This window comes from Streptomyces flavusporus (assembly GCF_046267975.1).
Taxonomy (GTDB): domain Bacteria; phylum Actinomycetota; class Actinomycetes; order Streptomycetales; family Streptomycetaceae; genus Streptomyces; species Streptomyces flavusporus.
In genome coordinates this window covers 3911728-4027070 of record NZ_CP176503.1, presented here as the reverse complement: position 1 = coordinate 4027070, position 115343 = coordinate 3911728, and the positions used below count along the sequence as shown (strand labels likewise).

Sequence of the window (115343 nt, the reverse complement as noted above, 5' to 3'; positions counted from 1 at the left end):
GCCGAGGCCGCCACCAAGCGTGCGGTCAAGGAGGCCGAGGAGGCCAAGGTCGAGGAGACCAAGGTCGACGTCACCAAGGACGTCGCCGAGGCTCCGGCCGAGGAGACTGCGGCTGAGGAGTCCAAGGACGCCTGAGGCTGAGCTCTCGCTGAGCGGGTCCGCCCTTGACGGGGCGGGCCCGTTTTCGCGTACCTGAGAGGATCAAGGAGTGAGTGACGAAGTACAGCCCGGGTTCGTACGCCTACGGCTCGATCTGTCCTATGACGGCACCGACTTCTCCGGCTGGGCCAAGCAGGCCGGCGGGCGGCGGACCGTGCAGGGGGAGGTCGAGGACGCGCTGCGTACCGTCACGCGGTCGCGGGACACGTACGAGCTGACCGTCGCCGGACGGACCGACGCCGGGGTGCATGCGCGCGGGCAGGTGGCGCACGTGGATCTGCCGGAGGCTGTCTGGCGTGAGCATCACGAGAAGCTGCTCAAGCGGCTCGCCGGGCGGCTGTCCAGGGACGTGCGGGTGTGGGCCCTCAGGGAGGCGCCCAGCGGCTTCAACGCTCGCTTCGCGGCGATCTGGCGGCGCTACGTCTACCGGGTCACCGACAATCCCGGCGGCGTGGACCCGTTGCTGCGCAACCATGTGCTCTGGCACGACTGGGCGTTGGACGTCGCCGCGATGGACGCGGCCGCCAAGACCCTGGTGGGGGAGCACGACTTCGCGGCGTACGCGAAGAAGCGCGAGGGGGCGACGACGATCCGCGAGATCCTCGACTTCGGGGTGCGTCGGCACGCGGACGGCATCGTCGAGATCGAGGTCCGCGCCGACGCCTTCTGCCACAACCAAGTACGTTCCATGGTCGGTGCGTTGCTGTTCGTGGGCGACGGGCACCGCGGCGTGGAGTGGCCGCGGAAGGTCCTCGACGCGCGGGTCCGCGACAGCGCCGTGCATGTCGTCCGGCCGCACGGGCTGACTCTGGAGGAGGTCGGCTATCCGGCGGACGACCAGCTCGCGGAGCGGCAGCGGCAGGCGCGGCGGGTGCGCGTCCGGGGGCAGTAACGGGTTGACGGGTCCGCTCCGACCGCTCCGGCCGGGGTGGCCGGAGCGGGACGGGAGGCGGGCTATGCCTTGTCCAGTACCTCTTCCAGGGCCGGCTTGAGGAAGGGCTTCAGGGTCTTCGAGTACGTCGACGTGATGTGGCTGTTGTCGAAGTAGACGACCTGGTCGCCGATCACCGCCGGGCAGATGTCCACGGCGCAGAACGCGGGTGTCGTGTCGATGATCTCCGCACCGTACTTCTCGGCCACTTCCCGCTCCATGGTGCGGAACTCCGGGTACTCGAGCGCCTGCCACTGCTTGCGGTTGCAGAGGGAGATGTTGTCGATGTGCGTGGCGAGACAATCGGGGACGTTCTGGCCGGGCTGCGGGGTGTCCGTCATGTAGACGAGCTTGGCGCCCGTCTCCTTGAACACCTTGAACGAGGTCTCGGCGCCCGCCCGGTTCGCCTCACGGCGGGCCCGGTCGGCGATGACGAGGACGTCGGGCTGGATCTTCTTCAGCTCGGCGAAGGCGGATTCGCGCCAGCTGTCGCACTCGGTGTACGCGCGGTTCACGTTCGGGTTGATGATGCGGTAGACCTGCGGCGAGCAGCCGCCCTTCGCGATGGTCACCACCCGCACGCCGAGTTCCTTGCCGATCTCGTGGTAGACGTCGTTCCACTGCCAGGCGTGGGAGTCCCCCATGAGGACAAGGGTTTTCTTGCCCTTCGGGTCACCGGCGACACAGCCGTCCCGCATCTCGAACTTCTTGACCTCGAAGTCGTCGATGCAGCCGTGCTCGGCGAAGTTCTTGGGCGTGTCCTGAAGAACGCTCTGCACGGTGGCGGAGAGCTGCGTGCGGTGCACGGCGTCCTCGACCGAGGCCTGGCTGGTGAACCCGACCCCGAGCGTGCTCCCCGAGGGTGCGGTCGCCAGGTTCAGCGGGATGATCGTGGCCAGGACCATCGCCCCCGCCGTGCCCGCGGTGGTGAACCCGCCGGTGAAGACACCCTTCCAGGGGCGGGCCACCCACTGCACGTTCTTCTTGAACTTACGCTCGACGGCGTAGTGCAGGAGGACGGCCACCAGGAACGAGAGGACGGCGACCCGCAGCCGGTCCTGGAACGTGAACTCCCGGTCGGTGATGGACGGCCAGAGCACCAGGAGCGGCCAGTGGGTCAGGTACCAGCCGTAGCTGACGTTGCCGACGAAGTCGAGGACGGGGTTGTCGAGCAGCCGCTCCGCGCCGAACCCGGGATTGGCGCAGCCACCGGCGATGACCATGACGGTGCCGAGGACCGGGCCGGCCACCGCGTACCCCGGCAGCGGCGTGTGTTCGGTGATGAGCATCGCCGTGACGAGCACGGTGCCGAGCCCCAGCCACGAAACGACCGCGGCCACGCCCCTGTTCATGCGGGAGGCAAGGGGAGCGGCGAGGGCGAGCAGGACGCCGCAGGTGATCTCCCAGATCCGGGTGTGGGTGCTGAAGTACGCGAGCGGCTGGTTCTCGGGAGTCTGAGACCAGCCCAGATAGAACGATCCGCCGATGACGGCCATGAGGAACAGCGCCACCAGAGCGCGGTTGCGGAAGATCAGGCGGCTGACCCAGACCACCGCGACGAGAAGGAGCGGGGCGACGACGAGAACTGTTCCTCGATGGCCAGCGACCAGAAGTGCTGATACGGGGACTGCGACCCGTCGTTGGCGAAGTAGTCGGTGCCGGTCTCGACCAGGCGCCAGTTCATGAAGCTGAGGGAGGCGGCGAGACCGTCGGCCATGAAGTCGCGGAACTTGAGCGGGCTTCCGTAGATCCACGCCAGGGCCGCGGTGCCGACGATGACGACGGCCATGGGCGGCGTCAGACGGCGGAAGCGGCGTGCCCAGAACTTGGTCAGGGACACCTTGCCGGTCTTCTCGATCTCCGCGAAGAGCTGGCTGCCGATGAGAAAGCCGCTCAGCACGAAGCTCACGTCCACGCCACCGTGGATGTCGAGGATGCCGCAGTGCATGCTGACGACCATCATGATGGCTACGGCACGCAGGCCCTGGATGTCAGGCCGGTACTTGCGAAGACGCTCTGTCTTCACTTCCTTGGTGCGATGGCGGGGCATGTTTCTCCAGTAACTGACTGTCCGGTCGAGCCGCGGGGGTTGACAGGCGACTTTCAGTGGACGGTCGCGCAGGCGGCAGCCGTGCCGCTGACGCGTACTCCTTGGGCGGGAATGCGGAGGCCGCAGGACAGCCGCAGCTGGGAGGGCAGCTCGTTCTCCGCGCCGACGTGCGCGAGGTAGCCCAGGTGGTCGGCGAGGAAGCCGAGGTCGTGGAGCAGCGCCCCGTGCTCGGCGGTGCGCGGGGTGACGACCCGGGCGAACCAGTCGGGATCCCGTGCGCCGGGGGAGTGGCGGTGCTTGGTCTGCTCGAAGCCCTTGACCGGGCTGCCCGGGTACGGCTGGTGGAAGGAGAAGCCGACCAGGCCCGCCGGACCGCCGCCGTTGCTCGGCAGGGACACTTCGCCGCCGGAGGCGCAGTCCGTGTGCGTGCCCGAGGGGCGGTAGGAGCCGTCGGCCGGCCGGGGCAGGCCCGCCCACACGCCGACCGCCAGGTCGACGGCGTCGTCGACGTACCCCCAGTACCGGCGGCAACCCGGCCATGCGCTGGAGTAGGAGCGGGTCTGACCCACCGCCCAGCCTGGCCGGCCGTAGCCCGGGCCGAGGTCCAGCTCCACGAAGCCGGGGAGCCGGCCGGTGATGTCCCGGACCTTGCGGTAGTAGTAGCCCGGCTGCTTGGTGCCCCGGTAGTCGCCGTACGCCGGGTTGTACCGCTCGTTGTGCAGCTCCACGTGCTGGCCGATCACCGTGCGGCTCGGCCGGCCCCGGCGCGCGTCGTTCTCGAGGGTCGCCAGCAGGGCGTACACCCGGCGCGCGGCAGGGGTGGCGTGCGGGTCCCGTTTCCGCAGGTCGGTGGGCACCGACCTGCTCTCGTCGCCACTCGTTTCCCCGTCCGGCCAGGCCGCCCATGTCCCGAGCGGCGCGAGCAGCGCCGCGCCGGCCCCGGCGCCGATCAGCCCGAGGCGTCCGCGCATCCGCATCGCGTCACATACCGGAGTGGGTGCGCGGGCTGGTGGGACGGGTCACTCGTTGGCCGCCGCCGACGCCTGGGCCTCGCCGCGGCGGCGGATCTGGCGGAACGTGAACTCGGCCAGGTCGTCGCCGGAGGAGAAGACTTCCGTGTTCTTCGGCGTCACATCGTTGCCGTTGGTGTAGCCGGCGATCGTGAAGTAGGCGTAGCGGCCGTAGGAGTTGGTCGTCGTGCGGCAGACCGCGGCGTTGCAGAAGTCCTTGATCCCGCCGCCGGACAGGGACTTGACTCTGCTCTTGCTGTCGGCCTCGGCCTTGGCCTTGGCCGCCTGGGCCTCGGTGTCGAAGACGGCCACGCCGACCGTCACCGCGACACCGCCCTTGGTATAGGTGACACGGAGCAGACGGGTGCAGTCGTTCGCGTCGAGGACCTTCGGCAGTGTCCCGCTGGCCGCGTCGGCGCAGCTCTTCGTGTCGGCCGTCGGGCCCTTCTTGTACACGGTCTCGCCCATGGTCAGCTGGGTGCCCGGGAAGAGCCGGTCCGCGCTGAGCGGGGCCTTGTCCTTGTTCTTGCTGGAGACGAAGTCCTTCGGGTCCAGCGGCGGCGGGGCGCTGGTCGGCGCGAACGACGGGGCCGTGGCGGACTCGCTCGGGAGGTCGGCGGTGGCCGGCAGCTGGGAGCTCGGCTGGTTCGAGGCCTGGCTGTCGCCGTTCGCCGAGACGACGGCCACGGCGACGGCAGCACCTATCGCCACGGTGGCGAGCGCTCCACCGCCGATGAACAGCAGTCTGCGGCGCTTGTTGCGCGCCTCGGACGCCTCGGCGAGGGCAGCCCAGTCCGGGCTCTGGCCACCGGCGTCGTTCCAGGGCTGCTGCGAATGCGGTTTCCAGGGATCCCACTGGGACTGGGGTCCCCCCTGCCCAAAGCTCATGGGGCGCATCTTAGACGGGCCGAGGGGTGTGCTGGTCCGTCTCAACCGGCCCTGGAGCCCCTAGCGTTCGCTCCATGAGGACGGGCAAATGCGGCATCTCCGGGTGGTTGGCGCGAAGGGCTTCGTGGCTGGTGCGGGCGGTGCTCGTCGACGTCGTGGTGGGGGTGCTGCTCTCCGGGGTCCCGGCGGCCTGCTCGTCGTACGGCTACTGCGTCCCGTTGGTGTCCCGCTGCTGGTCGCCGGGGTTGCGCAGGCGCCTGAGGCGGGCGGTCACTTTCTGTGTCGCGGCGATCGCGGTCCGGGGTGCGGGTGCAAGGCCCTAAACTGGGGGGTCGAACAGGTTGCCGAGCGGTGTCGACCCGTTTTGACCGGGTGGGCGCGCCGCAGGTATCCTGCATGTTCGTTGTGTATTGGCTTGCTCATTCTCACGGGACGGGCCCTTACACCGGTCCACCGGGCCGATGACCAGCGACCCCATGTACGCGGTTTGCGTCGCCGCCGTGCGGTCCAGGCTGTCGTGATCGTTTCGGTGACCTTGTCAGGACCATTCACTCGAAGCGAAGGCTACGAACCGTGCGTACGTACAGCCCCAAGCCCGGCGATGTGACGCGCCAGTGGCACGTCATCGACGCTCAGGACGTCGTCCTGGGTCGTCTCGCCACCACCGCCGCGTCCCTTCTGCGGGGCAAGCACAAGCCGATCTACGCGCCCCACGTCGACACCGGTGACTTCGTCATCATCATCAACGCCGACAAGGTGCACCTGTCCGGCAACAAGCGGACCCAGAAGATGGCGTACCGCCACTCCGGCTACCCGGGTGGTCTGCGCTCCGTCCGTTACGACGAGCTGCTCGAGAAGAACCCCGAGAAGGCCATCGAGAAGGCCGTCAAGGGCATGCTCCCGAAGAACACCCTGGGCCGTCAGATGCTCTCGAAGCTGAAGGTCTACCGCGGCGAGAACCACCCCCACGCTGCTCAGCAGCCGGTTCCGTTCGAGATCACCCAGGTCGCGCAGTAAGTCCGGCCACCCCCTAAGACCGAAGAGAATCTGAGGAGAATCGTGGCCGAGACCACTGCCGAGCAGCCGCTCGAAGAGCTTGACATCGACAGCTACACCACCGAGTCCGAGGTCCCCGTCGAGGGCGAGTACACCTCGGAGTCCATGGCCTCCCGCTTCGGCGAGCCCCAGCCGGCCGCCGGCCTGGGCCGCCGCAAGAACGCCATTGCCCGCGTCCGGATCGTTCCGGGCTCCGGCAAGTGGAAGATCAACGGTCGCACCCTCGAGGACTACTTCCCGAACAAGGTGCACCAGCAGGAAGTCAACGAGCCCTTCAAGGTGCTCGAGCTCGAGGGCCGCTACGACGTCATCGCCCGGATCGCCGGTGGCGGTGTCTCCGGTCAGGCCGGTGCGCTCCGTCTCGGTGTCGCCCGCGCGCTGAACGAGGCCGACGTCGACAACAACCGCGGCCCGCTCAAGAAGGCCGGCTTCCTCAAGCGCGACGACCGTGCGGTCGAGCGCAAGAAGGCCGGTCTGAAGAAGGCCCGCAAGGCTCCGCAGTACAGCAAGCGCTAAGCTTCGCTGCCTGCTGGTACGTACTCCGTACGTACTCCGAACGCCCCGGCGGCACGCCACTGTGCCGCCGGGGCGTTCGTTTATCACAGCCCACAGGCGTATAACGGCACAAGACGCTCAAAGGCTGGTGTGATCGGATGGCCAGGCATCGAATGCCTGGGACACGGGAGCCATGTGCGCGGGCCGCACCCGCACGGCGACCGGAACTGACGCTTCCTCAGGAGGACAAGTGGGACGACTCTTCGGCACGGACGGCGTGCGCGGTGTCGCCAACGCGGATCTGACGGCCGAGATGGCGCTCGGTCTGTCGGTCGCGGCGGCCCACGTGCTGGCCGAGGCGGGCACCTTCGCAGGCCACCGGCCCACGGCGGTGGTCGGGCGTGACCCGCGCGCGTCCGGGGAGTTCCTGGAGGCCGCCGTGGTCGCGGGCCTCGCCAGCGCCGGGGTGGACGTGCTGCGCGTCGGCGTGCTGCCGACGCCGGCCGTGGCGTATCTGACGGGTGCGCTGGGAGCCGACCTGGGTGTCATGCTCTCCGCCAGCCACAACGCCATGCCGGACAACGGCATCAAGTTCTTCGCCCGCGGCGGGCACAAACTGCCCGACGACATCGAGGACCGGATCGAGTCCGTCTACGAGGAGCACCGACGCGGTGAGCCCTGGCAGCGGCCCACCGGGGCCGGTGTCGGGCGGGTCCGGTCCTACGAGGAGGGCTTCGGCCAGTACGTCGGCCACCTGCTCGACGTACTGCCGAACCGGCTGGACGGGCTGAAGATCGTCCTGGACGAAGCGCACGGCGCGGCCTCGGGGGTCTCGCCGGAGGCGTTCGCGCGGGCCGGTGCCGAGGTCGTCACGATCGGGGCCGAGCCGGACGGGCTCAACATCAACGACGGGTGCGGGTCGACGCACCTGGGGCAGCTCAAGGCCGCGGTCGTCGAGCACGGGGCCGATCTCGGTATCGCGCACGACGGTGACGCGGACCGCTGCCTCGCCGTGGACCACACCGGTGAGGAAGTCGACGGCGACCAGATCCTGGCCGTGCTCGCGCTGGCGATGCGGGAACGCTCCGCTCTGCGGGCCGAGACCGTGGTGGCGACCGTGATGTCCAACCTCGGCTTCAAGCTGGCCATGGAGCGGGAGGGTATCGCGCTGGTGCAGACCGCGGTCGGTGACCGGTATGTGCTGGAGGAGATGAAGGAGCACGGCTTCGCGCTCGGTGGTGAGCAGTCCGGGCACGTGATCATCCTGGATCACGCGACGACGGGTGACGGCACGCTGACCGGGCTGCTGCTGGCCGCACGGGTCGCCGAGACCGGTCGTACGCTGCGCGAGCTGGCGGGCGTGATGGAGCGGCTGCCGCAGGTGCTGATCAATGTGCCGGATGTGGACAAGGCGCGGGTGAAGACGTCCGCGGATCTTGCGGCGGCGGTTGCCGAGGCGGAGCGGGAGCTGGGGTCCACCGGGCGGGTGCTGTTGCGGCCGTCGGGGACGGAGCCGCTGGTGCGGGTGATGGTCGAGGCGGCGGATATTGATCAGGCTCGGTCTGTGGCGGGGCGGTTGGCTGATGCGGTGAAGTCGGCGCTGGGGTAGTTCCTGGTGCCGGGTTCTGGGTGGGGGTTCTGTGCTTGGCGGGCTGCGGGTTCGTTGTGGCTTGTCGCGCAGTTCCCCGCGCCCCTGAGGGACGTTGCCGCTAGGAGTCCGCTGAAGATCTTGCTCTGACCGCCCGGCTCGCCCCGGATTGCCGTTAAATGTCGATCGCCCTAAAGCGGTGCAAGTCGGGCGAGATTTCAAGATCTTCAGGACGCTCCTAGGCGGCGTTGCTTTGCCGGGTTCGTTGTTTGGACCAGAACCATTTCTGCGCCAGCAGTGTCAGGGTGCCCGCCAGGATGATGCCCAGCAGGTTCAGTAGGAGCTGTTCCGTGGAGCCCCACGTCTGGCCTGTGTCGCCGTAGCTCAGGGCCACGGCCGCGTTGGCGGCCGCCGGGACGGTCGTCACGGAGATGGCGACGCCGACCAGGGCGCCGGACTTCGCGGAGGTCAGGGAGAGGGTGCCGGCGGCGCCGGCGAGGACCGCCACGACGAAGGAGAACCAGTCGGGGGCGTAGACGAAGCCGGTCTGCGGCCGTTCGCCCTCCAGTTGCTCCTTGGTGAACAGGCCGACGGCGTCCATGAAGAGGCTGAAGCCCACTGTCACCGCCATCGCCACCGCGAAGCCCACGAGCAGCGCGATCAGTGAGCGCAGGGCCAGGTGCGGTCTGCGCTGCACCACCGCGGTGGAGATACCCGCCAGCGGGCCGAACTCCGGGCCGACCGCCATCGCGCCCACGATCAGGATCGCGTTGTCGAGGACGACACCGCAGGCCGCGATCATCGTGGCCAGGGTGATGAACGCGAGATACGTGATCGAGAGCGTCGACTCCTCATGGGTCGCGTCGGTCAGGTGTTCCCACAGCACGGCGTCCGCGGCCTCGCCCGGGGCCTCCGCCTCGGCCTTGTCGGCGCGCTTGGACAGGGAGAGGTCGATGTTCTCGACGGCGATGGAGCCGGTGTCGTCGAGGCCTATCTGCTGCAATCCGGTGAGCAGTTCGTCGCCCGCCTCACGCGCCACGTCGCACAGGACGACGTCCCCCGCGGGGTTGCGGGCGGCACCCGGCATCACGACCAGGTGCGTGGTGCCGACCGTCTTCTCGATCAGGCGGATCACGTCCCCGGTCTTCTCGGGCGGCGTGATCAGGCGCAGATGCAGCATGGCGGCAGCGTAACCGTCAGAGCTTGCGCAGGCTCAGGCGCTGCACCTTGTGGTCCGGGCCCTTGCGGATGATGAGGGTGGCGCGGCCGCGGGTGGGAGCGACGTTCTCGACGAGGTTGGGGCGGTTGATCGTGCGCCAGGTGGTGCGGGCGTAGTCGAGCGCCTCCTCCTCGGAGACCTGGGTGTACTTGCGGAAGTACGAGGACGGGTTCTGGAAGGCGGTCGCGCGCAGTTTCCTGAACCGGTTGAGGTACCAGCTCTCGATGTCCTCGGTGCGGGCGTCGACGTACACGCTGAAGTCGAAGTAGTCGGCGAGGCCGACCCGGGTGCGGCCGTCCTTGCCGGGGAGGGCGGGCTGGAGGACGTTCAGGCCCTCGACGATCAGGATGTCCGGGCGGCGAACCACGAGTCGCTCGCCGGGGACGATGTCGTAGATGAGGTGCGAGTAGACGGGGGCCGTCACCTCGTCCTTGCCGGCCTTGATGTCGGCGACGAAGCGGGTCAGGGCACGGCGGTCGTACGACTCGGGGAAACCTTTCCGCGACATCAGGCCGCGGGCCTGGAGCTCCTTGGTGGGCAGCAGGAAGCCGTCCGTCGTCACCAGCTCCACGCGCGGGTGCTCGGGCCAGCGGGAGAGCAGGGCCTGCAGGAGGCGGGCGACCGTGGACTTGCCCACGGCCACCGAGCCGGCGACGCCTATGACGAAGGGGGTGCCCGACTGCGAACCCTGTTCGCCGAGGAAGGTGTTGAGCGCGCCTCTGAGGCCGTCCGTGGCGCCGACGTAGAGGTTGAGGAGCCGCGACAGCGGGAGGTAGATGTCCCGCACCTCGTCGAGGTCGATGACATCGCCGAGACCGCGCAGCTTCTCGACCTCCTCCGCGGTGAGCGGCAGCGGCGTCTTGTCCCGCAGCGCGCTCCACTCCGAGCGGGTGAGGTCGACGTAGGGAGTCGCCTCCGGCCTGGGCCGGTGGGCGCTCCGGGGCATCGAGGAGACCGGAGAGATCACAGTCCATTGTTACGGGAGTACGAACGGACGGTGGGGTGGGATCCGTCACGCCGCTCCAGGGTGCTGCTCGGCGGGTCGGTCCCGTTGCGATGTTCGTACCGGCGTGGGAATTTCCGAATTCGGGCACGCTGCGACCGGTTCGGCGCCGAAAACGATCGTAGGCTGCCGGTCATGTGCGGAATCGTGGGATACGTGGGAGCGCAGTCGGCGCTCGATGTCGTGACGGCCGGGCTGAAGCGGCTGGAGTACCGGGGATACGACTCGGCGGGCGTCGCCGTGCTCGCGGACGGCGGGCTGGCGGCGGCGAAGAAGGCCGGGAAGCTGGTCAACCTGGAGAAGGAACTGGCGGACCGGCCGCTGCCGACGGGCACGACGGGCATCGGGCACACGCGGTGGGCCACGCATGGCGGGCCGACGGACGCGAATGCGCATCCGCATCTCGACAACGCCGGACGGGTCGCCGTCGTGCACAACGGGATCATCGAGAACTTCGCCTGTCTGCGGGCGGAGTTGGAGGAGCGCGGGCACTCGCTGACGTCCGAGACCGACACCGAGGTCGTCGCGCATCTGCTGGCCGAGGAGTTCTCGTCGTGCGCGGATCTCGCGGAGGCGATGCGGCTGGTGTGCCGGCGGCTGGAGGGGGCGTTCACGCTGGTCGCGGTGCATGCCGACGAGCCGGATGTGGTGGTGGGGGCGCGGCGGAACTCGCCGCTGGTGGTGGGCGTTGGAGAGGGCGAGGCCTTTCTCGCCTCGGACGTCGCCGCGTTCATCGCCCACACGCGGTCGGCGATCGAGCTGGGTCAGGACCAGGTGGTGGAGCTGCGCCGGGACGGGGTGACGGTGACCGGCTTCGACGGCCGGCCGGCGGAGGTCCGGTCGTACCACGTCGACTGGGACGCGTCGGCCGCGGAAAAGGGGGGCTATGACTACTTCATGCTCAAGGAGATCGCCGAGCAGCCCAAGGCGGTCGCCGATACGTTGCTGGGGCGCATCGACGCGGCCGGCTCACTGACGCTGGACGAGGTGCGGATCCCTCCGGGGGTGCTGCGGGAGGTCGACAAGGTCGTCATCGTGGCGTGCGGTACGGCTTTCCACGCCGGGTTGATCGCGAAGTACGCGATCGAGCACTGGACGCGGATTCCGTGCGAGGTGGAGCTGGCGAGCGAGTTCCGCTACCGGGATCCGATCCTGGACCCGCAGACGCTGGTGATCGCCATCTCCCAGTCCGGCGAGACCATGGACACGCTGATGGCGCTGCGGCATGCCCGTGAGCAGGGCTCCAAGGTGCTGGCGATCTGCAACACCAACGGTTCGACGATTCCGCGTGAGTCGGATGCGGTGCTGTACACGCATGCCGGGCCGGAGGTGGCGGTGGCGTCCACCAAGGCGTTTCTGACGCAGCTGGTGGCCTGCTACCTGGTCGCGCTGTATCTGGGGCAGGTGCGGGGCACCAAGTGGGGGGACGAGATCCGCGCGGTCGTCCGGGACCTGTCGCAGATCTCCGGTGAGGTCGAGCGGGTGCTGGGGACCATGGAGCCGGTGCGGGAGCTGGCGCGCACGCTGGCTCACAAGAACACGGTGCTGTTCCTGGGGCGGCACGTGGGATATCCGGTGGCTCTCGAGGGCGCGCTGAAGCTGAAGGAGCTCGCCTACATGCACGCCGAGGGGTTCGCGGCGGGTGAGCTGAAGCATGGGCCGATCGCGTTGATCGAGGAGGACCTGCCGGTGGTGGTGGTCGTGCCGTCGCCGCGGGGGCGCTCCGTGCTCCACGACAAGATCGTGTCCAACATCCAGGAGATCCGGGCGAGGGGTGCGCGGACGATCGTGATCGCGGAGGAGGGGGATGAGGCGGTGGTGCCGTACGCCGACCATCTCGTACGGATTCCGGTGACGCCGACGTTGCTTCAGCCGCTGGTGGCGACTGTGCCGTTGCAGGTGTTCGCGTGTGAGTTGGCTACCGCGCGGGGGAACGAGGTGGATCAGCCTCGGAATCTGGCGAAGTCGGTGACGGTGGAGTAGGGCTCGCTCTTCAAGGCTTCTATGAAGGGGGTGAAGGCTCCGGTCGGGAAGGTGAGGGTGGCTCTGGCCGGGGTCTTCGAGTCGCGGATGGCGACGTGGGTGGGGGAGTTCGCGATTTCCACGCACTCGTTCCCGTCGCCGCCGCCGGAGTGGGACGACTTCCGCCAGTTGTCGGGGGTGGTCATCGGGCGCCTCACAGCTCTTTGATCAACCTGTTGATGAAGTCACGCGAGCGCTCGGGTTCGAGTGACACGGCCTCCACTTTACGGAGGAGCGTTCGAAAAGCGCTGAGTTGGGCGTCGGAATCGATGAAGACGGTGCCATGGGGCGCGTCACGTACGACCGTGTCCAGCTTGGGTACGGCACCACCCACGTAGGTCATCGTGTTTCCGGCTCGGGAGAAGCCGTCCAAGTCGAAGGGGACCACACGCACCGTGATGTGTTCCGCTTCGGAGAGCTCCAGGATGCGGCCGAGTTGGGCTCGTGACACGGCCCGGTCGCTGACCCTGATGCGCAGGGCCGCCTCGTGGATCACGACCTCGAGGGGGATGGGTGTAGGGCCTTCGATGATTACGCGGCGCGCCATGCGGTGGCGGACGCGCAACTCAAGTTCTTCTTCGGTGAGTTCGGGGATTCTGTCGGAGAACACAGCGCGGGCGTAGTCCTCCGTCTGCAGCAGCCCCGGCACGTACAGGATGGCCACATGGCGCTGGAACCGAGCGTGGTGATCCAGCTCGGACAGGTCCAGGAACGATGTGGGCAGCAGGCCCCGGTACTCCTCCCACCAGCCGCGTGTCCGGTCGGTGGCCATGTCGACCAGGGCGTTGATGAACGCCTCGTCCGTGCATGCGTAGTGGGCTGCAAGGCGGCGCAGCCGCTGCTCGCTCACGCCCGCCAGTCCGGATTCGATGTGGCTGATCTGGACGCGACCCACTCCGAGCAACGCTGCCGCCTCGACAGCGGTGAATCCTGCCGCGTCGCGGAGTCTGCGCAGTTCGACCGCCAGGCGCATCTGGCGTGCCGTGGGTTCGCGCCTCAGAACCATCGATTGCTCCTCGGTTCAACACGCCTGCCAGCGTGCCTCGTTCGGGGTCAGATTACGCGATCGGCTTGCTCTGTATGACACGTTAGACCTACCGTCGGTGACGCGACGCACACACAGCGGAAGCGCACCGCGCCGTCCTGTCATGACGGCTGCGGCAATGACACCGCCCGCACCGCATCAACCCCTCACCATCGACCGGAGGTTGCCGCATGCCCGAAAACGAGTCCTGGGAGTACTCCCTCTACATCCCGAACGACCTGCGAGCGGTCACCGTCAGTCGCCGTACCCTCCGGCTGATCCTCACGATGCACGGCCTGATCCGGCTAGTCGACGTCGCCGAACTGCTGGCGACCGAGCTGGTCTCCAACGCCGTACGCCATACCAAGGGGCCCGCGGCCCTACGGGTGCGCTGGTCGGCCGGGGTGTTGCGCATCGGGGCGTGGGACGCCGACCCCGCACCGCCCGAACCGCCACGGCCGCTCGGGCAGCTCGCCGAGTCGGAGGAGGGGCGTGGGTTGGCGCTCGTGCGGGCCTGCGCCGATGTGTGGGGGTGGCAGCCGCTGGCCAGGGACGGCAACCGGGGCAAGTACGTGTGGTGCGAGCTGGCTGCCGCCGCGTAAGGCGTGTTGCTCAGCCGCCTGCTGGTGACGTGACCGTCGGGGCCGCCCGCTTCTTTGTCAGTGTCGTGCTTCCGCGAGGCGAGTAAAGGGCGCTGCGCGTCGCCTTCGGCGATGGCCCTGCGGGCCACCCTTGACTCGCCTCGCTCCAGCACGGGTGAGAAGCGAGCGAGCGGCCCGGAAAGGCGGGTGGCCGAGGCGGGCGGTCGCCTCCGTCGGTTGCGTAGCGGGCCGGGGTTGGCGGGCGCGGTCGCGCCTCGCATGCACGCCGGGTGGGCTTAGCGGCTTGCGGCCGGGGGTGACGGGCGCGTCGGCGGGGTGGCGGCACGCCGGCTCGGTTAAGCGGCCCGGGGTGGTGGGTGGCTGGGGCGCGCCAGGCGGTCGCGGCAGGCCGGGTCGGCATAGCGGCTTTCCCTCGGCGGGAGGCCCCGGGTGCGGGGGCAGGGGCAGGGATGCGGACTCGTCGGTGGCCCCTGGCAAGTCACGGATGTCACACCAGCCTCACGGACCGCACCCCATTAGGTAATTGGCCCATTTGGCTCAGGGCAGGCCGCCCCCACCTGGGCTTTCTCTCCCGCTGGGTGAGCCAAATCGGCCAATTGCTGTTCCAGAGCCCGACGTCGGAGCCGGGGAGACCGGCTTCGCGCGGCCCCGTCGCGGACTGACGCTGGTGGCGAATCCGCTGCGGCCGGGTAGTCAGCCGTGGGAATGTGACACTTTCCGTGAAAGTGTCACATTCTCCCGAGCCGTACACCGTGTCCCCCTGGGCCTCAGGCTAGTCCGCCGGGCTTACCAGTCAGAGACCCCGGACGCGGCCGCCACCGCCCACCATCCGCAAGCCGCTAAGCCCACCCGGCGTGCCGCCACCCCGCCGATGCGCCCCAGCCACCCACCCGCCGTAAGCCGCTGAGCCGACCCGGCGTGCATGCGAGGCGCTGACGCGTCCCCAACCCCGGTCGGCCCCCCAGCCCACCCGCATGGTCGGCCGACCTGGGGCACCCGCCTTTCCGGGCCGCTTGCTTGCTTCTCGCCCGTGCTGGAGCGCCCTTTACTCGGCTCGTGGAAGCACGACACTGGCAAAGAAGCGGGCGGCCCCGACGGTCACCTCACTACCGACGGCCGGGCAGCGGACCCGGGCCGCACCCTTTCGTCGCCGTAAGGTGCTCGGCATGAGCATCATCGGGGTCGGTATCGACGTGGCCGAGATCGACCGGTTTGCGGCGTCGCTGGAGCGGACGCCCGGGCTGGTTCAACGGCTGTTCGTGGAGAGCGAGTTGCTGCTGCCCAGCGGTGAGCGTCGGGGCGTTGCCTCGCTCGCCGTGCGGTTCGCCGCCAAGGAGGCGTTGGCCAAGGCGCTCGGTGCGCCGGCGGGGCTGCACTGGACGGACGCAGAGGTGTACGTCGAGGACAGTGGGCAGCCGCGGCTGCGGGTGACCGGGACCGTGGCGGCTCGGGCGGCGGAGTTGGGCGTGCGGTCCTGGCACCTGTCGCTCAGTCATGACGCCGGAGTGGCCTCGGCCGTTGTCATCGCCGAGGGGTGAGACGGACCGCCGAGGCCGACCCCGCGTCAGCAGATCGACTGGCTGCTGTTGACCAGCGTGTTGTTGCGGAACGTTGTGTTCGTGCCGCAGGGGCTTTCGCGGATCGCCGAGTTCGTCACCGTCAGGTTCTGGATGGTGATGTCCGAGTTGTTCGGGAACTCCGAGCGGGCCGCCAGGCGGATCTCGCCGCCACCGGTGACGCTGCCGCTCTGGGCGGCGATGTTTACGTTGTAGCAGTTCTCGATCAGGATCGAGTTGTTGCCGGTGTTGGAGATGTTCACCCGGTCGATGACCGCTCCGCCGCTCTCCGAGACGCAGAAGACGCCGCGGCCACCGCCGCGGGCGATCACCTCGCCCACGCGGATGTTGGTGGGATAGCTGCTGCCCACCCGGCCGTTGCGGTTGGCCATGCGGAACGCGGCGTACCCCGTGCCGGTACCCGCGCCGTCCGCGTCGACCTTCGTGACCGTGGCGTTGATCGTCTGGTTCAGCAACAGCCCCGATTCGCCCACGTTGCGGGCGGTGACCGTGCCGATGGTGATGCCGTCCACGCCGTACGTCTCGACCGCGTGGCTGCTGGCGCCGGAGACGTAGACGTTGTCGATACGGACGTTGCGGGTCCACTGGGTGGTGTCGCCCCGGTTGTCGATGCGGATGCCGAGGCCGGCCGACAGGCGCATGTCGATCTGACCGAGGATCACGTTCTGGACGTTGCGCAGGAAGACGCCGTACAGCGGGCTGCCGGTGACGTTCAGGTGCTGGACCTCCACGTCCCGGGTGCCGCGGGAGTAGACCGGCGCCTGGTCGCCGGAGCCCGTGCCGGTGACGTTGATCGTGCCGCAGACGTCGAGGGCGGTGTAGCTGGGGAGGGAGATGCGGGATCCGGCGGACATCGAGCCCGAGCCGCGTACGACCACGCGCTCCTTGGAAGTACGACCCGCGGTCAGGCTGTTGACGGCCGCCTGGACCGCTGCCCGCATGTCGGTGCCCGTGTGGACGACGCTGCTGCCGCGCCGGGCGGTCCAGTTGCTGCCGCTCTGTACGGCCTCCGCCTGGTACGAGCCCTCTCCGCAGGCGGCGGCCGCCCGGGAGGGGGCGGCGGTGGCCTGGGTGGGGGCGGTGAGCGTGCCTGCGGTGGTGAGGAGGGCGACTGCGCCGGTGGCGGCGAGAAGTGCGGCTCTGCGTCCCATGGGGGTTGGGTCCTCTCGTCGAATCGTTCGACTGAATCGATTCATCCTGTGGGGGCCGGTGAGTTTGGCAACGCGGGGGCACAGCGTCAATGGGTGCGACGAGGTTGGTGATGTGGGGGAGACTCGGGCGTATGCGGACTGCGTACAGCGTGGAGACGGTCAGGGCAGCTGAACGGGACTTGATGGCGCGGCTTCCGGAGGGGGCGTTGATGCAGCGGGCGGCCGCCGGGCTCGCCGCTGCCTGCGCGGACCTGCTGGGGCGCGTGTACGGCAGCCGGGTCGTGCTGCTGGTCGGCAGCGGGGACAACGGGGGTGACGCGCTGTATGCCGGGGCGCGGTTGGCCCGGCGCGGTGCGGGGGTGACGGCCGTGCTGCTGTCGCCCGAGCGGGCTCATGCGGGTGGGCTCGGGGCGTTGCGGCGGGCGGGGGGTGTCGTCGCGGGGGTCGGTGGCGCCGAGGAGTTGATCGGGCGGGCCGACCTCGTCGTGGACGGGATCGTCGGGATCGGGGGCAAGGGCGGGCTCCGGGCGGAGGCGGTGCCGCTGGCGGAGGCGGCGGCGCGGGGGCGGGCCCCCGTGGTTGCCGTGGACCTGCCGAGTGGGGTCGATGTCGACACCGGCGAGGTGCGGGGGGCGGCCGTACGGGCCGACCTCACGGTGACGTTCGGGACGCACAAGCCGGGGCTGCTGGTGGATCCGGCGCGGGAGTACGCCGGGTCGGTGCGGCTCGTCGACATCGGGCTTGAGCTTCCTGCCGAGGCCGAGTTGGAGGCGTTGCAGCACGCGGATGTGGCGGCGCTGCTGCCGATGCCGCGGGCGGAGAGCGACAAGTACCGGCGGGGTGTTGTGGGGATCGCCGCCGGGTCGGGGCGGTATCCGGGCGCCGCGGTGCTAGCCGTTGCGGGGGCCCTGCGGGGTGGGGCGGGGGCCGTGCGGTATGTGGGGCCGGCCGGGGATGCGGTGATCGCGCGGTTCCCGGAGACGCTCGTGTCCGATCAGGGGCCTCGGCGGGCGGGGCGCGTGCAGGCGTGGGTCGTCGGGCCGGGGGCCGGGGACGACGCGGGGACGGTGGCCGAGGTGCTGGCGGCCGACGTGCCGGTGCTGGTGGATGCGGACGGGCTGCGGCTGGCCGACGCCGGGGCGGTACGGGGGCGTGGTGCGCCGACGTTGATGACTCCGCATGCCGGGGAGGCGGCGGCGTTGCTGGGGGTTGCGCGGGAGGAGGTCGAGGGGGCTCGGCTTGCGGCGGTGCGGGAGTTGGCGGGGCGGTATGGGGCGACCGTGCTGTTGAAGGGGTCGACGACGTTGGTTGCGGGTGCGGGGGGTGGGCCCGTGCGGGTGAATCCGACGGGGACGCCGTGGCTTGCCACGGCCGGGAGCGGGGATGTGTTGTCCGGGCTTGCCGGGTCCTTGCTGGCGGCGGGGCTTTCTACGGTGGATGCGGGGAGTGTGGCGGCGTATCTGCACGGGCTGGCCGGGCGGTATGCGGCGGATGGGGCGCCGGTGGGGGCGCATGATGTGGCGGGGGCGATTGGGGGGGCTTGGCGGGATGTGTGTGGGTGAGTGGGGCGGCTGGCGGTGAGTGGGGTGCGTCACCCGGCGACTGAGTGGGTGACCGCCGGGGCAGTGGGCGGCGGGTGGGGTGCGTAACCCGGCGTTGCGGGGTGCCGCTGCGCCCACCCGTGCCGCCCCAGCGGCACGACTGCCCGCAGCTACGTGTGGCACGACTGGCCGCAGCTGCGCTAGCACGGTGTCGAAGGGATGTCCGACCGCTCTGAGACACTAAGCGCGATGAGTACGACTGCGCATCTGCCCAGCGCCCCGTTGCGTGCCCGGGCCGAGATTGATCTGGGGGCCCTTCGGGCCAATGTGCGTGCCCTGCGTGCGCAGGCGCCCGGTGCGGCTCTGATGGCCGTGGTGAAGTCCGAGGCGTATGGCCACGGGGCGCTGCAGTGCGCCCGTGCGGCGGTGGACGCGGGGGCGACCTGGCTGGGTACGGCCACGCCTGAGGAGGCGCTGGCGCTGCGCGCGGCGGACGGGCTGCCGGCGGACGTCAGGATCATGTGCTGGCTGTGGACGCCCGGCGGACCCTGGCGGGAGGCGATCGAGGCCGATCTCGACGTCTCCGTCAGCGGTATGTGGGCCCTGCGGGAGGTCACCGAGGCGGCGCGCGGGGCCGGCCGGCCGGCGCGGGTGCAGCTCAAGGCCGACACCGGGCTCGGGCGGGGCGGCTGTCAGCCGGGCGAGGACTGGGCCGAGCTCGTCGGGCAGGCGGTCAGGGCGGAGGCCGAGGGGCTGGTCCGGGTCACCGGGCTGTGGTCGCACTTCGCCTGCGCCGACGAGCCCGGGCATCCGTCCATCGCCCTCCAGCTCGGGCGGTTCCGGGAGATGGTGGCGTACGCCGAGGGAACGGGCCTGCGGCCCGAGGTGCGGCACATCGCGAACTCGCCGGCCACGCTCACGCTTTCCGAGGCCCACTTCGACCTCGTACGGACCGGGATCGCGTTGTACGGCATCTCGCCCAGCCCCGAGATCGGCACCCCGGCCGACTTCGGGCTGCGCCCCGTGATGACGCTGTCGGCCTCGCTGGCGCTGGTCAAGCAGGTGCCCGGGGGGCACGGGGTCAGCTACGGGCATCGGTACACCACCCCCGGCGAGACCACCCTCGGCCTCGTCCCGCTCGGCTACGCGGACGGCATCCCGCGGCACGCCTCGGGGACCGGCCCGGTGCTGATCGGCGGCAAGTGGCGGACCGTCGCGGGGCGGATCGCGATGGACCAGTTCGTCGTCGACCTGGGGGGCGACGTGCCCGGGACGGGGACGGAAGCCGTACTGTTCGGGCCCGGCGACCGCGGGGAGCCCACCGCCGAGGACTGGGCGCAGGCCGCGGGGACCATCGCGTACGAAATCGTCACGCGCATCGGAACGCGTGTTCCCCGCGTCTATGTGAACGGGGAGCAGGACGGGTAACCCGCCCAGGGGCCCCGCAGCAGTACATCGTGTGTGACAGACACCGGAACCACCCGACCCACCAGCCCGGCGAAGAGGAGCGGTACGTGAGCGAGAGCAGTGCGGAGGGCGTCGCGAGCGCCGCCGCCGCGGCCGTCGCCTCCGCGACGGGGGCGGCCGGCAACTGGCGCAAGGTCACTGGCATCGCGGGCGCCGCCATAGGAGTCATCGCCGCGGGCGCGGCGGCCGGCGTCGCGATAGAACGGATGACCGTCGGCCGCGGCATACGGAAGAAGGCGCGGCTCGCCCTCGACTCGGCGGGGCCGTACGGCGCACTGCGCGGCACGCCCGGCCGCGCCTACGCCGAGGACGGCACCCAGCTGTACTACGAGGTCGACGAGGTCGAGACCGAGGCGGGAGTGGCGCCGCGCCGCCGCCGGCTCTTCGGCCGCAAGGCGCCCGCACCCGTCACCGTCGTCTTCAGCCACGGCTACTGCCTCAGCCAGGACTCCTGGCACTTCCAGCGGGCCGCGCTCCGCGGTGTCGTACGGACCGTGCACTGGGACCAGCGCAGCCACGGCCGGTCGGGTCGGGGGGCCGCGCAGGTACAGGACGGCGCGCCGGTCACCATCGACCAGCTCGGCAGCGATCTGAAGGCCGTCATCGACGCTGCCGTGCCCGAGGGGCCGATCGTGCTGGTCGGGCACTCCATGGGCGGGATGACGGTGATGGCCCTGGCCGACCGGTATCCGGAGCTGATCCGCGAGCGGGTCGTCGCCGTGGCGCTCGTCGGTACGTCGTCGGGGCGGCTCGGCGAGGTCAACTTCGGGCTGCCCGTCGCGGGCGTCAACGTGGTGCGGCGGGTGCTCCCCGGGGTGCTGAAGGCGCTCGGGCAGCAGGCCGAGCTGGTGGAGAAGGGGCGCCGGGCCACCGCCGATCTGTTCGCCGGGATCATCAAGCGCTACTCCTTCGCCTCCCGGGACGTCGACCCGGCCGTCGCCCGGTTCGCGGAGCGGATGATCGAGGGCACGCCGATCGACGTGGTCGCCGAGTTCTACCCGGCGTTCACCGACCACGACAAGACGGAGGCGCTCGCCCTCTTCCAGGACATGCCGGTGCTCGTCCTGGCCGGGGTCAAGGACCTCGTCACGCCCAGCGAGCACAGCGAGGCCATAGCCGATCTGCTGCCGGAGGCCGAGCTGGTGCTCGTGCCGGACGCCGGGCATCTGGTGATGCTGGAGCACCCGGCGCTCGTCACCGATCGCCTCGCTGATCTGCTCGCCCGCGCGGGGGCGGTGCCAACCACGGCTACCGTGGGTGGCTGTGACTCCGCCTCCTCCTGACGGAGGTGGCTTCCAGCCTTCGGCTGCGGTCCAGCCCGAACCGGCTCCTCGCGGGGCGTAACCGGTGTACTACTGCAAGTGAGTGACGATGGAAGAAATCGCAGCGCCAATTCCTCCTGCCGAGCTGACCGTCACGTCCCCCGAGCAGATGCGCCAGCTCGGCCGCCGTCTGGCCAAGCTGTTGCGCGCCGGCGACCTGGTGCTGCTCAGCGGTGAGCTCGGCGCGGGCAAGACGACGCTGACCCGCGGACTCGGCGAGGGCCTCGGGGTGCGCGGCGCGGTCACCTCGCCGACGTTCGTGATCGCCCGGGTGCACCCCTCCCTGGGGGACGGGCCTCCGCTGGTCCACGTCGACGCGTACCGGCTGGGCGGCGGTCTGGACGAGATGGAGGATCTCGACCTCGATGTCTCGTTGCCCGAGTCGGTGATCGTCGTGGAGTGGGGCGAGGGCAAGGTCGAGGAACTGACCGACGACCGGCTGCACGTCGTGATCCACCGGGCCGTCGGGGACACGACGGACGAGGTGCGGCACGTGACGCTCACCGGGATCGGGGAGCGCTGGGCCGCGGTGGACCTGAGCGTGCTCTCGGCCTGAGAGGCCGGGTGGCCTGGGAACTTCATGAACGTTCCGACAATACGTCGGCAAGATGTTGCGTCCGGCCGCTCCGGCGTGGTCACATGGTATCCAGTCCGTAGTTAGGTCTACCTAACTACGTCCGCCCCCGGGCCTCAGGAGGCGTCCATGTCGGCTACGGAACGAGACGAGACGGTGCCGCACGTGGTGGCCGGGGTGTCGATGCGCGACCTGCTGGCGTCGTGCGCCGCCGCGCACGCGATCTCGACGCCGCCGCGCGACCCGGAGCCGAGGACTCCGCAGGTACCGCACGTGCGCCAGACCCCTGAGGACCACCGCGAGGCGGCGTAGCTCTATCGGATGACGACGACCTTCTGGCCGATCGTCGCGAACTTCCACATTTCGTTGCCGTCCGCGCGGGACTGGCGGATGCCGCCGGTCCGCGCCTTCGGGTCGGGCGGTGGGGTCAGGCCGCTCTTCGCCGCGCTGAAGCCGATGGGTACACCGTCCACGCTGGTGAAGCGGACGACGTGCTCGACGGGGATGCCGTCGGATCCGGTGACCGCGCCCGAACGGGACGTGACGTGGTAGGTGGCCGGCGCCGGGTCGACGGTGCTCGGGGTGACCCGGAAGGTGCGCGTGACCCTGTTGTCCGGGCCGACCAGCCACACCCGGTCGTCGTCCAGCGAGTACACGACCCGTTCGCCGGTGCCGGAGTTGCCGGGCAGGGCGGTGGGGTTGCTCCTGTCCCGGGGGGCCTTCGACGCAGCCGCCGACCTGTCGCCCGCCGCGCTCAGCTCCGCCGGGATGTTCGCCGACGCCTGATAGCCGAGATAGCCGACCGTCACGAGGGCCGCCGCCGTGAGACCGGTGACGAGTCCGGCGCTGGTGCTGGACACGGACGTCCACCTCCGGGTCGTTTGTCCATATCTGTGGTGAATCTGCGGTGACGCTAGCAGCAGCGGAGGCGTGGGCCGGGGTGCCCCGAGGAGCCGTAGGCTGTTTGCGTGCTCTTGCTCGCTCTCGATACCGCAACTCCCGCCGTCACCGTCGCGCTGCACGACGGTACGGACGTCATCGCCTCGTCGAGCCAGGTCGACGCCCGCCGGCACGGTGAGCTGCTGCTGCCGGCCGTCCACCGTGTGCTCGGCGAGGCGGGGCTCACGCTGGACGCCGTCACGCGGATCGTCGTGGGGATCGGCCCGGGCCCGTACACCGGGCTGCGCGTCGGGTTGATGACCGCCGACACCTTCGGGCTCGCGCTCGGCGTGCCCGTGCACGGCGTGTGCACGCTGGACGGCCTCGCCTACGCCGCCGACATGGAGGGCCCCTTCGTCGTGGCGACCGACGCCCGGCGCAAGGAGGTCTACTGGGCGCGGTACGCCGACTCCCGCACCCGCGTCACGGACCCGGCCGTCGCCCGCCCCGCCGACATCGCCGCGCAGGTCGAGGGGCTGCCCGCGGTCGGTGCGGGCGCGCTGCTGTACCCGGACACCTTCCAGGTCGTGCACGAGCCCGAGCATGTGTCCGCGGCCGCCCTCGCCCGGCTGGCCGTCGAGAGGCTCGGCAAGGGCGAGGAACTCCCCGCGCCCCGCCCGCTGTATCTGCGTCGGCCCGACGCCCAGGTGCCCAAGAACTACAAGGTGGTCACCCCGAAGTGACCGAGCCCGTGACGCCCGTGCTGCGTGAGATGCGCTGGTGGGACATCGATCCCGTCCTGGAGCTGGAGCGGGACCTGTTCCCCGAGGACGCCTGGTCGCGGGGCATGTTCTGGTCCGAGCTCGCCCATGCGCGCGGCCCCGGGGCGACCCGGCGGTACATGGTCGCTCAGGACGGCGCCGGCCGGATCGTCGGGTACGCGGGCCTCGCGTCCGCCGGTGGCATCGGGGACGTCCAGACGATCGCCGTCGCCCGTGACCACTGGGGCACCGGACTCGGCGCGCGGCTGCTGACCGAGCTGCTGCGGGCCGCGACCGCCTTCGAGTGCGCCGAGGTGATGCTCGAGTGCCGGGTGGACAACGTCCGCGCCCAGAGGCTGTACGAGCGCTTCGGCTTCGAGCCCATCGGCTTCCGGCGTGGCTACTACCAACCGGGGAACGTGGACGCCGTGGTGATGCGCCTGTTGACCGCATCCGACAGCGGCTCCGCCGCGGGTGCCCCCTCTGAACAAGGAACCGATATCCATGGCTGACGAACCCCTGGTCCTGGGGATCGAGACCTCCTGCGACGAGACCGGAGTCGGCATCGTCCGCGGCACCACCCTGCTCGCGGACGCCGTCGCCTCCAGCGTCGACGAGCACGCCCGCTTCGGCGGGGTCGTGCCGGAGGTCGCGTCCCGCGCACACCTGGAGGCGATGGTGCCGACCATCGACCGGGCGCTGAAGGAGGCAGGGGTCAGCGCGAAGGACCTCGACGGCATTGCGGTGACCGCAGGTCCGGGGCTCGCGGGCGCGCTGCTCGTCGGGGTCTCGGCGGCGAAGGCGTACGCCTACGCGCTGGGCAAGCCGCTGTACGGCGTCAACCACCTCGCCTCCCACATCTGCGTCGACCAGCTGGAGCACGGGGCGCTGCCGGAGCCGACGATGGCGCTGCTGGTGTCCGGCGGGCATTCGTCGCTGCTTCTCTCCTCCGACATCACCTCCGACGTCCGCCCGATGGGCGCGACCATCGACGACGCGGCCGGCGAGGCCTTCGACAAGATCGCCCGGGTGCTGAACCTCGGCTTCCCGGGCGGCCCGGTCATCGACCGGTACGCGAAGGAGGGCGACCCGGACGCCATCGCGTTCCCGCGTGGTCTGACCGGCCCACGCGATCCGGTGTACGACTTCTCCTTCTCCGGACTGAAGACGGCCGTGGCCCGCTGGATCGAGGCCAGACGGGCGGCGGGGGAGGAGGTGCCGGTGCGGGACGTGGCGGCGTCCTTCCAGGAGGCGGTCGTGGACGTGCTGACCCGCAAGGCCGTACGGGCCTGCAAGGACGAGGGCGTCGACCACCTGATGATCGGCGGCGGTGTGGCCGCCAACTCCCGGCTGCGGGCGCTGGCCCAGGAGCGGTGCGAGGCGGCCGGGATCCGGCTGCGGGTGCCCCGGCCGAAGCTGTGCACGGACAACGGCGCGATGGTCGCGGCGCTGGGTGCCGAGATGGTGGCCCGGGGTCGTGCGGCGTCGAGCTGGGACCTGTCGGCGGACTCGTCGCTGCCGGTGACGGACCCGCATGTGCCGGGCCATGACCATGACCACGTCCACGAGGTCAGCAAGGAGAACCTGTACTCGTGACGGTGGCGTTGATGTGGGAGGCAAGGGCGGTTCCCGGACGGGGGGCGGAACTGCTCGCCTGGGCCGCTGAGCAGCGGCTCCCCGAGCAGCCCCTGCGCCGGGAGACCTTCCGCGCCCCGCAGGACCGGGTGCTGGTCATCACCTGGTGGGACGCGGCCTACGACGCCGACCTCCCCGAACTTCCGGAGCCGGACGGGGAGTTGGTCACTCGGGCGGTGCATCGGTGGCGGTTCGAGTCGGTGCGGGCGGACTGACCGGCGTGCCGGAGGTCACCCCACGCCGGACACCTCCGTCTCGCAGCGCAGTCGGCGATCCGGGCCCAGCACCCTCACCGGTCCCGTGAGAGTCAGCTGTGCCGTGTGCCGTATGTCCGCGCTGGATGCCGCCAACCGCAGTTCCAGCGCGCCCGGTTCGACCACCCTTCGGCCGGACCGGTCGGTGAAGGCCGAGAGATCCGCATGGAAGCGGAAGGTCACGCGAGCCGCGTCTCCCGGCTCCAGCTCCACCCGGCGGTAGCCGATCAGACGGACGTCCGGGCGGGTCACGGAGGCCACCGGGTCGTGCAGGTAGAGCTGGACCACCTCCGCGCCCGCGCGGTCGCCCGTGTTGCGGACGACGGCCGAGACGTCGTACGAGCCGTCCGTGCCGATGGTGGGATGCGTGCCCTCGACGGGCTCCCAGGCGAACGTCGTGTACGAGCGGCCGTGTCCGAAGGCGTACAGCGGGGTCGGGTCCAGGTTGCTGACCTCGCCCGCCAGGCCCAGCGGCGGCTGGAGGTACGTCCACGGCTGCCCGCCGGACAGGTCCGGGACGCTCACCGGGAGCCGGCCGGACGGGTTGACGCGGCCCGACAGGACTCCCGCCACCGCCGGGCCGCCCTCCTCGCCCGGGAAGAACGCCTGGACGGACGCGGCCAGCCGGCCGTGCCAGCGGCCCAGGGCGTACGGCCGGCCGGTGAGCAGGACCAGCACCACCGGGACGCCGGTCGCCACCAGCGCGTCCAGCAGATCGCCCTGGACACCGGGCAGACGAAGGTCGGAGGCGTCGCAGCCCTCGCCGGAGGTGCCGCGGCCGAACAGGCCCGCCCGGTCGCCCAGGACCGCCACGCACACATCCGCCTCCGTCGCCCGCGCCACCGCCTCCGCGAAGTCGGAGGTGTCGGGGTCGGCAACCCCGCAGCCCTCCGCGAACGTCACCTTCGCGTCGGGGAGTTCGGTGCGCAGCGATTCGAGAAGGGTCGGGATCTCGATGCCCGTCGGGACTTCGGGGTGATGGGGCAGGACGTGGGAGGGGAAGGAGTAGCAGCCGAGCATCGCCAGGGCGTCCGCGGCCCGGGGGCCCACCACGGCGACACGGGTGTCCGGGGCCAACGGCAGTACGCCGTCCGGGTTGTCCAGCAGGACCACCGACTCCTGAGCCAGCCGGCGGGCGAGCGCACGGTTCGCCGTCGCGTCCAGGTCGATCGACTCCTGCGGCTCGGGCTGCCAGTCCTCGTCCAGCAGGCCCAGCTCGCACTTCTGGAGCAGGACGCGGTGGGCCGCCCGGTCCACGAGTTCCTCCGGGACCGCCCCCGCCCGCACCGCGGCCACCAGCGGCTCCCCGAAGCACTTCAGCGTCGGCAGCTCGACGTCGATCCCGGCCGCCAGCGCCCGGTGCGCCGCCTCGGCCGGGGTGCCCGCCACGCGGTGCAGGGTCTCAAGGAATCCGACGCCGAAGTAGTCCGAGACGACGGTTCCGGTGAACTGCCATTCCTCTCGGAGGAGTTCGGTCAGCAGCCAGGGATCAGCGGACGCCGGTACGCCGTCCGTCTCGTTGTACGCCGCCATCACCGAGCGTGCGCCGCCCTCGCGCAGCGCCAGCTCGAAGGGGGGCAGGGTGACGTCCGCGAACTCCCGCACGCCCGCCCGCACCGGGGCCAGGTTGCGGGCGCCGGCCGAGGACGCGTATCCGGCGAAGTGCTTGAGCGTGGCGACGATCCCGGCCGACTCCAGGCCCCGCACATAAGCGGCGCCGATCGTGCCGACCAGGTACGGGTCCTCGCCGATCGTCTCCTCGACCCGGCCCCAGCGCAGGTCCCGTACGACGTCCAGGACCGGGGCGAGGCCCTGGTGGACGCCGACCGAGCGCAGGTCGGCGCCGATCCGCCGGGCCATCTCCTCGACCAGCGCCGGGTCGAAGGTCGCGCCCCAGGCGAGCGGGACCGGGTACGCCGTCGCCTGCCAGGCCGTGAAGCCCGCCAGGCACTCCTCGTGGGCGATCGCCGGGATGCCGAAGCGGCCGGCCTCGACGATCCGACGCTGGGCCTGCGCCAGGGAGCGGGCACCGGCCGCCGGATCGACGGGGGCTGTGCCGAAGGGGCGGGTGAGCTGGCCCAGGCCGTGCCGGATCAGCTCGTCGAGATCGAAGGCATCGGTCATGTCGTGCTGGTGGGGGGCGACTCCGGCGCCGTCCGTGTCGGCCCCCACCCACACGCCGTACAGCTGGGCGGTCTTCTCCTCGAGGGTCATCCGGGAGAGGAGGTCGGCCACACGGGTGGCGGCGGGCAGGGCGGGGTCACGCCAAGGGGCGGTGCTCATGAAACTCCTGTCGGGAGGGTGGGGGTCGCTTACCGCTGGTCACTTGCCGCCCACGCCCATCAGGCCGCCCACCAGCGCGCGGCGGGCCACCAGGTAGACGGCGAAGATCGGGATGCCGGAGAGGACGACCGAGGCGAGCAGGGCGGGGATGTTCACGCCGAACTGGCTGACGTAGTTGAACAGTCCGAGGGTCAGTACGCGCGGACCGTCGGACTGGGTGAAGATCAGCGGGAAGAGGAAACCGTTCCAGGCCTGCAGCGCGGAGTAGATGACGACCGTGCCGATGCCGCCCTTGGCCAGCGGGACGGTCAGCTGGAACAGCATCCGCAGCGGTGAGGCACCGTCCAGAGCCATCGCCTCGTACAGCTCCTCGGAGATGTCCCGCAGCGTGCCGGTCAGGATCAGCACCGCCACCGGCATCGCGAAGGCCGCCGTCGGCAGGATGACCGCGAGCAGACTGTCGTAGAGATTCAGCTTGGCGATCATCAGGTAGAGCGGCACCACGACCGCCTGCGCCGGGATCGCCACCCCGAGCAGGAAGAGCCGGAATGCGGCTCCCGACCAGCGGTTGCGGGTGCGTACGGCGACGTAGGCGAGCGGGACGCACAGGACCAGGACGATGGCCACGACCGCCGCCGCCACGATCGCCGTGTTCGTCAGAAAGTGGCCGAAGCCGTTGTTCAGGACGGTGTTGTAGTTCTCGAGGGTCGGATTCGTGGGCGGTTCGAGAGCGCCCTGGCCCAGGGCCTCGTCCTGGCGGGCGAGGGAGGCCGAGATCATCGCGTAGATCGGGATGATCACGACCGCGAGCCAGATCAGGGAGCCCAGGCCCGCGAGGGGGTTGGCGCGCCGGGTCCAGTGCCGGGGGCGGTGACGGGCCGACGGCGGTGGTGTGCCGGGGCCGGTGGTCTTCACAGGGCGGGGCAGTGTGTCGTGCGACATTCCGTCACATCCCTTCCCGAGTGCTGCGCATGGCGCCGAAGCCGGTCAGCCGCACCAGGAGCAGGGACAGCCCGGTCGCCGTCGCGACCAGGAAAGAGGCGATGGCGCTCGCGTAGCCGAAGTCGTAGCTCTTGAAGCCCGCCTCGTACATCAGGTACGGCAGGATCGCGGTGTCCGTGCCCGGACCGCCCTGGGTGAGGATCAACACCGTCTCGAAGTACGTGAGGGAGCCGACCACCATCAGGACGCCGGACGTGGCCATGGTGTTGCGCAGCTGGGGGAGCGTGATGGAGAAGAACTGGCGGTAGCGGCCCGCTCCGTCGATCGCCGCCGCCTGGTAGAGGATGTCCGGGATCTGGCGGGCGCCGCCCTGGTAGATCAGCGTGTGGAACGGGATGAACTGCCAGCCACCGACGAAGACGATCGCAAGGAAGGCACCGCTGGAGGAGCCGAGGGTGTCCTGCCGGACGATGCCGAAGTTCGGGTCGAGCAGGGCATAGAAGAGCAGGGAGATCGCCGTCGAGGACAGCAGGAACGGCACGAAGAAGATCGCGGAGAGAACGGCGCGGTTGCGCTGCCGGCCCGCCGCCCACACGCCGAGCAGCAGGGCCACGACGGTCTGGAAGGCCCAGCTGGTGACCGTGAGCAGGATTGTCAGCCACAGGGACTGGGTCAGACGGGGGTCGTCCAGCAGCTTCTGCCAGTTGGCCAGGCCGACCGGCTTCGGGTCGCCGAGGCCGTTCCACTCGGTGAAGGAGAGGTAGAACGCCAGGGCCATCGGCGCCACGGCGAAGAACGCGAAGAACAGCACCCCGGGCAGGGCCCAGCCGGCGTGCGGCCGGCCGGCCCGGGTGCGCATGCTCATCGCCCGGGTGCTCACGCTCACCGCAGCTCCTTGAGCGCTGCGACGAACCGGCTCGGCGTCGACTTGCCCACGAACAGCTTGTTGATCTCCGTGAGCATCGGCGTCTGGACACTCGGGTCGACCGCCTGGTCCCAGCTCAGCGTGAAGGTGGGGGCCTGCTCGACCATCTCGTACTGGAACTTGGCGAACTCGGGGTTCGGCGCGGCGTCCAGCAGCGCGGCCGCGTTGGACGTCGTCGGGATGTCGCCGCCTGCGACCAGGTCCTTGGCGTACGCCTCGGACGCGCAGTCCTTGAGGAAGGCGATCGCGGCGTCCTTGTTGCGGGTGCGGGCGTTGACGGACCAGTAGTTGGTGGGGTTGCCGACCACGTTGCGCACATCGCCGGAGCCGCCCTCGACCGTCGGGAAGGCCGCCCAGCCCAGGTTGTTCTTCGCGAAGTCAGGGAACTTGCCGAGCTGCGTGGAGTACTCCCAGGAGCCCATCAGATGCATCGCGGCCCTGCCCTTCGCGAAGACCGCGGGCGCGCCGCCGTTGACGTAGGACACGGAGCTGAAGCCCTCGCCGAAGGCGCCGTCGTCGATGAGGTCCCGTACGGTCTCGGCGGCCTTGAGGACGGCCGGGTCGCCCCAGCCCGACGCGTCACCGTTCTTGATCCGTTCGAAGACCTCGGGGCCGCCGATGCGGTCGACCAGGTACTCCAGCCACATCAGCTCGGGCCAGATGTCGGAGCCGCCGAGCGCGAAGGGGGTGATGCCGGCCTTCTTGAGCTTGGCGTTGTTGTCGAGCAACTGGTCCCAGGTGGTGGGCGGTTGCAGCTTGTGCTCGGTGAACACGGCTTTGTTGTAGAAGAGGATCACCGGCTGCATACCGCGCATCGGTATGCCGTAGTTGCGCCCGTCCAGGCCGCCGGCCGCCAGCACCGAGGGCAGGAAGCCGTCCTTGAGTACCGGGTCGTTCTTGATGGTGTCGGTCAGGTCGACGAGCTGGTCGGCCTCCTGGTACGCCTTGATCGAGCCGCCTCCCCAGTTGAACAGGACGTCAGGGGCGTTGGGCGAGCCCATCGCCGTGCGCAGCTTGGTCGGGTACTCGGTGCCGGGGATCTTCTGCAGCTTGACCGTGCCCTTGGCCGACTTCGCGGCGGCCGAGCCGTTGAAGCGGGCGACGGCCTTCTCCTGCACCTTCACGGCGTCGTCGCCGTACACGAGGGCGGTGAGGGTGCCGCCGCCGCTGCCGGAATCACCGCCGGAGCCGCAGGCGGTGAGCCCGGTGGTGAGCAGGGTGGTGGCACCGGCGCCGAGCACCCAGCGCCTGCTGAACGTTCGCCCGCCATTGGACGACGTGGTGGACCCCATGACAGCACGCACCTCTCGAATGTTTCGTGCATCTTCTCGAATGTTCCGGGAATTTATGGCGACGCAGGGGGCCCGTCAAGAGGCCGCGCAGAGATACGATCGCCGCCATGACTCCCCCGGAACGCGCAGAAACCCAGACGACAGGACGGTCCGCACAGACCGCGACGCTCGCCGAGATCGCCCGCGAGGCCGGCGTCTCCGCTCCGACTGTTTCGAAGGTCCTCAACGGCCGCGCCGACGTGGCCCCGGGCACCCGCAACCGCGTCGAGGAGCTGCTGCGCACCCACGGCTACCGGCGGCGCCGGACCGAGTCGTCCCGCTCGCCCCTGCTCGACCTGGTCTTCCACGAGCTGGAGAGCGCCTGGGCGCTGGAGGTCATCCGGGGCGTGGAGAACGTGGCCAGGGACGCCGGACTGAGCGTCGTGCTCTCCGAGAGCGCGGGCCGGCTCACCCCGGGGCGGACTTGGGCCGACCAGGTCGCCGCCCGCCGTCCGCACGGCGTGATCCTCGTGCTCTCCGAGCTCGACGAGACCCAGCGCGCACTGCTGACCAGCAGGTCCATCCCGTTCGTGGTGATGGACCCGGCGGGCGATCCGGGCGCCGACGTGCCGTCGATCGGCGCCACCAACTGGCAGGGCGGACTGGCCGCCACCCGCCACCTGGTCGAGCTGGGGCACAGCAGGATCGGGGCGATCAGCGGGCCGTCGCGGATGCTGTGCAGCCGGGCCCGGGTGGACGGTTACCGGGCGGCGCTGGAGACGGCGGGGCTGCCGGTGGACCACTCGCTCGTCGCGACCGGCGACTTCCACCACGAGTCCGGCTACCGGCTGGGCCTGGAGCTGCTGCGCCGCCCGGATCGGCCGACCGCGGTCTTCGCCGGGAACGACCTCCAGGCGCTCGGGCTGTACGAGGCGGCACGCGAGCTGGGGCTGCGCGTGCCGGAGGACCTGAGCGTGGTCGGGTTCGACGATCTGCCGGTGGCGCGCTGGGTGGGGCCGCCGCTGACGACCGTACGGCAGCCGCTGACGGAGATGGCCGAGGCGGCGGCCCGGCTGGTGCTGGAGCTGGGGCGCGGGGAGGGGGCTCAGGCCGCCACCCGGGTGGAGCTGGCGACCAGCCTGGTGGTGCGCAGCAGTACGGCGCCGCCGGCCGCGTGACGGGACTGGCGGGAGTGGCCGGAAGCTGACGTATTGACGCATGGGGCGACTGCCTCAACACTCCTCACTCCTCCGAAGCCAATCGGATGCACCACCGAAACTTTCGGAGGCACCCGCACATGAGAACTCTGAGATCAGGCCGGCTCCTGGACGCCGGCGCAGCTCAGCGGCATCCTCCAGGACCACATCACCACCGAGGTCACCCGCTACCGGGGCCGCCTCGCCGCCTGGGACGTGGTCAACGAGCCCTTCAACGAGGACGGCACCTACCGGCGGACCCTCTGGTACGACAACCTCGGCCAGGACTACATCGCCCAGGCTCTGACCTCGGCCCGGGCCGCCGACCCGGCCGCCGAGCTGTACATCAACGACTACAACGTCGAGGGCGTGAACGCGAAGAGCACCGCCCTGTACAACCTGGTCAAGTCGCTGAAGGAGCGCGGCGTCCCGATCGACGGGGTGGGCCTGCAGGCCCATCTGATCCTGGGGCAGGTGCCCTCGACGATGCAGCAGAACATCCAGCGCTTCGCCGACCTCGGGGTCGACGTCGCCGTCACCGAGCTGGACATCCGGATGCAACTGCCGGTCACGGAGGCGAAGCTGGCCCAGCAGGCCGCCGACTACCGGGCGGTCATGAACGCGTGCCTGGCGGTGTCCCGCTGCACCGGCGTCACCGTCTGGGGCTTCACCGACTCCGACTCCTGGATCCCGGAGGTCTTCGAGGGCTACGGGGCGGCGACCCCGTACGACCGCCTGGGGTTGCCGATCGGGTTGCCATGTGCGTCGAGGCGCCAGGCGGCCAGGTGGTCGGCGTTGGTGTCCACGGCGATCACGCCGTGGGCGAGGGCTGCGTCCAGCGGGATGGTCTTGGTCGGTGGGTACTGCCAGGATGCAGTCACGTACCAGCGGTTGCGGCCGGTGTCGTAGTGGATGCGGTAGGCGACGGCGCGGTAGGCGACGGCGCGGTTGGCCTCGATACGGTCGGCCCACTCGGTGCCCCGGTGGGCGAAGCGCACCATGCCGGTGAGGACGTACCGACCGTGAGGGGCGTTCGCCAGAGCCTTCAACGGGTTGGGCAGCTTGATGCTGACCTCGCCCTCGGGGGTGATGCGGAGGGTCTCATTCCCGTACCGCCTCCCGGACTCGCCATCGGCCTGCAGGAACCAACGCCCGGCCTCCCATAGTTCACGCCATCCGGCCTCCGTGAGCTGAGCTGCCTCCAGGTGGTGGCGGCTGCGGGCGAGGTGTTTGCCGCCCCGTACGACATGCACGGTCCCGGCCTTGTGGTCGGCCCGTTCCCGCTCCAGCCGGTCCTGGAGCACGTGAAGGCGGCGGGACTTGGCGAACCACTCCTGACGGGAGCGGTAGCCGCCCGGCGCGCTCTTCGATCCCTTCTGCCCGACCGGTTGCGCCAGCCGGTGTGCGATCGTGGCGACACCGGCCTGAAGGCTGTGGATGTGGGCGAGCTGACACCGGCGGGCCAGCGCCCACCGGTCGTGCGATGCCTTAGTGATTGCCCCGGCCCAGCGCGAAGACGCCACCGGCGTCAGCACACGCTTGCGCGCCGCCCACCTGTCGGTGGAGTGCTCCAGGCCGTCCGCGCACCGCACCTTCAGGTCCTTCGAGGCCAGTGCGCCCAGATGCGCGCCCACTAGACGCACCACCTGCTCATCCTCGGCCGTCAGCTACTTCCGTTCCCCTCCCGAGGGATCGGCATGACGGCCGACAGGCGCGTCACGCCGCAGACTGTCAAGGCTCACTCCCGCTCACCTGGGCAGGCTTGAGCACATTCCGGCTGGAACAGCTCGCTACCCCAACGGGTGGCCCACCAGCATCGCCGGATGACCCGCGACCCGGGTCAGGAAGACGGTGGCCGCGCCTGGTCCGTGGGGCTTGACCTTCTTGCGCAGTTCTTCCGGCGCGACGGCTGAGCCCCGCTTCTTGACGGTGAGGATCCCGACCTCCCGCTCCCGTAGCAGCGCCTTCAACTTCTTGACGTTGAAAGGGAGTTGGTCGGTGATCTCGTAGGCGGAGGCGTACGGCGTGGCACGCGCCTCGTCGGCCGTGACGTACGCGATGGTCTCGTCGATCAGCCCGCCGCCCAGCTCGTCGGCCACCTCGGCGACCAGATGGGCGCGGATGACGGCGCCATCGGGCTCGTAGAGAAAGCGCCCGACGGGACGCACCGGAGGATCGGGCAGCCCGCGGGAGCGCAGTGTGCGCGGCCCCGGCAGCAGGGTGGCGCGCACCAGGCCGGGCTCGGTGCCGAACCACAGCACCGCCTCCTTCACGTCCCCGCCGTCCGAGATCCACTCGGCCTCGGCCGTGTCGGGCACGGCCTCGTGCGGAATGCCCGGCGCGACCTTCAGCGCGGCGTGCGGGGCCCGGGCGGCCGCCTGTACGGCCCACGACAGCGGCGGCGAGTACGCCTCCGGATCGAAGATCCGGCCCCGTCCGCCGCGCCGCGCCGGGTCCACGAAGACCGCGTCGTACGCCGACACGTCCACCTCCGTGACATCCGCCTGGCGCACCTCGATCAGCCCGTCGAGCCCCAGCGCCTCGGCGTTCGCCCGCGCCGCCGCCGCCGTCAGCGGATCCCGGTCCACGGCGAGGACCCGGATCCCGGCCCGGGCGAGCGCGACCGCGTCGCCGCCGATCCCGCAGCACAGGTCGGCCACGGAGGTCACGCCCAGCTCCTGGAACCTTCGCGCGCGGTACGCCGCCACGCTCGCCCGCGTCGACTGCTCCACCCCGTCGGGTGTGAAGAACATCCGCTCCGCGTCCTCGGCCCCGAACTTTGTTACCGCCCGTTGTCGCAGCAGCGCCTGGCCGAGGGCCGCCGACACCAACTCGGCCGGGTGCTCGCGACGCAGCCGGGTCGCGACGGCGAGTTCCTGGGCGGGGTCCGTGCCGCGCACCTCGTCGAGGAGGGCCCGGCCTTCGGGGGTGAGCAGGGGAGCGAGGAGGTCGTTCACCGGGCCATTGTCGGCCAGTCGGTGGATGGTGCGCCTCCGGCGGCGGTGTCGGCCGGGGTTCGCGAGCCGGTCCTGCGAGGATCCGCAAGCATGCGAGTAGTACTACAAAATGACAAAAACCGGTCGCGGTGGCGTCCGGGGGCCAGGGCCTCGGTCGCCGCACTGGCCCTCGTCGCCATCGCCTCCGGCTGCGTGCAGGGCGGCTCGGAGGTGCCGCCCGCTCCCGGCCAGCCACCGCCGCTCAAGGCGCCCCCGGCCCGCGCCCTGGACGGCTACGCCACCGAACTCCGCGCCGAGTACGCCGCCCGCGCCGCCGCCGCGAAGCGCTGGGGCCTGAAGGAGATCCCCCTCAAGCCGCCGCCACCCCCCGCGACGAAGCCGAGGATCACGACGCGCGAGGGCTTCGAGGTCGACGGTCACCTCGAGGACGACCTCCCGCCGGTCTTCACCACCATCCCCACCCAGCACAAGATCGTCTTCCTCACCATCGACGACGGTGCGGAGAAGGACCCGGCGTTCCTGCGGATGATGAACGACCTCGACGTCCCGTACACGGCCTTCCTCAGCGACTACCTGGTCAGCGAGGACTACGCCTACTTCAAGCGGATGCAGGACAACGGTGTGGCCCTGAACAACCACACCCTGAACCACCCCTACCTGCCCGGCCTCTCCTACGACGACCAGAAGCGCGAGATCTGCGGCATGCAGGACGTCATCGAGAAGCACTACGGCAAACGCCCGCTCCTCTTCCGCCCGCCCTTCGGCAACTACAACAAGGACACCCTGCACGCCGCCAAGGCCTGCGGCATCAAGTACGCCCCCCTCTGGAACGAGGAGGTGTTCGTCGACCACTGGGACTACCGCGAATGGGATCAGGACCTGCACCCCGGCGACATCGTCCTCAGCCACTTCCGCGGCCGGGACGACTGGGAGGGCACGATGCCCGACATGATCCGCCGGTTCCTCGACAAGGTCACGGCCCAGGGGTACGCGGTGGCCCGGCTGGAGGACTACCTGTGACGGGGCGCAGACGGCTGGCCGGCCCGGCACTGCTGCTGATCCTGCTGACCGGCTGCGCCCTGACCGTCACCCCCACCGAGCGTTCCGCCAAGGGACCGTCGGACCGGGTGGGAGCCCCCGGTTCGTCCTCGGAAGCCCCACCCCACGTCCGCTGGGGCCTGACCACCCCCCTGTCCCCGCCCCCGCAACCGTCCCTCTCTTCCCCCTCCCGGCGCCCGGACGGCCTCCCACCCGTCGTCGACCGCGTCCGGACCCGCGACAAGGTCGTCTTCCTGACCTACGACGACGGCGCCGAGAAGGACCCGCGGTTCGTCGACATGGTCCGCGAACTGCGCCTGCCGGTCAGCATGTTCCTCACGGACAGCGTCGTCGGACCGGGCTACGGCCACTTCGCCCGCCTGCGCTCGGTCGGCGCGAGCGTCCAGAACCACACCCTCGACCACGCCGCCCTGCGCGGACTGCCGTACGCCGGTCAACGCGCCGAGATCTGCGGCCAGCAGAACAAACTCCGGTCCCGCTTCGGCGTCCGCCCCCGCCTCTTCCGCCCGCCCTACGGCACGTACGACACGACCACCCTGCGCGCCGCCGCCGACTGCGGCATCGCCGCCGTGGTCCTCTGGCGCGCCACCATGAACGCCGACACCCTCACGTACACCGACGGAGCCCCCCGCCTCCACCCCGGCGACATCATCTCCGTCCCCGCAACGGAAACCCCCACCCCGAACCTACGCTCCCGCACGACCCACCTACTGCGCCTGATCCAGCAGGCGGGCCTGACGGTGGGACGGCTGGAGGACTACCTGTAGCTGCCCACCCAGTCCGTCCGGCGTTTGAGGGCGAGGCCGTTCAGGCCGAAGCGGGGTCTGGGGGCGGCAGCCCCCAGGTCGGGGCACACCGGCGCAGGGCACCGAACAACCGTCGGCCACAAAATTCACCCGCGCCGCGCCGCAGGCAATTGGCACTCCGCTTGACCGAGTGCTAACCCCGGTCATAGTCTCGGCTCTGGCACTCGACAGAGGAGAGTGCCAACAAAGCGACGGGCAGGTCCGGCACCCGCGACGACGGATCGACCTGGTCGCCACCTCAGACAGTTAACCCCGTGAGATCTCCGAAGGGGGAGGTCGGATCGTGACGACCACCAGCTCCAAGGTTGCCATCAAGCCGCTCGAGGACCGCATCGTGGTCCAGCCGCTGGACGCCGAGCAGACCACGGCCTCGGGCCTGGTCATTCCGGACACCGCCAAGGAGAAGCCCCAGGAGGGCGTCGTCCTGGCCGTGGGCCCGGGCCGCTTCGAGAACGGCGAGCGCCTTCCGCTCGACGTCAAGACCGGCGACATCGTGCTGTACAGCAAGTACGGCGGCACCGAGGTGAAGTACAACGGCGAGGAGTACCTCGTCCTCTCGGCTCGCGACGTGCTCGCGATCATCGAGAAGTAAGACCACCTCAAGTTTTTGAGCTGCGCCCCTGGCCCCCGCGACCACTGAGAAGCCGGGCGCCCGGGGCGCGGCGTCATTTCATCCAAGATTTCCGAGAGGGCTCACGCTGTCATGGCGAAGATCCTGAAGTTCGACGAGGACGCCCGTCGCGCCCTCGAGCGCGGCGTCAACAAGCTCGCCGACACGGTCAAGGTGACGATCGGCCCCAAGGGCCGCAACGTCGTCATCGACAAGAAGTTCGGCGCCCCCACCATCACCAACGACGGTGTCACCATCGCCCGTGAGGTCGAGGTCGAGGACCCGTACGAGAACCTCGGCGCCCAGCTGGTGAAGGAGGTGGCGACCAAGACCAACGACATCGCTGGTGACGGTACGACCACCGCCACCGTGCTGGCCCAGGCGCTGGTCCGCGAGGGCCTGAAGAACGTTGCCGCCGGTGCCTCCCCGGCCGCCCTGAAGAAGGGCATCGACGCCGCCGTCGCCGCCGTCTCCGAGGACCTGCTGGGCTCCGCCCGGCCGATCGAGGAGAAGTCCGACATCGCCGCCGTCGCCGCGCTGTCCGCCCAGGACCAGCAGGTCGGCGAGCTGATCGCCGAGGCCATGGACAAGGTCGGCAAGGACGGTGTCATCACCGTCGAGGAGTCCAACACCTTCGGTCTGGAGCTGGACTTCACCGAGGGCATGGCCTTCGACAAGGGCTACCTGTCGCCGTACTTCGTGACGGACCAGGAGCGCATGGAGGCCGTCCTCGACGACCCGTACATCCTCATCCACCAGGGCAAGATCTCCGCCATCGCGGACCTCCTGCCGCTGCTGGAGAAGATCATCCAGTCGAACGCCTCCAAGCCGCTGCTGATCATCGCCGAGGACGTGGAGGGCGAGGCCCTGTCCACCCTCGTCGTCAACAAGATCCGCGGCACCTTCAACGCCACCGCGGTCAAGGCCCCCGGCTTCGGCGACCGCCGCAAGGCGATGCTGCAGGACATGGCGGTCCTCACCGGCGCCACGGTCATCTCCGAGGAGGTCGGCCTCAAGCTCGACCAGGTCGGCGTCGACGTCCTGGGCGCCGCCCGCCGCGTCACCGTCACCAAGGACGACACCACGATCGTCGACGGTGCCGGCAACAAGGCGGACGTCGAGGGCCGGATCGGGCAGATCAAGGCCGAGATCGAGGCCACGGACTCCGACTGGGACCGCGAGAAGCTCCAGGAGCGCCTCGCCAAGCTGGCCGGCGGCGTGTGCGTGATCAAGGTCGGCGCCGCCACCGAGGTGGAGCTGAAGGAGAAGAAGCACCGTCTGGAGGACGCCATCTCCGCGACCCGCGCCGCGGTCGAGGAGGGCATCGTCTCCGGTGGTGGCTCCGCGCTCGTCCACGCCGTGAAGGTGCTGGAGGACAACCTCGGCAAGGAGGGCGACGAGGCCACCGGTGTCGCCGTCGTCCGCAAGGCCGCCGTCGAGCCGCTGCGCTGGATCGCCGAGAACGCCGGCCTGGAGGGCTACGTCATCACCTCCAAGGTCGCCGAGCTCGAGAAGGGCCAGGGCTTCAACGCCGCCACCGGCGAGTACGGCGACCTGATCAAGGCCGGCGTCATCGACCCGGTCAAGGTCACCCGCTCCGCCCTGGAGAACGCCGCCTCCATCGCCTCCCTGCTGCTGACGACCGAGACCCTGGTCGTCGAGAAGAAGGAAGAGGAGCCGGAGGCCGCGGGCCACGGTCACGGCCACGCGCACTGACGCGAGTCGCCACACGGCAACAAGGGCCCGGCATCCCCTCGAAGGGGGATGCCGGGCCCCGCGCGTTGCCGTGCCGCCTACCGTTCCAACTCCTCGAACGCGCCCAGCTGCGTCATCAGCCCCATCCGGTCGTACTCCCACCAGCCCTCGGCGAGCTTTCCGTCCCCGCCGCACCGGAAGATGGTCGTCCCCGTCATGGAGACCTGCTTCCCGGTGGCCGGGATCCCCAGGAAGTCGCCCTTGTGGGTGCCCTTCCAGAACCACCGCGCGCACACCCGGTCGCCCTGCGCGATGAGATCCTCGATGCTGAACTCGAAGTCGAAGGCCGCCCGCCACTCGTCCAACTCACGCCGGACGTGGTCCATCCCGAGGGCGTCCTGCTCATCCGCGGGATTGTGATCGTGATAGTGCTCCGCCATCACGGCGTTCAACGGCGGCAGCTCGCCCTTCGTGGCGATCACCTCGAAGAACCGCCGCACGGTCGCCGCGTACAACTGCTCGTCGCGCACCACGTCCAGATCGGTGAACGTCGGCATCTCGTCGCACAGGGCGACCATCTCCCGGAAGATCCGATCGGTCTCCGGCAGAGTGGAATTCCGCATCGCCTCCTCGTACGACGGGAATTCCACGATCTCGATGACATGCGACGCGTCGGACCGGTCCTTCCCGATCACACTGTGCGTCGCCGTCCGCTTCCCCTTGGTCTGCTCGACCCAGGTGTCCATCAGCCGGTTCATCTCGTCGAACCGACTGGTCTTGCAGTCGATGACCTGCACGAACGTCATGGAGCCACCTCCCGGCCCCCCTGGTTCGATTGAACAGCTCCATTGTCCTACGGACTCCCCCCACGGAGTCCTGTCACGGACCGCTACTGCGGCCCGTATTTCCGCCCCGTCCGTGAACTGATCCCCCCGAGCAAGCCCCGAGGCGCCACCTTCACCAACCCCATCAGCGCCTTGTACCGCGGATCCGGAATCGACACCGACTTCCCCCGCGCCAGATCCGACAGCGCCGCCGCCACGAGCTTGTCGGCGTCGAGCCACATCCAGCCCGGGATGTTGTCCGTCCCCATCCCGGCGCGCTCATGGAACTCCGTCCGCACGAACCCGGGGCACAGCGCCATCAACCGCACTCCGCTGCCCTCCAGATCGCGCGCCGCGCCCTGGGTGAACTGCACGACCCACGCCTTCGACGCGCCGTACGTCCCGCGCGGCAGAAACGCCGCGACCGAGGCGACGTTGACGACACCGCCGCGCCCGCGCTCCCGCATCGCCTCCGTCGCCGCCGACGTCAGCCGCAGCACCGCCTCGCAGTGCACCTTGAGCATCTTCAGCTCGTCGGCCATGGAGACGTCGAGAAAGCGGCCCTTGTTGCCGAAGCCGGCGTTGTTGATCAGCAGGTCGACGGGGTTCTTGCGGTCCCCCAGCCGGGCGGCGACCGCCTCGATGCCGTCGTCCGTCGCCAGGTCCGCCGTCAGCACCTCCGCCTCGATGCCGTGCCGGTCGTGCAACTCGGTGGCCTGCTCGCCGAGCCGCTCGGTGTCCCGGGCCACCAGAACCAGGTTGTGCCCGTCAGCCGCCAGCCGTCGCGCGAACGCGGCGCCGATCCCCGCGGTCGATCCCGTAATCAGAGCCGTTGTCATGGACCAAGAGTAGTGACCCGGAGGTGAAGATTCCGTGCGCGGCGGGCGGGTGAGGACGACTCAGGGCCCTCAAGGTGAACCAGGTCTGTGACCCACTGTCAGGAGGCATGCTGCTCAACGTACTTGCGCGCCCACTCCCGCACCTCGGGGTGCAGCGCCTCGCCCGCCGCAAGGAGCCGCGGCTGAAGCTCCCGCTCGGTGGTCACCGCCCGGAACAGCAGGGCGACTGTCACGTCGTGGTCAGGGCGGTGGACGATCTCGACCCGATCCCCGGCACGGATCTCACCCGGCTCGATCACCCGCAGGTACGCACCCGACGCCCCCTTCTCCGTGAACCGCTTCACCCACCGCTTCTCGCCCATGTGCCCCTGGAAGGTGACACAGGGAATCCGCCCACTGGAGACCTCGAGTACCACCCCGGCACCGATGCGCCAGCGCTCGCCGATCAGCGCGCCGGACACGTCGAGGCCCTCAGTCGTGAGGTTCTCGCCGAACGACCCGTTGGCGAGCGGTCGCCCGAGCTCGCGCTCCCAGTCGTCCAGGTCCTCGCGCGCCACCGCGTACACGGCCTGGTCGTTGCCCCCGTGGTGCTCTCTCTTGCACACCGCATCCCCGGCCAGCCCGCTCCCGCCGATGCCCTTGGGGCCGGGCGCCGCCACCCGCACCGGCCCCTCCACAGGCTGCTTGTCGATGCCGGTCAGGCCCTCCGGATTGTCCGTGTACGGCACGGCCTTCGGACGGCCCAGGTTGACTGAGAGAAGCTTCATGAGCGCACGGTAGGCGACCCGCCGTCAAAGATTCGACCCAATATTCGGCGTCGTATCAAAGCCTCGCTTATCCTCGAAGTGTGATCGAGGCCCGTCATCTGCGCGTCCTGCGCGCCGTCGCCACCACCGGCTCCTTCTCGGCGGCGGGGCGCGAACTGGGCTGCACCCAGCCCGCCGTCAGTCAGCAGATGAAGGCCCTGGAGGCATCCGTCGGCACGCCGCTACTGGTCCGCAGTGGCCGCGAGATGCGCCTCACCCAGGCCGGCGAGGCGCTCGTACGGCATGCCTCGAGCATCCTCGCCGGGCTCACCGCGGCCGAGGAGGAGGTTGCCGCGATCGCCGGACTGCGCGCCGGGCGGGTCCGGCTCGTCTCCTTCCCCAGCGGCAGCTCCACCCTCGTCCCGAGCGCTCTCGCCGCCCTGCGCGCCGCGCACCCCGGCACCCGGGTCTCCCTGGAGGAGGCCGAGCCGCCGAAGTCCGTCGAGCTGCTGCGCGAGGGCGACTGCGACATCGCGCTCGCCTTCCGCTACGAGGGCGCGGCGGGCGCCGAGGAGTGGGACGACCTGGTGGTACGGCCGCTGCTGACCGACCGGCTGGTGGGGCTGGTGCCCGAACGGCACCGGCTCGCGCGCGCGGAGTCCGTCGCCATCGGCGAACTCGCCGAGGAACCGTGGATCGCGGGCTGCCCACGCTGTCGCGGTCAGCTGATCGAGGTGTGCGAGGGAGCGGGCTTCACCCCCCGGATCGACTTCGCCACCGACGACTATCCGGCGGTTGTCGGCCTGGTCGGCGCGGGTCTGGGGGTCGCCGTGCTGCCCCAGCTCGCGATCGAGTCGGTACGGCCGCGGGGGGCGCGTGCGGTGACGCTGGAGCCGGCGGTGCGGCGGGAGATCGTCGCCCTCACGCTGCCCGACCTGGCTCAGGTGCCCGCGGTGGTGGCGACGCTGGACGAGTTGACGCGCGCGGCGGCGCGCTGAGCCCCCTGGGCATACGTCGGGTCAATGATGTAGGCACGTGTGCGCGGGTCCTCCTGCAGAAACGTTCCTTCAGATGTTCAGCTGCTCGTGGCGGTGCTTCCGTCAGCCGTCGACGCCGACACCAGCCGGTGTCGTGCCCGCCCCATGAGCTCCTCGCGCTCGTCCTCGGTCAACCCGCCCCACACGCCGTACGGCTCGCGTACCGCCAGCGCATGCGCCGCGCACTCCGCGCGGACCGGGCACCTCATGCAGACCTCTTTGGCCGAGTTCTCGCGAGCGCTCCGAGCCGCCCCGCGCTCGCCCTCCGGATGGAAGAAGAGCGAGCTGTCCACCCCGCGACAGGCAGCCAGGAGCTGCCAGTCCCACAGGTCCGCGTTCGGTCCGGGAAGGCGGGAGAAATCTGCCATTACGTGACCCCTTGTAGCCGTTCTGAGCAGATACGGTGCCCACGACCGTATAACTACGATCTAAGGAGATGAAAATATGACTCATTGCGAATCTAGCCTCAGATGCCAGCGAATGGGAAGAAATAGGGCTAAATGGGGCATGGTTGTGATGAAACGTTGAGGGTCCACTGCGCGCGCCTGCCGCGTGTCCGCACCCTCACGTAGAGTGCCGAAGACGGCACACGGCCCCGTAACTCTTTCGAGTGACCGTCGTTGAGAGTGCGGAGGCGGTTGAAAACACAAGCGCTCGGGCAGGCGTCCGAGACGGTCGACCGCACAGGTGACGATTCCGTACCAGCCTGGAGGCTCAAGGTGACGCGCATCAGCTGCGGAGGGCGGCCATGACTTCCGTCCTCGTCTGCGACGACTCCCCGCTTGCCCGAGAGGCGCTCCGCCGCGCGGTCGCGACCGTGCCCGGTGTCGAGCGCGTGACGACGGCGGCCAACGGCGAGGAAGTCCTCCGCCGCTGGGGTGCCGACCGCTCGGACCTCATTCTCATGGATGTACGCATGCCCGGACTGGGCGGCGTCGAGACCGTGCGGCGGCTGCTGTCCGCCGACCCCGGTGCGCGCATCATCATGCTCACCGTCGCCGAGGACCTGGACGGCGTGGCCCTCGCGGTCGCCGCCGGCGCCCGCGGCTACCTGCACAAGGACGCCTCGCGCGCCGAGCTGCGCGCCACCGTCACGCAGGCCCTCGCCGACCCCACCTGGCGGCTCGCCCCGCGCCGGCTGCGCTCCGCCGAGATGGGCGCCGCGCCCACGCTCACGGCGCGCGAGATCCAGGTGCTCGAAGGCATGAGCCACGGCCGCTCCAACGCCGAGATCGGCCGCGAGCTGTTCCTCTCCGAGGACACCGTCAAGACTCACGCCCGCCGCCTCTTCAAGAAGCTCGGCGCCTCGGACCGGGCACATGCGGTGGCGCTCGGGTTCCGGTGGGGTCTGGTGCGGTAGCGCTCCGCTGGGTAGGCGGTCACAGGGCTGCGGGTCGTCATCGTGGGCTGCGGGCCTCTGCGGGGTGCGGGTTCGTTGTGGCTGGTCGCGCAGTTCCCCGCGCCCTGGCGCCCCCTTGCGGGGCGCGGTGGCGAAGCGTCGGTGCGGCAGCGCGGTCGGTACCCGCTGCTCGTTTCGGCGCGGATGCCGCATCCTTGAGGTGTGGAGTTCCTCGGGGACGAGTCGGTCGAGCGGAAGGGGAGGGCGCAGGAGATGAGTTCCGGCGCACCTGCTCATAACGCTTCGGTGCACAACAACGGAGGCAGTGCCGCGGAGTATCCGGCCGCAGGGCACCATGGACCGATGCGCGACGACGAGGCGGCCACTGCCCAAGGGGCGATCGGTGCGCTCGTCCACCGCGCGGTCGACGGGGACGAGCAGGCCACGCACGATCTGCTCGCCCATGTCCACCCACTGGCCCTGCGCTACTGCCGCACCCGGCTGTCGCGCCTCCCGGGCGATGCGCGCCACTTCGTCGAGGACCTGGCCCAGGAGGTCTGTGTGGCCGTCCTCCTCGCCCTGCCGCGCTACCGGGACACCGGGCGGCCCTTCGAGGCCTTCGTCTTCGCCATCGCCGCCCACAAGGTCGCCGACCTGCAGCGGGCCGCGATGCGGCACCCCGGCTCGACGGCGGTCCCGTCCGACGAGATGCCGGAGCGTCCGGACGACTCGCTGGGCCCGGAGGAGCGGGCGCTGCTCAGCAGCGACGCCGAGTGGGCCAAGAAACTGCTGGCCAACCTCCCGGAGAACCAGCGTGAACTGCTGCTGCTCCGCATCGCCGTGGGACTCACGGCGGAGGAGACTGGACAGATGTTGGGAATGTCACCCGGAGCGGTCCGGGTGGCCCAGCACAGGGCGCTGAGCAGGCTGAGGGCCCTGGCCGAGCAGTGAAGCCGGCCACGGATGAACAGGCTTCTGCTCGGTTCCGTACGAACATACGAAGCCCGCGGCGGCCCAGAACCGTGGAATGAGAGAGCCATGCTTCCCGTTAGCATGGACATCCGCACCGATCAAGGCCATTTGGGGAAGGTGTCATGACTGCCAACGTCGACGGAGTGCCCGGGAAATTCGCGACACTCGGGCTGACCTACGACGACGTGCTGCTGCTGCCGGGCCCGTCGGACATGGCACCCGACGAGATCGACACCGCCTCGTACGTCTCCAAGAACGTGCGGGTCAACATCCCGCTCCTGTCCGCCGCCATGGACAAGGTCACCGAGTCGCGCATGGCGATCGCGATGGCCCGCCAGGGCGGCGTCGGTGTGCTGCACCGCAACCTGTCCATCGAGGACCAGGCCAACCAGGTAGACCTGGTCAAGCGCTCCGAGTCCGGGATGGTCACCGACCCGATCACCATCAACCCGGACGCCACGCTCGCCGAGGCCGACGCGATCTGCGGCAAGTTCCGGATCAGCGGCGTCCCGGTCACCGACCCGGCCGGCAAGCTGCTCGGCATCGTCACCAACCGCGACATGGCCTTCGAGACCGACCGTTCCCGCCGGGTACGCGAGGTCATGACGCCGATGCCGCTGGTCACCGGCAAGGTCGGCATCTCCGGCACGGACGCCATGGACCTGCTGCGCCGGCACAAGATCGAGAAGCTGCCGCTGGTCGACGACGCAGGTGTCCTCAAGGGCCTGATCACGGTCAAGGACTTCGTCAAGGCCGAGAAGTACCCGAACGCCGCCAAGGACGCCGAGGGCCGCCTGCTCGTCGGCGCGGCGGTCGGTGTCGCGGGCGACGCCTTCGAGCGCGCCCAGGCCCTGATCGAGGCGGGCGTCGACTTCATCGTCGTCGACACCGCGCACGGCCACTCCCGGCTGGTCGGCGACATGGTCGCCAAGATCAAGTCGAACTCGTCCGGCGTCGATGTCATCGGCGGCAACGTCGCCACCCGCGACGGCGCCCAGGCACTGATCGACTCCGGTGTGGACGGCATCAAGGTCGGTGTCGGCCCCGGCTCCATCTGCACCACCCGCGTGGTCGCCGGCGTCGGCGTCCCGCAGGTCACGGCCATCTACGAGGCCGCGCTCGCCGCCAAGGACGCCGGCGTTCCGGTGATCGGCGACGGTGGTCTGCAGTACTCCGGCGACATCGCCAAGGCCCTGGTCGCGGGCGCCGACACGGTGATGCTGGGCTCGCTGCTCGCGGGCTGCGAGGAGTCGCCGGGCGAGCTGATGTTCATCAACGGCAAGCAGTTCAAGTCGTACCGCGGCATGGGGTCGCTCGGCGCGATGCAGACCCGCGGCGACCGCAAGTCGTTCTCCAAGGACCGCTACTTCCAGGAGGGCGTCGCCTCCGACGAGCAGCTGGTCCCCGAGGGCATCGAGGGCCAGGTGCCCTACCGTGGCCCGCTGTCCTCCGTCGTCCACCAGCTGGTGGGCGGTCTGCGCCAGTCGATGTTCTACGTCGGCGGCAGGGACGTGCGCGAGCTGCAGGAGCGGGGCCGGTTCGTCCGGATCACCTCGGCGGGCCTGAAGGAGAGCCACCCGCACGACATCCAGATGACCGTCGAGGCGCCGAACTACAGCCGTAAGTGAGACGCACGCGCGCGTGAAGCACATCTGAGGGCGGCCCCGGATGCTCCGGGGCCGCCCTTGGCGTACCTGTCGGGGATACTGGAAGGCGCTGCAACGCATCAGGGAAAGGCCTCACAAGTGACTGAGATCGAGATCGGGCGCGGCAAGCGCGGCCGCCGGGCGTACGCCTTCGACGACATCGCCGTCGTCCCCAGCCGCCGTACGCGGGACCCGAAGGAGGTCTCGATCGCCTGGCAGATCGACGCCTACCGCTTCGAGCTGCCCTTCCTGGCAGCCCCCATGGACTCGGTCGTCTCGCCGGCCGCGGCGATCCGCATCGGCGAGCTCGGCGGCCTCGGCGTGCTGAACCTCGAAGGCCTGTGGACGCGGTACGAGGACCCGCAGCCGCTGCTCGACGAGATCGTCGGCCTGCCGGTCGAGGCCGCGACGCGTCGCCTGCAGGAGATCTACGCCGCTCCCATCAAGGAGGAGCTGATCGGGCAGCGCATCAAGGAGGTGCGCGACTCCGGCGTGGTCACCGCCGCCGCGCTCTCCCCGCAGCGCACGGCCCAGTTCTCCAAGGCCGTGGTGGACGCGGGCGTGGACATCTTCGTCATCCGCGGTACGACGGTCTCCGCGGAGCACGTCTCGTCCTCGCACGAGCCGCTGAACCTGAAGCAGTTCATCTACGAGCTCGACGTCCCGGTGATCGTCGGCGGCTGCGCCACCTACACCGCGGCCCTGCACCTCATGCGCACCGGCGCGGCCGGCGTCCTGGTCGGCTTCGGCGGCGGCGCCGCGCACACCACGCGCAACGTCCTGGGCATCCAGGTGCCGATGGCCACCGCGGTGGCCGACGTGGCGGCGGCCCGCCGGGACTACATGGACGAGTCCGGCGGGCGGTACGTGCACGTGATCGCGGACGGCGGCGTCGGCTGGTCCGGCGACCTGCCCAAGGCGATCGCCTGCGGCGCCGACGCGGTGATGATGGGCTCCCCCCTCGCGCGCGCGACGGACGGGCCGGGCAAGGGCCACCACTGGGGCATGGAGGCCGTCAACGAGGAGCTGCCGCGTGGCAAGAAGGTCGACCTCGGCACGGTCGGCACGATCGAGGAGATCCTCACGGGCCCGTCCCACACGCCCGACGGCTCGATGAACTTCTTCGGCGCGCTCCGACGGGCCATGGCCACGACCGGGTACAGCGAGCTGAAGGAGTTCCAGCGGGTCGAGGTGACGGTGGCCGATTCGCAGCATCGGCGGTAGGGCCTACGGCTGGAAGGGCCGGTCACCCCAGGTGGGGTGACCGGCCCTTTTGCGTGCCCAAGGGTGCCTGCCGCCCCACGCGCCCCCTTCACAACCGATGCGCTGCCCCCGTGGGCGTTGCCCCCCGCGTGTCCAGCAGGAGCTGGGCCTTCACCGACAGGCCCTGGAGGTCGTACGTGCGGTGGTTCTGGAGCAGGATCGTGAGGTCGGCGTCGGCGGCGGCCTCGTAGAGGGAGTCCGCGCGGGGGACCGGGCGGTCGAGGACGCTCCAGGACGGGATGTGCGGGTCGTGGTAGCTGACGGCGGCGCCGAGCTCCATCAGGCGGATCGCGATCTCCTGCGCCGGGGTGCCCTGCTGGTCGGCGAGGTCGGGCTTGTAGGTGACGCCGAGCAGCAGCACGCGCGCGCCGCGGGCTGATTTGCCGTGCTCGTTGAGGAGGGTGGCGGCGCGCTGGACGACGTAGCGGGGCATCCGGCTGTTGACCTGCTGGGCCAGCTCCACCATGCGCAGCCCGCGGCCCGAGCGGCCGGTCAGGTCCTGTGGGACGGCGTGGCCGCCGACGCCGGGGCCGGGGCGGAAGGCCTGGAAGCCGAACGGCTTGGTCTCCGCGCAGCGGATGACGTCCCACAGGTCGACGCCCAGGTCGTGGCACAGGACGGCCATCTCGTTGACCAGGGCGATGTTGACGTGTCGGTAGTTGGTCTCCAGGAGCTGCACGGTCTCGGCTTCGCGGAGTCCACGCGCGCGTACCACCTTGTCGGTGAGCCGGCTGTAGAAGGTGGCGGCCGACTCCGTGCAGGCCGGGGTGAGGCCGCCGATGACCTTCGGGGTGCCGGCCGGGGTGAAGTCGCGGTTGCCGGGGTCGACCCGACTGGGTGAGTAGGCGAGGTGGAAGTCGCGGCCCGCGCGCAGGCCCGAGCCCTTCTCGAGGAGCGGGCGCAGGAATTCCTCCGTCGTGCCCGGGGATACGGGCGACTCCAGGATGACCGTGGTGTGCGGGCGCAGCCGTGCGGCCAGGATGCGGGCGGCCGCCTCCACCTGGCTCAGGTCGAGCCCGCCGTCCGCGTTCCTGGGCGCCGGTGCGCAGATGACCGCGGTGCGCACCCGGCCGAGCTCGGTGGGTCCCGCGGCGTGCCGGAAGCCCCCCGAGAGCATCCGGCGCAGTTCGGCGGGGCTGAGCGAGCCGGGCTCCGGGCCGGTCTTGTAGCCGACGGTGGGGATGCCGGCGGCGACGGCGGCCTGGGCCAGCGGCAGGCCGAGCGGGCCGAGTCCGATGACGGCGAGATCTGCGGGCATGGCGTGGGCCGTCCTTCCCAGTAACCGAAGCGGGACAGGTGCGCAAGCCCTGTGGACAGTTCAGGACGCAGCGCAATGTCACACTAGGAGTAAATATGACCGATTTGCGGGATTGATCGGGCGCGTTTCCGCGAGTGTTGTCCACAGGTAGGAGCGCGTGGTGGCTGAAGTCGGGCAACCCGGTCAGAATCTGGGCATGGGGATACGGGTCGGGCGATCAGCGGGAGGCAGTGGTGAGGACAGGGACACTGGGGCCGGCGCAGCGGGCCGAGTCACTCGCGGCAATGGCCGAGCGGGAACTGGATGTGCTGGTCGTGGGCGGTGGCGTGGTCGGCGCGGGCACCGCGCTGGACGCCGTGACACGCGGGCTGTCCACGGGCCTGGTCGAGGCGCGTGACTGGGCGTCGGGCACGTCGAGCAGGTCCAGCAAACTGATCCACGGCGGCCTGCGCTATCTGGAGATGCTCGATTTCGCGCTCGTCCGGGAGGCCCTGAAGGAACGCGGGCTGTTGGTGTCGCGGCTGGCTCCGCATCTGGTGAAACCGGTGCCGTTCCTGTATCCGCTGCAGTACAAGGGCTGGGAGCGCCTGTACGCCGGTTCGGGCGTCCTGCTCTACGACGTCATGTCGATGGCCCGCACCCACGGCCGGGGCCTGCCCGTGCACCGGCATCTGAGCCGCGGTCACGCCCTGCGCATCGCCCCTGCCCTGAAGAAGGAGGCGCTGGTCGGAGCCTTGCAGTACTACGACGCCCAGATGGACGACGCCCGTTACGTCGCCACACTCGTGCGTACGGCGGCGTCGTACGGCGCGAAAGTCGCCAACCGTGCGCGCGTGACCGGATTTCTGCGCGAGGGCGAGCGCGTCGTCGGCGCCCGGGTGCAGGACGTCGAGGCGGGCGGGGAGTACGAGGTCCGAGCCAAGCAGATCGTCAATGCCACCGGCGTGTGGACCGACGACACCCAGGCGATGGTGGGGGAGCGGGGGCAGTTCCACGTCCGGGCGTCCAAGGGCATCCACCTGGTCGTGCCCAAGGACCGGATCCACTCCACCACCGGCCTGATCCTGCGTACCGAGAAGTCCGTGCTGTTCGTCATCCCCTGGGGCCGGCACTGGATCATCGGCACCACCGACACCGACTGGGACCTCGACAAGGCGCACCCGGCCGCGTCCAGCGCCGACATCGACTACCTGCTGGAGCATGTGAACTCGGTGCTGGCCGTGCCGCTCACGCGCGACGACGTCGAGGGCGTGTACGCGGGACTCCGGCCGCTGCTCGCCGGCGAGTCGGACGCCACCAGCAAGCTGTCCCGCGAGCACACCGTCGCACACCCCGTGCCGGGGCTGGTCGTGGTGGCGGGCGGCAAGTACACGACGTACCGCGTGATGGCCAAGGACGCGGTCGACGAGGCCGTGCACGGGCTCGACCTGCGGGTCGCCGAGTGCGTCACCGAGGACGTCCCGCTGCTCGGCGCCGAGGGGTACCGGGCGCTGTGGAACGCGCGGGCCCGGATCGCCGCGCGCACCGGACTCCATGTGGTGCGCGTCGAGCACCTGCTGAACCGGTACGGGTCGCTGGCCGAGGAGGTGCTCGAGCTCATCACCGCCGACTCCTCGCTGGGCGAGCCCCTGCACGCGGCGGACGACTATCTGCGCGCCGAGGTCGTGTACGCCGCCTCGCACGAGGGCGCACGGCACCTGGACGACGTACTGACCCGGCGCACCCGTATCTCCATCGAGACCTTCGACCGGGGCACCCGCAGCGCCCGTGAGGCCGCCGAGTTGATGGCGCCGGTGCTCGGCTGGGACAAGGACCACATCGAGCGGGAGATCGAGCACTACAACAAGCGGGTGGAGGCGGAGCGGGAGTCGCAGCGCCAGCCGGACGACCTGACGGCGGACGCGGCGCGGCTGGGAGCGCCGGACATCGTGCCGTTGTAAAGGGACGACAGCGTCGGGAGGGGCACCCTGGGCGTCGGGCACTTGTCGGGTGAGGGACAATGGAGGCTCTGTCAGGGCGGGTTGCATGAGGGGACGCATGTCGGAGGCGGAGCGGGCGGGGACATCCCGTCAGGACACTCGTCAGGACAAGAGCGAGCGTCTTCTCGCAGGGCGATACCGGCTGGGAGAAGTCCTGGGCCGCGGCGGCATGGGCACGGTGTGGCGCGCCGAGGACGAGACGCTCGGCCGGACGGTCGCCGTCAAGGAGCTGCGGTTCCCGTCGAACATCGACGAGGAGGAGAAGCGCCGGCTGATCACGCGCACGCTGCGCGAGGCCAAGGCCATTGCGCGGATCCGCAACAACAGCGCGGTGACGGTCTTCGACGTGGTCGAGGAAGACGACCGGCCGTGGATCGTGATGGAACTCGTCGAGGGCAAGTCCCTTGCCGAGGCCATCCGCGAGGACGGCCTCCTCGAACCGAAGCGTGCCGCCGAGGTCGGCCTCGCCATCCTCGACGTACTGCGCTCGGCGCACCGCGAGGGCATCCTGCACCGCGATGTGAAGCCGTCGAACGTACTGATCTCCGACGACGGCCGGGTCGTGCTCACCGACTTCGGCATCGCCCAGGTCGAGGGCGACCCGTCCATCACCTCCACCGGCATGCTCGTCGGCGCCCCCTCCTACATCTCGCCCGAGCGCGCCCGCGGACACAAGCCCGGTCCGGCCGCCGACCTGTGGTCGCTCGGCGGTCTGCTGTACGCGGCGGTCGAGGGCGTGCCGCCGTACGACAAGGGCTCTGCGATCGCGACCCTCACCGCGGTGATGACCGAACCGCTGGAGGAGCCGAAGAACGCCGGACCCCTCAAGGACGTCATCCACGGACTGCTCACCAAGGACCCCGCTGAGCGGCTCGACGACGCGGGTGCCCGAGCGATGCTCAACGCGGTCATCCACGCGCCAGAGCCCAGGGCGGCCGAACCGGCCGACGCGACGAAGGTCGTCCCGCTGCCGCCGCAGCCGCCCGCGACGCAGGGAAGTTCGGCGGGATCCGGGAGCAAGGAGGCGGCCGATCGGCTGCGCGGGGCGCTGCGTTCGGCGCGCAAGGCCGCCGCCGCGGCCGGCGCAGCCGCCTCGGCGCGTACGAAGTCCACGAGTGCCGCATCAGCGGAGGCCGGCGCCCCGAGCGCGACGGCCTCCCCTTCGGCAGCGTCCGACGCCGGTGAGCCGGCGACGAAGGCCACCGAGGGCACGCAGGGCGCGAACGCCGGCTCCGGCGGCCGGAGTTCGGGGTGGCCCGTGATGACGCCGCCCGACCTGCCGCCGCGGCCCGCGCCCAGGGCGCCGCTCACCGATGTGGTGCCCCGGCGGACGCTGGTCATCATTGCGGTGGCCGTGCTGGTCGTCGTGCTCGGCATCGTGCTGGCCGTCTCGCTCGGCGGGGACGACAAGGGGTCCGACGGGTCCGGCAGCGGTGGCAACAAGGCCGTCGCCGGGGCGAGCAGAAGCGCCGGGACCAAGACGGACGACGACGGCGGGGTCCGTACAGACCCGGAGGCGACGCAGTCGGCGACGGCGAGCGAGACGGCCAGCGCGCCGAGCGCAAGCGGCGGTGCGGGCGCCGAAGGTGGCGAGGGCTCAGACGACGCCTCCGACTCCACCGACGGCACTTCGGCGGTGTCGACGTACCAGGGCGGCCAGGGCTACTCCATCGGGCTGCCCAAGGGATGGAAGTACCGGTCGTCGGACGGGGCCGGGGACCGCTTCACCGGGCCGAACGGTCAGAAGCTGCTCGTCGCCTGGACCTCCACGCCGCAGGACGACCCTGTTCAGGACTGGAAGAACCAGGAGCGCTCCATGATGCGCTCCCAGTACGAGCGGATCCGCATCGAGGAGGTGGACTACCGCGACTGGGACACGGCCGACTGGGAGTTCACCTATGTCGAGGGGGGAACGAAGTACCGGACGATCGACCGCGGGTTCGTCGTGAACGACCACCAGGGCTACGCGCTGATGTACACGGCGAAGGCCGCGGCATGGGACAGCGAGCTGCGCAGGACCACATGGCGGACGCTGACGAAGACCTTTGAACCGAAGGCGTGATCGGGGCGGCGGGCGGTTCGGGACATGAGATCTCCCGTCCCGTCTGTGCAGGTTGCCTCCGGCACGTATCGTGAGTGCTTGCGAACCGTACGCATCCGGAACGGGACGCCAGACGAACGGAATTGACCAGCCGGGCGGCCGGGGGAGGCAACGTGGACGACTACGCGGGCCGGGTACTCGCCGACCGCTACCGCCTGCCGCTGCCGCCGTCCGATGAGTACGAACTCACCGAGACCCGGGCTTTCGACACCTACAGTGGGCAGGAAGTCCTGGTCAGGCAGGTGCCGTTGCCGGAGGTCGTCGAGGCGGAGGTGCTCGACGCCGAGGGGCTGCCGGAGGGTTTCACGGCGCGGGACCGCGGGGCGCGGCGAGGGCCGGCGGCGCGTACGGGCGCTCGGCGGCCGACCGATTCGGCGGTTCGGCGGGCTGTGCAGGCCGCGCAGGCGGCGGCCCGGATCCCCGACCATCCGCGGCTCGACCAGGTCTTCGACGTGTTCGCCGAGGGCGGTTCGCTGTGGATCGTCAGCGAGTTGGTGGCGGCCCGGCCGCTGGCGGCTCTGCTGGCGGAGCAGCCGTTGACGCCGTACCGGGCGGCCGAGGTCGCGTCCGATGTGCTGATGGCGCTTCGGGTGCTGCACGCGCATGGCTGGGTCCACCGGAACATCACCGCCCGCACGATCCTCGTCTGCGACGACGGCCGCGTCATGCTGACCGGCCTGGCGGTCGGGGCGGCGGAGGAGGCGCTGTGCGGGTACGACCCCGTGCCGGCGTGGACGTACGACGGGGGTGACGGCGACGGCGGAGTTCCTGGGGGCGATGCCGGTGCCGGTGTGTCAGGGGGGTCCCGTGGGGCTGCGGGGCCCGGTGGCGTAGGCGGTGTAGAGGGTTCCGGTGGCTTCGGTGGCGGGGACCCGGAGGCCGCCCGGCGTGCCGCCATCGAGGCGAGGGCGGCCGGGGGGCTGCCGGTGCCGGGTGCGGACGGAGTCCCCGGGGCCGGGGGCTCGGTCGCGCCCGCCCGCAGGGCGCAGGAGACCGGCGGGGACATCCGAGCCGCGCGAGCCGGGGCGATCGCCGCTTATCGCGCCGGGGCGCGGGCGGCAGCCCAGGTCCAGGAGACGCAGCAGAGCGGGCGGGCGGCGTTGCCCGGGGCGCGTCCGGCGTCCGAGGGCGGCGCGGTGGAGTCGCCGTATGCCTCCGGACCCGGCCCGCAGCGCACGTCTGACGGCACGCCGCCCGGCCAGATCGCCGACCCCTATGGCGTACGCGCCACGCCCTGGCACGGCGCCGCACCCCGCGGTGCGGCCGAGGCCAACGGACACACGCAGGTCGGGCCGGTCCCAGGTCAGGAGACCCAGCCAGGTCGTACCGCTCTCCCGCCCGGAGGGCCCGCCGCCGATGCTCCGCCGCCGCCCAGCCGCTGGGACGACCTCGTTGCCGGGACGCCCGCTCCGCGGCGGGGACCGGCCACCGCCCTGGCCGCCGAGCGGGCGCGGCAGGCGCGGATGGCCGTGGTCGGGCCGGTGACGGAGCGGTGGGCGCCCGAGCAGGCGGGGCCGGTGCACGAGAACTGGCAGTTGGCGCCGCCCATCGGACCCGCGACCGACCTGTGGGCGCTGGGGGCGCTGCTCTTCAGGGCCGTACAGGGGCATGCGCCGTACCCGGAGGAGTCGACGGCCGAGCTGGTGCAGATGGTGTGTGCCGAGCCCCCGGCGTTCGCGGAGGAGTGCGGACCACTGCGGCCGGTCGTGGAGTCGCTGCTGCGTCAGGACCCCACCGAGCGCCTCGACTTCGAGGAACTGCGCGGCTGGCTGCGTTCGCTGGTGCGTTCCGCGCCCGAGCCGGAGGCCGGTGTGCATGTCGTCGCCGCGCCACCGCCCGACGCCAGTCGGCTGCCGATCGTGCGCCGCAAGGGTGAGTTGGTACGCCGGCGGCGCGCCGGGCTGCCCGCGCCGCACGGGCGGCACAAGCGGGACAGGCCGAAGGCCCGCTCGCCGCGTAGCCTGGGCCGCACCCTGCTCCTGCTGGTGCTGCTCGCGCTGGCCGGCGCGATCGCGTACGCCATGCTGTTCATGCCGAAGGCCGACGAGACCGGTAGCGGTGCGGACGGCGCCGACCGGACCGGAGCCGCCGGCCAGGTCGACCAGGCGCCCGCACAGACGCCGGACGCGAGCAGTGAGCCACGGCCCGACCAGAACGCGTCCGACGGTCCCGCGGAGTCGGCCGGCTCCACCGACACCGAGACCCAGACCGACGCCCCCGACGTCGCCGACGGCTTCACGCTGCGTACGGACCCGGAGGGCTTCCGCGTCGCCGTCGCCGAGGGCTGGCAGCGCACCCCGGAGAACGGCAGCGGCCAGGTCGTGTACGGCAAGGGCGACTTCGAGCTGATCGTCGTGGCGGGCCGGGACGGCGCGGACGAGTACGGCAGCGATCCGATGGCGTACCAGCGCGAGCGGGAGCCGGAGTTGCGGCCGTACCGCGAGTCGAGCTGGGCCACCTCCACCGGTCTGAAGACCATCGAGGTGGGCGGGCGGACCATGGCCGAGGGGCAGTTCACCTGGACCGACGAGGACGGGCGCGAGCTGTTCGTGCGCAACCTCGCGATTCTGATCGACGGCCGCTACCACGTGGTGCAGATCCGCGGCCCGGAGGCCGAACGGGACGAGGTGACACGGCTCTTCGAGCAGGCGGCGGCGACCTACCGGTCCACCGGCTGAGCGGCGCGCGTCATACGCGGTTCGCCCCGCGGTTCCCTCCCGTCCCCGAAAGCGACAACCGTCACAGTGCTGTCTCCTTGAGGCCCCCGGTGGTTCCCCGTTCGCGGGCCGGTCCTTACGCTGACCCTGTCAAGAACATTGCGGGGAAACGTGAATCAGATGCAGGGCCTGCTCCTCGGGGGCCGCTACCGGCTCACCGATGCCATCGGCAGCGGTGGCATGGGCCGGGTGTGGCGCGCCCATGACGAGGTGCTGCACCGAACCGTCGCGATCAAGGAGTTGACCGCCGCGCACTTCGTCTCCGAGAGCGACCAGGAGCGGCTCCTCGCCCGCACCCGGGCGGAGGCGCGCGCGGCGGCGCGGATCAACCACTCCGCGGTCGTCACCGTGCACGACGTGCTCGATCACGACGCCCGGCCGTGGATCGTGATGGAGCTGGTCGAGGGCCGCTCACTCGCCGACGCGGTCAAGCAGGACGGCCGCTTCGAGCCGACCGAGGCCGCCCGGATCGGCCTGTGGGTACTGCGCGCCCTGCGCGCCGCGCACGCTGCCGGCGTCCTGCACCGCGACGTCAAGCCCGGCAACGTCCTCCTCGGCGACGACGGCCGCGTCCTGCTCACCGACTTCGGCATCGCCCAGATCGAGGGCGACAGCACCATCACGCGTACGGGAGAGGTCGTCGGATCCGTCGACTACCTCGCCCCCGAACGCGTCCGCGGGCACGATCCGGGACCCGCCGCAGACCTCTGGGCGCTCGGTGCGACGCTGTACACGGCGGTGGAGGGCACCTCGCCGTTCCGCCGCACCTCGCCGCTGTCCACCATGCAGGCCGTCGTGGAGGAGCAGCCCGCCGAACCCCGGTACGCCGGCCCGCTCGGGCCCGTCATCACCGCACTCCTGCGCAAGGAACCGGCCGCACGGCCCGGCTCGGCCGAGGCCGAGCGGCTGCTCGCCGAGGTGGCCGAGGGACGGCGACCGCAGGTGACGGAGGTGTACGAGCCGACGGCCCGGCACACGGACACCCGCCCGGTCGGCCGGGACACGCAGGTCCAGTCCCGGCCGACCGCGCTCGCCCCGGCGCCCGTTCCGCCGAGACGGCGTCGGCTGCGCATCCTGGCCCTCGTGGTCGTCCTCGCGGCCCTGGTCGGTGGGGGCGCGGCGGTGGGGCTGCAGAAATGGGACGAGAGCCGGAGCCGGAACAGCGCCACCACCTCGCCGACTAGCGGAAGCCCCAGCCCCAGCTCGAGCTGGGTGCAGGTCGACGACCCGGTGGGTTTCGGTCTCTCCGTGCCCAGCAAGGACTGGACGCGGAAGGTGCACGGCGTCAACGGCGACCTCACGCAGATCGACTACACGCCGGACGGTGGCGTCCGCTTCATCCGCATCGCCGTCGACACCTCCCCGGACTTCGACGACCCGATCGAGCACCAGCGCGATCTGGAGGAGCAGCTCCAGGGGCTGGTCGACTACAACCGGGTGACCATGGAGGAGAACCTTTACCGGGACCGCAAGGGCGCCCTGTGGGAGTACACCTGGACCGCGCTGGAGAGCGACCCCGGTGTCCACGCGGGCCCGCGGCGGGCGATCGACCAGATGTACATCGCCCGGGACGGCGTCGAGTACGCGATCTACATGTCCGGGCCGGCGGAGGACTGGAAGAAGACCCGCCAACAGTTCGACGCGGCGCTGCGGGGATGGCGGCCGATCTCGTCCTGAGGCCCTGACAGATCCCGACAGGCTCTGACCGGCCCCGGCCGGCAGGGTCGCTTGTCGGCCAACCCCGCCGCCGCGTCCCGGAGGGGCCGCCTCCGGCGGGGCATGATGGGGCGCATGGGCAGCGAGGGGGAGGGCGGGCGGATCATCGCGGGCCGCTACCGGCTTCACACGAGGCTGGGACGCGGTGGTATGAGCGTCGTCTGGCAGGCCACCGATCAGCTGCTCGGCCGGCAGGTGGCCGTCAAGGAGATCGCCCAGGACGACTCCCGCTCGGCCGCCGAGGCCCGGTCCCGGCGCGAGGGCACACTGCGCGAGGCACGGGCGCTGGCCCAGCTGCGCCATCCGCACGTCATCGTCGTCCATGACGTCGTCGAGGACGACGAACGTCCCTACATCGTCATGGAGTTGATCGACGGCGGCTCCCTCGCCGACCAGATCGCCGGACACGGCCCGGTCGACGCCTACGAGGCCGCCCGGATCGGCATCGCCCTGCTAGGCGCCCTGCGCGCGGTCCACGCGGCCGGCGTCCTGCACCGCGACCTGAAACCGGCGAACGTCCTCATCGAGTCCGGCACCGGCCGGGTCGTCCTCACCGACTTCGGCGTCGCCCAGGTCGAGGGCGTCAGCACCCTCACCGAGTCGGGCTCCTTCGTGGGCTCGCCCGAATACACCGCGCCCGAGCGGATGTCGGGGTCCGGCACCGGGCCGGCCTCCGACCTGTGGTCGCTCGGCGTGCTGCTGTGCACGGCGGTCAGCGGCAGCTCGCCGTTCCACCGTGACTCGTTGGGCGGCATCCTGCACGCCGTCCTGTCCGACGAGATCCGGCCGCCCGCGCAGGTCGGCCCGCTCTTGCCCGTCGTCCAAGGACTGCTGGAGCGCGATCCGCAGCGACGGCTGGACGCGGCGCAGGCGGAGCGGATGCTGCGGGCCTTCCGGGAGACCGGCCGTACGCCGTCGGCACCGTCCCGTGCCCAACGCTCCTCGCGGGAGCGGCTGGTGACGGCGCTGCTGGTGGCCGCGATGGCGGCGGCGGGGTTGTCCGCGGTGGCGCTGCTGATGACCGGGGGCGGTGGTGGCGGGGGCGGTACGCCGGTGAGTCCGACGCCGAGCACGTCCGTGAGTACGCCGGGGACAACGCCGTCGCCGTCCCCGTATCCCAGCACCTAGAGCAGGCAACAGGACGCATAAATAGGAGATAAGCGACGACCTGAGTCACGGGTCTGTGACCGCAGTGGATGCAGAAGTGCTTGCCGCGATATGCATGGACGCATGAGCAACAACGGGGGAGCCCACTACGGGTCCGACGAACCAACGAGTTTCGGTCTGCAACCGCCCGCTCAGCCCGCCGCGGTACCGCATCCGAACAACCCGTACGCGGCGCCCACGCAGGTCGTCCCGCAACACCAGTCCGCGCCCCAGCCCGCTGCGCCGCAGTCCGCGCCCCAGGCCCCGCAGGACCCCGGCGTCGGACGGCTCATCGCCGGCCGCTACCGGCTGCTCGCCAAGCTCGGGCACGGCGGCATGGGCACGGTGTGGCGCGCCAAGGACGAGACGGTGGACCGTGAGGTCGCGGTCAAGGAACCGCGGGTTCCGGACCACCTTCCCGAGCGCGAACGCGCCAACGCCTTCGAGCGGATGCGCCGCGAGGCCCGCGCCGCGGCCCGGCTCGACCACCCGTCGGTCGTGAACGTCCACGACGTCGCCGTCGTGGACGGCCAGCCGTGGATCGTGATGGAGCTGGTGCAGGGCCGTTCCCTCGGCGCCGCCCTGCAGGAAGGCACCCTGTCCGCCCGCGAGGCGGCCAAGGTCGGCCTGGAGGTGCTCGGCGCGCTCGAGGCGGCGCACGCGGCCGGCATCCTGCACCGCGACGTCAAGCCGGACAACGTCCTCCTCGGCCGCCACGACCGCGTCGTCCTCACCGACTTCGGCATCGCGCAGATCGAGGGCGAGACGAACCTGACCGACACCGGCGGCTTCGTCGGCTCGCCCGAGTACATCGCGCCGGAGCGGGTGCTGGGCCAGCGCCCGGGACCTGCTTCGGACTTCTGGTCGCTCGGAGTGGTGCTGTACGCGGCCACCGAGGGCGTGTCCCCCTTCCGCCGCAGCAACACCCCGGCCACCCTCCAGTCCGTCCTCAACGCCACGCCCGCACCGCCCGCTTCGGCCTCCGGCCCGCTCGCCGACGCCATCAACGGCCTGCTCCAGAAGGACCCGGCACACCGCCCGAACGCCGCCCAGGTCCGCGCGCTGCTGGAGGCGGCCGCCAATCCGCCCGAGCCGGTGCCGACGCAGGTGGTGACGGTTGCCGGGAGCGACGGTGGACAAGGCGGCGGGATCCGGATTGGCCGCAAGACGCTGCTCGGCCTCGGTGCGGCGATCGTCGCGGCGGCGGTTGCGGCGTACCTGGTGATCGCCGATCCGTTTGCGGGGCCGTTGCCCGAAGGGTGGACGAACCGCGCCCACCCGAAACTGGGCGTGACGCTGAGCGTTCCCACGAACTACCAGCCGAGCAAGCCCGATGCCGACGACACCGACAAGAACTGGGTCACGTACTCCGACTGGAGCGGCAGCATCTGGGTCGGGCTGACCCTGGACAAGAAGTCCGAGGACACCGGCGGTCAGATCGCCGACCGCGCGGCGGCCGAAATGTACGACGACGACGCCGATTTCAAGGAGAGCGGCGACTACAACCTGGGGATGGAGAAGCCGAAGAGCACGAAGCCCGAGGAGACGACGTACAAGGACAAGAAGGCCGCCCAGAACACGATCGTCTACACGACCAACGACACCCAGAACCCCCGCCCCCGCGAGCTGCAGATCTTCTACTACAAGACTTCTGCCGGCGACATGTACAAGCTCACCATCAGCTACCCGGGCAAGGGCGACTTCACCGAGCGAGGCCGCGAGGTGGCGAAGACGGCGATCGCGAACCTGGACATCCACAAGCTCTGACCCACGTCGACAAGAAGGCGCCCCGCACGGTAGGCATGGGACATGAGCGACGGCGGCGAACACCAGGGGGACGGACGTGTGGTCGGCGGGCGCTACCGGCTGATCGAGCGCGTCGGCTCCGGCGGGATGGGTACCGTGTGGCGGGCCTACGACGAACTCGTCGAGCGGGAAGTCGCCGTCAAGCAGCCCCGGTTGCCGGGCGACCCGGAGGGCGAGGGCCACCGGCGGGCCGCCCACCGGCTGCACCGCGAGGCCCGGGCCGCCGCGCGCGTCGACCATCCGTCCGCCGTCTCCATCCACGACGTCGTCGAGGAGGACGGAATCCCCTGGATCGTCATGGAGTTGATCCGGGGCGAATCCCTCCACGAGGTCCTCGGGCGGGGCCCGCTCCCGCCCGCCGAGTCCGCCCGTATCGGCCTCGCCGTCCTGGGTGCCCTGCGCGCCGCGCACGCCGTCGGCATCGTGCACCGCGACGTCAAGCCCGCCAACGTACTGCTCGGGCAGCACGGCCGCGTCGTCCTCACCGACTTCGGTATCGCCCACGTACAGGGCGAGGAATCCCTCACGATGAGCGGCGAGTTCGTGGGCTCGCTGGAGTTCATCGCGCCCGAGCGGATGTCGGGCCGGGGTGCCGGACCGGCCTCCGACCTGTGGTCACTGGGCGTACTGCTGTACGCCGCCGTCGAGGGCTGGTCCCCTTTCCGCCGTACGACCCTGGAGTCGACGCTCGCCGCGATCCTCGCCGCCGACCCGCCCGAACCCCAGCACGCCGGGCCACTCGGACCGCTGATCGTACGGCTGCTGGCGAAGGACCCCGAGCGGCGGCCGGAGCCGGAGGAGGTCGCCGTGGGTCTGGAGGCGGTGGCCAAGGGGTGGCCGGGGGTGCCCGGCGGTGACGTGGGGGAGGCTCAGGAAGCCGCGGATCTGGAGGGGTTCGCGGACGATGCCGGGACGGTCCGACTGGGGGTCATGGGTACACCGGATGAACCCCGAACGGACCGGGCACCCGAATCTGGGCCTGAGGCCGACACTGAACCGGAGCCCGAACCCGCCCCCGCACCCAAAACCACCCCAACCCCCCACCCCAAGCCCCACCCCAAGCCCCGCCCCACCCTCCGCCGCCCCGCCCCCGCCGCCCTGCTCGGCGCTCTCCTCATCGGCGGAGTCTGGCTCGGCATATCGTCCTTCACCGAGGTCGACGGCAAGGGAGCCAGGGATCAGACCGCCACCCTGACCGAGGCTCCGGCCGTCTCCGAAACCACGCCCACGCCCACTCCCAGCCTCACGCAGGACCCTTGGACCCCGCACCGCGAGAAGGACATGGACGCGGTCCTCTCCCTCCCGAGCCGCTACAAGGAGTACGTCCGTGAGGGCGGCCCGGACGACCAGCCGCGGATCGTGGCGTACGAGGCCGGCCCGGTCGACGTCCGCCTCACCCAGTGGGACAAGGCGCCGCGCTCCGCGATGGACCAGGCGCGGGAGGCGCACGCCACCTGGGCCCTCTACGACCCGGACGCGCGCACGCAGTACACCCGGACCAGCTTCCACGACAGCGATGCGGTCATCGCCGACACCACCTACGAGTCCAACGGCACCAGGACCCGGGTCATGGAGCTGATGATCCTCACCGCCGACGGCCGTATGTACGAGCTCCGCGTCGACATGCCCAAGGGCACGGCCGACGAGAAGAAGGGCACCGCCGTGTTCAAGGGAGCCCGCGATCGCCTGGAGATCGGCGGGAACTGACGCTCGAGATCGACAGTCACCGACGTACTGCTGATCGACCTCGCTCAACGTCCTGATCAGCGCATTCGTTGCCAGTGATCACTGGCGGTGTGTGAGCACTCCGTGAATCCCGATTACCGACGGGTACACAAAGCCTCGGCTCCGGCATACTCTGCGCCTCATGACGGACGCGCAGGCCCCGGCCAAGACCGGCACGAACCCCCTCGCCCCCGCCCCGGAGGGCGCCCGTACCGCCGCCGACGTGGTCACGCCGGAGCTGGTCGCCCAGCTCACCAAGGGCGTGGCCGGTTCCGGACGGACCGCCAACCACACGCCGTTCACCGGCGAGAAGCTGGCCGACCTGCCGGAGTCCACGCCGGAGGACGTCCAGAAGGCGTTCGACGCGGCCCGTGTGGCCCAGGCCGTCTGGGCGCAGACGCCGGTACGGCAGCGCGCCGCCGTCCTGCTCCGCTTCCACGACCTGGTCCTGGAGCGCCAGGCCGAGGTCCTCGACCTGATCCAGCTGGAGACCGGCAAGGCCCGCCTGCACGCGCACGAGGAGGTCCAGGCGGTCGCCGTGGCCGCCCGCCACTACGGTCGCAAGGCGCCCGCCTATCTCCGTCCCAAACGGCACACCGGCGCCATGCCCACCCTCACGCGCGTCACCGAACTGCGCCACCCGCGCGGCGTGATCGGCCAGATCGCCCCCTGGAACTACCCGTTGGAGCTGTCGGTCGGCGACGCCCTCCCCGCCTTCGCCGCGGGCAACGCGGTCGTGATGAAGCCCGACACGGAGACCTGCCTGACCGCGCTGTGGGCGCGCGACCTGCTCATCGAGGCCGGGCTGCCCGCCGAGGTCTTCCAGGTCGTCCTCGGTGAGGGCCCCGTCGTCGGCCCCGAGGTCGTCAAGCACGCCGACTACGTCTCCTTCACCGGCTCCACCCGCACCGGCCGCGAGGTCGCCCAGGGCGCCGCCGCCCGCCTGGTCGGCGTCTCCCTCGAACTCGGCGGCAAGAACGCCATGCTGGTGCTGGAGGACGCCGACATCGAGAAGGCGGCCGCGGGCGCGGTGCGTGCCTGCTTCTCCTCCGCGGGCCAACTGTGCATCTCCATCGAGCGCCTGTACGTCCACGAGTCGATCGCCGACGCCTTCCTGGAGCGCTTCGCCGCCCGCACAAAGGCCATGCGCCTCGGCAGGTCCCTCGCCTACGGCGCCGACATGGGCAGCTTGGTCGGCGAACGCCAGCTGGAGACCGTCAAGCGGCATGTCGAGGAGGCGGTGGCCAAGGGCGCGAAGGTGGTGGCCGGCGGGACGGCCCGCCCGGACATCGGCCCGTACTTCTACGAGCCGACCATCCTCGACGGCGTCGAGGCACCCATGGCCGTCTGCACGGAGGAGACCTTCGGCCCGGTCGTCTCCATCTACCGCTTCAAGACCGAGGACGAGGCGATCGAGCACGCCAACTCCACGCCGTACGGCCTGAATTCCTCGGTCTGGACGAAGGACGGCCGCCGCGGCCAGGACGTCGCCGCCCGCCTGCGCACCGGCACGGTCAACATCAACGAGGGCTACGCCCCCGCCTACGGCAGCGTCCAGTCCCCCATGGGCGGCATGAAGGACTCCGGCCTGGGCCGCCGCCACGGCTCGGAGGGCATCCTCAAGTACACGGAGGCCCAGACGGTGGCCCAGCAGCGCCTGCTCCCGATGGCGCCGTCGCTCGGGATGGACGACGAGAAGTACGCGGCTTTCATGAGCCGCAGCCTGCGCCTGATGAAGGCGTTCCGTTTCCGCTAGACCGCACCCGTTCTCAACGAGGAGAGCACGTGTCGCAGGAGAAGTCTGTCCACACCCGGGACGAGGACGGGTACGACTACGACGTGATCGTCGTCGGATCAGGATTCGGCGGCTCTGTCACAGCCCTCCGCCTCACCGAAAAGGGCTACCGCGTCGGCGTCCTGGAAGCCGGCCGCCGCTTCACCCGCGAAACCCTCCCCAAGAACTCCTGGGACCTGAAGAACTACCTCTGGGCCCCCAAGCTCGGCATGTACGGCATCCAGCGCATCCACCTGCTGGGCAACGTCATGGTCCTGGCCGGCGCCGGCGTGGGCGGCGGCTCCCTCAACTACGCCAACACCCTCTACGTACCGCCGAAGCCGTTCTTCGAGGACCCGCAGTGGCGGCACATCACCGACTGGCAGGAGGAGCTGGCGCCGTACTACGACCAGGCGCAACGCATGCTCGGCGTCCGCCTGAACCCGACGATGACGCCCTCCGACGTCCATCTGAAGGCGGCCGCCCAGCGGATGGGCGTCGGCGACACCTTCCATCTCGCGCCGGTCGGAGTGTTCTTCGGCGACGGCAAGGACGCCGACGGAAAGGCCACGGCCCGCGCCGGCGAGCAGGTGCCCGACCCCTACTTCGGAGGCGCGGGCCCCGCGCGCAACACCTGCAACGAGTGCGGCGAGTGCATGACCGGCTGCCGCCACGGCGCCAAGAACACCCTCAACGAGAACTACCTCCACCTCGCCGAGAAGGCGGGCGCGGTCGTGCACCCGCTGACGACGGTCGTGTCGGTCACGGACGACTCGCGCGGCGGCTACGCCGTCACCACCCTCCCCACCGACAACCGCAAGAAGGGCAGGGGCCGCACCTTCCGGGCCCGTCAGGTCGTGCTGGCCGCCGGCACCTACGGCACCCAGACGCTGTTGCACCGGATGAAGGCGACCGGCCGACTCCCGTACGTCTCCGACCGGCTCGGCGAGCTGACCCGCACCAACTCCGAGGCCCTGGTCGGCGCGCAGACCACCAACCGCCGCTACCGCAAGGTCACCGGTGAGAAGAAGGTCGACTTCACCCGCGGCGTCGCCATCACGTCCTCGGTCCACCCCGACGCCAACACCCACATCGAACCGGTCCGCTACGGCAAGGGCTCCAACTCGATGGGCGGCCTGGCCATCCTGCAGATCCCGTACACGGAGGGCTCGTCCCGCGTCCTGGCCTTCCTGCGCAACGCCGCCCGTCACCCCTTGATGATGCTCCGCTCGCTCAACAACCACCGCTGGTCGGAGCGGACGATCATCGGCCTGGTGATGCAGTCGCTGGACAACTCCCTGACGACGTATCTGAAGCCGGACGGCGTCGGCAAGGGCCTGCTGACCGCCCGCCAGGGCCACGGCGCCCCCAACCCCAAGCAGATCAGGGCCGCTTCGGAGGGCGCGTCGGCGATCGCCGCCGAGATCAACGGGTTCCCGGGCAGCAACATCGGCGAACTGATGGGCACCCCGCTCACCGCGCACTTCCTCGGCGGCTGCCCGATCGGCGACTCCCACGAGACCGGCGTGATCGACCCGTACCACCGCCTGTACGGCCACCCCGGCATCTCGGTCGTCGACGGGGCGGCGGTCTCCGCGAACCTGGGCGTGAATCCGTCCCTGACGATCACCGCGCAGGCAGAGCGCGCGATGTCGTTCTGGCCCAACAAGGGCGAGGCGGACCCGCGTCCGGCGCAGGGAGCGGCGTACGAGCGTCTGAAGCCGGTGGAGCCGCAGTCCCCGGTGGTCCCGGCGGAGGCGTTCGGTGCGTTGAAGCTGCCGTTCCTGGGGATACCGGCGGTGCCGCCCAAGCCGTAGGCAAACGAGAGAGGGACCTGCGCCCCCCTCCGAGCGCAGGTCCCTCTCTCTGTCTTGCGGTGAAGCCCTACCGAGCCGCGTCAGGCGCCTTACGCCTGCGCACCCGCCTTGTTGCGCCGCACGACGAACACCGCACCCGCACCGGCGACGACGGCGACACCGCCGACCAGGCCGATCATGGGCAGCGCGGAGTTCGAACCGGTGTTGGCGAGGCTGCCGGTGGCGTCGACGGAGTTCACGTCGTCCAGGTCGGCCATCCCGCCCTGCGGCTTGGCGTCAGGGGGGTTACCGGCGTCCGAGCCCGCGGCGAGGATGTCGAAGAAGTACACCCATCCGTTCGGGTCGTCGGCGAGCCAGCAGCCGTCGGCGTCCGAGTACTGCGCGAAGCCGCCGGTCAGACCGATGGCGTCGGGCACCTTGCCGCTGACGCTCAGCCGCAGCTTGTACGAGGTCGACTGACCCGCCCCGAGCGAGAACGCGTCGAAGGTCGCGCCCTCGCCGGCCGCGTCCGCGAGCGTCTTCCAGGAGCCGGTGGCCTTGTCGAAGACCTGGACGGTGATCTGGCCGGAGTAGTCCTGCTCGTCCCAGCCGAGCGCGGCCACGCCGATCAGCGGCTTGATGTTCTTGATCTCCTCGTCACCGCTGTTGGAGACGTTGAAGGAGAACCCGGTCCATCCGCTGCCGGCCACGATGGTCTCGGGCAGCCCCGACAGACCGCTGCGCAGGTCCTCACTGAGGCCGACGGACTCGTCGTCCGCGTTCTCGCAGAGGTCGGGCTCCTCCTCCGGGGTGGAGGCGCTCGGGCTGGGCGTGGCGGAGGCGGACGCGGAGGCCGAACCGGTCGGGGTGGCCGTGGCGGTTTCGGTGGCCGTCTCGGTCGCGGTCGGGGACGACGTCCCGGTCGCCGTCTCGGTCGGCGTGGTGGTGGCGGTTTCGGTGGCCGTCTCGGTCGCGGTCGGGGACGGCGTATCGGTCGCCGTCTCGGTCGGGGGCGGTGACGCCGTGTCGGTCACGGTCGGGGACGGGGAACCCGTTCCGTCGGTCGCGTACGCGGCCGGTGCCGCGAGCAGCGCCATCGGGGCTATCGCTGCGGTCGCGGCGGCGGCTGCCAGGGCACGGCGAAGCTTCATGAAGTCCTCGTGTAGTCCGGTGTGCTACGGCGTGGCAGCACGCGTGGGCGGAGGGCTCCGCGTGTGGGGCGCGGGTGTGACCCTTGGTTCAGCAGGTTTGATCCACGAGGCCTGTGAATGGTTGTCCCGCACTTCACGCAATTCTTATGTGACCTGAGTCACTTACAGTGCCCGGACGCGCACACGCGAAGGGCCCCGCGGGGCGGAGCCGCGGGGCCCTTCTTTCGTCAGCACCGGCGTCAGGGCTGCGCCGGTGCCTGGGAGCGACGCCGGGGGGTTGCGCCGCTGGCCTTGATGAAGCCTTGGACAGTTCCGCCGGTCGGCCCCGGGCGTCCCCGGAGCCGACCGTTCTCTTGGGTGACCGGCCTGCTGTCCCCTGCCGTCCGGTCACTTCCCTGGAGCGAGGTCCCACGACGCACGGCACGATCCGTACGTCTCATCGCTCCAGCGAGCCACGCGTGGTTCTTTCGGGCCCGCCCCTGGCTGGCACGGACACCGGGACCAACGAAGCGTCTCGTGCGGCGGTCACGCGCCGTACGGGTGAGAGGCATGCGCACGTGCGTACACGGAACGCCGATTCAGATCCGGCCGCGGCACAGTTCGAGCAGGGTCATCGCGAGCGTCGTACCGGGCTTGCCGAGCGCCTCCCGGTAGTGGCCGAGGATCTCCATCTCCCGGGAGAGATTCACCCGGCGGCCGCCGGAGGTGATCCGGGCCTCCTGGATGACGGCCGAGACGGCCATCCGTTCCTGGATCAGGCCGATGATCCGGTCGTCGAGTGCGTCGATGCGCTCACGCGCGCCGGTGATCACGTCGACGGCCTCGGGCGTGTGCGCGCCGGTCTTCTCCGCTGCGGTGGCGGTCATGGCAGGGGCTCCTCGCTGGACGGTGGTGTGAGTGCCCCGGAGCGACAGGATCCGGAGACAACGCCAGGCGCCCCGGACCTTGTCGGCCCGGGGCGCCTGGGAAGTCGCTTGTCAGTTGCTCAAGCGGCACGACCATGGCAGCCGGCGGGCCGGTTGCCATAGGTAAAGAGGAAGGTCGCGTACGTGAGCATGGGGTCAGTATGCCGTGACCTCCGGTGACGGCCAACCCGGTTCGCATCCTGAGACGGGAGCCACCTGCGGCAGCCCCGTTAGAATCGGTGGTACAGCCCCTTTCAAGCCGCCGGAAGGCAACCCGTGTCATCAGCGACCCCCGCCGCCCCCGACACCGTCCTGGTCGTCGACTTCGGTGCGCAGTACGCCCAGCTCATCGCCCGACGCGTCCGCGAGGCCCGGGTCTACAGCGAGATCGTGCCGAGCACCATGCCGGTTCAGGAGATGCTCGCCAAGAACCCGGCGGCGATCATCCTCTCCGGCGGGCCCTCGTCCGTGTACGAGGAGGGCGCGCCCCGCCTGGACCGCGAGATCTTCGAGTCCGGCGTGCCCGTCTTCGGCATGTGCTACGGCTTCCAGCTGATGGCCCAGGCCCTCGGCGGCACCGTCGACAACACCGGCGCCCGCGAGTACGGCCGTACGGACCTGCACGTCTCCAAGTCGTCCTCCACCCTTTTCGAGGGCACCCCGGCCGAGCAGGCCGTGTGGATGTCGCACGGCGACGCCTGCTCCGCCGCCCCCGAGGGCTTCACCGTCACGGCGTCCACGGACGTCGTCCCGGTCGCCGCCTTCGAGAACGACGAGCAGAAGCTGTACGGCGTCCAGTACCACCCCGAGGTCATGCACTCCACGCACGGCCAGCAGGTGCTGGAGCACTTCCTCTACCGCGGTGCCGGCCTCACCCCGTCCTGGACGACCGGCAACGTCATCGAGGAGCAGGTCGAGGCGATCCGCGCGCAGGTCGGCGACAAGCGCGCGATCTGCGGTCTGTCCGGCGGTGTGGACTCCGCCGTCGCCGCCGCCCTCGTCCAGAAGGCCATCGGTTCCCAGCTGACCTGCGTCTACGTCGACCACGGCCTGATGCGCAAGGGGGAGACCGAGCAGGTCGAGAAGGACTTCGTGGCCTCGACCGGGGTGAACCTGAAGGTCGTCGACGCTGAGGAGCGGTTTCTCAAGGCGCTCGCCGGGGTCAGCGACCCCGAGGAGAAGCGGAAGATCATCGGCCGGGAGTTCATCCGGGTCTTCGAGCAGGCGCAGGCCGAGATCATCGCGGACGAGGGTCCCGCGGTCGAGTTCCTCGTCCAGGGCACCCTCTACCCCGACGTGGTCGAGTCCGGTGGCGGCACCGGCACCGCCAACATCAAGTCCCACCACAACGTCGGCGGCCTGCCCGAGGACCTCGAGTTCCAGCTGATCGAGCCGCTGCGCAAGCTGTTCAAGGACGAGGTCCGGATGGTCGGCCAGGAGCTCGGCCTGCCGGAGGAGATCGTCCAGCGCCAGCCGTTCCCCGGCCCCGGCCTGGGCATCCGTATCGTCGGCGAGGTGACGAAGGAGCGGCTCGACCTGCTCCGTGAGGCCGATGCCATCGCCCGCGAGGAGCTGACCGCGGCCGGCCTCGACCGGGACATCTGGCAGTGCCCGGTGGTCCTGCTCGCGGACGTCCGCAGCGTCGGCGTCCAGGGCGACGGCCGGACGTACGGCCACCCGATCGTGCTGCGCCCGGTCTCGTCCGAGGACGCGATGACGGCCGACTGGTCGCGGCTGCCGTACGACGTCCTCGCGAAGATCTCCACCCGGATCACCAACGAGGTCCGGGACGTCAACCGTGTCGTCCTCGACGTGACGTCGAAGCCGCCGGGGACGATCGAGTGGGAGTGATCCCTACCTGCGCTTGATCGTGCGCAGGGTTTCGCCGGGCTTCCAGACCTGGACGACCAGGTATGTGTCGTCCTCGACGTAGGTCCGTACGACCTCCGTCAGCTCGGTGCGGAAGAGGTGGAACGGCTCCGGCGGTTCCACCTCTTCGCCGTATGCGGCCTTCGTCTCGGGATCGTCGATCTCGACCGCCCGCCCGCTGATCCGTACGTCCCCGCCGCCCATCCCGGTGCCTTCTCCCGGATTCGCCTGGAGTGCGAAGCGCGGGTCGCGGCGCAGGTCGAGCGCCTTGCGGGAGTCGGGCATCATGCCGAGCCACAGCTCGTCGTTCAGGAACCGCACCTCAAGGCCGGTGGTGCGCGGTGAGCCGTCCTTGCGCAGGGTCGCGAGGGTGTGATGGGTGAACGCCTCGAAGCGCTCCTCGACAGTCTTCGCGAGGTCTGGTTCGGCGGCGACGAAGGATGCCCAGTTTGCTGTCATGCGACGAGTGTGGCCCCGAAATCCGACATCTTCTGTCGTGATTCACGTAAGTCGCTGAAGCCCTGTTCTCCTGCGCTGACCGCGGGTAACTTCCGCTCCGTACCGGAACCCAGCGCCGGAGGTCCCATGCCCGCGCCCATCCCGCCCCAGCCCCTGCCCACCGACCGGCTGCAGTTCGCGATGCCGCCGATGTACGAGTCGGTCGACGACGAACGCCGGCACCGCAAGGAACGGCTCGCCGGGGCGTTGCGGATCTTCGGGCGGTACGGGTTCGAGGACGGCGTGTCCGGGCACATCACCGCCCGCGACCCGGAGCACAGCGACTGCTTCTGGGTCAATCCGTTCGGGATGCCGTTCAAGCACGTCACCGTGAGCGACCTGGTGCTGGCCAACCAGGACGGGCAGGTGGTCGACGGCCGCTACCACGTCAACCAGGCGGCGTTCACCGTGCACGCCCAGGTCCACGCCGCCCGCCCGGATGTCGTCGCCGTCGCCCACTGCCACTCCGTGCACGGCCGCGCCCTGTCCGCGCTCGGCGACCTGCTCGACCCGATCACCCAGGAGAGCTGCGCCTTCTATGAGGACCACGCCCTGTACGACGCCTACTCCGGCGTCTCCGTCGACCTCGCGGAGGGCCGCCGGATCGCCGCCGCGCTCGGCTCGCACAAGGCGCTCGTCCTGCGCAACCACGGACTGCTGACCGTCGGCGACTCGGTGGACGCGGCGGCCTGGTGGTTCCTGTCGATGGAACGCTCCTGCCAGGTGCAGCTCACGGCCAAAGCGGCCGGGCGTCCCGTGCTCATCGACCACAAGTCGGCGGTGGCGACGCGCGAGCAGCTCGGCGGTGACCTGGTCGCGTGGATCAACTACCAGCCGCTGTGGCAGGACATCAGCCGCGGTGAGCCGGATCTGCTGTCGTAGTGTCGTAGCGGACGGTTCCTGGCGCGGGTTCGGGTTCCGTCAAGCTGGATGATCTCGGCCTTACGGAAATTCTCGCGGTCGGGTCAACACGGTGGCCGTCCTTTCACCCGCGCTGACCAGACCTGCCGGACCCGAGCCGGGTTGGCGTAGGGCACAATTCGCTGTCGTCGCACGGGAGTTGTACGCCCTGGATGTACGACTCCGTTCTACGGTGATACGCGGGAAGGCAGGCGTCGGGCGTGGCGGTGCAGGAAGCGAGACAGGACGCGGACGCGAGTGCGCGCGCGGCCGCCCACGGAGGCGGCTGCACCTGCGGGGACTGCCCGCACGGGGCGCGTACGGGACACCGGCGAGCCGTCGCCGAATTCCTGCTGAAGCGCGATCAGTTCGCGGCCGGGCAGGGCCTGCCGGCGGCCGTGGCCCACTCGGTCTCGGCCTCCCGCCAGTGGGTCTCCGAGGAACTGACCCAGTCCGCGGCGGCCGTCGCCGAACGCGGCCGGGCGGAGGGCGAGGCCTGGCTGGCGCGCCTGTGGCGCCGTACCGCCTACGCGGCCTGGACGCTGGTCCTGCTGTTGCTGCTGATGCAGTCGCTGACCGCGATCGGCGCGGGCTGGACGACGGCCCGCACGGCCGGGCTGTGCGCCGCGCTGGTGGTGGCGGGGGTGCTGACGGCGGCTTCCTGGTTCCACCGGACGCGCGGCGGGGTACTGGCCCCGGTCATCGGCGAGGACAACCGCCTGTCCACCTCCCGCGCCGTGGCCGCACTCTGGGTGCTGTTCGTCGCCTACGCGGTGCTCGTGCTGGCGGGGCAGCTGGCGGCGGCCTCCGCGCCCGGCGAGCGCGACGCGCTGATCGCCGGGCTCGAACTCGCCCGCGGCGCCGGGGTGGTGACCGTCCTCGCCGTCACGTGTGCGATCGCGGTACTGGTGCGGCGGGTGGTCGGCCTGCGCGTCCTCGGGCAACGGCTGCAGAAGGTCCGCGCGGACCGGCCGAGGGCTGCCGACCTGCTGACGGACGATTCGGGGCGCGGCACCTTCGCCGACATCCAGTACGTCGTCATCAGCGCCGTCGCCCTGCTCTTCGCGGCGGTACGGCTGGCCCGCCGCCCCGACCAACTGCCCGACCTGCCCTGGGGGCTCGCGGTGATGGTGCTGGTGTCGGCGGCCACCTACCTGGCCGGCAAGTACGCCGAGGGCGGCCGCCCGGTCGTCCTCTCCGTCGTCCGCGCCCGCGAGGCCGGTGACCTGGACGCACCGATCCGCACCGGCGAGGACATCGAGATCCGCGGCGCGGGCTTCGTCCCACCGGGTGCCGACGGTGCCGACCGCTTGTCCCGCATGGTGGTCCGCATCGGCGCGGTCCACGTCCACGTCCCCCTCGTCCCCGTGGCCGGCGGCTTCAGCAACCCCACGGACAGCCTGCTGACCGTGCCCGTGCCGGCGGATGTGGAGCCCGGACGGGTGGAGGTACGCGTGGTCACCGCGGCCGGGGTCGAGACGAATGCGTATGCGATCGATGTGACGGAATGACAGAAGGGCCGACGTCCCGCCAAGAGCCGGGCGTTGCTGCTGAGGCCAGTTCACCGAAATCCGGCCGGAACGCGATTGAGCCGGCCCTCCCTTGCGTACGTATCGTCTGATGAGGGCCCACGGCACGGCGTCCGAGAGGCGGCTATCAGCGATGACTCACGGTATTCGTACGGACACGCACATCCCCCATCTAAACGGCGGCCGCGACTGGCGGGACACCGCCACCCGTTACGCCCTGTTGCCCCTGCGCGTCTTCCTCGGCGTCACCTTCATCTACGCCGGCCTCGACAAACTCACCGACAGCGCGTTCATGAAAGACGCCGGCTCCGGCTCCATCGGCGACATGATGCGCACCGTGCGGGACTCCTCGGCCATCCCGGCACTGGTCGACATGGCCCTGGAGAACCCCGTCGCCTTCGGCTACGCCATCGCCTTCGGTGAACTCGCCGTCGGTATCGGCGCCCTCCTCGGCCTCCTCACCCGCCTCGCCGCCCTCGGCGGTGCCCTGATCTCGCTCAGCCTCTGGCTGACCGTCAGCTGGGCCTCCGACCCGTACTACTACGGCAATGACCTCCCCTACCTCATGGCCTGGCTGCCCCTCGTCCTCGCGGGCGCGCCCCTGCTCTCACTGGACGCGGCCCTGCGGTCCCGGCGGCGGCAACGGGCCTATCGGTAGGCCGACTCTCGAGGCCGGGCGGTACCCCGGCCGCTCAACGACCGGCACTGTCAGCGGGGCGCGCCGACGGGCGCGTCCTGCCGGGGTCCGCGGTCCGTCCCACGGCGTCGGCGTATGGCGCTGCCGGCCATGCTCGCGACCCCGGCCAGACACAGGCCGCCCACGACCACGGGGATCACCACGAACCACGGTGTCTCCCAGGCGTCGCCCGCGTCACCGGCGTAGATGACGCCCGCGACGGTGACGAAGAAACCGGCGACCAGCCTCCCGGGCTGGAACTCATGACGCAGCACGGCTCACCTCCACCTGTCCGACACCCACATGGAGGTCCAGCTCGACCGTGCCCGCGTTCTTGGTGCCCGAGGCCGGCTTCAGCGTCACCTCCTGGTATCTGCCCGGCTGCACATCCACGTCCTGTGTCTGCTCGCCCGGCAACTGGATGTCACCCAACCCCACGTCGATACTCGCCTTCACGGTCACGTCCGGCGGGACGATCACCAGCAGCCGACCGGCGCCCACGTCGGCGTCCGTGGACACCGTCTGGCCCTTGGCCGGGTTCAGCCGGGTCAGGTCCAGGGTGCCGACGCCGGTACCGAGGTCGTAGGCCGGCGCCACGTCCGCCACCGCGGCCGGCCGCCAGGTCGTCCGTATCCACTCCGTGCCGATCTCCTTGGGCAGTGCCGCCGCCCCGGCCAGCAGGCCCGCCGTGACGACCGCCAGGAAGATCGACCCCGCTCCCGTACGGCCCAGGAACGCGCTGACCGCGATGCCCAGACCGATGACGGCGAGCGCGCACGCAAGGCCGGTCTGCAGGCTGGTGCCCAGCGGCTGCTCGTCCCAGGTCACGCGGGTGCCGAAGCCACCGGCGAGCAGGGCGAACAGGAAGACCCAGCCGCCTATCCAGCGCGGGCCGGGCGGTCTGGGGGGCGCGGGGCGCGGGATACGAAGGTCCTCGTGGCCGCTCCCGCGGGTGCTGATGTTGACGGCCGCCGCGATGTCGCGGTCGCGGGATTCGTGCGGTCCCCAGAGATAGCCGGTGCCTCCGACGTGCGTGCCGTCCTTGACGATCGGGTCGCGCCACCAGGACGGGTAGGCGGACGCAACCGGGGGAGCCTGGGCCTCCGGCGGGGCGTCGGCGGCCGCCTGGGCGGCCAGAGGGTCGGGGTCGGGGGCGCCGCGGCGTTGCGACCAGTACCCGGCGCCCGCGAGGAGGAGGGACAACACGACGGCGAAGGTCAGCACGCCGCCGTTGTTCAGCATCGTCAGGAAGACACCGCAGCCGACCAGCGCGAACAGCACCGCCGTGAGCGCCTGCCCGTCGACACGGCCGGTCAGGAGCTTGTGCACCTCGTTCTGGTCCTCGTCGTCGTACGGGACGAAGAGCCAGGCGAAGCCGTAGAAGATGAGACCGAGACCGCCGGTCGCGGCGAGCACCGCGAGTGTGATCCGGAAGATCACCGGGTCCATGTCGAACTGCCGCCCAAGACCGGCGCACACCCCGGCGAACACCTTGTGCCGTCGGTCCCGCCGGAGCCTCAGGGGCGGCTCGGACACCTCGGCATCCTCGGGCGCCCCGGCAGCGTGAGGCGCCCCGGCGCCGCCGGTCGTCGTCTTCCCGTTCATGTGCCCGGTCCCGCTCGTCTCTCCTGCCGCGCCGGCCCCTTCGTCGGTCCTGCCCGGCTGTCCGTCCTCGCCCTGCGTGCTCGTTTGCTCGGGTGCGCCCGCACCGTCGTGCGCGCGTGGTTCCTCACCTGTGCCCGTCGCGGGCGCCGCGTCGGACGGGGTGGCCGCTGCGGGCAGGGCATCCGCGTCGGGCACGGCGTCTGCGGCGTGCTGGTGATCAGTCATGAGTCCATGGTGACGGGCGAGCCGCCGCGGCGGGAGTCGGAATGACCCTGGCCGGACCCTGATATCGCCCCTGAGCCGACGCCGGGGAGGCGTTCGACGAACCGGCCCGTCGAAGATCAGGGGAGTCTCGGGGGTCGACCCTGATGCTCCCGCCCGCCGACCGTGTGACCATCGATGACATGCCGGAAGCCGCAACCGCAGCAGCGCCACTCGCCGAACCGCGGCCGCCGCGCAAGCTCTACCGCAGCAGTGACGGACGCTGGCTCGGTGGCGTGGCGCGGGGGCTCGCCGGGCACCTCGGCCTGCCCGTGATCTGGGTACGCCTGGTCTTCGTCGGCCTGTTCATGGCCGACGGCCTCGGCGCGCTGCTCTACGCCGCGTTCTGGTTCTTCGTGCCGCTCGGCGTCGGTGGCGTCGAAGCACAGAAGCCACCGTCCCTGGTCACCACGGAGACCTCTCCCGACGGCCGGCGCAAACTCATGGCCCGCAAGCCGGACAAGGGCCAGATAGTCGCCCTGCTGCTCATGGTCGTCGTGGCCATGGTCTTCGTGGGCAACGTCAACCTGGGCACCGGCGCCCAGGCCTACCTCTGGCCGACCGTGCTCGTCGGCGCGGGCGTCGCCCTGGTGTGGCGCCAGGCTGACAACGCCCGCCGGGCCCGCTGGGTCGAGGTCGGTCGCCGCAAACGAACGCTCACGCTGCTGCGCGCAGTGGCCGGCGTCCTGCTGGTCACGGCCGGTGTCACCGGCATCTTCGTGCTGCAGGGCTCCGCAGCCCACCTCGGCTCCGTCCTGCAGGCGGCTCTCGCGGTCCTCGTCGGGATAACACTCCTCGCCGGCCCCTACCTCGTGCGCATGACCCAGGACCTCTCCGAGGAGCGTCTGATGCGCATCCGCGCTCAGGAGCGGGCGGAGGTCGCCGCCCACGTCCACGACTCCGTGTTGCACACCCTGACCCTGATCCAGCGCAACGCGGAGAACGCCGGCGAGGTGCGCCGCCTCGCCCGCGCCCAGGAGCGCGACCTGCGCACCTGGTTGTACAAGCCCGAGGGCACCGGCAAGGACGAGGCGGACGAGCCGACCGCCCTCGCCGACGCGGTGCGGCGCAACGCCGCCGAGGTCGAGGACAAGCACGGCGTCCCCATAGAGGTCGTCGTGGTCGGCGACTGCCCGCTCGACGAGAAGATCGGCGCACAGATGCAGGCCGCACGCGAGGCAATGGTCAATGCCGCCAAGTACGGTGGCGAGGGCGGCGCCGTGCAGGTCTACGCCGAAGTGGAGGGGAAGACGGTCTTCGTGTCCGTGCGGGACCGCGGCCCCGGCTTCGACCTCGACTCGATACCCGCCGACCGCATGGGCGTCAGAGAATCGATCATCGGCCGCATGGAGCGCAACGGCGGTACGGCCCGGTTGCGGGCGGTGCCGGGCGGCGGCACCGAGGTCGAGCTGGAGATGGAGAGGGCGGAGAAGACGTCATGAGCGACCCGACCGAGGCGAACGGCACGGCAGGGGAGGCGGCCGCGTCCGCTGAGTCGCCGGGCGGCGGTGCCGGGCGGCGTCACGTGCGCGTGGTGCTCGTCGACGACCACCGGATGTTCCGCACGGGAGTCCAGGCCGAGATCGGCCAGACCGAGCAGACCGGCGTCGAGGTCGTCGGCGAGGCCGCGGACGTCGACCAGGCGGTCACGGTCATCACCGCGACCCGGCCCGAGGTCGTCCTTCTCGATGTGCACCTCCCGGGCGGCGGCGGGGTGGAAGTCCTGCGCCGCTGCGCCACGTTGATGGCTGACACCGAGCAGCCCGTCCGCTTCCTCGCGCTGTCCGTCTCGGACGCGGCAGAGGACGTGATCGGTGTGATCCGGGGTGGCGCCCGGGGGTACGTGACGAAGACGATCACGGGTACGGACCTGGTCGACTCCATCTTCCGGGTCCAGGAAGGCGACGCGGTCTTCTCCCCGCGCCTCGCCGGCTTCGTCCTGGACGCCTTCGCCTCCACCGACGCGCCTCCCGTCGACGAGGACCTCGACCGCCTCACCCAGCGTGAACGCGAGGTCCTCCGCCTGATCGCCCGCGGCTACGCGTACAAGGAGATCGCCAAGCAGCTCTTCATCTCCGTGAAGACGGTGGAGTCCCATGTCTCGGCGGTCCTGCGCAAGCTCCAGCTGTCCAACCGGCACGAGCTGACGCGGTGGGCGACGGCACGACGGCTGGTGTGAGGGGTCGGCCTCATACCACCCGGGTCGCTCCGGAGAAGGGCATCTCGTCGATCGGGGCCAGCCGTACCGGCGCCGAGGGGTTCGGGGCGTGGATCATCCGGCCGTTGCCGACGTAGATGCCGACGTGACTGATGCCGGAGTAGAAGAACACCAGGTCGCCCGGGAGGAGTTCGGAGCGGGAGATACGGCGGCCGGCGTCGATCTGGGCGTAGGTGGTGCGGGGCAGGGAGACGCCGGCCGAGCGGTACGCGGCCTGGATCAGGCCCGAGCAGTCGAAGGAGTCCGGGCCGGTCGCGCCCCAGACGTAGGGGCTGCCGAGCTTCTGGTAGGCGTACGAGACGGCGGCCGCGGCACGGGAGTTGGGCGCCGCGGCGATGGCGGAACCGGCGGCCTGGAGGCTGTCGCGTCCGGCCGTCGAGGCCCGCGAGGCGCGGTCCGTGCCGTCGCCCTCCGCGAGTCGCGCCCGCTCCTCGGCCGTCAGCCGGGACAGCAGCCGCCGAGCCGCGTCCAGCTTCCCGGTGATGGTCTTCTTGTGGCGTTTCAGCTCGGCCTGCCGCGACTGCAGCGAGGTCAGCTCGACACGTGCGGCGCCGCGCAACTGCTCGATCTCGCGCAACTGTCTGCGTACCCGCGCCACGGCGGTGGACTGCCGGTGGCCCGCGCGTTCGGCGAACGTGGCGCCTTCGAGGTACCGGTCGGGGTCCTCGGAGAGCGCGAGTTGCAGCGCAGGGTCGAGGCCACCGCTCCGGTACTGCGCCGCGGCGAACGAACCGAGCGCATCCCGCGCCGAGTTGAGCCGCTCCTCCTTGCGGGCGGCCTCGTCCTGCAGCGACTCCAGTCGTTGCTCCGCCGCCTCGGCCTTCTCCTTCGCCCCGTTGTACTTCTCGGTGGCGACCTCGGCCTCCTGGTACAGCTTGTCCACCTTGGCCTTGACCTGCCCCGGCGCCAGCTGCGGCTCGGCGTGCCCGATGCCGTCGACGCCGGTCGCGCTCGCCGCTCCCGCAATAGCGATCGTCGCCGCCGTACGGGCCCTGGTGCCGCCCGCCGAGCGCTGTCGGGGCTTTCGGTGCGCTGCCACTGGACTGCACGTCCTTTCGTACGACTCGGACGACCTGGACGACTTGGACGCCCCGGACGACCGCTGGTCCGTACGGCCACCGGGCGGACCGTGGGACGCTCCGATGCGGTCTCCGTGTCCGGCGGCGGCCCGTGCAGGGGGAGCGGGGCCGCCGCCGGACCTTCTCGGCGGAGGTGTCCGGCTGCCGCCCCTGGCCCGGACGGCGGTGGGGAGCCGGTCACCTGGTGCAGGACGCTAGACCTGGGTGTGTCGGACCGGTAACGCGTTGTGCGGAACTGACATGAGGGGACCGCGGGGCGACCGTATGTGACCGTGATCCCGGTTCATGGCCGTCGCCTTCACGCAGCGCAATGACCGATGTGCGGTTTACGGGGCATGCGTGCATGCGGAGGTGCTATGGCGCGCATATATGCATCCGCGTCCCGCGTCCCGCGCCCCAGACCGCCGGGCGCCGGGTCGGCGGGCCGGTGCCGGGTGGTGCCCGGGCCCTGATTAGGCTCCGGCTCCATGGACGTACTCATCAACCTCTTCGTCGGCCTGCACATCATCGGCATCGCCGCCCTGCTCGGCGGTTTCTTCACCCAGATGAAGGCGATGGGCGAGGGCACCGCCCGATTCGGCCCGGGGATGCTGCACGGTGCGCTGATCATGCTGGTCACCGGTGTGCTCCTGGTCGGTCTCAACCAGGCCGACGACCAGTCCGTCAACAACATCAAGATCGGTGTGAAGCTGGCCCTGCTGATCGTGATCCTCGGTCTCGTCTACGTGAAGCGGGACGAGGAGAAGGTGGACAAGGGTCTGTTCGGCCTGGTGGGCCTGCTGACCACGGCGAACGTCTTCATCGCGGTGCTCTGGACCTGAGCCCCGGCCGAGGCCCGCGGCTCACGGTCCGGGGTGCCCGGGCGCCGCGGGGCGTACGGCCTCCCGGGCGGCCGCGACCGCCCCGACCGCAACCGCGAGCCATGCCGCCATCGTGATCCACAGCAGCACCTCCCCGGGCCACTCGAGCCATGAGACGTCGACAGCGGCGGCGACGGCCAGGGCCGCCACTGCCGTCATACCCATCGAAAAGACCGTGGACCAGCGGCGCACGTCGTAGCGCAGACGCGGCCGGACCACCTCGCCGACGAGCAGTACGGCGTACCAGCCCAGGCCGAGGGTCAGCAGGGCGACGGTCACGGTCCGCAGGACGCCGCTGTTGTCGTCGTTCCAGAGGTACAGGCCCGGTCCGTCGGCGGCGATGAGCTTGGCCCCGGCGAGCGCCGAGATCGCTGCCGCACCGCCCGCGACCCACTGGTCCCCCGGTCCCTCGATCACCTGCCGCAGATCGAAGCGGGCCAGGGCGAGGCCGTACAGCACGAGGCCCAGCCAGAAGAGTACGAGCGCCGCATGTGCGAGCCACGCCGCCGACTCGGCCTTCGCGAGGGTCGCGCCGAGCACGGCGAGCCCCTGTGTCGCCACCGTCCCGAGGAACACCGCCCCTGGCATACGCCGCCGCTGCCGGTGCCGCACGACGGGCACGAACAGCACCGGCCACAGCAGCGTCGCCAGCGCCAGCAGCGCCGCGGCCAGGGGCTGCCGGTCCAGCGCGGAGAAACGGGTCCCCAGCACGGCGGTCGCGGCGACGGCGGTGAGCACCGCAGGCGTTCCCGCCTCCGTCATCCAGCGCTCCCGCTGCCGCAGCAGCCGTGTGACGAAGTCCGCCGCCAGGGCCAGCCATGCCGCGCAGGCCGCCACGAGGAGGATCCGGGACAGGACCTCGTAGCCCGTCAGGTGCAGGGCGACCGAGACGATGCCGGTCGCCATGACGGCGGCCCCGGCCGCCGGCGGATGCTGCGCCCACCAGGCGCGGAGGGGGGAGGAGCCGGGCATGCGCCGATGCTAAGGAGCCCCGCGCGCCGCGCGAGCGGGCCACGCGCGCAGGCACGTGGAAAACCACGCGGGCGCGCGGCAACGGGCTCACACCGAGCGTGCGCCGTTTCGGCGGGCGCGCGAGCCTGCAGGCGCCTCTCGTACGCGCCTGCCCGACAGCACCCCCCACGCGCGCGTGCCTGCGTAAACCCGCCACGCGCGCGTGCCCACGGAAGCCTCCCCGGGGCGTGCCATCCGGCCCGCCCCTTGCCTCCGCCCCTCAGGCCGGTCGTACCACGCTGTGGATGGACGACTCCCCGTCGTAGTAGATCGACTCCTCGCGCACGTACGCGCCGGGCTTCGGGGCGTGGATCATCATGCCGTTGCCGATGTAGATGCCGACGTGGGTGACGTCGTCGTAGAAGAAGACCAGGTCGCCGGGCTGGGCGGCCGCGAGGGAGACCGTGGTGCCCGCGTTCACCTGGTCGTAGGTGGTGCGCGGGAGGGAGACGCCGGCGGCCTTCCACGCGCCCTGGGTGAGGCCGGAGCAGTCGTAGGAGTCGGGGCCGGTCGCGCCCCAGACGTACGGCTTGCCGATCTGCGCGCGGGAGAAGGCGAGCGCCTTCTCGGCCTTGGTGGCGTACGAGGAGTCGGGGGCGGAGGTGCCGGAGCCCGTCTCGGTCCCTGTGCCCGTATCCGTGGAGGAGCCGCTTCCGGTCTCCTCCTGCTGCGCGGCGGCCTCCTGGCGCTGCCGCTCCTCCTCTGCCTGCTGCCTGGCGAGCTCCGCGGCCTTGCGCTCGGCCTCCTCCTGCTTCTTCTTCTCGATCGCCGCCAGCCGCGCCTTCTCCTCGGCGGTCAGTTGCGACAGCAGTTCGCGCGCGTCGGCGAGCTTCTTCTGGACGGTGGCCTTGGCCGTCTTCAGATCGCTCTGCGACTCCGTGAGCGTCTCGAGGCTCTCGGTGGCCTCCTGGCGCTTCTCCATCGTCGCGGACTGCTGGGTGAAGTAGTCGTCGACCGCGTCCTTCTGACGGCTGGTCAGCCTGCCCATCAGCTGGGTCTGGTCGAAGTAGTCCTGCGGCGAGTCCGCGAGCAGGAAGGTCGCGGTGTCGGGGGCGGAGGCGCCGGTCCGGTACTGCGCCGCCGCGTACGAGCCCAGCTCCTCGCGTGCCTCGTTGAGCTTCTGGGTGCGCTGGGCGACGTCGTCGAGGAGGGTGTCGACCTGCTTGCGCTGTTTCGCGGTCTTCTCTTTGGCTGCGTTGTACTTCTCGGTCGCCGACTCCGCCTGGCGGTAGAGGTCGTCGACCTTCTTCTCGACTTCTTCGAGGCTCGGCTTGTCGTCGGCCGAGGGGGTGGCATTGGCCGTCTGGGAGAGCAGGGCCACAGACGTGAGGGCAGCCGTGGCAAGCGCGGGGGTCCGTATGCCTGCGACGCGCGCGCCCGTGGGACGCGACTTGCGGTGCGACGCCAAGGGAGGCGACTCCTTCCATGGGCCGCCTACCGGGTTAGCTGTCGGGTTCGGGCGGGTGGTTCGGAAGGGTTGCCCTACGGTCCCCTCCCGGGAAGGGAGTTGGACCGATTCACCCCAGAGTCGGTTGGGTCCCCGGCTCCGGCAGCCACGGGGGCGCACCGGACTCGGCGGAGGCCGTGCGGCCCGGCGACGTTCGCCGGTGGGGGTCGTACGGCCTGCCCGGCACGGTAGCCAACTCGTGTGGTGTGTGTGAAGGTTGGTGGGTGATATGCCCGATACATTTTCGTGACCTCCAGTCAGTGGTCGCGGGTGGTAGTGGGGTGGGCTCGGAGAGTAAGCCGATGTGGGGTGGGTAGGGATGGAAGGTTGTCGGCCGCTGCAGCCGATGTGATTCCGGCCTCACCGCCAAGATCGACGGTATTCCGGCCGGGGATGTTCTCGGGGCGGCCGCGGGTTGTCAGTGGGGCGCCCTAGACTCGGAGAGCGATGAGCAGCCTCTTTGACGACAGCTTCCTGGCGGACCTCCAGGCCCCGCGGGCCCACGAGGAGCACCCGCCGCCGCCCGAGGACGATCACGTTCCGGAGTCGATCCCGGACGATCTGTTCGGCGGGAAGTTCGACGTGCCCCCGGACCGGGACGCGTACTACCGTGACGGCGCCGCGCGTCCGGCCGTGGACACGGCAGCGCTCCTGGAGGGGCTGAACGACAACCAGCGCGCCGCCGTCGTCCACTCCGGCTCCCCCCTGCTCATCGTGGCCGGCGCCGGCTCCGGCAAGACCCGCGTGCTCACCCATCGCATCGCCCACCTCCTCGCCGAGCGGGGCGTGCACCCGGGCCAGATCCTCGCGATCACCTTCACCAACAAGGCCGCCGGCGAGATGAAGGAGCGCGTCGAGCAACTCGTCGGCCCGCGCGCGAACGCGATGTGGGTCATGACCTTCCACAGCGCGTGCGTGCGCATCCTGCGCCGGGAGAGCAAGAAGCTCGGCTTCACGTCGTCGTTCTCGATCTATGACGCCGCCGACAGCAAGCGCCTCATGGCCCTGGTCTGCCGCGACCTGGACCTCGACCCCAAGCGCTACCCGCCCAAGTCCTTCAGCGCCAAGATCAGCAACCTCAAGAACGAGCTGATCGACGAGGAGGACTTCGCCGCCCAGGCCACCGACGGCTTCGAGAAGACCCTCGCCCAGGCCTACGCCCTGTACCAGTCGCGACTGCGCGAGGCGAACGCCCTCGACTTCGACGACCTGATCATGACGACGGTCAATCTGCTCCGCGCCTTCCCGGATGTCGCCGAGCACTACCGCCGCCGCTTCCGCCATGTACTGGTCGACGAGTACCAGGACACCAACCACGCCCAGTACGCCCTCGTACGCGAACTCGTCGGCACCGGCGAGCACGTACCACCCGGCGAGGGCGACCTGCCACCCGCCGAGCTGTGCGTGGTGGGTGACGCCGACCAGTCGATCTACGCCTTCCGCGGGGCGACCATCCGCAACATCCTCCAGTTCGAGGAGGACTACCCGGACGCGACGACGATCCTGCTGGAGCAGAACTACCGCTCCACCCAGACGATCCTCTCCGCCGCCAACGCCGTCATCGAGCGCAACGAGTCCCGCCGCCCGAAGAACCTCTGGACCAACGCGGGCGCGGGCGCGCGCATCACCGGCTATGTCGCCGACACGGAGCACGACGAGGCCCAGTTCGTCGCCGACGAGATAGACCGCCTCACAGACGCGGGCGAGGCGAAGGCCGGGGACGTCGCCGTCTTCTACCGGACGAACGCTCAGTCCCGTGTCTTCGAAGAGATCTTCATCCGCGTCGGCCTGCCCTACAAGGTCGTCGGCGGCGTGCGCTTCTACGAGCGCAAGGAGGTCCGGGACGTCCTGGCCTACCTGCGCGTGCTCGCCAACCCGGAGGACTCGGTCCCGCTGCGTCGCATTCTCAACGTCCCCAAGCGGGGCATCGGCGACCGCGCGGAGGCGATGATCGACGCCCTCTCCCAGCGCGAGAAGATCAGCTTCCCGCAGGCACTGAAGCGCGTCGACGAGGCGTACGGCATGGCCGCGCGCTCCACGAACGCCGTCAAGCGGTTCAACACGCTCATGGAGGACCTCCGGACGATCGTCGAGTCCGGCGCCGGCCCCGCGACGGTTCTGGAGGCAGTGCTCGAGCGCACCGGCTACCTCGCCGAGCTGCAGGCCTCCACCGACCCGCAGGACGAGACCCGGATCGAGAACCTCCAGGAGCTCGCCGCCGTGGCCCTGGAGTTCGAGCAGGAGCGCAGCGAGGGCGAGCAGGGCACCCTGTCCGACTTCCTGGAGCAGGTCGCGCTGGTCGCCGACTCCGACCAGATCCCGGACGAGGAGGAGGGCGACGGCGTCATCACGCTGATGACCCTGCACACCGCCAAGGGCCTCGAATTCCCGGTCGTCTTCCTGACCGGCCTGGAGGACGGCGTCTTCCCGCACATGCGTGCCCTCGGCCAGACCAAGGAACTGGAGGAGGAGCGCCGCCTGGCGTACGTCGGCATCACGCGCGCGCGTGAGCGGCTGTATCTGACGCGCTCGGCAATGCGGAGCGCCTGGGGGCAGCCCTCGTACAACCCGCCCTCCCGCTTCCTGGAGGAGATCCCGGCGGCGCATGTGGACTGGAAGCGCACGGGTGGTTCCCCGGCTCCGGCGGGCCCGGTCTCGGGCGTGGCGGCGTCGCTGTCGTCGTCCCGCTCGCGCTCGTCGGCGTCGGGCGCGTCCGGGTTCGCCACGCGCCGGACCGCCGAGAAGCCCGTGGTCTCCCTCGCGGTGGGGGACCGGGTGACGCACGACCAGTTCGGGCTCGGGACCGTCGTCGCGGTGAAGGGCACCGGCGCGAACGCGGAGGCGACGATCGACTTCGGGGACACCAAGCCGAAGCGACTGCTTCTGCGGTACGCGCCAGTGGAGAAGCTGTAGCTGTTCCGGGCGGTACGAAGTGAGCCCCCGCTCACTCGGCGGGGGCTCAGGGGAAGCTTCGGGGCTTACGTCGGCTCGATCCCGTGGCTGCGCAGCCAGGCCAGCGGGTCGACCGCCGAACCGCCGCCCGGCCGCACCTCGAAGTGCAGATGCGGTCCGGTCGAGTTGCCGGAGTTGCCGGAGAGCGCGATCGGGTCGCCGGCCTTGACGGTCGTACCGGACGCGACCTGGTAGCTGGAGAGGTGGCAGTACCAGGTCTCCGTGCCGTCCATCGCCGTCACGATCATCATATTGCCGTACGCGCTGTTGTACTCCGTACGGACGGTGCCGTCGGTCGCGGCCATCACGGCCGAGCCGTACGAGACCGGGAAGTCGATGCCGGTGTGCACGGACATCCAGTTGATGCCGGCCTGGCCGTAGTAGGCGCTGAGCCCGTGCTGTGCGACCGGCAGGGCGTACTTGGGACGCAGCCGCTCCTTGCGGGCTGCCTCCGCCGCCGCCCTCTTCTGCTCGGCCGCCTGCTGCGCCTTGAGGTCGATGCGCTCCTGGGTACGGCTGGCCCGGTCGGCGAAGTCGTCGGCCTCCGCCGTGAGGCTCTCGAGCTGGGTGTCCAACTGGTTGTTGGCGGCGGACGGCTTCACCGCCGGGGCGTCCGCCGCGGTCGTCGACGCGTCCTGGTCGTCGCCGCCGAGGTTGCCGACGGAGGCGGCGGCGATGCCCGCCACGCCCATGACACACGCCGAGGGCACGGCGACGGTCAGCAGCGCCGAGCGCTTCGCGGGCGTACGGCGACGGGAGCGGGCCCCGCTGCGGGAGGCCGCCCGCGAGACCGGGGCCGGCGTGACCTCCTCCTGGTCGTCGAGGAGGGACGGGGGCGTGGTGGGCGTCTCGCCGGTCACGCCCGACTCGCCGTCACCCGCGTTCGGTTCGTCGTGGTCGACGTGCTCGAAGGTGGCAGTCGCCTGCTGGTCGAAGGACTCGGCGTGCGAGCCGAAGTTCTCGGCGTGGTGCTCGTAGGACTCGGCCTGCCGCGGAAAGGGTTCGGCGTGCTGCTCGTAGGCGTCGGTCGTGGTGCCCGTGGTGCCGTCGGAGTTCCACTGCGTGGCGTCGTACGCGCCGGAGTCGAAGGTCTGCGTGCCCCATTCCCACTGGTGGGTCTGGTCGGCGGGGCTGCCGGTCTGCTGCTCCGGCTGGAGCCATGCGCTCGCGTCCCACTGGCCGCTGGCGTCGGGCGCTCCCGCCTGCTGCGGGATGAGGGGGAGCTGCTGGTGGCCGGTGCTCCAGGCGGTTGTGTCGTAGGCGCCGGTGTCGTAGGCGGCGTGATGCTGGGCCGCGTACGGGTCGTAGTCGAGGGTCTGGTGGTTGCCGGTGGACCACTGGGTGGCGTCGTACGCGCCAGTGTCGTGACCACTGCCCGTGAGGTCGCCGAAGAGGGGGTCGGTCTCGAACGTCGTGGTGGTGGCCGCGGTGGCGTGGCCGCCGGTGTCAAATCCGTTGGCGGTGTAGGCACCGTATGTGGTGAAGTCGCCGTACTGGGCTTCCTGCGTGCCGTACGGCGCATAAGGCGCCGAGGCGGCTTCGGAAGCCGGAGCCGGGGTGGTCATGGTCCCCGACGGGTGACGGTCGTTCACCAACTTCTCTTTCGCCTCGACAACAGGGGCTGGCAGAGCAGTGCGGCGACTGTACCCGGCGGTACGCGGGCACGACAATCTTCGGCAGGTTTCGCGCGCGCAGGAAACGGGCAATCGGCCGTGTTTCGGGGGACTGCGGGCACGGGTTTGGGTTTGTGTTCGAAGATTGTTCGAGGTCGTACTGGTCGGCCACGGTCGTGTTGTCAGGCCACGGTGAGGTCGTCGGAGTGCGTTGCAGACCCGCTTCCCTGCGGGGTGGTGTCGTAGGTGCCGTCCAGGGCCTGCCGTATTCCGGCCGCCACGGCCGGGTGCACGGGCAGGGCCAGATGGCCGATCCCGCTCACCCGCACGTTCTGCGCCAGCAGGTCGGGGTGGTCGACGCAGGCGGACTCCAGCGGATCCATCAGGTGGTCGAGGTCGCTCCAGAAGCTGACGAAGTGCGTACGGCAACCGGGCGTCGGGCCGGCCAGCTCCTCGATGACGGCTGAGCCGGGGCGCATCTGGCGCACTATGGGGTGCGCGTTCGCCAAGGGGGCCACTCGGGTGCCGGAGTGCGGGGTGCCGAGCGTGACCAGGGTCCGGACGCGAGTGTCGCCGCCGAGCAGCTGGACGTAGTAGCGCGCTATCAGCCCGCCGAGGCTGTGTCCGACGATGTCGACCTGAGTGCTGCCCGTGCGCTCGCAGATCTCCTCTATGTGCCGGCCGAGCAGCTTGGCCGCCGTACGGATGTCGCAGGTCAGGGGGGAGTAGTTGAGTGACTCGATGTGCTGCCTGCCGTGCTGGGCGAGGGAACGGCGCAGCAGGACGAAGACGGAGCGGTTGTCGATGAAGCCGTGCAGGAGGACCACCGGGGGTTTGGCCTGCGTCGGCAGGCGCGCCGCGCCGTCCTGGGAGGGGACCAGGGCGGGCGGCGTCCGGCGCTCCTGAATGATGCCGGAGGGGTAGAGGAGGAGGTGGCCCGCGAGGATCGCGACCTCGAGGGCGGCCGCCTTCAGGATGGCCAGTGAGAGCCCCGCCAGGCTGCCCGGGAGCAGGCGGTGGCAGAGCGGTTGAAAGGGCAGCAGTGCCCTGGTGACCTGCGTGACCTTCATGGCCGACCTCCTGTCGGCACGCGGAGGACGGCTCTGTCCCCCGCGTGCGCCCGTGCGAGCCGCGACGGAGGTGGTGACGGGGCGCGAGTGGGGTTGTTTCGGCGGGTGAGTGGGGCCGGCCCTTGTATGGCGTATGTGGCGCCGTTGGGGATGGGAGGCTGCCCTGCGTGCCCTGTCTGCTTATCGTGCCCTTCGTTTCCGGTCGATGCGCCGCACCCCACGACGCGCGGCCTGCGGCGTGGAGGTACGGCGACCTCGTTGCGGCTCTCTTTGCGCGTGTTCCCCTCCACGCCCCCCTGGTCCGCGTGGGTGCGCGGGGGTGGCCGCGGAGACTTGGAACACTGCGCGGCGAATATGTCCCACTGTGTGATTTCCCCCTCGGTCTGCATCGCGAAACTGCCGGTTGCGGGATGCTGGAGATAACGTTCGTTCACTTCCCCGGTGGTTGCGGGGTGGGTGGCCTTGTTCTGGTGGGCACCGTTCTGTGCGGTACTTGTCGATAGTGGCCGGTACTTGTCGGTACGGGTGGATGTAATCGCTTCTTGGAGGCAGTGATGGGTGTGGCAGCCGGTCCGATCCGCGTGGTGGTGGCCAAGCCGGGACTCGACGGCCACGATCGGGGGGCGAAGGTGATCGCACGGGCGCTGCGGGATGCCGGTATGGAGGTCATCTACACGGGCCTCCACCAGACGCCCGAGCAGATCGTCGACACCGCGATCCAGGAGGACGCGGACGCGATCGGGCTGTCCATCCTCTCCGGGGCGCACAACACACTCTTCTCAGCCGTGATCGACCTGCTCAAGGAGCGCGACGCGGAGGACATCCTGGTGTTCGGCGGCGGGATCATCCCCGAGGGGGACATCCCTGCGCTGAAGGAGAAGGGCGTCGCGGAGATCTTCACGCCGGGGGCCACGACCGCGTCGATCGTGGACTGGGTACGGGCGAACGTACGGCAGACGACGGGGGCGTAGGTCCGGGGCGGGCGCGGGTGGCGTTCGCGTTGGTTGTGTGGCTTGGGTTTGGACGGTGGTCTGTTGGCGTGGACCGGGTCCGGACGGTGGGCCGTTGGTGTGGAGTGTGTCTGGGCGTGAGCCGTTGGTGTGGACCGGGTCCGGACAGTGGGCCTTTGGTGTGGTGCGTCCGGGCGTGGGCCGTTGGTGTGGCTCGGTTTCGGCGGTGGGCCGTTGGAGTGACGGTGTTCGGGCGATGGGCCGTTGGAGTGGCTCGTGGCCGGACAGCGGTCCGTTTTGGTGGCGTGTCTGGGTGCCGGCCTGTTTGCGGGTGCGGGTCCGGATGGTGGCCGGTCCGCCGCTCAGGCAAGGCCCCGCGGCCCCTCCTCCTGTTCCGCTCCCAGTTCCTCGGCCATGGCGGCACGCAAACGCAGCGTGGTGACCAGGCGCTGGAAGGCCTCGGCCCAGTAGCCGCCGGCTCCTGGTGACGCGTTCTCGGGTTCGTCCGGCACCGCCAGCAGCCCGTCGAGGCGGTTGGCCTCGGAAGGGGACAGACAGCGTTCGGCCAGGCCCATCACTCCGCTGAAACTCCATGGATAACTCCCGGCGTCCCGCGCGATGTTGAGCGCGTCGACGACCGCGCGCCCGAGTTGCGGCGCCCACGGCACGTCGCACACGCCCAGCAGTTGAAACGCCTCGGACAGACCGTGCGTCGCGATGAAGCCGGCCACCCACTCGGCGCGTTCGTCGGTGCCCAGCATGCTCAGCAGCTTGGCCCGCTCGGCCAGGGACACCGCCCCCGGGCCGCCCGTCTCGGGTGCCCTGGGCGCTCCCAGGAGGGCCCGCGACCAGTCGGCGTTCCGCTGTCTTACCGCCGCCCGGCACCAGGCGGCGTGGAGTTCGCCCTGCCAGTCGTCCGTGACCGGCAGAGCGACGATCTCCTCGGGCGCCCGGCCGCCGAGCCGACCCGGCCACGTTTCGAGTGGGGTCGCCTCGACCAACTGGCCGAACCACCAGGACCGTTCACCCCGTCCTGCCGGCGCCTTGGCGACGACCCCGTCCCGCTCCATGCCCGCGTCGCACTCGTGCGGCGCCTCGACGGTGATCGTCGGGGTGTCCCGCGTGTGGTCGACGGCCACGCAGGCACCGGCCCGCACCGCCATGCGTGCGGCCAGCGCCGAGCCGGGCAACGCCGACAGCAACTCCGCCGCCGTCGCCCGGACGTTGCGGCTGCGGTCGGACAGGGCCTGTTCCAGGAACGCCTCGTCCTCGTCGCCGAGATTCGTGCGCAGTGAGTCGAGAAACATCAGCCGGTCCTCGGCCCGCTCCGTCGCCCAGGTTGTCGCGAGCAGCTCACGTGCGGTGCCGGGCTCATGTGCGCGTATGGCTGCCAGGAGGGCCACGCGTTCGGCGAACAGGCCCTCCTGCCACAGCTGTTGCACCTTGTCCGTGTCGTCGAGGTGCGGCAGCGACGTGCCTCCGCCCGGTGTCGCGCGCAGCGCGAATCGCCAGTCCGGGTTGAGCCGGGCGAGCCACAGGGCACGTGGGCCGACGAAGGTCAGCGCCGCCGGCCGCAGATCCGTACGGCCCCGGGCCGCGTCCAGCAAGGCGGGCAGGGCCTCGGGGGGTGCCGCGAAACCGCGGGCGTTCGCCGTCGCGAGCCACTGGGGCAGTAGCTCCATGAGGTCCGGTGCGGTGCCTCTGCGGCCGCCGCCCGCGCTGCCGGGACGGTCGGCCAGCAACATCGCGAGCCTGTGGGCCGCCGGTGCGGGCAGCGGGGGGCGCGGGTCCTCGGGGGCCGGTGCCGGGCGCTGGGCCGGCCGCGCGGGGCGCAGTCCGGCTCGCCGACGTACGGTCTCCATGGCCGCGGCGTCCAGCAGCGCCACGGGCGCCTCCCGGCCGGGCGCGGCGCCGGGTGGCGTCCGCCGGTCCGTGCCGAGCAGTGCGGTGGTGACGAGCTCCTCCCAGACGCCCGGCGTGGGCGAATCCACAGGAGCGGAGGTCCTGTTCACGAGGGTCCTTTCAAGGGCGGATGCCGTGGGGTGGTTCGGAGTGGGTCAGTTCGGAGCGGGCGGCGTCACTGTGGGCCGCTTCCCCTGGAGTCGTGTCGGAGGCGTCGGGAGGCCGCGGTTCAGCACAGCTGGACCGCCTCGCCCGCGCCCGCCGGCCAGGCCGTCAGCGGGGTGAAGCCCTGGTGGCCGCATTCGCCGAAGACCTTGACAGGGGTGCCGCCGGACAGGGCTACAAGCTGCCAGAGACCGGGGCGGGAGCGAGCGGTGGGCGTGAGCGGCAGTGCCGCGTTCTCGTCGGCGTCCGCCAGTTGCCATGAGTCGCCGTCCGGGGTCGGTATGACCCGGTCCAGCGTCACCGGGACCGAGTCGAGCCACGGGTCGGCGCGGAGGGCGTCGCCGTAGCGGGCCACCGCCTGTGTCGTCGTCACTCCTGGTGGACGTATCGAGGTGGACGTGGGCGCCGCGAACCGTTCCCCCAGGGCGGCGCGCTGCCGGCTCCCGCCCGGGTAGGCGGACACCTCCGCCTCCAGGGTCAGTCCCACCGGCAGTGCGAGCTCGGGGGCCCGGCCGGCGGCGCCGTAGGAGAGAAGGAGAGCGGTGCGCTCGGATTCGGCGCCGTACAGCCAGATCCGGCGGGTCGTCAGACGGGCGTCCGCCGTGTCGTACTGGGCCAGGACCAACCAGCGGTCGCGCACCGGCGGGCCGTCCGCCGACGCGGGCAGACCGATGCGGGAACGGACCGTCGCCGCCAGTCCCTCGGGCAGGCCGTCGCGACGCAGCCAGCCCTGGTCGAGGAGGTGGAGCAGCGCGCACTCCTCCAGCAGCCGCACCGGCCAGCCCGGACCGGACGCCGGGATCGCACCCAACTCTCTTACGCGACCGGCCAGTCCGGGAGCTTGGGCGTCGACCATACGGGCTGCTGTCTCCTCCCACAGCCCGTACCCCGCCTGCTCCGCCGCGGCCAGCCCTCCGCGCAGCAGGTCCGTCAGGCGCTGCTCCAGCTCGGTCGCCCCCGCTGTGATCCGCTCGGCCCGGCGCTCCGCCCGACGCCGCGCCGCCTCCGGATCAGCGGAGCCGGACGGGGAACCGCCCGCGCCCGCCGCTCGTTTCTCCGCAGCACGCTTCCTTCTCCCCTCTGTCCACTGCTCGGCCCAGTCCGGCGCCTTGCCCGGTGGCACCGCGCCGTCGCCCCCGGCCCAGAGCAGCAGCAGCCCCAGCGCGTGTTTGCACGGGAACTTGCGGCTCGGACAACTGCACTTGTACGCGGGACCGGACGCGTCCGCGATGTCGATGACCGTCTGATACGGCTTGCTGCCGCTGCCTTTGCACAGCCCCCACAGCGTCCCCTCGTCAGAACTGCCTGCCTCGGACCACGGCCCCGCCGCACCGAGTTTGCTTCCCGCTTTGCGCGACGCTGCGTCAGGCGCCAGTGCCAGCACCTGATCCGCAGTCCAGCGCACCCCCTGCTGAGTCATGGCATCGAAGGTAGATCCCCCCACTGACAATCGGCCTCGCGAGCGCGGTCGCCAGCACGTTTTCGCAGGTCAGATCGCATTGTCAGTGGCGTGGTGCACCGTGGATGCCAGAACCGAACCGGCCGAGCTGGAGGGGGACTCAGCCATGCCTGTGTCCGTAGAACCGACGTCCGTCGACCCGAGCCAGAACGGGTCCGCGCCCGCGAACACGGGCGTGGACACACCTACAACCGCGAGCGCGGGCGCGCGCGCATCCGCGCCCGCGGCAGAAGCGCTGCGCCCGCACGCCGAGGACGCCTTCGCGGACGAACTCGCCGCGCTGGCCGCGCAGGACGACCGGCCGCGGCCGACCCGCTGGAAACTGTCGCCGTGGGCCGTCGCGACGTACCTGCTCGGCGGCACCCTGCCCGACGGCACGGTCATCACACCGAAGTACGTGGGCCCGCGCCGCATCATCGAGGTCGCCGTCACCACGCTCGCCACCGACCGCGCCCTGCTCCTGCTCGGCGTGCCCGGCACCGCGAAGACGTGGGTGTCCGAGCACCTGGCCGCAGCAGTCAGCGGTGACTCGACCCTGCTGGTGCAGGGCACCGCCGGCACGCCGGAGGAAGCAATCCGGTACGGGTGGAACTACGCGCAGCTGCTCGCCCACGGCCCGAGCCGGGACGCGCTGGTGCCCAGCCCCGTCATGCGGGCCATGGCCGAGGGGATGACCGCACGCGTCGAGGAGCTGACCCGCATCCCGGCCGACGTGCAGGACACGCTCATCACGATCCTGTCGGAGAAGACACTGCCGATACCGGAGCTGGGCCAGGAGGTGCAGGCGGTCCGCGGCTTCAACCTGATCGCCACGGCCAACGACCGCGACCGAGGGGTCAACGACCTCTCCAGCGCACTGCGCCGCCGCTTCAACACCGTGGTGCTGCCGCTGCCGGAGAGCGTCGAGGCCGAGGTCGACATCGTCTCGCGCCGCGTCGACCAGATCGGCCGTTCCCTCGACCTGCCGGCCGTACCCGACGGCGTCGACGAGATCCGTCGTGTGGTGACGGTCTTCCGGGAGCTGCGCGACGGTGTCACGTCCGACGGCCGTACGAAGGTGAAGTCGCCCAGCGGCACGCTGTCCACCGCCGAGGCCATCTCCGTCGTCACCAACGGCCTTGCGCTGGCCGCGCACTTCGGCGACGGCGTGCTGCGACCGAGCGACGTCGCCGCGGGCATCCTCGGCGCCGTCGTCCGGGATCCGGCGGCCGACCGGGTCGTCTGGCAGGAGTACCTGGAGGCGGTCGTACGTGAGCGGGACGGCTGGAAGGACTTCTACCGGGCCTGCCGGGAGGTGAGCGCGTGAGCGACAACCGGTGGGATTTCGCGCAGGGGAGTTCGACGGTGGGCGGATCGATGGAGACGACGGGGGACGTCCAGGCTGCGGTCGACGACGACCTGGGGTGGCCTCGCAGGCGAGGGGGACGGCGTGACAGGCGTTGAGAAGGCAGGAAGCAGGCGGCCCGGGACCGAGCCGCTGCTGCTCGGCGTGCGGCATCACGGGCCGGGTTCGGCGCGGGCCGTGCGGGCGGCGCTGGACGCGGCCCGGCCGCAGGTGGTGCTGATCGAGGGCCCGCCCGAGGCGGACGCGCTGATCCCGCTGGCCGCCGACGAGGACATGCGCCCACCGGTCGCCCTCCTCGCCCACGCCGTGGACGATCCCGGCCGTTCGGCCTTCTGGCCGCTGGCCGAGTTCTCGCCGGAGTGGGTGGCGATCCGGTGGGCCCTGGAGCACGAGGTGCCGGCTCGCTTCATCGATCTTCCGGCCACGCACACGTTGGTGTGGGGCAGGGAGACGGTGACGAATCCCGAGGGGGAGGCGGAGGCCACCGACGTCGCGGAAGCGGAGGTGAACGATGCGGATGCCGGGGGCGCTGCCGTACCGGAGGCGGACGAGGCGGATGCCGGCGACGCCGCCGAACCGGAGACGACCGATGCGGACGTTCGGGTCGATCCGCTCGCCGTGCTTGCCGATGCCGCAGGTTATGACGATCCCGAGCGCTGGTGGGAGGACGTCGTCGAGCACCGGGGGTTGGGCGAGAGGGATGCGTTCGCTCCGTTCGGCGTGCTCGAGGAGGCCATGGGCGCCTTGCGGGAGGCGTACGGGAGTGGCGGACACGAGCGGGATCTCGTGCGGGAGGCGTACATGCGGCTCCAGGTGCGGGCCGCGCAGCGGGAGTTCGGGGGTGGCGTGGCGGTCGTGTGCGGGGCGTGGCACGTGCCCGCACTGCGGCAGAAGGCCACCGTCGCCGCCGACCGGGCCTTGGTGAAGGGGCTTCCCAAGGTCAAGACCGACATGACCTGGGTGCCGTGGACGTACCGGCGGCTGGCCCGGGCGAGCGGATACGGCGCGGGCATCGACTCGCCGGGATGGTACGGGCATCTGTTCGCGGCGCCGGACCGGCCGGTGGAGCGGTGGATGACCAAGGTGGCGGGGCTGCTGCGTGCGGAGGACAGGATCGTCTCCTCGGCGCATGTCATCGAGGCGGTGCGGCTGGCCGAGACGCTCGCGGCGATGCGCGGGCGTCCGCTGGCCGGCCTCGGCGAGACCACCGACGCCGTGCGTGCCGTGATGTGTGAGGGCTCGGACGTGCCGCTGGCGCTGGTGCACGACCGGCTGGTCGTGGGGGACGTGCTGGGGGAGGTGCCGGAGGCGGCGCCTGCGGTGCCGTTGCAACGCGACCTCGCCCGGCTCCAGCGGCGGCTGCGGCTCAAACCGGAGGCGCTGGAGCGGGAGCTGGAGCTCGACCTGCGCAAGGAGACCGACGCCGGGCGCAGTCGGTTGCTGCACCGGCTGCGGCTGCTCGGCGTCGCCTGGGGCGAGCCGACGGTGTCGCGCGGCAGCACCGGGACCTTCCGGGAGACGTGGCGGCTGCGCTGGGAGCCGGAGCTGTCCGTGCGGGTCGCCGAGGCCGGGGTGTGGGGGACGACCGTGCTCGCCGCGGCGACCGCCAAGGCGGAGGCCGACGCGACCGCGGCACAGGGCCTCGCCGAGGTCACCGGGCTCGCCGAGCGCTGTCTGCTGGCCGAACTGCCCGACGCTCTACCGGCGGTGATGCGGATCCTCGCCGACCGAGCGGCGCTCGACACGGATGTCGGCCATCTCGCCCAGGCGCTGCCGGCCCTGGTGCGCTCGCTGCGCTACGGCGACGTGCGCGGCACCGACACCGGAGCGCTGACCGAGGTCGCCGCCGGCCTCGCCGAGCGGATCTTCGTCGGCCTGCCCTCGGCCTGTGCCGCTCTCGACGCGGACGCGGCCCAGGAGATGCGGGACCATGTGGACGCGGTGCACACCGCCGTGGGGCTGCTCGGCGAGGCCGGCACACCGGAACACGGTGGCCTGCGCGGCCGCTGGCATGCGGTGTTGCGGGTCCTGTCTGCTCGGGACACCGTGCCCGGCGTCATCCAGGGGCGCGCGGTGCGGCTGCTGCTGGACGACGGGGAGCTGGCCCAGGAGGAGGCGGCGCGGCTCATGGGGCTGGCGCTCTCCCCAGGGACGGCGCCGGCGGATGCGGCCGCGTGGATCGAGGGCTTCGTCGGCGGAGGCGGCGGGGGCGGGATGCTGCTCGTCCACGACGAGCGGCTGCTCGGACTGGTCGACGGCTGGCTGACCCGAGTGCCGGCGGAGGCGTTCACGGACGTGCTGCCCCTGCTGCGGCGCACCTTCTCGGCGTACGAACCGGGGGTGCGCAGAACGCTCGGCGAACTGGTGCGGCGCGGGCCGGGACAGCGGGGGAGCACGCAGGCGGCGGGAGCGGGCATACCCGGGTTCGGACCCGGTCTCGACGCCGGACGCGCCGCAGCAGTGGAGCCGCTGGTGCGGCTGTTGTTGGGGCTGGACGGGTCGGGAGCAGACGAAAGCGCCGGCCTGGTGGGGGTGGCGGGATGAGCATGAGCGTCGGTGGACGCATCACGAGTCGAACGGCCGTACCGGTGGACCGGGCGGGGGAGCGCGTGGGGGAGGAGGGCGTATGACGACGGAGTCCATGGCCGTGGCCGAGTTGGACGACGCCGCCCGGGAGCGGTTGCGGCGCTGGCGGCTGGTGCTGGGGGGTGAGGCGGCGGACGGTACGGGGTGTGCGCTCGGCGGGCGGGACGCCGCGATGGACGGGGCGCTCGCCGCGCTCTACGGAAAGGGGGACAAACCGCGGACGGGGAAGGACCGTTCGGCGGGGCTCGGGGCGTCGGCGCCGTCCGTGGCCCGCTGGCTCGGGGACATCCGTACGTACTTCCCGTCGTCCGTCGTGCAGGTCATGCAGCGCGACGCCATCGACAGGCTCGGGCTGTCCGCCCTGCTACTGGAGCCGGAGATGCTCGAGGCCGTGGAGGCGGACGTGCACCTCGTCGGCACGCTGCTGTCGCTGAACAAGGCGATGCCGGAGACGACGAAGGAGACGGCACGAGCCGTTGTGCGCAAGGTCGTCGAGGACCTGGAGAAGCGGCTCGCCACCCGCACTCGGGCCACCCTCACCGGCGCCCTCGACCGCAGCGCCCGCATCAACCGGCCGCGCCACCACGACATCGACTGGAACCGCACGATCGCGGCCAACCTCAAGCACTACCTCCCGGAGTACCGGACGATCGTGCCGGAGCGGCTCATCGGCTACGGGCGAGCATCCCAGTCGGTGAAGAAGGAGGTCATCCTCTGCATCGACCAGTCGGGGTCGATGGCGGCGTCCGTCGTGTACGCGTCCGTGTTCGGGGCGGTGCTGGCGTCCATGCGGTCGATCAGTACGCGGCTCGTCGTCTTCGACACGGCGGTCGTCGACCTCACCGACCAGCTCGACGACCCGGTCGACGTCCTCTTCGGCACCCGACTCGGCGGCGGCACCGACATCAACCGGGCGCTGGCGTACTGCCAGTCGCAGATCACCCGGCCCGCGGAGACGGTGGTCGTGCTGATCAGCGACCTCTACGAAGGGGGGATACGGAACGAGATGCTCAAGCGAGTGGCGGCGATGAAGGCGTCGGGGGTGCAGTTCGTGACGCTGCTCGCGTTGTCGGACGAGGGGGCGCCCGCCTACGACCGGGAGCACGCGTCCGCGCTGGCGGAGCTCGGTGCGCCGGCGTTCGCCTGTACGCCGGACTTGTTCCCGGAAGTGATGGCGGCAGCCATCGAGAAGCGTCCGCTTCCGATACCGGACACCATATGACGACCGGGAAGCACCGGGTGAGTTCGCCTCGAAAGAGGATATGACTGCCCATCGGTAATGGGGGGCTTGCGCAACCTCGGGAGTCCCGTGCAAGGATCGATGCCTCGTCAGCGGTGCGCCGCGCTCCGCTCGCCCGTACCGCGTCGTCCGCTACGCGACTCGTTCCGCCGCATCGGAGGACCCTCCCTCTCTTGATCTGGTCAGCAGCCCTGTCCGGTGCCGCTGTGCGTGTGCTGCGCGCGGCGGCCGGGCGGCGTGCGCTCCAGATGGTGTTGCTGGTGGGTGGGTTGTTCGTGCTCGGGGTGCTGTACGGAGGGCAGGCACGGGCGACGGACGGCACGGCCTCGACGACATCGGCGACCTCTCCGGCCCCGGTGACTGTCTCGGCTTCGGCTTCGGTCGACTCGCCGGGTTCGGTGACTTCGGCGAAGGCGAGGCCGGACGACGTCGTGAAGTCGACTTCGGCAGAGGGCGCTGCGTCGTTGGCGCAGGATCTTGTGGGAGGGGCCGACCACGACTTCGGCGGCTCTCAGGACCCCGCCGACCGCGGCGGTGCCCCGGTCACGGACGTGTCGCCGGGACCGGTAGGGCGTCCCGCTGCCGAGGCTCCTCACGGCCGGGACAGCGAGTCGATCGTGCGGCCGGTGACCGAGGACCTCGTGAGGTCCGTGGGTGAGCGAGTGATACGGCCGGTCGATGGCGTGGTGGAGCCCGTGACCGCGCAAGCCGAGGTGCCGCCGCTGTCGTCGTTGCCCGTGTTGCCGTCGCTGCCGGGGCTGTCCGACTCACCCACGCTGCCCGTCCTCCCCGAGCTGCCCCGCCTTCCGGAGCCTCCCGGGTACCTGCCCGCGCCCCCCGCCCTCCCCGAGCTGCCGGGGCAGTTCCCCCCGCTGCCCGGGGCGGTGACGCCCCAGCCGGGCGTTGCGGGGACGTCGCCGTCCCCCGAGGCCGGTTCCGAGGGGCGTGGCGGCAAGGCGGGCGTCGACGGCATCCATGGGCCGCGTCTCGGCGGCTCGTCCGGCGAGGTCGTGGCCGCCGTCCACGGCAGCGGACAGCACGATCGGGCCGGGGGCCAGTACGCCCCGGTGCATCAGGTACCGGCCGGGCGTGGTGACGGCATGCTGGGCAGCCGTTCGGCGGCGGACAGCGGCACGTCCCGGCACGGCGACGCGCACGCCGTGACCTCGAACCACCGGGCGCGGCTGCGGCTCGTGCCCGGCGCCGCCGTGCGCGTCGAGTCGGACGGGACACGGGACCGGCACCGGGACATCCCGGTATTCCCCGGCTAGGGCAGGCCTTTCCCGCGCCGTAGACCTGCCGCGCGGGGGCGGAACAGGTCTGCCCGACCGTCCGGACCTCCCCCGGTCCCCGGACGGAAGCCGCCGGAGTCGTCTCCGCAGCCGTCGGTCCCCACTCCCCGGACCGCGAGCGGAAGACGGCGCCGGAAGCTCCCCAAGTCTCCTGGCACGAGCCCGAGCACAAGGTTGCCCCTCCCGGTGACCTGCTTGCGGGCTCGCGCTTCCGACGTCGAGTCCCGAAGGATCAGACGCACGCAATGAACAAGAACATCCGCCGTTCCATCGTCATAGCCGCCGGAGTCACCGGCGCGTGGGCGCTCGGTTCCGCTGTCGCGAGCGCCGACGAACTGCCCGCCTCCTCCCTCTCCGTGTCGGACGCGACCACGGATGCCGAAAGCACGCTCGGTGAGGTCACCGACGCCGTCGACGGAGTCGTCTCCGACCTCGCCGACGCCGACGCGCAGGGCACCGGCGTGACGGACGCTCTCACCGGTGTCGGCGTCGGCAAGGCGACCTCCACCGCCACGGACGTGCTCGGCACCGCCCGGACGACCACGGACGGGGTCCGTGCGACCGCCGCGTCGTCCGGCGACGGCAGTGCTGTGGAGCAGGCCCGCCGGTACGTCGACGCCGATGTGAGCCTGCCGAAGGCGGCCAAGGTCCGGGGCGCGCAGGCCGTCCAGGGTGCCCAGGCCGCCCGAGCCGCGCAGGCCAAGGCCGAAGTCACCACCGAGGTCGCCACCACGGCCGGGGCCACCATCGCCGACACCGCCCCCACCACGCCCCAGGACACGGTCGACTACCTCTTCGGCCCTCTCTCCGCCTTCGCGCCCGAGCTCGAGCAGGCGCTGGCCGCGGCGCAGACGAGGCTCCGGGGCACCCAGGCGGCGGCGCGGTCACAGACGCAGGGCGTCGAGGGTGTCGTACGGACGAAGGCGCAGTACGCGGTGGCGGGCGCGGGTCGCACCGCGGCGGGCGTGACACATGTCACGCAGGCCGCGGTCGCCGGGGCCGACGTGCGGACCGCCGGTGCGGGCACCACCGTTCAGGGCCAGGTCGGTGCCGTCAGGACCGCTGCCGAGGCGAGCGTCGCCTCCGTGCCGGCCCATGTCACGGGCACGGTCGGCGGGGTCGAGCAGCGTGTGGTCGGCACGGTCACCGCCGTGCCGGGCGCGGTCACGCCGGTGGTGGAGCAGACGGCCGCGGCTGCCGTTCCGCCGGTCGCCGCCTCCGCCGTGGCCGGCGTGCGGCCGGTCGCCGACCGGGCGGTGACGGGTGTGGTGCCGGTCGCCGGGCAGGCCGTGGCGGGCGTCGTGCCCGCCGCCACCGGAGCGGTGCACGGCGCCCGGCCGGCCGCGACCGGAGCCGTGTCCGGGGTGACCCCGGTCGCCGGTCACGCCGTGCACGCAGTCGCGCCCGCCGTGACCGACGCGGTGCACGGAGTGACGCCGGTCGCCACCGGTGCCATCGCCGGGGTCGCCGCGGTCGCCGGTCATGCCGTGGACGCCGCGACCGCGCTGGCGTACGGAGTGGTCGCCGACGTTCAGCCCGTCGTGGGCGACGCCGTGCAGGGCGTGCAGCCGGTCGCCGGCGGTGCCGTCACGGACGTACATGCGGTGGCGGGCGGTGCGGTGGCGGGCGTGCAGCCGGTCGCCGCCGAGGCCGTCACGGACGTGCGGTACCTCGCCTGGGGTGCGGTCGGGGACGTGCGGCCGGTGGCCGAGGGCGTGGTGGCGGACGTACCGCCGTATGCGACCGGTGTCGTCGACGAGGTGCCGCCGTACGCCGCGGGCCTCGTCGGGCAGGTCACCGGCGACGCCACGGGCACCGTGCTGCCGCCGGTCGCGAACACCGCGGTGCAGGGTGTCGTGCCGGTCGCCGGGCAGGCCGTCGCCGACGCGGGCGGGCTGGCGTACGGCGTCGTGGGCGATGCGGAGTACTTCACCGGCGGGGTCGCCGGGGGCGTACCGCCGCTGGCGTACGGCGTGACAGAGCAGGCCGGGGGCTTCGCCGAGGGCGTGGCGGGCGAGGTGCCGCCGTTCGCGCAGGGCGTCACCGGTGCGGTCCAGCCGCTCGTCGACACCGCCACCGAGACCGTATGGCCGGTCGTCGAGGGTGTCGGCGGCAGCACCACGACGCTGGCCTACGGCGTGGTGGGCGACGTCGCTCCGTTCGCGGGCGGCGTGGCCGGCGAGGCCACCCCGTTCGTGCACGGTGTCGCCGGGCAGGTCGCGCCCTTCGCACAGGACCTCACCGGCACCGTCCAGTCCACCGGCGGTTCGCTGACCGGCCACGCCGTCTACGGCGCGGAGGGCGTCGCCGAGTCGGTCACTCCCGGTTACGTCCAGGACGTACGTCAGGGCGGCACGTACAGCATCTGACCGAGCGCGGTCTCGCAGGACAGAGGCCCGGCATCCAGACCCCGCAGGGCCCCGCTCCACGACGGCCGAAAGCCGTCGGTCCGTCTGGACGGAAACCTGCGGTCGGGGCCCGGCGGTCCCCATTGGGGTGGGGATCGCCGGACCCGCGCCCCGGGGCCGTACGTCAGGCCCCTCGGGGATGCTCAAGGGGCCTCACCGGGTCAACCCCAGCCCGGTGAGGCCCTGTGCCGTCCCTGGCCTGTTCGCTGCCCGGTCACCGTCTGTTCCCTCACCGACGGCACGCCGTGCCAGTGAGTGCGGCATCATGTGACAGGTATCACCGCTCAGGTGTGACCCGCGATTTAGAGACCCCCAGCAAGCGGGGATAACCTGCGAGACGGACATGCCGCGCGCTCGGACACCGTGTGCGCTTCCCTTGTGACACATGCGGTCGTCACGTTGCCCTTCGCGGCACGCCCACGCATCCAACGAACCGCGAGATCACTGATAGGGACGGAAGCGCGTGGACCTGTTCGAGTACCAGGCGAGGGACCTCTTCGCCAAGCACGATGTACCGGTGCTGGCCGGTGAAGTCATCGACACGCCTGAGGCGGCGCGCGAGATCACCGAGCGTCTGGGCGGCAAGTCCGTCGTCAAGGCGCAGGTGAAGGTCGGTGGCCGCGGCAAGGCCGGTGGCGTGAAGCTGGCCGCCACCCCGGACGAGGCCGTCGCCCGCGCGACGGACATTCTCGGCATGGACATCAAGGGCCACACGGTCCACAAGGTCATGATCGCCGAGACGGCCCCGGAGATCCTCGAGGAGTACTACGTCTCCTTCCTCCTCGACCGTGCCAACCGCACCTTCCTCTCCATCGCCTCCGTCGAGGGCGGCATGGAGATCGAGGAGGTGGCAGCCACCCGCCCGGAGGCCGTCGCGAAGATCGCGATCGACGCCATCGACGGCGTGGACGAGGCGAAGGCCCGCGAGATCGTCGAGGCCGCCAAGTTCCCGGCCGAGGTCGCCGACAAGGTCGTGAACGTCCTCGTCAAGCTGTGGGACACCTTCATCAAGGAGGACGCCCTCCTGGTCGAGGTCAACCCGCTGGCCAAGGTCGCCTCCGGTGACGTCATCGCCCTCGACGGCAAGGTGTCGCTCGACGACAACGCCGAGTTCCGTCACCCCGACTTCGAGGAACTCCACGACAAGGCCGCGGCCAACCCCCTCGAGGCCGCCGCCAAGGAGAAGAACCTCAACTACGTCAAGCTCGACGGCGAGGTCGGCATCATCGGCAACGGCGCGGGTCTCGTGATGAGCACCCTGGACGTCGTCGCGTACGCCGGTGAGAAGCACGGCAACGTCAAGCCCGCCAACTTCCTGGACATCGGCGGTGGCGCCTCCGCCCAGGTGATGGCGAACGGCCTGGAGATCATCCTCGGCGACCCGGACGTCCGCTCCGTGTTCGTCAACGTCTTCGGCGGTATCACCGCCTGTGACGAGGTCGCCAACGGCATCGTGCAGGCCCTGAAGCTGCTGGAGGACCGCGGCGAGGAGGTCACCAAGCCGCTGGTCGTCCGTCTCGACGGCAACAACGCCGAGCTCGGCCGGCAGATCCTCACGGACGCCAACCACCCGCTGGTCCAGCGCGTCGACACCATGGACGGCGCGGCCGACAAGGCCGCCGAGCTCGCCGCAGCCGCCAAGTAAGCACCGAGGACGAGGACATCCACACACCATGGCTATCTGGCTCAACAAGGACAGCAAGGTCATCGTCCAGGGCATGACCGGCGCCACCGGCATGAAGCACACCAAGCTCATGCTCGGTGACGGCACGAACGTCGTGGGCGGCGTGAACCCGCGCAAGGCGGGTCAGACCGTGGACTTCGACGGCACCGAGGTACCCGTCTTCGGCTCCGTCAAGGAGGCCATTGAGGCCACCGGCGCCAACGTCTCCGTCATCTTCGTGCCGGAGAAGTTCACCAAGGACGCCGTCGTCGAGGCCATCGACGCCGAGATCCCGCTCGCCGTCGTCATCACCGAGGGCATCGCCGTGCACGACACGGCCGCCTTCTGGGCGTACGCCGGCAAGAAGGGCAGCAAGACCCGCATCATCGGCCCGAACTGTCCCGGCATCATCACCCCGGGCCAGTCCAACGTCGGCATCATCCCGGGCGACATCACCAAGCCGGGCCGCATCGGCCTGGTCTCGAAGTCCGGCACGCTGACGTACCAGATGATGTACGAACTCCGTGACATCGGCTTCTCGACCGCCGTCGGCATCGGTGGCGACCCGATCATCGGCAGCACGCACATCGACGCCCTGGCCGCCTTCCAGGCCGACCCCGACACCGACCTGATCGTCATGATCGGTGAGATCGGCGGTGACGCCGAGGAGCGGGCCGCGGCCTTCATCAAGGAGAACGTGACCAAGCCGGTCGTCGGCTACGTCGCGGGCTTCACCGCGCCCGAGGGCAAGACCATGGGCCACGCGGGCGCCATCGTCTCCGGCTCGTCCGGCACCGCCCAGGCGAAGAAGGAGGCCCTGGAGGCCGCGGGCGTCAAGGTCGGCAAGACCCCGACCGAGACGGCGAAGCTGGCGCGCGAGATCCTCGCCGGCTGAGTCCTCTGACTGACCGTCGGTGGGCCCGTTCCCCGAGTGGGGGCGGGCCCACCGACGTTTTCGTCCGTCCCCGCCTCACCTCGGTTCCGGCACCAGCCGCTCCGGTCCGCCGGCCGTTTCCATGCGCAGCTTCTCCAGCAGCTCCAGCTGCTGCTCCGACAACGGCCCCGGCGCCGCCCGCGGCGGTACCCCGCGTACCGTCTCGCCCGGTGCCACCGGCGGCTCGTACTGTGTCGGGGCCGTGCGCAGGGTCAGGGCTGTCGCGCCGATGAGGGTGACCGTGAAGGCGATGGCGGCTCGGGTCCAGAAACGGGCGCGGCGTTCGCTGCCGTTGCGTACCGTGAACGGTTTGGAGGCCCGTAGTCGTTCCGTGTCGGCCAGGCGGGCGAGTCGCCGGTGCAGTTCGGCCGGGTCGGACAGCTCCGGCAGCCGCGCGGCGACGGCCTCGCGCGCATGCAGCAGCCGGTTCGCCGCCGCCGGGGTGCTCGCCTCCGTCTCCGCCGCGGTCTCCGGCAGGTCGAGGCCCACGACGTCGTACAGCAGGAGCGTGCGGCGGTGCGGCGGCGGGAGTCTCAGGAGTACGTTCAGCAGCGTGCGGTCGGACGCGTCGGAGGGCGGCGCCTCGGGGTGGCGATGGCGCGGGCGGAACCGGTGCCAGGGGGAGAGGGCGTACTCGTACGCCGCCGCCCGTACCCAGCCCGTCGGGTCGCGGTCGACGGCCACCTCGGGCCAGCGCTGCCAGGCGAGTTGGAACGCCCGCTCGACCGACTCGCGAGCCAGCTTGCGCCGCCCGGTCAGCAGGTACGTCTGCCGTACGAGAGCGGGGGCGCAGAACGCGTAGAGCGCGTCGAAGGCCTGAGCGGGGGTCAGGGAGGACGGTGACGACGGCGCGAAGGGGTCGGGCTGGGCCTCGGGTTCCGGCTGGTCGTGACGTACCGTTACATCTGTCTTCTTCGCAGGGATTTCGCGATCGGTGACGGTCTCGATGCCGGTCTCAGTGCCGGCCTCGGTCGTCAGCGCGTTCAGCAATTCTGCGTACGCCTCCCGTTTCCGGCCGCGTGGAGTCGTGCGGCCGGCCTCCCACGCCCGCACCGTCCGACGCGAGACACCCATGCGCTCCGCGACCTGAGCCACAGTCAGCGAACCTGCCTCGCGCAGGCGGCGGCGCTCCTTGGGCGGGGGGAGCGGGGTCGCAGGGCTGCTCTGCCTCACAGGACACCCCTTCGCACGAAAAAGTACATAAACACATATTGGGCGACACATCGGAGATTCGCCTGTTACGACGGGAAAGTGCGTGTCGTTGGGAGCATGACGGTCGTGATTCAGATGTCCGACCGCCGATCGCCGCTGTCATCCCTGCTCACCCGTTTGCGTCGCCGATCGCCCGGACTGGCCGCCAGCCTCCTGGGTGGCGCGGTCGCGGCCGGGCTGGGGCTCGGCTCGTTCGCCGTACTCGTGATGATGCTGTGGATCACCTCGCCCTACCCCGACAGCGGGCCGGGGGGCGCGCTGCATGTCGCCGCGGGGCTGTGGCTGCTGGCGCACGGCGCGGAGCTGATCCGCACCGACACGCTCTCCGGCGTTCCCGCGCCGGTCGGCGTCACGCCGCTGCTGCTGCTCGTGCTGCCGGTGTGGCTGGTGCACCGGGCGGCGCGGGACGCGGTGGACGGGGAGCTGGAGGGTCGGGCACCGGTGGGCGTCCGTACGGCGTGGACGGGGGTGGTGCTGGGGTACCTCGCCGTCGGGGGCATGGCCACGGTGTACGCCTCGGGAGGCGGCTCGCTGCGGGCCGACTGGGTGTGGGCCGCAGTGTGTCTGCCGGTGATCGCCGTGGGCGCGGCGGGAGCAGGGGTATGGACGGCGTACGGGCGGCCCTGTGGGCCGGTGGACGGCGTACTGATCCTGTTGCCGCGCGGTCTGCGGCGGCTGTTCCTCGGGGCTGAGGCCCGGGAGCGGCTGGGTGTCTCGGCGCGGGCGGCCGCGGCCGGGGCCGCGATGCTGGTCGGGGGCGGGGCGTTGCTGGTGGCGGTGTCGCTGGTGTGGCACGGCGGCGCGGCCCGCGAGGCCTTTGCGCAGCTGACGCAGGGGTGGTCGGGGCGGTTCGCGGTGCTGCTGCTGTGCGCGGCGCTCGTGCCGAACTCGGCGGTGTGGGGTGCGGCCTATGCCCTCGGCCCCGGGTTCACGCTCGGCGTCGGGCACACGACGACCCCACTGTCCACCGACACCGCCCCGCTGCTCCCGCCGTTCCCCCTGCTGGCGGCGCTACCGGAGGCGGGCCCCGGGACGCCGCTGAACTGGGTGGCCGCGGTGGTGCCGGTGGCGGCCGGGGTGACGGTCGGGTGGTTCACGGGGAGGGCGGCGGTCCGGGACGGGGAGGATGAGGATGGGAGGGGGATGCCCTGGTCATGGGGGCGTACGGCGGGCTGCACCGGGCTGGCGGCTGTGTGGTGCGCGGCGGGACTCGCCGTGCTGGCCGGGCTGGCGGGCGGGCCGCTCGGGGTGGACGCGCTGGCTCGGTTCGGGCCGGTGTGGTGGCAGGTGGGGGTGGCGACGCTGGCGTGGACGGCGGTCGTGGCGGTTCCGACCGCGGTGGGGGTACGGGCTTGGCGGTGCCGGAGGCGTGAGCAGGGAGCTACGGAGACCATCGCCGGGCAACGGGAAGGGGCGGTGCCGGGCGGGGAAGCGGGGGGCGCTGGGGTGGGGGCGTCGGCTTCGGGGGAGGGGGCGGCGAAGGCTCGGGCGGGGGTGCCGGATTCCGGGCGAGGCGGGTTGGAGGCGAGGGCTGGGGCGGTTGATTCTGCGGCCGGAGGGTCGGGTGTCCGGGCTGGAGCGGCTGGCTCTGCGGCGAGTGAGTTGGACGTGTGGGCCGGGGTGATTGATCCCGTGGTGGGGGAGCCGAGCGTCGGGGCGGGTGCGGCGGACGCGGGGGCGGTTGGGACGAAGGGGCGCGCGGAGAGTCCGGAGTCTGCGGCGACTGAGTTGGACGTCTGGGCCGAGGTGATTGATTCCGCGGTGGGGGAGCCGAGCGTCGGGGCGGGTGCGGCGGACGCGGGGGCGGTTGGGGCGAAGGGGCGTGTGAAGAGTCCGGAGTCTGCCTCGGCCGAGGCGAACGTTCGGACGGGTGTGGCCGATGCCGGGGAGGCGGCGGCGAGGGTTGGGCCGCGGGCGTCGGACTCCGGGGAGGGGCCGGCGAAGCGGCAGGCACGGGTGTCGGACTCCGGCGCGGATGCGGCGAACAGCCGGACGGAGATGGCGCATCCCGGCGCGGGGACCTCGAACTCCGGGACGCAGAGGCCGGAGGCCCGCGCGGAAGCGTCGGACACCGGTGTGCGGCGACGTCGCCGACGGTGGCCCTTCTCCGGCGGCTCGTCAGCCCGCAAGCGTGACGGTGTCGGCCCGGATCCTCGGTCGACCGCATCGCAGGCCGCGCCCTATGCAGGCCGCCCGGACGCCCCGTACGACCCCACTCTCGAGCCCTACGACTTCCTTCCCGTCGACCCCCCGATGCCCTGGCGCGACGACACCCGCGAGGCCCGCTGGGCGGCGTTGAAGGAGGCGTCCAGGAGGGCGGAGCCACCGGAGCCGGACGACTCTTGAGGCCAGGCGTCTCCCGGAGGCCTGCGTGCCCAGCGCCTTCCAAACGCCCGAGCCCCCGAAGGCGCACCCCTAAGCGTTAGTCCCCAAAACCCCCCGCAACTCGTCCGGCAGCAGCTTGGTGCACGCCTGTCTGGCCTCGTTGGTGAGGGCGTCGTTGGTGCAGGTGTAGTAGTCGCGGTACACGAACTGTGCGGTGAAGGTCGCGGCGACGAGCATGATGGCCAGGGACGCCGTGACCAGGCCGCTCACTGCGGCCGCGGTCTGGGGGCGGGCCGGTGTCGTGGGGGCCGGGGTGTCGGGGCTGGGGGTGCGGGGCTTGGTGCGCAGGGAGCTGATGCCCCAGTAGAGGGCCAGCGCGCCGAGCAGCAGTGCCACGTACGGCCAGCTGAAGAGGGCGAAGAAGAAGGCCCACATGCCGGCCAGCAGCGTGTAGCGCGCGCGGCGCTGTGCCGGGTCCGTGGGGTCCCAGCGCAGTCCGCTCTGGCCCGGACCGCCGCCCTGCCCCTCGGAGCTGCGGCCGGGTCGGTCGCCGAAGCCGCTGCCGGAGGAGCGGCCGGGCTGCCGGTCGCTCCACTGGCTGCCCCACACGGGTCGGCCGCCCTCACCCTGCGAGCCGGAGGAGCCCGAAGAGTCGGGGGAGCCCTGCGAGCCCCGGGAGTCCCTTCCGTTGCCGGACGGGCGCCGCGGCTGCCATGGCCGGTCCGGCGTGCCCTCCGGCGGCGGCGCGAACGGGTTGTCGTCCTGGGCCGCACCGCCCCGCCGGTCGTCGGCGTCGCCCGAGGGCGCGCCGGGCGGTGTCGAGGGGCGCCCCCGCAGCAGCACGCCGGCACGCTCCCCTCCCCGTGCCGACTGAGGGGGGAGCGTGAGGAGTCGCAGGCTGCGGTCCGACATCAAGTGAGCGTCTTCCCCTTGGTGAATACGACTGGTCTGGCGTGAGCTGTCCTCTCGTGAACGCACCGCACCCCGGCCGCGTTCCCGAGCCCGCTCCTCCCAGACGCTACCTTCCGGCCACGCCCCCGTCCCGTGGGGGCTGCCCGGTGTGCCGGTATCGTTGCTGACGGTCGGCCGCTTCGTAGGCTTCCCCGTATCCGGGGGCGTGAAGCATTCGTACGAACGCACATACCGGCGCCGTACCCGGCCGACCGTGCACACGCTTCCCCGAGAAAGGGCCCCACCGTGGCCGCCAAGCCCGTGGTCAAGCGCCTCGTCGTGCTGGTCTCCGGATCCGGCACCAATCTGCAGGCGCTCCTCGACGCCATCGCGACCACCGGCGCCGAGGCGTACGGAGCCGAGATCGTGGCTGTCGGAGCCGACCGCGCCGGCATCGAGGGGCTGGCGCGGGCCGAGCGCGCCGGGCTGCCCACGTTCGTGTGCCGGGTCAAGGACTACGCCACCCGCGAGGAGTGGGACGCGGCCCTCGCCGGAGCCGTCGCCGCGTACGAGCCCGACCTCGTCGTCTCCGCCGGGTTCATGAAGATCGTGGGCAAGGAGTTCCTCGCCCGTTACGGCGGGCGGTTCATCAACACCCACCCCGCGCTCCTCCCCAGTTTTCCCGGCGCCCACGGTGTCCGCGACGCGCTCGCGTACGGCGCCAGGGTCACCGGCTGCACCGTCCACTTCGTCGACGACGGCGTCGACACCGGGCCGATCATCGCGCAGGGCGTGGTGGAGGTCCGGGACGAGGACGACGAGAGTGCGCTGCACGAGCGCATCAAGGAAGTCGAGCGAAGGCTGCTCGTCGATGTCGTGGGGCGGCTCGCCCGCAACGGCTATCGCATTGAGGGACGAAAGGTAGTTATCCAGTGACCGCCACCGCCGAGAGCAACAAGCGGGCCATTCGACGGGCGCTCGTCAGCGTCTACGACAAGACGGGTCTGGAAGACCTCGCGCGCGGTCTGCACGAGGCCGGCGTCGAGCTCGTCTCCACCGGCTCCACCGCCGCCCGCATCGCCGCCGCCGGCGTCCCCGTCACCAAGGTCGAGGAGCTCACCGGCTTCCCCGAGTGCCTGGACGGCCGCGTCAAGACCCTGCACCCCAGGGTCCACGCGGGCATCCTCGCCGACCTGCGCCTGGACAGCCACCGGCAGCAGCTCGACGAGCTGGGCGTCGCGCCGTTCGACCTCGTGGTCGTCAACCTCTACCCGTTCCAGGAGACCGTCGCCTCCGGAGCCTCGCCCGACGAGTGCGTGGAGCAGATCGACATCGGCGGGCCGTCGATGGTCCGCGCCGCCGCCAAGAACCACCCCTCGGTCGCCGTGGTCACCAGCCCGGAGCGGTACGCCGACATCCTTGCCGCCGTGCGCGACGGCGGCTTCGACCTCCCCACCCGCAAGCGGCTGGCCGCCGAGGCGTTCCGCCACACCGCCGAGTACGACGTGGCGGTCGCGGGCTGGTTCGCGGGCGAGTACGCCGGTGACGGCGAGGAGTTCCCGGAGTTCATCGGGGTGACGTACGAGCGCAAGCAGGTGCTGCGCTACGGCGAGAACCCGCACCAGCCCGCCGCCCTCTACACGGGCGGCTGCGGCGGCCTGGCCGAGGCGGAGCAGCTGCACGGCAAGGAGATGTCGTACAACAACTACGTGGACACGGACGCCGCCCGCCGTGCCGCGTACGACCACGCCGAGCCGTGCGTCGCGATCATCAAGCACGCCAACCCGTGCGGCATCGCGATCGGCGCGGACGTCGCCGAGGCCCACCGCAAGGCGCACGCCTGCGACCCGTTGTCGGCGTTCGGCGGCGTGATCGCCGTCAACCGGCCGGTCAGCAAGGAGATGGCCGAGCAGGTCGCCGAGATCTTCACCGAGGTCGTCGTCGCCCCCGACTACGAGGAGGGCGCGCTCGAAGCCCTCACCAAGAAGAAGAACATCCGCGTGCTGCGCTGCCCCGAGGCACCGCAGCCGCCCGCCGAGTTCCGCCCGATCGACGGCGGCGGCCTGGCCCAGGTGAAGGACGTCTTCCAGGCCGACGGCGACGACCCCGCCAACTGGACGCTGGCGACCGGCGAGGCCCTGAGCGCCGACGAGCTGCGCGAGCTGGCCTTCGCGTGGAAGGCCTGCCGTGCGGTGAAGTCCAACGCCATCCTGCTCGCCACGGACGGTGCCTCGGTCGGCGTCGGCATGGGACAGGTCAACCGCGTCGACTCGGCGAAGCTGGCCGTGGAGCGGGCGGGCGCCGAGCGCGCGCAGGGTTCCTACGCCGCCTCGGACGCGTTCTTCCCCTTCCCGGACGGCCTGGAGATCCTCACCGGGGCCGGCGTCAAGGCCGTGGTCCAGCCCGGCGGTTCGGTCCGTGACGAGCAGGTCGTTCAGGCCGCGCAGAAGGCGGGCATCACGATGTACTTCACGGGGACGCGGCACTTCTTCCACTGATACGCGACACGGGTGCCCCCGGTTCGGGGGCACCCTTCTCGCGGTGGGTGGCCACCCGCAGCGTCGGCCCTGCCCTTGTCTTCCCCACCCCTGCCCGGGCCGCCTTCGTCACCGCTCCGAAGGCATGACCCGGACACGGCGTGCCCTGAAAAGTTATAGGTACGCCGTGAGCGACGAGTGTCTGACACTGATCCGAACTTCTGGTCACGAGGTAGTGGAGACACTGTTATGCGCGGTGCGATGCGAACCATGGTGGGGGCTGTTGCCACGGGGCTCTTCGTCCTGGCGATGAGCAATCCGGCGGCAGCGGCCGAGAGTGATAACGCGGCCTGGAGCGACGCTCCGACCGGCGACAGGACGTGCATCACGGTCGGCAACCTGACGGCCACGGCGTGCTTCAAGCCGTACGGCGACGTCATATACGTGCAGGACCTCTCGCCCGACGCCAATGAGGTCTACGCCTACTGGCAGAACCAGCTCCGCGACAGCACCGGCACGTGGGGCACCTACCGCAGCGGCACCTGCACATACACCGGTGGCGCATACGGCTGGGGCTCCTGCAACAAGGACTTCTACGAGCACAGCAGCTCGAACGCCTGGGGCGGCAAGGGCAGCAGGGTGCGCGTCAAGGCCTGTGTCAACGACCTCGGTGACGACACATGCAGCAGCCTGACCGTCTGGGTCAACAACCAGTGATGCGAGCGCCAAGGCCCGTCGGTCGGTGACCGGCGGGCCGGGTGGTGCTGCGGGCAGGCCGCCGCTGACGTAGCCGCCGGACGCGGACGCCGAGGCCGGCGAGGCGCTCTCCGCGAGCGTGCCGGCGACGGCGGCGCTGATCGCGGCGGTGGGGTGCCGCAGTGCCGTCCTCAGTCGGCTGTCGCGACGCAGGACGCGGCCATGAGGTACATGACGACCCACAGCGCCACGACGATGAGGTCCCCGCGCCCGAAGGACGGCGTGGTCATGTAGTCGAGGTTCTCGGCGTAGGCCGGGTCCTGGGGGTCGTAGACGATCCTGAGCTCCGCGCCGACCTGGGGAATGCTCTCGCGCGTCCGGACGACGGCGCGGTACTCCCCTCGGTGCGGCTCCACCCGGAAGCCGCAGCGGATCCGCATCGGGCCCTCGGGCTCGGCGGGGTTGAGGTGCTCGCGGCAGATCGCGGTGGCGAGCCGGCCGTGCTTGCGCAGACGGCGTTCACGCCGGGACCGCGGGCTCGCGAGCAGGGCGGTCAGTGCGCCGGTCACCGCGAAGAAGATGCCCAACCCCAGCAGCACGGCCCCTCCGTCCAGCTCGCCCCGCCGTTCTCCGGGTGGTGCCCCCGGCCATGGTGGCGGAGGCGGAGAACGGCGAGGCGCCTGAAACCGTTCACCCCGAGTGTTGCCCCGCGCCGCCGCGTCCGGCCATGCTGTTGCAGCTGAACGCAATAGCTGAGTTCATCGGGGGAGAACGACATGCTCCGCGTCCACTTCAGCGATGCCGACCTGGCCCGAACCCGGTTGTGCACCGCGTCCGACCCGCTCTGGGACATCGCCACCAGCCTGCACCGCCTCCAGACCCGGCAGGGCCGCTGGGCCCACGCCGAGTGGTATCGCACCACCCGGCGACGGCTCCAGGAGGAGGGGCTGGAGCGGGCGGTGCGCAGCATGCTGATACCGGTGTACCGGAGAGCCGCCTACTTTCCCGACTTCCTGACGCCGTACCAGGCCACCGCGGAAGGGCTGGACGCCGGTCTCGAAGCCATCCTCGCCACCCCCGCCCGCCGGGTCCGGGCCGAGGTCGCCCGCCTCGACCGGATCGTCGGGGCGCCCGCGTGGACCGCGCGGCTGGCCGAGCGGGCCGCTCGTGAGGAACTGGTGCGGCTGCTGCGCGCCTATCACGCCGTCGCCGTCGCCCCGTACGAGGACCAGGTCCGGGCCCGTGTCGAGGCCGAACGGGCGGCGCGGGCCCGGGAGCTGATGGACGGTGGGGTGGAGGGTCTGCTGGCCGGGCTCGGCCCCTCGATGCGCTGGGAGCGGCCCGTTCTGTACGCCGACTACCACCCCTCCGTGGACCGGGATCTGTATCTGGACGGGCGCGGAATGCTGTTCGTCCCGGCCTACTTCCTCCTCCAGCGGCCGATCTCCTTCGCCGACCCGGGCCTGCCCCCCGTACTGGTCTATCCGCTCGACCACGAGCCGCCGGCCCCACCCCCGTCGCAGGCCCCCCTGACCGCCCTCCTCGGCCGGGCCCGCGCGGCAGCCCTGTACGCCGTCGCCCACGGCGCCACGACCGGGGAGATCGCGCGCGCCGTCGGCGTCTCCACGTCCTCCGCCAGCCGGCATGCGACGGCCTTACGGGACGCCGGACTCATCACCAGCAGACGGCACGGCGCGGCCGTACTGCACACGCTCACTCCCGTGGGGGCGACGCTGCTCCGGGCGGCCCGGGCTCAGAAGAGCGAGCGCAGCACCCCCCACAGCGACGGACTGTAGGTGCAGCTGCTGACCAGCTGGTGCGAGAGCGGGGCGTACGTGCCCGCCAGGTTCCCCTGGCTGTTCACGCCGGTGCAGCCGGTGCGCTGTGTGCTGCGGCGACGGTCGAAGCCCGCGGGGTTGTAGTCGGTGCCGCGGTAGTACACGACGCCGTCGAGGTCACGGCTGCCCGCGATGTTGTTGAAGACCGACCGGACGGGGCTGTGCGCGGCCCACGCGCAAGTCTTGTTGCCCGACTGCCAGTCCGGGTCGCTGTCCTGCCAGTGGCACATCTTCCCGTTGCCGTAGTGCTCGCTGAAGAAGCAGACGCTGTTGGCCGGGCAGCGGTCGTAGCCGTAGCCGGACGATGGCGCGTCGGGTACGGCCACCGCCTCGTACACCGGAGTGCCGTCGTACTGGGTCGCCTGGTGGTGGGTGATGCCGGCCGCGATCCCGAGCCCGGTCGTGACCACGAGGAGGGTGGTGAGGACCCCGGCCAGGACGGGGTGGCGGCGCAAGAAGGGGCGGCGCGGCTTTGGCAGGCGAGGTGAGCGGGCGACCCCGGCCGCCGCCTCCACGCGGCGCAACAGCGCCTCGGTGCCGACGCGCTCGGCGTGCGTACGGGCCAGACAGTCCCGGATGATCTCCCGCCAGGCGTCCGGGAGTTCGGCGGACAGGCGCAGCTCCTCCGCACCCCGCGCATACCGCATCGCCGCATCGCTACGTGCCTCCGTCGTGCCGCCCGGCAGCGGAAAGGTGCCGGTCAGAACGACATGGGCGAGTACCCCGAAGGCCCACACATCGGCGGAGGGCCGGATCCGCGTCCCCCGCTCGTCCACCTCCGGCCACAACAGCTCCGGCGGCGTGTAGTCGGGGGTCGCGAAGGCGGGGGCGTAGGCGTGCGTGCCCTCCAGCTCGGCCGCCATGTTGAAGTCGGCCAGCCGTACCGAACCGTCCTTCGTCAACAGGACGTTGGCGGGCTTGAGGTCGCCGTGCACCCAGCCGGCGTGGTGCAGTTGGGCCAGCCCCTCGCAGGTCTGCGCGAGCAGGGAGCCGGGATCCTTGGTCGGTACGGCGTCCAGGGATCCCTCGGCCTGTTCCAGTACGAGGACGGTGGCGCCGTCGAGCTCGGGGTGCCCGGGGTCGTCGACGGTGAGGGTGTCGTACATCCGGATCAGCCGCGGTAACTGCAGGCGCCCGAGGAACTCGACCTCCCGCTCGGCCAGTTCGCGCAGGTGGCGGAGTTGGCGGGGGGTGCGGGTGCCGGTGGGGAGGAACTTCAGGGCGGCGGTACGGGGTTCGCCGGTGGTACGGCGTCCCGCGTAGACGGTGGCGAACGCACCCGAAGCGAGCGGTTCACGGACCTCCCACTCCCCGACCCGGTAACCCTTCGGGACGAGGACGGCGTACGACTGCTCGTCGCTCATCGGCACACCTCGCTCGCGGGCGCGGTCAGCACGATGAGGTCGTCCTCGCGGACCAGGTCGAAGCGGAGGGCGAGGGAGACCAGGGACTCCTTCTTGCCGTTGACACGCCGGCCGGGTTCCGCCGTGTCCGGGCCCGGCCGTAGCCGTAGCTTGAGGGCGAGGTAGTCGATGTTCCAGTAGACCGCGGACCGGCTGACCGCCGGCCATGCCGGGCGCAGGCGCTCCACCAGTTGCTCGACCGCGGGCAGCGGGGCGTGCGGTTCACCGCGCAGGCGGGGCTCGCACAGGGCGGCCAGGACCGCGAAGTACCGCTTGGTGCGGTCGAGGGTGAACGCCGGTGCGGTGACGGCTCCGGCGAGCCCGTGCCGGGCGACGCTGCGGAAGGTGTGGCGCGGCGCCCAGACGTCGAAGGTGAGCAGGTCGCCCGCGGCGGGCAGGACGACGCGCGAGAACTCGAAGGGCACGGGGGCGTCGACCCTGCCGGGGGCGACCTTGATGTGCTCGCCGGCGCCCTCCGGGTTCTCCACGACGTAGGTCTGGTCCTCGCTGCGGTTGCTCACCAGCCAGAAGGTGCCCTGAGCGGTGATCTCCCCGGCGATCCGGGGGACTCCCTCGTGCGCGATGGTGAGCCCGCCGCCCGTCTCCTCCCTGCCGAACGCGAGCCGCTCACCTGTGCCGATCCTGATCTGTCCGTCCGGACGTGCGCATGCCGGAGGCACGACGATGACGCTGTACATGGACTTGTCCCCTCGCCCAATCCATGAGGGCCACCCTCCCCCAGTCCAACGTGGGGGAGGGTAAGCGATTGCGCTGAGAATGGAGGAAGGGTGTCCGGGATTCGGTGTGTCGGGGGTGGCTTTACCAGTTGAGCCAGTCGATGACCGAGCCCGCCGCGTCATTGACCACTGCTGGGGACGATGCCCTCGCAGAGCGATGGCACCTTCAAGTCGTTCCTCGACAGTTGGGCATCCACTGGATCGTCCTGGGGCTTCTCCTCCTCCGTGACGTTGGCGGAGCGCTACTGAGCGACGGCGAACGGCCTTCGGCTCTCCCCCCGACGGAGCCGGAGGCCGAGCTCGGCGGAGGTACCACGATGATGCTGTACAAGGTGCTTCTCCCCGTGCCTGGCGGCTACCGCTTCAGGGTGGGGGGACGCACCAGGGCCGTGTCCCCACCCTTGCACGGGTGGGACACGGCCCTCGGTGTGAATGGCGCAACTGTTCCGTCGGCCGGCGGCTCAGTAGCGCGGGCGGCGGAACCACTCGGCGCTGGCGCGTTTCGCGGAGAAGACGATCACCAGGATGGAGATCGCGATG

The 115343-nt window shown here is 71.1% G+C and carries 95 protein-coding genes, 3 pseudogenes and 1 riboswitch (2 of these 99 only partly in view); of the genes and pseudogenes, 59 read left to right on the top strand and 39 right to left on the bottom strand.

Features of this window, described 5'->3' with window-relative positions; genetic code table 11:
* Together rplQ and truA are read left to right on the top strand one after the other, a co-directional pair.
* On the top strand, positions 1-135 hold the 3' portion of the coding sequence (gene rplQ / locus ACKTSN_RS18945; RefSeq protein ID WP_409470211.1) for a 50S ribosomal protein L17. Its footprint begins 384 nt before the window's first position; only the last 135 of its 519 coding nucleotides appear in the window; its start codon lies beyond the left edge, outside the window; its stop codon occupies positions 133-135.
* A 73-nt stretch (positions 136-208) separates the two neighbouring features.
* Complete coding sequence (gene truA / locus ACKTSN_RS18940; protein ID WP_409470210.1) at positions 209-1051, top strand: tRNA pseudouridine(38-40) synthase TruA; 843 nt, start codon at positions 209-211, stop codon at positions 1049-1051.
* 62 nt (positions 1052-1113) lie between these two features.
* On the opposite strand, the gene ACKTSN_RS18935 is transcribed toward truA, so the two are convergent.
* The 4 genes from ACKTSN_RS18935 to ACKTSN_RS18920 all read right to left on the bottom strand — a co-directional run bounded on the left by ACKTSN_RS18935 (position 1114) and on the right by ACKTSN_RS18920 (position 5038).
* On the bottom strand, positions 1114-2643 hold the full coding sequence (locus ACKTSN_RS18935; protein ID WP_409470209.1) for an acyltransferase family protein: 1530 nt from the start codon (positions 2641-2643) through the stop codon (positions 1114-1116).
* Complete coding sequence (locus ACKTSN_RS18930; RefSeq protein ID WP_409470208.1) at positions 2622-3116, bottom strand: acyltransferase family protein; 495 nt, start codon at positions 3114-3116, stop codon at positions 2622-2624. Before ACKTSN_RS18930 ends, ACKTSN_RS18935 begins: the two co-directional genes overlap by 22 nt.
* A gap of 77 nt (positions 3117-3193) precedes the next feature.
* A complete protein-coding gene (locus ACKTSN_RS18925; RefSeq protein WP_409470207.1) occupies positions 3194-4111 on the bottom strand; it encodes a hypothetical protein in 918 nt (305 codons plus the stop codon).
* A 48-nt stretch (positions 4112-4159) separates the two neighbouring features.
* On the bottom strand, positions 4160-5038 hold the full coding sequence (locus ACKTSN_RS18920) for a hypothetical protein (RefSeq protein ID WP_409470206.1): 879 nt from the start codon (positions 5036-5038) through the stop codon (positions 4160-4162).
* Positions 5039-5112: 74 nt separating this feature from the next.
* Between ACKTSN_RS18920 and ACKTSN_RS18915 the strand changes: the two genes are divergently transcribed.
* The 4 genes from ACKTSN_RS18915 to glmM all read left to right on the top strand — a co-directional run bounded on the left by ACKTSN_RS18915 (position 5113) and on the right by glmM (position 8198).
* Entirely contained in the window at positions 5113-5361 is a 249-nt protein-coding gene (locus ACKTSN_RS18915; RefSeq protein ID WP_409470205.1) for a hypothetical protein, read from the top strand.
* Between the two features lie 250 nt (positions 5362-5611).
* On the top strand, positions 5612-6055 hold the full coding sequence (gene rplM / locus ACKTSN_RS18910) for a 50S ribosomal protein L13 (protein ID WP_129799257.1): 444 nt from the start codon (positions 5612-5614) through the stop codon (positions 6053-6055).
* A 42-nt stretch (positions 6056-6097) separates the two neighbouring features.
* On the top strand, positions 6098-6610 hold the full coding sequence (gene rpsI, locus ACKTSN_RS18905; RefSeq protein ID WP_030831638.1) for a 30S ribosomal protein S9: 513 nt from the start codon (positions 6098-6100) through the stop codon (positions 6608-6610).
* A 229-nt stretch (positions 6611-6839) separates the two neighbouring features.
* On the top strand, positions 6840-8198 hold the full coding sequence (gene glmM / locus ACKTSN_RS18900) for a phosphoglucosamine mutase (RefSeq protein WP_409470204.1): 1359 nt from the start codon (positions 6840-6842) through the stop codon (positions 8196-8198).
* Between the two features lie 217 nt (positions 8199-8415).
* Here the strand turns inward: glmM and ACKTSN_RS18895 are convergent, their stop codons facing one another.
* Together ACKTSN_RS18895 and coaA are read right to left on the bottom strand one after the other, a co-directional pair.
* Positions 8416-9357 (bottom strand): DUF389 domain-containing protein, encoded by a 942-nt coding sequence (locus ACKTSN_RS18895; RefSeq protein WP_409470203.1) that lies wholly within the window; start codon positions 9355-9357, stop codon positions 8416-8418.
* 16 nt (positions 9358-9373) lie between these two features.
* Positions 9374-10342 (bottom strand): type I pantothenate kinase, encoded by a 969-nt coding sequence (gene coaA / locus ACKTSN_RS18890; protein WP_224733572.1) that lies wholly within the window; start codon positions 10340-10342, stop codon positions 9374-9376.
* Positions 10343-10534: 192 nt separating this feature from the next.
* Between coaA and glmS the strand changes: the two genes are divergently transcribed.
* The gene (gene glmS / locus ACKTSN_RS18885; RefSeq protein WP_224733571.1) at positions 10535-12382 is read left to right on the top strand and encodes a glutamine--fructose-6-phosphate transaminase (isomerizing); all 1848 of its coding nucleotides are present in this window, start codon (positions 10535-10537) and stop codon (positions 12380-12382) included.
* Here glmS and ACKTSN_RS18880 read toward each other — a convergent pair.
* Together ACKTSN_RS18880 and ACKTSN_RS18875 are read right to left on the bottom strand one after the other, a co-directional pair.
* Positions 12343-12567, bottom strand: coding sequence for a DUF397 domain-containing protein (locus tag ACKTSN_RS18880; RefSeq protein WP_224733570.1), 225 nt, complete (start codon positions 12565-12567; stop codon positions 12343-12345). The two genes, glmS and ACKTSN_RS18880, sit on opposite strands and share 40 nt — an antisense overlap.
* An 8-nt stretch (positions 12568-12575) precedes the next feature.
* Positions 12576-13427, bottom strand: coding sequence for a helix-turn-helix domain-containing protein (locus ACKTSN_RS18875; protein ID WP_224733569.1), 852 nt, complete (start codon positions 13425-13427; stop codon positions 12576-12578).
* Positions 13428-13636: 209 nt separating this feature from the next.
* Here ACKTSN_RS18875 and ACKTSN_RS18870 point away from each other — a divergent pair, with 209 nt between their 5' ends.
* Both ACKTSN_RS18870 and ACKTSN_RS18865 read left to right on the top strand, forming a co-directional pair.
* On the top strand, positions 13637-14047 hold the full coding sequence (locus ACKTSN_RS18870; RefSeq protein WP_409470202.1) for an ATP-binding protein: 411 nt from the start codon (positions 13637-13639) through the stop codon (positions 14045-14047).
* 1166 nt (positions 14048-15213) lie between these two features.
* The gene (locus tag ACKTSN_RS18865; RefSeq protein ID WP_409470201.1) at positions 15214-15585 is read left to right on the top strand and encodes a holo-ACP synthase; all 372 of its coding nucleotides are present in this window, start codon (positions 15214-15216) and stop codon (positions 15583-15585) included.
* 26 nt (positions 15586-15611) lie between these two features.
* On the opposite strand, the gene ACKTSN_RS18860 is transcribed toward ACKTSN_RS18865, so the two are convergent.
* Entirely contained in the window at positions 15612-16775 is a 1164-nt protein-coding gene (locus ACKTSN_RS18860) for a hypothetical protein (RefSeq protein ID WP_409470200.1), read from the bottom strand.
* 131 nt (positions 16776-16906) lie between these two features.
* Here ACKTSN_RS18860 and ACKTSN_RS18855 point away from each other — a divergent pair, with 131 nt between their 5' ends.
* From ACKTSN_RS18855 to ACKTSN_RS18835, 5 genes are all read left to right on the top strand, one after another.
* Complete coding sequence (locus ACKTSN_RS18855) at positions 16907-18337, top strand: NAD(P)H-hydrate dehydratase (protein ID WP_409470199.1); 1431 nt, start codon at positions 16907-16909, stop codon at positions 18335-18337.
* A 228-nt stretch (positions 18338-18565) separates the two neighbouring features.
* Entirely contained in the window at positions 18566-19744 is a 1179-nt protein-coding gene (gene alr / locus ACKTSN_RS18850; RefSeq protein ID WP_409470198.1) for an alanine racemase, read from the top strand.
* A gap of 86 nt (positions 19745-19830) precedes the next feature.
* Entirely contained in the window at positions 19831-21066 is a 1236-nt protein-coding gene (locus ACKTSN_RS18845) for an alpha/beta fold hydrolase (RefSeq protein ID WP_409470197.1), read from the top strand.
* An 88-nt stretch (positions 21067-21154) separates the two neighbouring features.
* Positions 21155-21661: a tRNA (adenosine(37)-N6)-threonylcarbamoyltransferase complex ATPase subunit type 1 TsaE gene (gene tsaE, locus ACKTSN_RS18840; RefSeq protein WP_409470196.1), complete on the top strand. Its 507-nt coding sequence runs from the start codon at positions 21155-21157 to the stop codon at positions 21659-21661.
* 147 nt (positions 21662-21808) lie between these two features.
* Complete coding sequence (locus tag ACKTSN_RS18835) at positions 21809-21991, top strand: hypothetical protein (RefSeq protein ID WP_409470195.1); 183 nt, start codon at positions 21809-21811, stop codon at positions 21989-21991.
* A gap of 2 nt (positions 21992-21993) precedes the next feature.
* Here the strand turns inward: ACKTSN_RS18835 and ACKTSN_RS18830 are convergent, their stop codons facing one another.
* Complete coding sequence (locus tag ACKTSN_RS18830; protein ID WP_409470194.1) at positions 21994-22539, bottom strand: hypothetical protein; 546 nt, start codon at positions 22537-22539, stop codon at positions 21994-21996.
* A gap of 108 nt (positions 22540-22647) precedes the next feature.
* On the opposite strand from ACKTSN_RS18830, the gene tsaB reads away from it, so the two are divergent.
* The 4 genes from tsaB to ACKTSN_RS18810 are packed head-to-tail and all read left to right on the top strand — an operon-like array spanning position 22648 to position 25169.
* Positions 22648-23301, top strand: coding sequence for a tRNA (adenosine(37)-N6)-threonylcarbamoyltransferase complex dimerization subunit type 1 TsaB (gene tsaB, locus ACKTSN_RS18825; RefSeq protein WP_224735459.1), 654 nt, complete (start codon positions 22648-22650; stop codon positions 23299-23301).
* Positions 23302-23330: 29 nt separating this feature from the next.
* Entirely contained in the window at positions 23331-23831 is a 501-nt protein-coding gene (gene rimI, locus ACKTSN_RS18820) for a ribosomal protein S18-alanine N-acetyltransferase (protein ID WP_409474864.1), read from the top strand.
* Entirely contained in the window at positions 23824-24915 is a 1092-nt protein-coding gene (gene tsaD, locus ACKTSN_RS18815; RefSeq protein ID WP_409470193.1) for a tRNA (adenosine(37)-N6)-threonylcarbamoyltransferase complex transferase subunit TsaD, read from the top strand. The genes rimI and tsaD overlap by 8 nt, the downstream gene beginning before the upstream one ends.
* Positions 24912-25169 (top strand): hypothetical protein, encoded by a 258-nt coding sequence (locus ACKTSN_RS18810; protein WP_409470192.1) that lies wholly within the window; start codon positions 24912-24914, stop codon positions 25167-25169. Before tsaD ends, ACKTSN_RS18810 begins: the two co-directional genes overlap by 4 nt.
* Before the next feature lie 15 nt (positions 25170-25184).
* On the opposite strand, the gene ACKTSN_RS18805 is transcribed toward ACKTSN_RS18810, so the two are convergent.
* From ACKTSN_RS18805 to ACKTSN_RS18790, 4 genes are read right to left on the bottom strand one after another with little or no spacing between them, the layout of a single operon-like run.
* Entirely contained in the window at positions 25185-27491 is a 2307-nt protein-coding gene (locus ACKTSN_RS18805) for a glycoside hydrolase family 3 N-terminal domain-containing protein (protein WP_409470191.1), read from the bottom strand.
* Positions 27492-27530: 39 nt separating this feature from the next.
* Positions 27531-28433: a carbohydrate ABC transporter permease gene (locus ACKTSN_RS18800; RefSeq protein WP_409470190.1), complete on the bottom strand. Its 903-nt coding sequence runs from the start codon at positions 28431-28433 to the stop codon at positions 27531-27533.
* A 4-nt stretch (positions 28434-28437) separates the two neighbouring features.
* Positions 28438-29292, bottom strand: a complete 855-nt coding sequence (locus ACKTSN_RS18795) for a carbohydrate ABC transporter permease (RefSeq protein ID WP_409474863.1) — start codon at positions 29290-29292, stop codon at positions 28438-28440.
* 23 nt (positions 29293-29315) lie between these two features.
* On the bottom strand, positions 29316-30650 hold the full coding sequence (locus tag ACKTSN_RS18790) for an ABC transporter substrate-binding protein (RefSeq protein WP_409470189.1): 1335 nt from the start codon (positions 30648-30650) through the stop codon (positions 29316-29318).
* Between the two features lie 107 nt (positions 30651-30757).
* Here ACKTSN_RS18790 and ACKTSN_RS18785 point away from each other — a divergent pair, with 107 nt between their 5' ends.
* The gene (locus tag ACKTSN_RS18785; protein ID WP_409470188.1) at positions 30758-31807 is read left to right on the top strand and encodes a LacI family DNA-binding transcriptional regulator; all 1050 of its coding nucleotides are present in this window, start codon (positions 30758-30760) and stop codon (positions 31805-31807) included.
* A gap of 141 nt (positions 31808-31948) precedes the next feature.
* Positions 31949-32557 (top strand): annotated as a pseudogene (locus tag ACKTSN_RS18780) (endo-1,4-beta-xylanase); the annotation flags it as partial.
* Here the strand turns inward: ACKTSN_RS18780 and ACKTSN_RS18775 are convergent.
* Positions 32557-33492: pseudogene (locus tag ACKTSN_RS18775) on the bottom strand (IS200/IS605 family accessory protein TnpB-related protein); the annotation flags it as partial. The pseudogenes ACKTSN_RS18780 and ACKTSN_RS18775 overlap by 1 nt on opposite strands.
* A 123-nt stretch (positions 33493-33615) precedes the next feature.
* Positions 33616-34782, bottom strand: a complete 1167-nt coding sequence (locus ACKTSN_RS18770) for a THUMP-like domain-containing protein (RefSeq protein WP_409470187.1) — start codon at positions 34780-34782, stop codon at positions 33616-33618.
* 90 nt (positions 34783-34872) lie between these two features.
* On the opposite strand from ACKTSN_RS18770, the gene ACKTSN_RS18765 reads away from it, so the two are divergent.
* From ACKTSN_RS18765 to groL, 4 genes are all read left to right on the top strand, one after another.
* Positions 34873-35802 (top strand): polysaccharide deacetylase family protein, encoded by a 930-nt coding sequence (locus ACKTSN_RS18765; RefSeq protein WP_409470186.1) that lies wholly within the window; start codon positions 34873-34875, stop codon positions 35800-35802.
* Complete coding sequence (locus tag ACKTSN_RS18760; protein WP_409470185.1) at positions 35799-36608, top strand: polysaccharide deacetylase family protein; 810 nt, start codon at positions 35799-35801, stop codon at positions 36606-36608. The genes ACKTSN_RS18765 and ACKTSN_RS18760 overlap by 4 nt, the downstream gene beginning before the upstream one ends.
* 322 nt (positions 36609-36930) lie before the next feature.
* On the top strand, positions 36931-37239 hold the full coding sequence (gene groES, locus ACKTSN_RS18755) for a co-chaperone GroES (protein ID WP_003998759.1): 309 nt from the start codon (positions 36931-36933) through the stop codon (positions 37237-37239).
* 111 nt (positions 37240-37350) lie between these two features.
* Positions 37351-38973, top strand: a complete 1623-nt coding sequence (gene groL / locus ACKTSN_RS18750; RefSeq protein ID WP_409470184.1) for a chaperonin GroEL — start codon at positions 37351-37353, stop codon at positions 38971-38973.
* A 77-nt stretch (positions 38974-39050) separates the two neighbouring features.
* Here groL and ACKTSN_RS18745 read toward each other — a convergent pair whose 3' ends face one another.
* The 3 genes from ACKTSN_RS18745 to ACKTSN_RS18735 all read right to left on the bottom strand — a co-directional run bounded on the left by ACKTSN_RS18745 (position 39051) and on the right by ACKTSN_RS18735 (position 41382).
* Positions 39051-39758 (bottom strand): ester cyclase, encoded by a 708-nt coding sequence (locus ACKTSN_RS18745; RefSeq protein ID WP_409470183.1) that lies wholly within the window; start codon positions 39756-39758, stop codon positions 39051-39053.
* An 83-nt stretch (positions 39759-39841) separates the two neighbouring features.
* Entirely contained in the window at positions 39842-40615 is a 774-nt protein-coding gene (locus ACKTSN_RS18740; protein ID WP_409470182.1) for an SDR family NAD(P)-dependent oxidoreductase, read from the bottom strand.
* Between the two features lie 98 nt (positions 40616-40713).
* A complete protein-coding gene (locus tag ACKTSN_RS18735; protein ID WP_409470181.1) occupies positions 40714-41382 on the bottom strand; it encodes an MOSC domain-containing protein in 669 nt (222 codons plus the stop codon).
* Between the two features lie 80 nt (positions 41383-41462).
* Here ACKTSN_RS18735 and ACKTSN_RS18730 point away from each other — a divergent pair, with 80 nt between their 5' ends.
* A complete protein-coding gene (locus ACKTSN_RS18730) occupies positions 41463-42359 on the top strand; it encodes a LysR family transcriptional regulator (protein ID WP_409470180.1) in 897 nt (298 codons plus the stop codon).
* 77 nt (positions 42360-42436) lie between these two features.
* On the opposite strand, the gene ACKTSN_RS18725 is transcribed toward ACKTSN_RS18730, so the two are convergent.
* Entirely contained in the window at positions 42437-42766 is a 330-nt protein-coding gene (locus ACKTSN_RS18725) for a WhiB family transcriptional regulator (protein WP_409470179.1), read from the bottom strand.
* 380 nt (positions 42767-43146) lie between these two features.
* Between ACKTSN_RS18725 and ACKTSN_RS18720 the strand changes: the two genes are divergently transcribed.
* The 4 genes from ACKTSN_RS18720 to ACKTSN_RS18705 all read left to right on the top strand — a co-directional run bounded on the left by ACKTSN_RS18720 (position 43147) and on the right by ACKTSN_RS18705 (position 47579).
* Positions 43147-43758, top strand: coding sequence for a response regulator transcription factor (locus ACKTSN_RS18720; RefSeq protein ID WP_003948568.1), 612 nt, complete (start codon positions 43147-43149; stop codon positions 43756-43758).
* Between the two features lie 342 nt (positions 43759-44100).
* The gene (locus ACKTSN_RS18715) at positions 44101-44688 is read left to right on the top strand and encodes a sigma-70 family RNA polymerase sigma factor (protein ID WP_196460273.1); all 588 of its coding nucleotides are present in this window, start codon (positions 44101-44103) and stop codon (positions 44686-44688) included.
* A gap of 143 nt (positions 44689-44831) precedes the next feature.
* A complete protein-coding gene (guaB, locus tag ACKTSN_RS18710; protein ID WP_409470178.1) occupies positions 44832-46337 on the top strand; it encodes an IMP dehydrogenase in 1506 nt (501 codons plus the stop codon).
* Positions 46338-46454: 117 nt separating this feature from the next.
* Positions 46455-47579 (top strand): GuaB3 family IMP dehydrogenase-related protein, encoded by a 1125-nt coding sequence (locus ACKTSN_RS18705; RefSeq protein ID WP_129799228.1) that lies wholly within the window; start codon positions 46455-46457, stop codon positions 47577-47579.
* Between the two features lie 88 nt (positions 47580-47667).
* Here the strand turns inward: ACKTSN_RS18705 and ACKTSN_RS18700 are convergent, their stop codons facing one another.
* A complete protein-coding gene (locus tag ACKTSN_RS18700; protein WP_409470177.1) occupies positions 47668-48876 on the bottom strand; it encodes a nucleotide sugar dehydrogenase in 1209 nt (402 codons plus the stop codon).
* 233 nt (positions 48877-49109) lie between these two features.
* On the opposite strand from ACKTSN_RS18700, the gene ACKTSN_RS18695 reads away from it, so the two are divergent.
* The 9 genes from ACKTSN_RS18695 to ACKTSN_RS18655 all read left to right on the top strand — a co-directional run bounded on the left by ACKTSN_RS18695 (position 49110) and on the right by ACKTSN_RS18655 (position 65657).
* Positions 49110-50816 carry a glycerol-3-phosphate dehydrogenase/oxidase gene (locus tag ACKTSN_RS18695; protein ID WP_409470176.1) on the top strand — a complete coding sequence of 569 codons (1707 nt, stop codon included), beginning with the start codon at positions 49110-49112 and terminating at the stop codon, positions 50814-50816.
* 97 nt (positions 50817-50913) lie between these two features.
* Entirely contained in the window at positions 50914-52917 is a 2004-nt protein-coding gene (locus ACKTSN_RS18690; protein ID WP_409470175.1) for a serine/threonine-protein kinase, read from the top strand.
* A 152-nt stretch (positions 52918-53069) separates the two neighbouring features.
* A complete protein-coding gene (locus ACKTSN_RS18685; protein WP_409470174.1) occupies positions 53070-55634 on the top strand; it encodes a protein kinase in 2565 nt (854 codons plus the stop codon).
* Between the two features lie 159 nt (positions 55635-55793).
* Positions 55794-57350 (top strand): serine/threonine-protein kinase, encoded by a 1557-nt coding sequence (locus ACKTSN_RS18680; RefSeq protein ID WP_409474862.1) that lies wholly within the window; start codon positions 55794-55796, stop codon positions 57348-57350.
* Between the two features lie 114 nt (positions 57351-57464).
* Entirely contained in the window at positions 57465-58517 is a 1053-nt protein-coding gene (locus ACKTSN_RS18675) for a serine/threonine-protein kinase (protein WP_409470173.1), read from the top strand.
* 102 nt (positions 58518-58619) lie between these two features.
* A complete protein-coding gene (locus ACKTSN_RS18670) occupies positions 58620-60302 on the top strand; it encodes a serine/threonine-protein kinase (RefSeq protein ID WP_409470172.1) in 1683 nt (560 codons plus the stop codon).
* A 42-nt stretch (positions 60303-60344) separates the two neighbouring features.
* On the top strand, positions 60345-62048 hold the full coding sequence (locus ACKTSN_RS18665) for a serine/threonine-protein kinase (protein WP_409470171.1): 1704 nt from the start codon (positions 60345-60347) through the stop codon (positions 62046-62048).
* Positions 62049-62208: 160 nt separating this feature from the next.
* Positions 62209-63822 (top strand): succinic semialdehyde dehydrogenase, encoded by a 1614-nt coding sequence (locus ACKTSN_RS18660; RefSeq protein ID WP_409470170.1) that lies wholly within the window; start codon positions 62209-62211, stop codon positions 63820-63822.
* Positions 63823-63851: 29 nt separating this feature from the next.
* A complete protein-coding gene (locus ACKTSN_RS18655) occupies positions 63852-65657 on the top strand; it encodes a GMC family oxidoreductase N-terminal domain-containing protein (protein WP_409470169.1) in 1806 nt (601 codons plus the stop codon).
* An 89-nt stretch (positions 65658-65746) separates the two neighbouring features.
* Here ACKTSN_RS18655 and ACKTSN_RS18650 read toward each other — a convergent pair whose 3' ends face one another.
* Complete coding sequence (locus ACKTSN_RS18650) at positions 65747-66787, bottom strand: LPXTG cell wall anchor domain-containing protein (protein WP_409470168.1); 1041 nt, start codon at positions 66785-66787, stop codon at positions 65747-65749.
* A 578-nt stretch (positions 66788-67365) separates the two neighbouring features.
* On the bottom strand, positions 67366-67653 hold the full coding sequence (locus ACKTSN_RS18645; RefSeq protein ID WP_409470167.1) for a chorismate mutase: 288 nt from the start codon (positions 67651-67653) through the stop codon (positions 67366-67368).
* 315 nt (positions 67654-67968) lie between these two features.
* Between ACKTSN_RS18645 and guaA the strand changes: the two genes are divergently transcribed.
* Positions 67969-69543 (top strand): glutamine-hydrolyzing GMP synthase, encoded by a 1575-nt coding sequence (gene guaA / locus ACKTSN_RS18640; RefSeq protein ID WP_129799218.1) that lies wholly within the window; start codon positions 67969-67971, stop codon positions 69541-69543.
* 3 nt (positions 69544-69546) lie between these two features.
* Here the strand turns inward: guaA and ACKTSN_RS18635 are convergent, their stop codons facing one another.
* Positions 69547-70020 (bottom strand): pyridoxamine 5'-phosphate oxidase family protein, encoded by a 474-nt coding sequence (locus ACKTSN_RS18635; RefSeq protein WP_409470166.1) that lies wholly within the window; start codon positions 70018-70020, stop codon positions 69547-69549.
* 126 nt (positions 70021-70146) lie between these two features.
* On the opposite strand from ACKTSN_RS18635, the gene ACKTSN_RS18630 reads away from it, so the two are divergent.
* From ACKTSN_RS18630 to ACKTSN_RS18620, 3 genes are all read left to right on the top strand, one after another.
* Positions 70147-70941: a class II aldolase/adducin family protein gene (locus ACKTSN_RS18630; protein ID WP_409470165.1), complete on the top strand. Its 795-nt coding sequence runs from the start codon at positions 70147-70149 to the stop codon at positions 70939-70941.
* 239 nt (positions 70942-71180) lie between these two features.
* Positions 71181-72470: a hypothetical protein gene (locus tag ACKTSN_RS18625; RefSeq protein WP_409470164.1), complete on the top strand. Its 1290-nt coding sequence runs from the start codon at positions 71181-71183 to the stop codon at positions 72468-72470.
* 151 nt (positions 72471-72621) lie between these two features.
* Complete coding sequence (locus tag ACKTSN_RS18620; protein WP_409470163.1) at positions 72622-73146, top strand: DoxX family protein; 525 nt, start codon at positions 72622-72624, stop codon at positions 73144-73146.
* A 50-nt stretch (positions 73147-73196) separates the two neighbouring features.
* Here ACKTSN_RS18620 and ACKTSN_RS18615 read toward each other — a convergent pair whose 3' ends face one another.
* Entirely contained in the window at positions 73197-73439 is a 243-nt protein-coding gene (locus ACKTSN_RS18615; RefSeq protein WP_409470162.1) for a hypothetical protein, read from the bottom strand.
* Complete coding sequence (locus ACKTSN_RS18610; RefSeq protein ID WP_409470161.1) at positions 73426-74994, bottom strand: PspC domain-containing protein; 1569 nt, start codon at positions 74992-74994, stop codon at positions 73426-73428. The genes ACKTSN_RS18615 and ACKTSN_RS18610 overlap by 14 nt, the downstream gene beginning before the upstream one ends.
* Positions 74995-75173: 179 nt before the next feature.
* Here ACKTSN_RS18610 and ACKTSN_RS18605 point away from each other — a divergent pair, with 179 nt between their 5' ends.
* Both ACKTSN_RS18605 and ACKTSN_RS18600 read left to right on the top strand, forming a co-directional pair.
* Entirely contained in the window at positions 75174-76472 is a 1299-nt protein-coding gene (locus ACKTSN_RS18605) for an ATP-binding protein (protein WP_224734654.1), read from the top strand.
* Positions 76469-77209, top strand: a complete 741-nt coding sequence (locus ACKTSN_RS18600) for a LuxR C-terminal-related transcriptional regulator (protein WP_409470160.1) — start codon at positions 76469-76471, stop codon at positions 77207-77209. The genes ACKTSN_RS18605 and ACKTSN_RS18600 overlap by 4 nt, the downstream gene beginning before the upstream one ends.
* Positions 77210-77219: 10 nt before the next feature.
* On the opposite strand, the gene ACKTSN_RS18595 is transcribed toward ACKTSN_RS18600, so the two are convergent.
* On the bottom strand, positions 77220-78287 hold the full coding sequence (locus ACKTSN_RS18595; RefSeq protein WP_409470159.1) for a C40 family peptidase: 1068 nt from the start codon (positions 78285-78287) through the stop codon (positions 77220-77222).
* Positions 78288-78794: 507 nt separating this feature from the next.
* On the opposite strand from ACKTSN_RS18595, the gene ACKTSN_RS18590 reads away from it, so the two are divergent.
* Positions 78795-79148: a hypothetical protein gene (locus ACKTSN_RS18590; RefSeq protein WP_409470158.1), complete on the top strand. Its 354-nt coding sequence runs from the start codon at positions 78795-78797 to the stop codon at positions 79146-79148.
* A gap of 21 nt (positions 79149-79169) precedes the next feature.
* Here the strand turns inward: ACKTSN_RS18590 and ACKTSN_RS18585 are convergent, their stop codons facing one another.
* Together ACKTSN_RS18585 and ACKTSN_RS18580 are read right to left on the bottom strand one after the other, a co-directional pair.
* Positions 79170-80159: a tellurite resistance/C4-dicarboxylate transporter family protein gene (locus ACKTSN_RS18585; RefSeq protein ID WP_409470157.1), complete on the bottom strand. Its 990-nt coding sequence runs from the start codon at positions 80157-80159 to the stop codon at positions 79170-79172.
* Positions 80160-80418: 259 nt separating this feature from the next.
* Positions 80419-81606 (bottom strand): C40 family peptidase, encoded by a 1188-nt coding sequence (locus ACKTSN_RS18580; protein WP_409470156.1) that lies wholly within the window; start codon positions 81604-81606, stop codon positions 80419-80421.
* A gap of 8 nt (positions 81607-81614) precedes the next feature.
* Positions 81615-81786: riboswitch (cyclic di-AMP (ydaO/yuaA leader) on the bottom strand.
* A 306-nt stretch (positions 81787-82092) separates the two neighbouring features.
* Between ACKTSN_RS18580 and pcrA the strand changes: the two genes are divergently transcribed.
* Positions 82093-84558: a DNA helicase PcrA gene (gene pcrA, locus ACKTSN_RS18575; RefSeq protein ID WP_409470155.1), complete on the top strand. Its 2466-nt coding sequence runs from the start codon at positions 82093-82095 to the stop codon at positions 84556-84558.
* A gap of 65 nt (positions 84559-84623) precedes the next feature.
* Here the strand turns inward: pcrA and ACKTSN_RS18570 are convergent, their stop codons facing one another.
* Together ACKTSN_RS18570 and ACKTSN_RS18565 are read right to left on the bottom strand one after the other, a co-directional pair.
* Positions 84624-86189, bottom strand: a complete 1566-nt coding sequence (locus ACKTSN_RS18570; protein WP_409470154.1) for a M23 family metallopeptidase — start codon at positions 86187-86189, stop codon at positions 84624-84626.
* A 203-nt stretch (positions 86190-86392) separates the two neighbouring features.
* A complete protein-coding gene (locus ACKTSN_RS18565) occupies positions 86393-87280 on the bottom strand; it encodes an esterase/lipase family protein (RefSeq protein ID WP_409470153.1) in 888 nt (295 codons plus the stop codon).
* Between the two features lie 554 nt (positions 87281-87834).
* Between ACKTSN_RS18565 and ACKTSN_RS18560 the strand changes: the two genes are divergently transcribed.
* A complete protein-coding gene (locus ACKTSN_RS18560; protein ID WP_224735418.1) occupies positions 87835-88251 on the top strand; it encodes a cobalamin B12-binding domain-containing protein in 417 nt (138 codons plus the stop codon).
* A 341-nt stretch (positions 88252-88592) separates the two neighbouring features.
* On the opposite strand, the gene ACKTSN_RS18555 is transcribed toward ACKTSN_RS18560, so the two are convergent.
* On the bottom strand, positions 88593-90242 hold the full coding sequence (locus ACKTSN_RS18555) for a DUF5691 domain-containing protein (RefSeq protein ID WP_409470152.1): 1650 nt from the start codon (positions 90240-90242) through the stop codon (positions 88593-88595).
* A gap of 119 nt (positions 90243-90361) precedes the next feature.
* Positions 90362-91717 (bottom strand): SWIM zinc finger family protein, encoded by a 1356-nt coding sequence (locus ACKTSN_RS18550; protein WP_409470151.1) that lies wholly within the window; start codon positions 91715-91717, stop codon positions 90362-90364.
* Between the two features lie 145 nt (positions 91718-91862).
* Here ACKTSN_RS18550 and ACKTSN_RS18545 point away from each other — a divergent pair, with 145 nt between their 5' ends.
* The 7 genes from ACKTSN_RS18545 (at position 91863) to sucD (ending at position 103185) form a co-directional block, all read left to right on the top strand.
* Positions 91863-93062 (top strand): ATP-binding protein, encoded by a 1200-nt coding sequence (locus ACKTSN_RS18545; RefSeq protein WP_409470150.1) that lies wholly within the window; start codon positions 91863-91865, stop codon positions 93060-93062.
* A 123-nt stretch (positions 93063-93185) separates the two neighbouring features.
* Positions 93186-95645, top strand: a complete 2460-nt coding sequence (locus ACKTSN_RS18540; RefSeq protein WP_409470149.1) for a DUF5682 family protein — start codon at positions 93186-93188, stop codon at positions 95643-95645.
* An 82-nt stretch (positions 95646-95727) separates the two neighbouring features.
* Positions 95728-96909, top strand: coding sequence for a vWA domain-containing protein (locus ACKTSN_RS18535; RefSeq protein WP_409470148.1), 1182 nt, complete (start codon positions 95728-95730; stop codon positions 96907-96909).
* Positions 96910-97100: 191 nt separating this feature from the next.
* Positions 97101-98198 (top strand): hypothetical protein, encoded by a 1098-nt coding sequence (locus ACKTSN_RS18530; protein WP_409470147.1) that lies wholly within the window; start codon positions 97101-97103, stop codon positions 98196-98198.
* Positions 98199-98464: 266 nt separating this feature from the next.
* Positions 98465-100588 carry a hypothetical protein gene (locus ACKTSN_RS18525; protein WP_409470146.1) on the top strand — a complete coding sequence of 708 codons (2124 nt, stop codon included), beginning with the start codon at positions 98465-98467 and terminating at the stop codon, positions 100586-100588.
* 502 nt (positions 100589-101090) lie between these two features.
* Positions 101091-102272 (top strand): ADP-forming succinate--CoA ligase subunit beta, encoded by a 1182-nt coding sequence (gene sucC, locus ACKTSN_RS18520; protein WP_224733353.1) that lies wholly within the window; start codon positions 101091-101093, stop codon positions 102270-102272.
* A 28-nt stretch (positions 102273-102300) separates the two neighbouring features.
* The gene (sucD, locus tag ACKTSN_RS18515; RefSeq protein WP_409470145.1) at positions 102301-103185 is read left to right on the top strand and encodes a succinate--CoA ligase subunit alpha; all 885 of its coding nucleotides are present in this window, start codon (positions 102301-102303) and stop codon (positions 103183-103185) included.
* 75 nt (positions 103186-103260) lie between these two features.
* Here sucD and ACKTSN_RS18510 read toward each other — a convergent pair whose 3' ends face one another.
* On the bottom strand, positions 103261-104397 hold the full coding sequence (locus ACKTSN_RS18510) for a helix-turn-helix domain-containing protein (RefSeq protein ID WP_409470144.1): 1137 nt from the start codon (positions 104395-104397) through the stop codon (positions 103261-103263).
* Positions 104398-104493: 96 nt separating this feature from the next.
* Here ACKTSN_RS18510 and ACKTSN_RS18505 point away from each other — a divergent pair.
* A pseudogene (locus ACKTSN_RS18505) lies at positions 104494-105807 on the top strand (cell division protein PerM); the annotation flags it as partial.
* Between the two features lie 1044 nt (positions 105808-106851).
* Here the strand turns inward: ACKTSN_RS18505 and ACKTSN_RS18500 are convergent.
* Positions 106852-107673: a hypothetical protein gene (locus ACKTSN_RS18500; protein WP_409470143.1), complete on the bottom strand. Its 822-nt coding sequence runs from the start codon at positions 107671-107673 to the stop codon at positions 106852-106854.
* Between the two features lie 285 nt (positions 107674-107958).
* Here ACKTSN_RS18500 and purN point away from each other — a divergent pair, with 285 nt between their 5' ends.
* The 3 genes from purN to ACKTSN_RS18485 all read left to right on the top strand — a co-directional run bounded on the left by purN (position 107959) and on the right by ACKTSN_RS18485 (position 110846).
* On the top strand, positions 107959-108588 hold the full coding sequence (purN, locus tag ACKTSN_RS18495; protein WP_129799184.1) for a phosphoribosylglycinamide formyltransferase: 630 nt from the start codon (positions 107959-107961) through the stop codon (positions 108586-108588).
* Positions 108585-110150: a bifunctional phosphoribosylaminoimidazolecarboxamide formyltransferase/IMP cyclohydrolase gene (gene purH / locus ACKTSN_RS18490; protein ID WP_409470142.1), complete on the top strand. Its 1566-nt coding sequence runs from the start codon at positions 108585-108587 to the stop codon at positions 110148-110150. Before purN ends, purH begins: the two co-directional genes overlap by 4 nt.
* A gap of 249 nt (positions 110151-110399) precedes the next feature.
* On the top strand, positions 110400-110846 hold the full coding sequence (locus ACKTSN_RS18485) for a hypothetical protein (RefSeq protein WP_409470141.1): 447 nt from the start codon (positions 110400-110402) through the stop codon (positions 110844-110846).
* Positions 110847-111016: 170 nt separating this feature from the next.
* Here the strand turns inward: ACKTSN_RS18485 and ACKTSN_RS18480 are convergent, their stop codons facing one another.
* Complete coding sequence (locus tag ACKTSN_RS18480) at positions 111017-111424, bottom strand: hypothetical protein (RefSeq protein ID WP_409470140.1); 408 nt, start codon at positions 111422-111424, stop codon at positions 111017-111019.
* Positions 111425-111601: 177 nt separating this feature from the next.
* On the opposite strand from ACKTSN_RS18480, the gene ACKTSN_RS18475 reads away from it, so the two are divergent.
* A complete protein-coding gene (locus ACKTSN_RS18475; protein WP_409470139.1) occupies positions 111602-112621 on the top strand; it encodes an ArsR/SmtB family transcription factor in 1020 nt (339 codons plus the stop codon).
* On the opposite strand, the gene ACKTSN_RS18470 is transcribed toward ACKTSN_RS18475, so the two are convergent.
* The 3 genes from ACKTSN_RS18470 to ACKTSN_RS18460 form a co-directional block, all read right to left on the bottom strand.
* Positions 112579-114027, bottom strand: a complete 1449-nt coding sequence (locus tag ACKTSN_RS18470) for a protein kinase domain-containing protein (RefSeq protein ID WP_409470138.1) — start codon at positions 114025-114027, stop codon at positions 112579-112581. The two genes, ACKTSN_RS18475 and ACKTSN_RS18470, sit on opposite strands and share 43 nt — an antisense overlap.
* Entirely contained in the window at positions 114024-114764 is a 741-nt protein-coding gene (locus tag ACKTSN_RS18465; protein WP_409470137.1) for an FHA domain-containing protein, read from the bottom strand. Before ACKTSN_RS18465 ends, ACKTSN_RS18470 begins: the two co-directional genes overlap by 4 nt.
* A 500-nt stretch (positions 114765-115264) precedes the next feature.
* Positions 115265-115343, bottom strand: the 3' end of a protein-coding gene (locus ACKTSN_RS18460; RefSeq protein WP_409470136.1) for a hypothetical protein. Its footprint extends 536 nt past the window's final position; 79 of the gene's 615 nt are visible here — the last part of the coding sequence; its start codon lies beyond the right edge, outside the window — the gene reads right to left on this strand; its stop codon occupies positions 115265-115267.

Coding starts and splice junctions, on each gene's coding strand:
- ACKTSN_RS18735 (WP_409470181.1), bottom strand. CDS start 41,382: ATGAAGCTTCTCTCAGTCAACCTGGGCCGTCCGAAGGCCGTGCCGTAC.
- ACKTSN_RS18560 (WP_224735418.1), top strand. CDS start 87,835: ATGGGTGTGGCAGCCGGTCCGATCCGCGTGGTGGTGGCCAAGCCGGGA.
- ACKTSN_RS18535 (WP_409470148.1), top strand. CDS start 95,728: ATGACGACGGAGTCCATGGCCGTGGCCGAGTTGGACGACGCCGCCCGG.
- ACKTSN_RS18795 (WP_409474863.1), bottom strand. CDS start 29,292: ATGCGCACCCGGGCCGGCCGGCCGCACGCCGGCTGGGCCCTGCCCGGG.
- ACKTSN_RS18605 (WP_224734654.1), top strand. CDS start 75,174: ATGCCGGAAGCCGCAACCGCAGCAGCGCCACTCGCCGAACCGCGGCCG.
- ACKTSN_RS18465 (WP_409470137.1), bottom strand. CDS start 114,764: ATGTACAGCGTCATCGTCGTGCCTCCGGCATGCGCACGTCCGGACGGA.
- ACKTSN_RS18680 (WP_409474862.1), top strand. CDS start 55,794: ATGCAGGGCCTGCTCCTCGGGGGCCGCTACCGGCTCACCGATGCCATC.
- ACKTSN_RS18475 (WP_409470139.1), top strand. CDS start 111,602: ATGCTCCGCGTCCACTTCAGCGATGCCGACCTGGCCCGAACCCGGTTG.
- ACKTSN_RS18590 (WP_409470158.1), top strand. CDS start 78,795: ATGGACGTACTCATCAACCTCTTCGTCGGCCTGCACATCATCGGCATC.
- ACKTSN_RS18620 (WP_409470163.1), top strand. CDS start 72,622: ATGACTCACGGTATTCGTACGGACACGCACATCCCCCATCTAAACGGC.
- ACKTSN_RS18675 (WP_409470173.1), top strand. CDS start 57,465: ATGGGCAGCGAGGGGGAGGGCGGGCGGATCATCGCGGGCCGCTACCGG.
- alr (WP_409470198.1), top strand. CDS start 18,566: ATGAGTACGACTGCGCATCTGCCCAGCGCCCCGTTGCGTGCCCGGGCC.
- ACKTSN_RS18860 (WP_409470200.1), bottom strand. CDS start 16,775: ATGGGACGCAGAGCCGCACTTCTCGCCGCCACCGGCGCAGTCGCCCTC.
- tsaE (WP_409470196.1), top strand. CDS start 21,155: ATGGAAGAAATCGCAGCGCCAATTCCTCCTGCCGAGCTGACCGTCACG.
- ACKTSN_RS18865 (WP_409470201.1), top strand. CDS start 15,214: ATGAGCATCATCGGGGTCGGTATCGACGTGGCCGAGATCGACCGGTTT.
- ACKTSN_RS18545 (WP_409470150.1), top strand. CDS start 91,863: ATGCCTGTGTCCGTAGAACCGACGTCCGTCGACCCGAGCCAGAACGGG.
- ACKTSN_RS18645 (WP_409470167.1), bottom strand. CDS start 67,653: ATGACCGCCACCGCAGCGGAGAAGACCGGCGCGCACACGCCCGAGGCC.
- ACKTSN_RS18855 (WP_409470199.1), top strand. CDS start 16,907: ATGCGGACTGCGTACAGCGTGGAGACGGTCAGGGCAGCTGAACGGGAC.
- ACKTSN_RS18785 (WP_409470188.1), top strand. CDS start 30,758: ATGACTCCCCCGGAACGCGCAGAAACCCAGACGACAGGACGGTCCGCA.
- ACKTSN_RS18920 (WP_409470206.1), bottom strand. CDS start 5,038: ATGAGCTTTGGGCAGGGGGGACCCCAGTCCCAGTGGGATCCCTGGAAA.
- ACKTSN_RS18720 (WP_003948568.1), top strand. CDS start 43,147: ATGACTTCCGTCCTCGTCTGCGACGACTCCCCGCTTGCCCGAGAGGCG.
- ACKTSN_RS18565 (WP_409470153.1), bottom strand. CDS start 87,280: ATGAAGGTCACGCAGGTCACCAGGGCACTGCTGCCCTTTCAACCGCTC.
- ACKTSN_RS18690 (WP_409470175.1), top strand. CDS start 50,914: ATGTCGGAGGCGGAGCGGGCGGGGACATCCCGTCAGGACACTCGTCAG.
- guaB (WP_409470178.1), top strand. CDS start 44,832: ATGACTGCCAACGTCGACGGAGTGCCCGGGAAATTCGCGACACTCGGG.
- ACKTSN_RS18665 (WP_409470171.1), top strand. CDS start 60,345: ATGAGCGACGGCGGCGAACACCAGGGGGACGGACGTGTGGTCGGCGGG.
- ACKTSN_RS18600 (WP_409470160.1), top strand. CDS start 76,469: ATGAGCGACCCGACCGAGGCGAACGGCACGGCAGGGGAGGCGGCCGCG.
- ACKTSN_RS18715 (WP_196460273.1), top strand. CDS start 44,101: ATGCGCGACGACGAGGCGGCCACTGCCCAAGGGGCGATCGGTGCGCTC.
- ACKTSN_RS18650 (WP_409470168.1), bottom strand. CDS start 66,787: ATGAAGCTTCGCCGTGCCCTGGCAGCCGCCGCCGCGACCGCAGCGATA.
- glmS (WP_224733571.1), top strand. CDS start 10,535: ATGTGCGGAATCGTGGGATACGTGGGAGCGCAGTCGGCGCTCGATGTC.
- ACKTSN_RS18805 (WP_409470191.1), bottom strand. CDS start 27,491: ATGAGCACCGCCCCTTGGCGTGACCCCGCCCTGCCCGCCGCCACCCGT.
- ACKTSN_RS18635 (WP_409470166.1), bottom strand. CDS start 70,020: ATGACAGCAAACTGGGCATCCTTCGTCGCCGCCGAACCAGACCTCGCG.
- ACKTSN_RS18585 (WP_409470157.1), bottom strand. CDS start 80,159: ATGCCCGGCTCCTCCCCCCTCCGCGCCTGGTGGGCGCAGCATCCGCCG.
- ACKTSN_RS18610 (WP_409470161.1), bottom strand. CDS start 74,994: ATGACTGATCACCAGCACGCCGCAGACGCCGTGCCCGACGCGGATGCC.
- ACKTSN_RS18925 (WP_409470207.1), bottom strand. CDS start 4,111: ATGCGCGGACGCCTCGGGCTGATCGGCGCCGGGGCCGGCGCGGCGCTG.
- ACKTSN_RS18700 (WP_409470177.1), bottom strand. CDS start 48,876: ATGCCCGCAGATCTCGCCGTCATCGGACTCGGCCCGCTCGGCCTGCCG.
- groL (WP_409470184.1), top strand. CDS start 37,351: ATGGCGAAGATCCTGAAGTTCGACGAGGACGCCCGTCGCGCCCTCGAG.
- ACKTSN_RS18790 (WP_409470189.1), bottom strand. CDS start 30,650: ATGGGGTCCACCACGTCGTCCAATGGCGGGCGAACGTTCAGCAGGCGC.
- ACKTSN_RS18765 (WP_409470186.1), top strand. CDS start 34,873: ATGCGAGTAGTACTACAAAATGACAAAAACCGGTCGCGGTGGCGTCCG.
- ACKTSN_RS18525 (WP_409470146.1), top strand. CDS start 98,465: ATGAACAAGAACATCCGCCGTTCCATCGTCATAGCCGCCGGAGTCACC.
- tsaD (WP_409470193.1), top strand. CDS start 23,824: ATGGCTGACGAACCCCTGGTCCTGGGGATCGAGACCTCCTGCGACGAG.
- ACKTSN_RS18670 (WP_409470172.1), top strand. CDS start 58,620: ATGAGCAACAACGGGGGAGCCCACTACGGGTCCGACGAACCAACGAGT.
- ACKTSN_RS18550 (WP_409470151.1), bottom strand. CDS start 91,717: ATGACTCAGCAGGGGGTGCGCTGGACTGCGGATCAGGTGCTGGCACTG.
- ACKTSN_RS18875 (WP_224733569.1), bottom strand. CDS start 13,427: ATGGTTCTGAGGCGCGAACCCACGGCACGCCAGATGCGCCTGGCGGTC.
- ACKTSN_RS18745 (WP_409470183.1), bottom strand. CDS start 39,758: ATGACGTTCGTGCAGGTCATCGACTGCAAGACCAGTCGGTTCGACGAG.
- ACKTSN_RS18630 (WP_409470165.1), top strand. CDS start 70,147: ATGCCCGCGCCCATCCCGCCCCAGCCCCTGCCCACCGACCGGCTGCAG.
- coaA (WP_224733572.1), bottom strand. CDS start 10,342: ATGCCCCGGAGCGCCCACCGGCCCAGGCCGGAGGCGACTCCCTACGTC.
- ACKTSN_RS18470 (WP_409470138.1), bottom strand. CDS start 114,027: ATGAGCGACGAGCAGTCGTACGCCGTCCTCGTCCCGAAGGGTTACCGG.
- ACKTSN_RS18500 (WP_409470143.1), bottom strand. CDS start 107,673: ATGTCGGACCGCAGCCTGCGACTCCTCACGCTCCCCCCTCAGTCGGCA.
- ACKTSN_RS18895 (WP_409470203.1), bottom strand. CDS start 9,357: ATGCTGCATCTGCGCCTGATCACGCCGCCCGAGAAGACCGGGGACGTG.
- ACKTSN_RS18870 (WP_409470202.1), top strand. CDS start 13,637: ATGCCCGAAAACGAGTCCTGGGAGTACTCCCTCTACATCCCGAACGAC.
- ACKTSN_RS18835 (WP_409470195.1), top strand. CDS start 21,809: ATGTCGGCTACGGAACGAGACGAGACGGTGCCGCACGTGGTGGCCGGG.
- sucD (WP_409470145.1), top strand. CDS start 102,301: ATGGCTATCTGGCTCAACAAGGACAGCAAGGTCATCGTCCAGGGCATG.
- ACKTSN_RS18800 (WP_409470190.1), bottom strand. CDS start 28,433: ATGTCGCACGACACACTGCCCCGCCCTGTGAAGACCACCGGCCCCGGC.
- ACKTSN_RS18915 (WP_409470205.1), top strand. CDS start 5,113: ATGAGGACGGGCAAATGCGGCATCTCCGGGTGGTTGGCGCGAAGGGCT.
- pcrA (WP_409470155.1), top strand. CDS start 82,093: ATGAGCAGCCTCTTTGACGACAGCTTCCTGGCGGACCTCCAGGCCCCG.
- ACKTSN_RS18725 (WP_409470179.1), bottom strand. CDS start 42,766: ATGGCAGATTTCTCCCGCCTTCCCGGACCGAACGCGGACCTGTGGGAC.
- ACKTSN_RS18660 (WP_409470170.1), top strand. CDS start 62,209: ATGACGGACGCGCAGGCCCCGGCCAAGACCGGCACGAACCCCCTCGCC.
- ACKTSN_RS18740 (WP_409470182.1), bottom strand. CDS start 40,615: ATGACAACGGCTCTGATTACGGGATCGACCGCGGGGATCGGCGCCGCG.
- ACKTSN_RS18880 (WP_224733570.1), bottom strand. CDS start 12,567: ATGACCACCCCCGACAACTGGCGGAAGTCGTCCCACTCCGGCGGCGGC.
- ACKTSN_RS18485 (WP_409470141.1), top strand. CDS start 110,400: ATGGTGGGGGCTGTTGCCACGGGGCTCTTCGTCCTGGCGATGAGCAAT.
- rimI (WP_409474864.1), top strand. CDS start 23,331: ATGCGCTGGTGGGACATCGATCCCGTCCTGGAGCTGGAGCGGGACCTG.